This is a genomic window from Prosthecobacter fluviatilis (genome assembly GCF_042655725.1).
GTDB classification, from domain to species: domain Bacteria; phylum Verrucomicrobiota; class Verrucomicrobiia; order Verrucomicrobiales; family Verrucomicrobiaceae; genus Prosthecobacter; species Prosthecobacter fluviatilis.
Genome location: NZ_JBHSMQ010000001.1, coordinates 1,147,931 through 1,260,276 on the forward strand (window position 1 = coordinate 1,147,931; position 112,346 = coordinate 1,260,276).

Here is a 112,346-nt window from a genome sequence, read left to right on the forward strand (position 1 = left end):
AGCGCGCACCGAGCTGGAGCTGGCCCGCAACGACCTCGCCGCCCTGGAGCGCCAGCGTGGCAACGCCGAAAATGCCCTCGCGGTCATCTGCGGAGAGATCCCCTCAAACTTCAGCATCGCCAAGACCGCCAGCCTGCCACGCCTGCCCAAGGTGCCCTCAGGTCTGCCCTCCACCCTGCTGCAGCGCCGTCCGGACATCCGCGCCGCAGAGCAGAAGATGCGTGAGGCCAACGCCCAGGTGGGCGTCTCCAAGGCTTCGTTCTTCCCGGCCTTCAGCATCGTCGGCAGCGGCGGTCTGGAGAGTATTGGCGCCGCGCATTTCTACGATCAGCGCAGCCGCATCCTCACCATCGGGCCCAGCATGACCCTCCCCATCTTTCAGGGGGGCAAGCTGCGCGCCAACCTGAAGTCCAGCAAGGCCGCCTATGAAGAGACTCTGGCCAGCTACCGCCAGAGCATCCTGGTCGCCCTGCAGGAGGTCGAGGACAGCCTCATCGACGCCCGGGCCTACGCCAAGCAGGGCCAGGCGCTGGACGCCGCCATCGCCGCCGCGCAGGAGACGCAGCGCCTTGCTGAGCTGCGCTACCAGAAAGGCCTCGCCAGCTACTTTGAAGTGGTGGACGCCAACCGCACCGTCCTCAACGCCAAGCTGCTCTCCGCCCAGGTGGAAGGCCAGCGCCTCATGGCGGCTGTGGCCATGCTCAAGTCGCTTGGCGGCGGCTGGCAGTAAGCCCGTGGCGCTGCCGCCATTCCATTCCCGCCTCCCGCAGTGCGCAATCTTCCCGTTTTCCTCCTCTGTCTGGTCTGCGTGGTCGTTTACGGCCTGGTGGTGCCCCGGCTTTTCAAGCGTGGGGAGAAAAGCAGGCCCACCCTGGTCAAGCGCCTCTTCATCTACCTCTTCTGGGGCGTGATCTTCAGCGCGCTCTGGCATTCGTACTTTTACCCCTCCGCCCCGGCCTGCCAGATGGCGGGCATCGCGCTGGGGCTTGGCAGCCTGGCCTTGTTTCGCTGGGCCTACCGCCAGCATGGCAGGCACATGCCCGGGCGCGCCTTCACGCCAGACGTGCCTGCGGCCATCGTCACTAGCGGGCCCTATGCGCGTGTGCGGCACCCCATCTACGCGGCCTATCTGCTCTTCATGCTGGGGCTGGTGGTCGGCACGCAGAGCGCCCTGGCAGCGGTGCTCTGGCTCCTGCTGGGCGTCATGTATCACCACGCCGCCAGCCAGGAGGACGCGCTGCTGGCCGCCTCCGCGCATGCAGACCTCTACCTTCGCTACATGCAGCAGTCCGGCAGGCTGCTGCCATGGAATGTCTGGCGGCGCAGGCAGGTGTGAGGCTGGGCAGCTTTTGGAGTATCCCATCAGCTGGTATTTGCTGGCGGGAATCAGCGCCGGCGATCTTACTTTAATCTTTATGTACGACTTTTTTCGAATGTGGTGCTTGGAAAAGCGGCACGTCAGGTGCCTATTCGTGGGATGAAGACCACCAACCTGGCCGCCATATTCCTCGCTGCTTTTTCATCTCTCGCCGCAGCAGACCACGACATCGTCATCTACGGCGGCACCTGCTCCGCCGTCATCGCCGCCGTGCAGGCCAAGAAGATGGGCAGGAGCGTCATCGTCGTCTCACCAGACAAGCACCTTGGCGGCCTTAGCAGCGGCGGCCTCGGCTTTACCGACACCGGCAACAAAGCCGTCATCGGCGGTCTCTCCCGCGACTTTTACCACCGCGTCTGGCAGCACTACGACAAGGACTCCGCCTGGGTGCAGCAGAAGAAATCCGAATACGGCGGCAAAGGCCAGGGAACACCCGCCGTCGATGGCGAAAACCGCACCATGTGGATCTTTGAGCCCCATGTGGCCGAGCAGATCTTCGAAGACTACGTCAAGGAATTCGGCCTCGAAGTCGTGCGCGATGAGTGGCTGGACCGCGCCAAAGGCGTGAAAAAGGACGGCGACAAAATCACCTCCATCACCACCCTCAGCGGCAAGACCTACGCGGGCAAAATGTTCATCGACGCCACCTATGAGGGCGACCTCATGGCCGCCGCGGGTGTGGACTACCACGTCGGCCGCGAGGCGCAGAGCGTGTATGACGAAAAGTGGAACGGCATCCAGGTGGGCGTGCTGCACCACCGCCACCACTTTGGCGCGGTGAAAGAGCCCATCAGCGCCTACAAGATCCCGGGAGATCCCAAGAGCGGCGTGCTGCCCCGCGTGAGCACCGCACCTCCCGGCGAGTACGGCGCAGGCGACAAAGGCGTGCAGGCCTACTGCTTCCGCGCCTGCTACACCAATGACCCCGGCAACCGCGTGCCCTTTCCCAAGCCGGAAGGCTATGATGCAAACCAGTACGAAATCCTGCTCCGCGTGCTGAACACCGGCTGGGGCGAGTTCTTCGAGAAGTTTGACCCCATCCCCAACCACAAGACGGACACCAACAACCACGGGCCCTTCAGCTTTGACAACATCGGCTACAATCACGACTACCCCGAGGCCAGCTACGAGCGCCGCCGCGAGATCATCGCCGAGCACCGCCAGTACCAGCAGGGCCTCATGTGGTTCGTGGCCAATGACCCCCGCGTCCCCAAGAAACTGCAGGCAGAGCTTCAAACCTGGGGCCTGCCCAAGGATGAATTCACCGACAACGGCAACTGGAGTCACCAGCTCTACATCCGCGAAGCCCGCCGCATGGTCGGCGCCTATGTGATGACCGAAAACGAGCTGCTCAAAAAGCGCCCCACACCCGATAGCGTCGGCATGGGCAGCTACGGCATCGACTCCCACAATATCCAGCGTTACATCACCCCCGAGGGCAATGTGCAGAATGAGGGAGACATCGGCATCAGCACCAAGGGCCCCTACGAGATCGCCTACGGCTCGCTCGTTCCCAAGAAAGGGCAGGGGAGCAACCTGCTCGTGCCCGTGGCCATGTCCGCCAGCCACATCGCCTACGGCAGCATCCGCATGGAGCCCGTGTTCATGATCCTCGGCCAGAGCGCCGCCACCGCCGCCGTTCTCGCCTTGGACGCAGGCATCCCCGTCCAGGACCTGCCGTATGATCGGCTCAAGACCCAGATCCTCAAAGACGGCCAGATCCTCCACTACCACGGCCCCAAGACCACCCGAGGCGTGGACCCCAAAACCCTCAAAGGCATTGTTTTGGACGACACCGACGCCAAGGTCACCGGCGAGTGGCATGAAAGCGGTGCCGCCCAGACCTTCCTCGGCGACGGCTACAGCCACGACGGCAACGCCAAGGACGGCAAATGCAGCCTCCGCTTTGAGCCCAAGCTCACCAAGCCCGGCAAGTACCGCCTCATGCTCGCCTCCCCGCCCAACAGCAACCGCGCCAGCAACGCCCTCGTGGAGGTGCAGTATGCCGACGGCGTGAAGAAGCTCAAAGTCGACCTCAAGTCCCCCAAAGCCGGCGAAGGCCTCTTCTGGATCGACCTCGGCGACTACGAATGCGGCAACGACACCGCCATCACCATCTCCAACGAAGGCGCCGACGGCTACGTCGTCGTGGACGGTGTCCGTTGGCTGCCGGTGGAGGAGTGAGGCATGAGCAATGCTGCGCTCCTGAGACGTTTCCATCGGGTCCTAGGACTCTTCATCACAGGCCTGATCCTCAGCGGTCTCACCGCCTTCCCCCTGCTGCATGAGCTGCGGCTCATGGCCTCCTGGCTCGGCATTGAAAATCATGCCGCCTACGTCCAGCATGCAGGTCTGAAATTCTGGATCGGCTACGTCTGGCATGGGCTGGAGGTCACGCAGGCGCAGTTCCCGTTTGTCGCCTACGGCACGGACTGGCTGGCGTTCGGGCATCTCATGATCGCGGTGTTTTTCATCGCCGGGCCTTGGCGTGACCCCGTTGCCAATGCCTGGGTGCTGAAGGTGGGCCTCTTTGCCTGCGCCGCCATCTTTCCCCTGGCCCTGATCTGCGGGGAGATTCGCAGTATCCCGCTCTCCTGGCGGCTCATCGACTGCTCATTCGGCCTCTTTGGGGCGCTCCCGTTGCTTTACTGCCTGCATCTGGTGCGGCAGATGCGTCAAGGAACTTCAGTCTGTCCGTAATTTTCCGCCTCGATTGGCCGTATGCCTAGAGATCTCAACACCCTCGTCATGTCCACCCTTCGTCATTTGATCCTCGTCACCGCCGCCTGCGCCACAAGCGCTTTTGGCGCGTATCCCACCTTTACCACCACGGTGCCCAACGGCGGCCAGCGTGGCACCGAGGTCAAGCTCACCGTCACGGGGACCCAGCTGGCAGACTTTGAGAGCATGATCTTCTTCTCTCCTGGCTTCACCCAGAAGAGCGTGGAAAAGATCGAGCCCAACAAGGTGCAGCTCACCATCGGCATCGCCCCGGACGTGCCGCCCGGAAACCACCTCATGCGTATCCGCACCAAGACCGGCATGTCGCATGCGCGCCAGTTCTTCGTCGGCATCTTCCCCAACGTGGAGGAAAAGGAGCCCAACAGCGACTTTGAGACACCTCAGGTCATCCAGCTCAATCAGACCATCGAAGGGGTCGTGCAAAACGAGGACGTGGACAACTACCGCGTCAGCCTCAAGAAAGGCCAGCGCCTCTCCGTCGAGGTGGACGGCCTGCGCCTCGGCTACACCGTCTTTGACCCCTTCCTGGCCATCATCGACAAGAACCGCTTTGAAAAGGTCATCTCGGACGACACCATCCTCCACCGCCAGGACGGCTACTGCTCCTATGTGGCCGAGGAAGACGGCGACTACACCGTCATGATCCGCGAGTCCTCCTACCGTGGCGGCGGCAACTCCTACTACCGCCTCCATGTCGGCAGCTTCCGCCGTCCGGACGTGGTGTATCCTGCCGGTGGCAAGATCGGCTCCACCACCAAGGTCCGCTTCATCGAGCGCGACAGCTCCTTTGATGAAGACGTGAAGCTCCCTGCAGAGATCGATCCTGACTACATGCTCTTCTCCAAAACCCAGGAGCCCGCCCCTTCCGGCAACCCCTTCCGCCTCGTCACCTACGACAACGTGCTCGAAGCCGAGCCCAATGACGAGCAGGCCAAGGCCACCGTCGCCCCCGGGGCCCCCATCGCACTCAACGGCATCATTGAAAAGCCCGGCGACGTGGACTTCTTCAAGGTCCCCCTCAAGAAAGGCATGACCCTCGAAGTGCAGGCCTTTGCCCAGAGTCTCGGTTCCCCGCTCGACAGCGTGGTGAACATCTACAACGCCAAAGGCGGCTCCCTCAGCGGCAACGACGACGGCGGTGGCCGCCGCCGCCTCGACAGCAAGTTCAAGGTCAGCATCCCTGCGGACGGTGACTACTTCGTGCGCGTGGCCGACCATCTGGAGCGCGGCGGCCCGAACTTCGTCTACCGCCTCGAGCTCATCGCCGCAGAGCCGGAAGTCTTCTTTGCCTCCCCGCAGTACTCGGTCAATGACAACAACTACCGCCAGTTTATCGCCGTGCCAAAGGGCGGCCGCTACGCCACGCTCGTCAACGTCACCCGCAACAACGTTTCCGGCGACTTCAAGTTCGACGTCAAGAACATGCCGCAGGGCGTCAAGCTGCTCACCGAGATGGCCCCGAAAGACCTCGGCAGCGTGCCTCTGCTCTTTGAGGCCGCCGCAGACGCCCCCCTCGGCCATCAGGTCGTGCCCATCACCCTCAACGCCGTCGATCCCAACACCAAGTCCGTCGGCAAGCTCCGCCAGGAGTTCGACATCGTGCGCAACGGCAACGTCGTCTATTACACCCAGATCGAAGACCGCCTGCCCGTCGCCGTCGTCGAGGAGGCTCCCTACTCCCTCGAAATCGTCAAGCCTGCGGTGCCGCTGGTGAACAACGGCATCCTGGAGCTCAAGGTCGTCTCCAAGCGCAAGGAAGGCTTCAAGGCCCCCATCCGCGTGCTCATGATCTGGAAGCCCAACGGCGTCAGCGCCCTCGGGGAGCAGACCATTCCTGAAGGCCAGAACGAGTGCGTCTTCCAGCTCGACGCCAACGCCAATGTCGCCGCCGGCTCCTGGAACTTCACCGTCATGGGCGAGTCCGACGGCGGCAGCGGTCGCATCTACAATGCCTCTCCCTTCACCGCTGTCACTACTGCCCCGGCCTACATCTCCGCCCCCGCCATCCCGCTCGTCGCCGTGGAGCAGGGCAAGGAAGGCGTCATGGTCGCCAAGCTCGAGCAGCTCCAGCCCTTTGAAGGCGAGGCCACCGCCCAGGTCCTCGGCGTTCCGGACACCATCCCGATCGAGCCCGCCAAGATCACCAAGGACACCAAGGAAGTCTCCTTCAAGGTCAAGACAGACGCCAAGTCCCCCATCGGCAAGCAGGCCAACCTCTTCGTCCGCGTGGACATCCCGGTGAAGGGCACCAACGCCACCACCATCCACCGAGTGGCGCTGGGCTCCATCCTCCGCATCGATGCCCCCCGCAAGGTTGTGACTCCGCCTACCGTGCCGGTCGTCGCCGCAGCCAAGCCCAAGGAAGCGCCCAAGCCAGCCGCTGCCCCCGCTCCCAAAGTGCTCTCCCGCCTCGAGCAGCTCCGCATGGAAGCTTCAGGTGCCAAGAAGTAAGCGCTCCGCTTAGCTTTGAGAATCCCACGATGAGGAAGGCCCCTGGCCTTCCTCATTTTGTTTTGATGCCGAACGCCGTTGAAAACAGGTCCGTTATTCCTGCCGCAGCAGAGGCTGTTCTCGCCCAGGTGAACGACGCGGTGCCCTGGCCGTAGGTCGGCCCTGTTTGGCGTCGGGCGCTTCTTCTGCGCCACCGCTATCTTCGCCAAACCGCCCGGCTGCGAGGGCGTGCGTACGCCCTTGCGCCTGCCGTATGCAGATGGATGCATGGCCTGTCGCCACCCTCATCTTCCGACGGCCTCCCGCCAATCTCCAGACCCAGACCCATTTTCAACTGCTCGTGATATTACTTGGCGTGCGGCAGGTCCCACGCCTTCAGCCACTCCACCTTCGTGCGCTTGAATCCCTTCTTCAGCAGCCGCTCCTCCATGTCTCCCAGGTGCGCGGCTCCATAAAAAATGGCGAGCCGCTTTTTCCCCGCCGCGATCTCCTTGTCCATCACTCCCAGCGCCACCTTGTTGCGCTCGCCTACCAGCACCGTGCCGTCTCCGGTCTCAATGCCCGCCATGATGTCCTCCACACTGTCAAACTCCTGCGCGATCATCCGCTTCAGCTCCGTGCTGCTGTCCTTCAGGGTCAGGATCTTCAGCAGCATCACGATGCCTGCCGCGTCTGAGTTCACCCCGCGCTTCTCATTCACCTCTTTCTGCGCCTGCGCCGCCTTCAGGTAGAGCGAGAGAAAGCTCTCCTGCTTCTGCGTCTGCGTCTGGGTAAACTGGGACATGTCCATGTCCGCATGCACAAAGTTTTTCGCCGTGTAGTCGATCCCCTCCAGCTGGCCGTGCAGCTTCAGCGTGTCTCGCATCAGGGTCTGCAGCTGCCCCACCCACTGCATCTTTTCCGCCTCCTTTTTGGCCTCGGGCTTTCCCCGTTCCTCAAAAGACGGGCCCACGAGCTCATAAAGCACCGCATCGTAGCCTTTGAATTTCACGTTCAGCGCATCGAAGTACGCCTTGTCCGCGATGTGGATGGCCCCCACCAGGTCCACCTTCACCTTCTGCGGCGACTCATAGCCCACCACCGCCGTTTGCAGGCTGTCGCTCTTCTCCTCCTCCACAAAACGGATGAAGTTCGTGGGCTCTTCCGCTGCCGAAAGCACGGCAAAGGCCAGGGCGGCTTGCAGCAGCAGAAGTCGTTTCATGGCCGGCTTCCTCGGTTCAGCCTTCCGTCTTGAAGATGCGCGCAAAGAAGGCCTTCATCTCCTCCCAGGAGGCCTTGTCGGCGGCCTCGTTGTAGGCCGCGCCTTTGCTGTTGTCATTGCCCGCAGCCTTCTGGGTAAAGGAATGCACCGCTCCCGGGTAGCTCACCAGCTTGTAGTCCACCTTCGCGTCCTTCATCTCCTGCTCAAACGCAGCGATGTCCTTCGCCGGCACAAATGGATCGTCCGCGCCATGCAGCACCAGCACCTTGCCCTTGATGTTTTTGCCGTCGGCCGGCGTCGGGGAGTCCAGCCCCCCGTGGAAGCTCACCACGCCCTTGATCAGCGCCCCGCTGCGGGCCAGCTCGATCACGCCGGTGCCGCCAAAGCAGTAGCCGATCGCCGCGATTTTGGACACATCCGTCTGCGGGTCCTTGCTCAGCACCTCCAGCGCCGAGAGCATCCGCTCGCGGTACAGCTTGCGGTTGGTCTTGTATTTGCCGGCCTCCTGGCCTGCCGCAGGCGGCTGCGGGCGTATGCCTTTGCCGTAGATGTCTGCGGCAAAGACGTTGTAGCCCAGCTCGGCCAGCATGCGTGCCCGCATCTTCTCGTTGTCACTCAGCCCTGTCCATTGGTGGATGATCAGCACCGAGGGCAGCTTGCCGCTCCTGGCGGTGTCCACGACGTGCAGGCCCTCGCAGGCCACGTCTCCGGATTTGTATTCGACGGTCGTCTCCTTGATCTCGGCCTTCAGCAGGCCGGCGGAAAGGAGCAGGGAGGAGATGAAAAGCAGAGTGCGGTTGGTTTTCATGGTTTTGGGTTACTCTAAACAGAAGGGGACGGGTTTTCCAACTCGTTTCCCTTTCGAACTCGAATGATGATTCTACTTGAGTTCCTGGATGCGGATGTTTTTCCACATCACCTCCTTGCCCACCGCCTCGGTCTTTTTGCCAATGCCGTGCACCTGCAGCGCGATCACGCCCTCCGCCGTCATGTCATCGGTAAAGTCCGCCGCCAGCACGCCGTTGATGAAGGTCTTGATGCTGCTCCCCCGGCACTCGATGCGTGCCTGGTTCCACTCTCCCTGCTTGAAGGCCTTGCGGGCTGCTTCGTTGTTCTTCAGGTCAAACAGCCAGCCTCGGCGGCCTTCGTCATACACGCCGCCGGTATAGGCGCGGGCACTTGGGTCGATCTCAAACTGATAGCCATGCACGCGGTCCGCTGGGAATTTTTTCTTTTTCCCCGCGATCTCCACCTCCGTCTCCTGCGTGTAGTAGTTGCTTCGGAACTGGATCCCCGAGTTCATCGAGGGATCGACCTTGAACTCCACTTCCAGGATGAAGTTGGAGTACTTCTTCGCCGTGCACAGAAAGGAGTTCCCCGTGTTCGGCACCGTCTTGCCCACGATCACGCCGTTCTCCACCCGGTACTGCGCCGTGCCGCTGTGCTGCTCCCAGCCGCTCAGCGTCGTGCCGTCAAACAGCGGGACAAAGGCGTCCTCCGCATGCAGGGCGGTGGAAAGGGTGAAAACAGCGGCGAGGGAGAGCAGTCGGTGGGTCATAGGGCGGTGATAAACGGGTGCCAGGGCGGTGTCTTTCCGCGCATCTGTCCGCAAACCACGCCCACCGCCGCTCCCGGCGTCCGCCCGGACGCGGGCCAATCCACGTAAAAAATTTAAGCTATCATTTAGTTGCAGATAGATTGTGTTAGGCCAGCTATTTAATAAGTATGGCTATTAAAGTATAGGCCACTTCTGGCTGATGTCGGTGAAATGCAAAGCTGGACAATCTGCACCCGCAGCCAAAGATGAAAAGACTGATCAAGACAAGACCGCTCAACCCCTCGCTGCAAATACGGCTGGCTTGCATCGCCATTTTGGGTCTCCTGACTGCCCTTTGTGCCATGGCCTACTACAGCGGTCGGAAGGTGGAGGACGACAGCAACCTGATCGCCCAGGATGCCGTGCCCGGCACCATCCACGCACATTACATGCGCATGGCCATCTCCCGCAATATCGGCTGGGCTTTGGTGGCCGCTTCCGCCCAGTCCCCAGAGGCCCGGGACGAGGGCCTGAAAACCGTCCATGAGGCCGAAGAGAAGTTTGCCGATGAGCTTCAGAAGTATCAGGCCACCATCAAGCTGAATCCGGCCGAGGACGGGGCGTTGCTCGACTTGGTCAAAGAAACGGCTGCGGTATTTTTCGAAAAGTGCAGGGCTTACGAAGCCTTGATTGTCAGCGGAGACCGTACCGCGGGTGCCGCCTACTTGGAGCGCGAGCTGCTCCCGGTCTTCGTCCCCGCCATCAAGGCGGCGGAGGACCTCATCAAATACAACCACGCCAACAGCATCAGCTTCTCGGCTTCGATCCGCCGCAGCGTCAGTGACCTTTACTGGGCAGTGGTCGTGGTCATGGGACTGGCCCTGGCCTGCACGGTCGTGCTGGTTTTTAATCTGACCATCCGCCGCCGTGAGTTGACGGTGTTGCAGGAGAGTGAGGAGAAGTTTTTCAAAGCCTTCAAATCCAACCCCAGCGGCATCGCCATCACAGAACTTGAGACAGGCAGGTTCATCGAGGTCAACGACAGCTACTGCCGCATCATGGGTTATTCCCCCGGTGAGGTCATCGGCCATACCTCGCTCGAGCTGGGCATCTGGGAGACTTCTGGCGCACGCAGCCGCATGTTTGAGCCTCTTTTTGCCGGCGGCTCCCTGCGTGACATGGAGATGTACGCCATCACCAAGACGGGGGAACGCAAGGCGATCAACGTCAACGCAGACCCCATCGAGCTAAATGGAAAAAAATGTGTCATCTCGCTGGTGGCGGACATCACGGAGCGCAAGGAGCTGCAGCACAAGCAGACGCAGCTAGCGGCCATCGTGGAAAGCTCCGAGGACGCGATCATTGGCAAGACGCTGGAGGGCATCATCACCAGCTGGAACCGCGGGGCGGAAAAAATCTTCGGCTACACGGCGGCGGAGGCCATCGGGCAGCCCATGTTCACCTTGTTCCCACCTGAGACGCAGCAGGACGAAAAGGACATCCTGGCCAGGATCTCGCGTGGGGAGACCGTCCAGAATTTGGAGTCCGTGCGCGTCTGCAAAGACGGGCGCCGCATTTTCATCTCGGCCACCATCTCCCCGCTCAGGGATGAGGATGGAAAGGTCATAGGGGCCTCAAAGATCGCGCGCGACATCACCGCGCAAAAGCAGGCGGACGAAGCTCTGCGAGAGGGCGAGGCCCGCATCCGCAGCCTGGGCGACAACCTGCCCAGCGGCATGATGTACCAGCTCGACATGGGCACAGACGGCCAGATGCGGCGCTTTACGTATGTCAGCGCAGGCGTGGAGAAGCTGCACGGACTCAAGGCAGAGGCGGTGCTTCAGGACGCCCAGCTGCTCTACGCGCAGGTGGCCAAGGTGGACCAGCCGCGGGCGACTGCGCTCGATGCCGACGCCCTGGCCTGCATGAAGCCCTTCATGGCGGAGCTGCGCATGCAGATGCCGTCCGGCGCGCTGCGCTGGAGCCTCTTTAGCTCAGCCCCCCGCCGTGCGTCCAACGGCCATGTCCTGTGGGACGGCATCGAGCTGGACATCACCGCGCTCAAAGAGGCCGAGGAGATCCTGCGGCAGAAGCAGATGCAGCTCGTGCAGGCCATGGAGATAGCCAAGCTGGCGCACTGGGAATTTGACGTGGTGAAGAACATGGTGACCGCCGACGAGCATCTTTTCCAGATGATGGGAACGACCTCCGAGCACGAAGGCGGGCGCTCCATGCCTCCGGAGGAGTACATCCGCAGATTTGCGCACCCTGAGGACGCCGGGATCGTGGCGGGAGAGGTCGCTCTCGGAGTCGCCACCACCGACCCGGAGTTTGCACGGCAGTTTCAGCACCGCATCATCCGCAAGGATGGCGTGGAGCGCATGATGCTGGTGCGCTGCCGCATCCTCATGGACGAGGGCGGCCGCACCGGCAAGATCCTCGGCACCACGCAGGACATCACAGAGCAGAAGCAGGCCGAGCTGCGGATCCGGCAGCTCAACCGCATCCACGGCGTGCTCAGCGCCATCAACAAAACCATTGTGCATGAGAAGGACCCGCAGTCGATGCTCAACAAGGCCTGCCAGATAGCGGTGGAGACAGGTGGCTTTCGCATGGCCTGGGTGGGCATGCACGACACCGCCGCCAACCGGATCAGGCCGGTGGCCTCCGCCGGTGCCGTGCAGGGGTATCTGGACCATGTCAACATCGACCTCAACGACGAGCAGCGCAGCGCAGGGCCCTCCGGCCGCTGCTTCCACACCGGGGAGCACGCGGTGTGCAATGATGCCGAGCTGGACGAACGGATGGCACCATGGCGCGATGAGATGCTCAGGCGCGGCTACCACTCGTCTGCCTGCTTTCCGCTCAAGACGGGCGGAAAGGTGCGTGGCGTCTTCACCCTCTACTCTGACGAGACCGCCTTTTTCAACGAGGAGGAAATGCTGCTGCTGGACGAGCTCGCCATGGACATCAGCTTCGCTCTCGAAGTGGGCGAGGGCGAAGCCCGGCGCCTGCAGGCGGAGCAGGAGCTGCGCTGGCGCACCGCTTTCTTCGAGGCGCAGGTGCACTCCGCCATCGACGGCATTCTGGTCCTGGACAGCACGGGCAGAAAGCTGCTGCAAAACCGCCGCATGAACGAGCTGTGGAAAATACCGCTCCACATCGCGGATGACCCCGACGACGCCCCGCAGTTCCAGTTCGTCGTCGGCAGGGTTAAAAACCCGGAGTACTTCGTGCAAAAGACGGTGCACCTCAACGCGCACCCGGACGAGTCCAGCAGCGACGTGATCGAACTCGTGGACGGCACCATCCTGGAGCGCTATTCCGCACCCGTCCGCGGCCGTGACGGCACCTACTATGGCCGTGTGTGGACCTTCCATGACATCACCGGTCGCAAGAAGCTGGAGCAGCAGTTCCTCCGCGCCCAGCGCATGGAGAGCATCGGCACCCTGGCCAGCGGCGTGGCGCATGACCTGAACAACATCCTCACCCCCATCATGATGTCCGTCGCGGTCCTCCGCATTGGCCTGGCCGGGGACAGGCGTGAAAGCCTCTGCGACACCATTGAGAAGAGCGCGCAGCGCGGTGCACAGATCATCAAGCAGGTGCTCACCTTCGGCCGCGGTTACGAGGGGGAAAAGAAGCCGCTCATGGTGGGCATGCTCATCCAGGAGATCGAGCAGATGATCCGCAGCACCTTCCCCAAAAACATCAGGGTCGAAACCGAGATCGGACCCGCCCTGCGTCTGGTTCTGGGAGACGCAACTCAGATGCACCAGGTGCTGCTGAATCTCTGCGTGAACGCGCGCGATGCCATGCCCAATGGCGGGCGCCTGCAGATAAGCGCGGCCAATCTCGATATCGACGTCAGCTACGCCAGCATGCTGCCGGAGGTCTCCTCCGGGGCCTACGTACTGCTGAAGGTGGCCGACACCGGCTGTGGCATCCCTCCGGAAATTTTGGATCGCATCTTCGACCCATTTTTCACCACCAAAGGATTGGGCAATGGCACGGGGCTCGGCCTCTCGACCGTTCATGGCATTGTCAAAAGCCATGGCGGCATTCTCAGGGTAGAAAGCGAGCAGGGCATGGGGACGGTCTTCCACGTCTATCTGCCTGCCGCTGTGGAGCCCCCGCAACAGGCAGAAGCCACTGGCGCCGAGCCTCCCCCTCCTGGCCAGGGCGAACTCGTGCTGGTGGTGGATGATGAGCCCGCGATCATCAGCGCGGCGCGCTCCGTGCTGGAGTCAAACGGCTACCGCGTGCTCTCCGCCGCAGATGGCGTCGAAGCCATCGACACCTTCTCCAAACAAAGCAGCGAAATCGCCCTCGTGCTGACAGATGTGATGATGCCCGTCATGGATGGCGTGCTCTTTGTGCGCACACTCCGCAAGCTGAACGCGCAGGTGCCCGTGATCGGCTCGACAGGTGTGGCGGACAAAGGGCACCTGGAAGAGCTCAATGCGCTGCGTGTGGAGCATGTGCTGCGCAAGCCCTACAATGCCGCCACCCTTCTGCGCACCATTCACGCCGTGCTGCACCCTGCTTCCTAGCGGCAGGCCAGCATCAAGAACCGTCACTCCCCGGTCACAAACCTTGTCCGGTTTTGGCTCGCACTGCGGGATGGATCCGCTACAACATCCGCAGACTGCTCCAAACCAACCCATGAAGCGCTACTCCCTTGGCATCGACTACGGCACCAACTCCTGCCGCTCCCTCCTCATCGACCTCGACAACGGCGCCGAAGTCGGCTCCACCGTCTTCAACTACCCGAGCGGCGAGATGGGCATCCTCCTCGATCCGAAAGACCCGCACGTCGCCCGGCAGAACCCGCAGGATTACCTCGACGGCCTCGAAGCCGTGACACGCGGTGCACTCCAGCAGGCTCAGGCAAATGTCCCCGGCTTTGATCCCACCCAGGTCGTCGGCATCGGCATCGACACCACCGGCAGCACCCCCATCCCAGTCAACAAGCAGGGCACCCCGCTCGGCCTGCTGCCCGAGTTCAAAAACAACCTCAACGCCATGGTCTGGCTCTGGAAAGACCACACCGGCTACGCCGAAGCCGCAGAGATCACCAAACTCGCTCACGAGATCCGGCCAAACATCATCGCCAAATGCGGCGGCATCTACTCCAGCGAATGGTGGTGGAGCAAAATCCTCCGCCTCCGCCGCGTGGACGCAAAGGTCTTCGAGGCCGCTTTCAGCTTCGTCGAGCATTGCGACTGGATCCCCGCCGTCCTCACCGGCAACACCGATCCCCTCACGCTCAAGCGCGGCGTGTGCAGCGCCGGGCACAAGGCCATGTTCAGCACCGAGTGGGGCGGCCTGCCTGACAAAGAATTCCTGGCCCGGCTCGATCCTGCCCTCGCCGATCTGCGTGATCGCCTCTACTCCGTGGCCCACACCGCCGATGTGAAGGCCGGCTCTCTCTGCGCCGAATGGTCCCAGCGCCTCGGACTCAAAGAAGGCATCGCCATCAGTGTCGGTGCCTTTGATGCCCACATGGGCGCCGTCGGTGCAGGCATCAAGGAAGGCACATTGGTAAAGATCCTCGGTACCAGCACCTGCGATCTCATGATCGCACCCACCAGCAAGCCCCTGGCGGACGTCCCCGGTGTCTGCGGCATCGTGAATGGATCCGTCCTCCCCGGCTACTACGGTATCGAGGCCGGACAGAGTGCCGTCGGCGACATCTTCCTCTGGTTCGTCAATCACCTCGTGCCCGACAGCTACGGCGCCACCGTCGGCGAAAAATTCGTGAATATGGAAAAAGCCATGCTCGGCAAAAAGCCCGGCGCCACCGGCCTCCTCGCGCTCGACTGGAACAACGGCAACCGCACCATCCTCGTCGATGTCCGCCTCACCGGCCTCCTGCTCGGCCAGACCCTCCACACCGAGGCTCACGAAATCTACCGCGCTTACATCGAAGCCACCGCCTTCGGCGCGCTCACCATCATCAGGCGCGTCGAGGAATACGGCGTGAAGGTCGAGGAAGTCATCAACACCGGCGGCCTCTCCATCAAAAACGCCACCCTTATGCAGTGCTACGCCGACATCATCGGCAAGCCCATGAAAGTCAGCCAGAGCGAGCAGACCTGCGCCCTCGGTGCCGCCATCTTCGGTGCCGCCGCCGCCGGGGCAGGGGACATCCACACCCTCCAGGCCCAGGTCACCGCCACCCGCGAAAAAGTCTACTATCCCATCCCCGAAAACCAGGCCGTTTACGCCGAACTCTACACCCTCTACCGCACCCTCCACGACGCCTTTGGCTCCGCCGAATGGAGCGGCAAACTCAGCCACGTCATGAAGCAGCTCCTGGACATCCGCGCTCGGCAGAGCTGACCTGCATGGACTGGCCTCACATCATCTACCCAGCCCTGCTCATTCTTTTCCTTTGGCTGGGGCCGTATGTGGCGGTGATCTTCCGGCAGGATTTTTCCAACCCCCCGCCGGACGCCACGGCCAGTGATCGCCGTCTCATCCGCTTTTGCCTGCGCGGCTTGATCGCCGTCACAGCCGCCCTGCTCCTGCACTGGTGGCTCGGCTGAGGTGCAGGGAGAACTGTTCGCCTCATTCTCGCAAGCTCCCCACCGCTCCCGCCGTTTGGCTCCCTGCATGATCCCCCTCCGCACGCTTTTCCTGCTCCTCGCGCTCTCCCCCTCGCTCCTTCTCGCTGAAGACTGGCCGCAGTGGCGCGGACCGCGTCTCGATGGCACCTCCAAAGACACCGGCTTTCCGGTTTCCGCAGACGGCAGCGTCACCTGGAAGGTTGAGCTTCCCGGCAGCGGTCATGCCTCGCCCATCGTGTGGCAGGACCGCATTTTCGCAGTCGCCGCCATTGCGGAAAAAGAGGAGCGCGTCCTGCTCTGCCTCGACCGTGCATCAGGCAAGCTGCTCTGGCAGTCCACCGTGCTCAAAGCCCCTATCGAAAGCATCCACAAGCTCAACAGCCAGGCCTCCAGCACTCCCGCCACCGATGGAGAGCGCGTCTTCACCGCCTTCCTAGACAACACTGAAACCGACGCCACACGCGCTGCCAATGCCGGTCGTGTCATCGGCAAAGGTGAAGTCCCCAAAGGCACCGTCGTGATCTCCGCGCACGACTTCAGCGGCAAACAAATCTGGCAGGTGCGCCCTGGCCTCTTCTCCAGCAAGCACGGCTTCTGCTCCAGCCCCATCGTTTTTGAAGACAAGGTCATCGTCAACTGCGACCATGACGGCGACGGCTACATCGTCGCTCTTGCACGCACCGACGGCAAAGAGCTCTGGCGCATCGCCCGCCCCAACAACACCCGCAGCTACTGCGTCCCTCTCATTCGCGACATCGGCGGCCGCACCCAGATGGTCCTCTCCGGCACCCTGTGCGTCACCAGCTACGATCCCCGCACCGGCAAGCTTCTCTGGATTATCGATGGCCCCACCGAGCAGTTCGTCGCCTCCATCGTTTACAGCGAGCAGTCCGGCCTCCTCTACATGACCGGCGGTTTCCCCGAGCACCACCTCCTCGCCATCAAGCCCGACGGCAGCGGCAATGTCACCAGCACCCACATCGTCTGGCGCACCAACAAAGGCGTCTCCTACGTCCCATCACCGCTCATTGAAGGCAGCCACCTCCTCAACGTCTCAGACTCTGGCGTCGCCCATTGCTTTGATGCCAAGTCCGGCGAGATCCAATGGGAGGAGCGCATGCGCGAGCACCACGCCTCCCTCACCAGCGCCGAAGGCCACGTCTTTTTCATCAACGACTTCGGCATCCTCCGCACCGTCCAGCCAGACAAAACCTACAAGCTCCTCGCCGAAAGCGACCTCAAGGAAAAAGTCTTCGCCTCCCCCGCACTCAGCGAAGGCCAGCTCTTCATCCGCACTGATAAAAGCCTCATCTGCCTCGGCAAACGCACTGCAAAGACGGCGGCACGGTGAGGCGAGTCGCTGTTGGCGTGTCTCAGTTGCCTAGCCAATAAAACACCTGATGTTTGCTCTGTGACACGGCGACGCCCTTCGTGAGCCAATGCCTGTTATAGGGTGACGGGTCACGTGCGGGTGACAGATCAAACCAGATAAAGTCATCGCTGACTCGGCGAGCTTCATAGCTGGGTTCCATGCTCAGCCACCCGTTCTTAAGCCATGCTGCCGGAAATGTATACGGTCGGCCATTGACCAGGTCAGCAGGCTTGGGTTGATGCTCGGAACGCAAGTGCCTTTCAATTTCAGCCACTTCGGATTCGGGAAGGGTGAGCAAAAGCTGAGTTTGCATGCCCGCGCGAAATCCCGGCGAGTAAAAAAATTTGGCATCTTTTGCCGAAGGCGGGATGCATTCGGGAAAGTGTTCCAGAGAGCGGAGTGCCAAATCCTTCGTGGCTTCTTTTCTTTTAGACTTGCCGACGATGTCTTCATATTTCGTCAAGCTCGTAGTGGGAGAGAGCATGAAATAAAAGAATGTGGTGCAGAGCGCTACCACCACGACACATAGTGTGCCAGCCACGATGATGGTCCATTTGATGAATTGGAAAAAATTCCGCATAGGATGTGACGCTGTTAGATTTTACCCTTGGCATGGTGGGATGGCAGGCGGCTTAAGCTTGAAACTGGCGCGTGTTTGTCCATGCAATCCAGCAAGAGAAGAGGTCAGATTTTCCATGTCGAATGGGTGGGCCAAACTTGGCTTGGCTGATTAAACTCAGAAATGTTCCCGCAGTTCAAGACCGTTTAGATCCATGGCCCATTCTTACTTCACCATGTTCCTCCGCGCCCTCTCCCTTCTCCTCGTCACCACACTCGCCGCTTTCACTGCCGAGCCCGTCCCTACATTCCACGGCTCCATCGAAAAACTCGATCCCGCTCTCGATGGACTCATCGCTCCCGACGCCAAAATCGAAGTCCTCGCCTCCGGCTTCAACTGGTCCGAAGGCCCCGTCTGGCGCGATGGGGGTCTCGTCTTCTCAGACGTCCCGGAGAACACCGTCTTCGGCTGGAAGGAAGGCGACACCGCAGCCAAAGTCGTGCTCAAACCCAGCGGTAGTCTCAGCGGGGACGGTCAGGGCTCCAACGGCCTCCAAGTCGATGCCCAGGGAAATCTCATCCTTTGCCAGCATGGAGAGCGCCGTATCGCACGCCTTGAAAAAGACGGCACCTTCACCTCGCTCGCGGACCACTATGAAGGCAAGCGCTTCAACAGCCCCAACGATCTCGTCATCGCCAAAAGCGGCGCCATCTTCTTCACCGATCCACCCTACGGCCTGAAGAAAGGCGAAGCCCCCGAGCTCAAACAGCACGGCATCTACTCCGTCACTCCTGCGGGCAAAGTCTCGCTCGTGATTTCGGACATCCGTTTCCCGAACGGCATCGCGCTCAGTCCTGACCAGAAGACCCTCTACATCGCCGTGTCAGACCCCAAGGACACCCGCGTCATGGCCTATGATCTCCAGGAAGACGGCACCGCCAAAAACGGCCGCGTCTTTTTCAATGCCCAGCCGCTCAAAAGCCCCGCACGCAAAGGCGGCTGCGATGGCATGAAGGTGGACACCCACGGCAACATCTGGACCACCGGCCCCGGCGGCGTCCTCATCATCGGCAAAGATGGCAAGCACCTCGGCAGCATTCTCACCGGCCAGGCCACCGCCAACTGCGCCTTCGGCGGCGCTGACCGCAGCACCCTCTACATCACCGCAGACATGTTCCTGCTGCGCGTGAAGACACTGGCGAAAGGATTGTAGAAGTAGGCCTGAGTTCTTTAGAGCATGCCCGTGCTCACAGGACATCGCAAGGACGTCAGTAAAGTGGTCCGCACAGTCCCCTGTGCGGCGCTCCGCCCTCTCCCTCCGCTCCGCGCAAAAGCCAGTCACACCCTCAAGGGCATCAAGTAAGTCACAAAGAACTCAAACTCGAAATCAGCCTCACCAGCGCCAGCCCGTTCATCACCGCTTTCGGCACAAACGACCCCGGCTCCACATACTCCGGCAGCTTGCTGCCGTCCGCCGTGCGTTCGGAGCAGTGCGCATTGCCACCATACGGGCCCAGTCCATCCAGCGTCGGCGCCAGCTGCCACAGGTGGTTCGCATCGCTCAGGCCCCCGCGCGGCACAGACACCGCCTTGAGATTCATCAGCGCCGCTGCCTCATGCCAGAGGTGAAAGAGCGACTTCGACTCCATGCCACCCGGCCACGCCGCCGTGTGCCCTGTGCGCTCCGCTGTGAGCTTCGCCCCGTTCGACGCCGTACCGCTTAGCGCTGCAAAAAAATCATCTGCATGCTGCAGCACCGCAGGCTCCGTGGCCCGGCATTCCCACTCGGCTACGGCCTCATGGGGTACCCGGTTCACCACAGTGCCTCCCTGTACCATGCCGATGTTCACTGTGCGCTCAGCCTCCGCGTTCGTCAGCGCGGCGATGTCCGGCAGCACACGGGCCAGCGCATCGATGGCATTGATGCCTTCATGGTGCTTGCTTCCCGCATGGGCGGCCTTGCCTTCGGCGCTGAGCCTCCAAGTGCTGCGCCCTTTGCGTGAAGTGACGATGTGCCAGCCACGCTCATCCACCGGCCCGCCTTCAAACACCAGCACCGCGCGCGCCTTGCCTCCGCAGCGCTCGGCCGTGGCCCTGCCAAAGTCATCGCCCGTGATTTCTTCAGCCGCATTCGCCGCCACGAGCCAGTGCGTGCGCTCAAAGAGTTCCGGGACAGCGTCCCGCAGCATTTGCAGCAGCAGCCAGATCAAAGCCGTGCCGCCTTTGTTATCCACCGTCCCCGGCCCATAGATGCGTCCTTCATCTGGGCGTTCATCCCATTTGAAATCATTCAGCCTTTCCTCCTCTGCCGGAAACACCGTGTCAGAGTGCGTGACCAGCACGATGGGGTCGCCCCCCTGGCCGCGATGCCTGAGAAAAAGGTGATGCCCCGTGCCTGGAGTGCTGCATGGCGACAGCTCCGCCTCAAAGCCCAGCGGGGCAAAAGCCGCCGCCGTCAGCCGCGCCACTTCATCCACCCCCTCAGCATTCGCCGTGAAGCTGTTGATGGCCACGAATCGCCGCAGCAGGTCCAGCGCCGCCGGGAGGTGCCGCTCTGCGGCAGATTGTAGAGAGGCTGCATTCATCGTGGTACGGCTCCTATGCCGGGGCGGTTTGGCATCATCAGCTTGCCGCAGGCATCATACATCAGGCCTGTGTAGTCGTCATTCGTCACGTAGAAATGCCCGTCCAGGTCGATCCAGTCCGCCCACGGGGCCAGGTGCGCCGCCGCCGTGGTGCCCAGGCTGGTTTCGATCATGCAGCCCAGCAGGACTTGCAGGCTCTGCTCCTTTGCCGCCTCCACCATGGCCACAGCCGCGTCAAAGCTCCCGCTCTTGAGCAGCTTGATGTTCACCCCATCCACGAAATCAGCCAGCGCTCTCACATCTTCCACCGTTTGCACACTTTCATCCGCAAAGATCGGCGGCGGGCTGCCCGGCAGCAGCGCCCGCAGCTCCTCCCAGGCATCCACGCCCAGCCGGTGGTGGATGGGCTGCTCGATCAGCGCCGGGCTGTATTCCGCCAGTTTTTCAATCATCAGCGGCGCCTCGGCGAGGTCCCACCCGCCGTTCACATCCAGCAGCAGATGGGCGTCTGGCGCGGCCATGCGCGCCACAGATACCGTGGCGATGTCCAGCCCCAGATCACCGGAGCCCAGCTTCAGCTTGAGCACGGGAAACTGCTGCGAGATCTCGCGCACCCTGTCCTCAAAGGCATCCAAGTCTGTCGGAATGCTGAAGGAGCGGCAGCCCGGCGGTGCAGCCTGTGCCGCCGCACCCAGCTTGGATTCGGCAAACGCCGCCAGCGGCCTCCCGGTCTGCTGGCAGATGATCTCATGCCTCATCAGGTTCAGCGCCAGCGCTGCTGTGCGCGGGAGTTTTTCCGGCAGCACTGCCTGCTGCAGCACCGCCAGCGTCTGCTCCGGGTCTTCTCCGTAGTAGGGGACAAACGGCGCCTCAGTGACGAGCTCTCCATTTGAGGCACGCAGCACCTCGCGCGTGGCGGAGGTGCCGTGGGCTATGCGAAAAGGCTCGGTGAGTTGGAGTGTTTTGATCTCGAAGTTCAAGGCTCCCAGTCAAAGGTCAGGAGCCCCTCTGGTCAAGGAGTCCTCTCTCCATCTTCGCCCGCTCGGCCCCTCCGCATCATTGCGGCTTCGGGTCGCGGCTGAACATCCGTTGGAAAAAATTCTTCTTCTTGGCCGGGACTTCCACCGGCTCAGGCGCAGGTGGCGGCGGCACTTGCGGAAAGCGCTGCGCCGCCTGTGCGCCCGCGGTCGTGCGGATGTCCTCGCTCAGAGACGTCTCACGCACGCTGTCGGTGTCGGTCACCACCTGCGGTTGAATGAAAACGATCAGCTCCTTGCGGGTTACGCTGTTGTTGTCCGTGCGGAAGAGCTTGCCCAGGCCCGGGATCTTGCCCAGCACGGGGATGCCGTTCTGCGACAGGTTTTTCTCCTCGGAGATCAGCCCCCCGAGCACGATGGTGTTGCGGTCCGGGATCGTCACGGAGGTGACGAGCTGCTCCGTACCGATGATCGGCACCAGGTTGGGCTGGATCAGCTGCGTGCCGATCAGAGTGTCGTTGATCTGGGAAATGGTCAGCGTCACCTCCCCGTCCGTGTTGATCAGCGGCACCACTTCCAGCTTCAGCACCACATCCAGGTAGCTCGTGGTGGACGTCACCGTTCCGTTCAGGTTGGAGGCATTGGTCACCGTGCTCGCCGGGTAGGGCACCTTCCGGCCGGAGGAGATGACGGCCTTCTTGTTGTTCAGCGCAAAGATGGAGGGCCGCGAGAGGACTTTGAAATTGCTGTTCGTCTGCAGCGCATTGAGGAAGACCCCCAGGCCGCTGCCCGCCGCACCGTAGAGGTTCAGTCCCGAGGAGGGGCCAAACGGCGTCGTGATGGCATTGGTACGCAGGTCATTGATGGCGCGTCCCGTTCCGCCCGTTCCTCCCAGGATGTCCGTGCGGTTGGTGATGCTGCTCGCCGTGAAATTTTTGTTGGTCAGCGAGGAGATGTAATCCACCCCCGTCAGCATCGTGTCGGTGAGCGTCAGTTCACCGATCACCGTGGCCAGGTACACCTGGGAGGGCTTGCGGTCCAGCTTGTCCAGCAGGCCGTCCACTTTCTCGATCTCCTCCTGCCGCCCCATGACGATGATCGTGTTGGACATGGGATCTGCCACGATGCGGGACTTGCCCACCAGCACGGAGACCGGGGCGTTGTTTTCCGTCGGGCCGGACACCACATCGGCTCGCGAGCCTCCGGTGCTCCCTGTGGTTCCGGTCGTGCCCGTGGTGCCTGTGCTCGCACTCGCGGTGTCAGAGCTCGTGCTGCTTGCTGCCGTGTTGCCGATCACGCCGCCACGTGTGCCCTGTGTGGTCCGTCCTCCGAGCAGCTGCGTGCTGTTCGTGGCCAGCACCTGCTGGCGCTGCTGCTGAAGCGAGCCCCCGCCCGGCAGCTGGGTGGTGCCCGTGTTCAGCTCCTGCAGGCGGTCCACCAGCGCGCTCAGCACATCCAGCGCGGCTGCATACTTCAGCTTCCGCTCATACGGCTCGGTATTCTCCAGCGGCTTGTCAAACTCCGCTATCAGGCTCGCCACATACGTGTAGTCCAGCGGCGAGGCCACGACGAGGATCTGGTTCAGCCGCGTGTCGGCCACCACCTGCGTGCTCGGCTGCGGATTCTGCGCGTTGGCAGATGACTGTGACACGCTGCTCTGGCCAGGGGAGGGCGGCCTCGGCGCATTGTTGTCGCCGCCTTTTTCACGGCCGTCGCTCGCGGCTGTGCCACGGATGGTGTTCACCCCCTTCGTTTCCTTTTCCTGCGCCTGCGCATTCAGAGTGGCCTGAATGATCTGCGCGATCACCGCCGCATCCGCAAACTTGATGGGGATGAATTTCGTCACCAGCGTGGAGCCGGTGTCCCCGAGATCAATCGCCTCACGAATCCCGATCAGCTGTTTCACGATCGTGGCGCTCTCCGTGATCAGCAGTCCCGGCGGAGACGTCACTGGCGTGATGCGGCCATACGCACCCAGCCCCACATGACCGGAAAACATGGTGGCCGCGTCCTCCGGGGCCAGGTAGTCCAGCTTCATGAAGTAGGACACGATGCTTTCTCCCTCCGGGATCTCCTTCGCGCTCGTGTAAAACCTCACCCCGTGGGAAAACTGCACCGCATTCGCGCTTTGGTTGCGCGCAGGCAGGATCTTCGCGCTGTTGCTGCCCGGCTCTGCCACGATGGCGTAGCCGTTGGCCAGCAGCGAGGCCTCGATGAGCTTGATGGCCTCGGCCTTCGGCACCTGCTTCGGCGTCACCAGGCTGATCGTCGCCCCCTCAAAGATGTTTGTGTCCTTGATCAGCGTGTAGCCCGTCAGCTTTTCATAGATCGCCAGCAGGTCGGCCACCGGATTGTTGGCAAACTGCATCATCACATTGTCACCAGTGATCTGGAAGGACTCGGCCTCCCCCGGTGCGCCTGCTCCGTCGGCGCCCATGCCTCCCGGACCTCCGAAGCCACCGCCAGGTCCGCCAAAACCACCGCTGCGGCGGCCAAAGCCGCCACGCCCACCACCTGGAAAGCCACCGCCAGGAGGTCCGCCTCCGGGCGGCCGCATGCCCTCAGCCGGCGCAGCAGGCTGGCTGCCATCCGCTGCGGGCGCGGCCTGCGGCTGGGCCGGGGCTGCTTGAGCAGGGGCTGCAGCTGGCGCTGGGGCCGCAGCAGCGGGTGCCGGTGCTGTCACGGGCGCTTCTGGCGCGGCGGCTGGCGCAGGTGCGGCGGCCGCAGGGGCTGCAGGTGTGGGCGGCGGTGCTGGTGGCACGATGCTCTGTCCGCGAACAACGGCGGAGGCGGCAAACACAAGCGTGGTGAGTACGGGAAGACAGCGATGCATGCGAAAAGTGTGTGGCGTTGGCGTTGTGGGCGTGGTTGAACGTCAGCGGTGCGTTTTATTTGCCGCCGCTGTCTTCTTTTTGGATCTTGTCAAACATGGAGCGAATGGCATTGCGGCGCTCCTCTTCCGGGGCGTTGCGGAATTTCTCGTCACTGAATTTTTCCCGCATCGCGTCGCGGAATTTCTCCTTCGCCTTGTCAGAGAGGCTTTCGTACTTTTTCCGGTCCTCCTCGCTCGGTCCACGGCTGCCCCGGTTGAAGCGGTCTCCGTTGGAGTCGTTGCGCGGGCCCTTGTCTCCTTTGTCGCTCTTGCCTTTGGCCAGGTCGTTCTTGTCCAGCGCGCTGTGCCTGATGCTGAAGGTCTCCCCTCCGATCGCGATTTTCGCCTGCGCACGCTCGATGTTGGTCGTGGGCAGCGCCTCCATCAGCTTCCAGCCCTTGAGGTTGGGCTCCTCGGTCACGACCAGCGACTGCTTCTCGTTTCTGTCAAAGATGGTCACCACCGGCTTGCCGTTCACATACGCCATCCCCGTGAGCACCAGCGAGTCAGAGATGCTCACGATCCGCGTGAAGGGCGAGTTTTGGATGATGGCGTTCAGGGAGTTCGCATCAAACGGCTGCGGCAGGTCGGGGTCCACCGGCCCCGCTGGCGCTGCAGCAGTCGCAGGTGCGGCCGCCGTTTCCTGCGGTGGCAGCAGTTCGTCTCCGGGAAGGGGCAGCAGGTCGGAGCTGGTGACCGTCGTTTCCGCCGCTGCCGCTGGCGCTGCGGCGGGTGCCGCAGGCACGAGCGACTGCGCGTGCAGGCACGTCGCCGCGCACGTCATGAGCAGGGTGGTGAAAAGCGCTTTCATGGCTGGAATCCGTTTTCAGGTTTGAACCAGCGCGCCAGCACGAGGTTGCAAAGTGCCTGCGGCGTCTTCTCCTTGGCCTTGGGGTCGATCTCCAGCTCGATCTGTTTGATGGCTTGAAACTTCTCCGGAGACTGCAGCGTCGCCAGCCAGCCCAGCAGCGTGGTCTGGTCCCCGCGCAGCCTCACTTCCACCGCCACTTCGCGGTACAGCGCCGCGTTGGCCTTGCTGTCTGCGGCATCCGGCAGCAGCTGCTGCTTCTGCACCTGCAGCTGGTAGTCCAGCGCCACGTTTTGGATCTCCTCCAGCAGTTTTGCCTGCGCCGTGCCCAGGCTTTCGGTGGTCGGCATGTGCTGCTCCATCCAGGCGGAGCGCTTGTCCCAGAAGTCCCGGTCAGCCATCCAGTGGCTGTTCTCGCTCTTCTCGTTTTCCAGCGTGGAGATGCGCGCCAGCACCGCCGTCCGGCGGTCCAAAAACTGCTTCAGCATGATGAATGTCGCCATCATCAGCAGCGTGCCGATGCACGCTGCGAGCAGCTTCTTTTCACGTTGGGTGAGGGCCAGTGCCATGGGGAAGGGAAGGGGGGAGGTTTGTTTACGGCAGCTTGCCCTGTGCCCGGAAGCTCGCCGTGGTCCCTTTGACTTCGGGCCGGGGGTTCGTCCACACATAGCGGCTCAGGACGCGGTTCTTCTTGAAGTCTTCGATGAACTGAAACGCCAGCTGCGCGTCGCGCGCCTCTCCGCGGATGTCGATCTCCTTGCCCTTCACTTCAAATTTGCGGATTACGATCCCGCTTGCGGGCATGATGCGGTTGATCTCCCCCAGCAGAAACAGCGGGTAGCGCTGCTGTTCGATCGCTGGCGCCAGCACCTTCCACCGCTCATTCGCCTTGCGCACCGCCGCCGCTGGCTCGCTGGTCTCCTCCACTTCCTCCGCCAGCTTTGCCGCGCGCTTCTCCTGCAGGTGCAGGTAGGCAAACGCCAGAAAGGCCAGCGAGGCATACAGCATCCCGCCCAGCGTCAGCCAGCGGATCATCTTCGCACGCCGTGTGCTGGCGCTGATCGCGTCACGCACCCCGGCCGGCAGCATCTTCGTCCACGTCCGCGTGTCCAGGCTGCCGTTCGGCGGCAGGTCTGCGAGGATGCGCACCGGCATCTCCAGCGCTGAGCTCAGGCGCGTGGTCAGCCCACGGTCAAAATTTTCCCCCACCAGCGCCACACCCTCGATCGCGCCGGTGCCGAGCTCCGACTCCAGCGTCAGCCGCGCCAGCGTGATCTCCAGAGCCAGCGCATCTTCGGCGGCAGGCGTCTTGGCAAAAATATGGCTGTGGTACAGCCTGCCCTGATGGCTCGCGGCCAGCACCAGGTCCCCCTGTTCCTCTGCGATGACGATGTGCCCTGCAGGCAGCTGCGCCAGCCTCAGCGCTGCCGTGTAGTCGCTCGCGTGGGAGGCCGCCAGCGCCTCCGGAAAAGGCTCCGCCAGGATGTCCACGCTGATGATGGCCAGCCCGCCGTTCTGCCCCAGCAGGTGCCAGCGGTAGTTCCGGCCCACCGCGTCCTGCTCCAGCTTGAAGCCACGCCGTTCCAGCTGCGTCGTGATGATCTGCTCCAGCAGCTCGCTGTCCGTCTGCGGCAGGATCAGCCCCAGCGTCCGGCACGCCGACGCCGGCAGCCCGATCACCAGCGGCTTGCTCACATGCGTGGCCTCCGCCGGGCTCTCCACCGTCTCCGCGCTGGAGGTCGCACGCGGCTTCCACACACGCCAGGAGGCATCAGGAGCGGGGAGGAGCAGGGTGGTGGCGGTGAGTGACATTCGTTGAGGGCTGGGTAAAACGCGCGATTGCTTGGGAAGTTGCGGTATTGAATGACGAATATCGAATGTCGGGTGATGCTTGGATTGTCGAGTTTTTTTACTCCTCGATCCGCCCGAGGTAGGTCACCGCTCCCGTCGTCTGATCACGGCGGGTCACCAGGGTGATCTTGGAGCGCTTCGTCCCCACCCACCCGATGCTCGTGATGCGCCTCAGCGTCGTGTCGCTGTCATTCACGATGCCGCTCACCGCATTCAGCCGGTCCCCGTTCAGCCCCAGAATCTGGTAGGCCTCCGGCGCGCGGATCCGGCGGTCATCCTCCGTGCCTGGAATGCCGTCCCCGCCGTCACGCTCGGTGATGAAGCGCTGCACATCGTTTTCAGACGCCCCCGTGATGGCCAGCAGCACATCCTTGAAAACCGTCCGCAGGTCGATCTGCCCCTCTCCGTAGATGCTGAAAAAGTTCCGCCAGTCCGGCTTCTTGCGGTCCACCGCGTCCATCCCGCGCACCAGGATCATTTCCTCCACCCGGATGAAGCCCTGGTTGCGCGGCGCGTCGTAGATGCCCAGGCTCTTGTAATACTCCGCCTCCGCACCGTTCGCACGCTGCGTGCTGTCATTGTCCACCCAGTCTGCCAGAGAGTCCGCCGCCACCCCCGCGTCCTCCGCATTCAGCTGCCAGTAAATGAAAAGGTTGTAGATCGCCTCCCTCAGCCGCTCGTCCGTGATGTAGTTGATCGGGATCCGCGCTCCCTCGTAGTTGATCACCACGTCAAACCCGCTGTCAGGCCCCACTTTCTGCTTCATCACGATGTCACCCCTCCGCGTGCTGGGGTTCAGGCCCACTGCGATGCCGCTCTCCGCCAGATGCAGCGCCCGGAAATCATAAGCCGCCTGCTTGGATTCCTCGGCGCTGTAGCTGATGTACTCCACCACGCCCATGATCGTCACAGACATGAGCAGGATCGCCCAGATCATCAGCATGAGCGCAGAGCCCCGCGCACTGGCTGCAGGCTTTCTGCGGTCAAAAGATGGAGGGTAGGTCTTCATGGGCCGGGAGGTGCACCTCCACCACCGCCGCCGCCGGGAGGTCCGCCACCTGGGAAGCCACCTCCGGGAGGTCCGCCGCCAGGAAATCCGCCACCGCCAGGTCCCCCGGGCCCGCCTGGGCCTCCAGGTCCCCCGGGGCCGCCACGACCTCCGCCTCCAGGTCCGCCCGGCCCACCGGGGCCACCACGTCCGCCACCTTGGCCTCCCTGTCCGTTGGTGTTCCCCCCGCCGCCCTGCTGGTTGTTGTTATTGTTGCCGTTGTTGTTGTTCGTGTTGGACGGCGCACGGCCTGCCACCAGGTTCAGCACAGGCAGGCTGAAGACCATCCGCACCGGCAGCGTCCGGTTTTTCATCACCAGTTGGCCCTCGATGAGGTCCGGCCATTTCGACTTGCTCCATTCCTCATACCACGTCTCCTCCTTCTCGACGTAAAACCTCCACTTGAACGACACCACGTCCGGCAGCAGCGGCATCCAGTACCGCCCCTCCGTGTCCGGCGCATAGATCCCCGTCGTGGACTGCTGGATGCCCGACTTCAGGTCCTCTGTCTTCGGGATCAGATCCTCGCGCGAAAGGCTCAGGTAGTTCAGCGGCTTCTGGTTGTCGTCCACCACCGCTTCCGGGTACGGGCGCAGGCTCAGGATCGTGTCCTTCGAGGTGATCGGGTTGCCTCCAAACGGAAAGCAGTCCGGAGAGCCCGCGATCGTCAGCTCCTGGATCACCGGCTCCGTGCCCTGCGTGATTTTCAGCGTCAGCGTGGCCGTGCTCGGCAGCGTCGCAAACGTCCGCCGGCACAGCTCAATGTACCGGTTCATCGAGTCGCTCTCACGCTGCGTGCGCTCGATCTCCGTCGTCGCCAGCATCGAGCCCCGGATCACCGCAAACAGCGTCGCCGTGATCATCGACAGGATCGTGATTCCGATCACCACCTCGATCAGTGTGAAGCCGCCGCTTCGTCTAGGACTGCGCTGGCTTGTAAACATAGACCTCCAGAGTGTCCTCCTGCGCCACCCCGTCGAATGACGAGGTCGCATGGATGGTGAGTTTGTACATGTCGCTCAAGACGCCGCCGTTCGTCGTCTTCAGCGAAAGCGCTTCCGTGCTGCTTGTGTAAGTGATCCCAAACGTCGTGTCCGTGATCGTTGTGCTCATCTTGGCCAGCGGTTTGTTCCTCAGCTCTTCAAACACATTGCGCATCCCGATCCGGATGAGCTGGTCCCTCCTCAGCAGGTTCGCCGTCTGCAGCGTCATGTTCAGCGCCTTCACAAGCCCCAGTACCGCGATCGAAAAAATCGTCAGCGCCAGCACCAGCTCAAACAGGATAAAGCCCCGCCAAGCCGGGCGTCGTCTGGCATGGAGATTCGCTTTCATCGCAGGTCCACGGTCTCCTTCACAATGTCTGCAGTCAGCGCCGCAAACTCCACGTCAAACGTCGAGGCCGGGCCTTCCACATGGACCTTCAGCGGCTGGCACACCCCGCTGGGCTGAAACACCCACAGCTTCACCGCTTCTCCCTCGATCGTGGTCGGTTCCGCATCATACCAGTGCTGGATCGTGTACTTCACCTCCTGCGGCAGTTTGTACTCTTCAGACCAGTGCTCGTCATACTTCGGCGGCGGCGGCGCGATCGGCAGGTCCGTCGTCTTGTTCGAGCCGCCTCCGCTGTCGATGTCTGTTTTCTCACCCTCCTGCATCGTGCTTTGCACCGCAGGGGCCTCTTCGCCGGATTCGAGAAATTCGTTCAGCTGCTCCAGCTGCAGGTAGGGGTTGAAATACCGCGATGCGGTAAACCCTGTGGCATGAAAAGCCACCTGGTAGGGCCGCTTCTCCTGCATCGCTCGCAGCCGCGCCTCACGCGCCAGCTTCAGCAGCGCCGTCACGGGCTCGCGCGCCACACGCTCCTCCTGAAAGCCCTTCAGCATCGGCATCGACGCCGCGGCCAGCACGGCCACAATAGTCAGCGCGATGACGATCTCCACCAGCGTAAATCCCCGCGCGCAGGCCTCCGCCCGCTGCCGGATGAGGCCGCCCTGACATGCGGTGAGGCTCTCACCCACGTCATGGCAGCTCTTCATGCTACGGCATGCAGGTTTCATGGCTTACTTGGCCGCAGCTTTCTTCCAGTTGCCGATGTCGTCGTCCGTGCCGTCGGCACCGTCCGGCCCCACCGTCCACAGGTCATACGACTTCTTCGACTTCTGCGCCGGGAAGCGGTACTTGTACGGCTGGCCCCAGGGGTCTTTCGGCAGCTCTTCCATGAAGGGGCGGTAGTTCTCAGGCTTCGGCTCCAGCGTCGGCATTTCCACCAGCGCCTCCAGTCCCTGTTCTGTGGTCGGCACCCGCAGCGCCCGCCCTTCATAGGACTGCAGCGCCAGCGCTATTTTGTCCATGTCCGCGCTCACACGCGAGTCCTTCGCCGTGTCGATCAGGCTGGAATACATCATCATCGAGCCACCCGCCAGGATCGCGATGATGGTCAGCGTGATCACGATTTCGATCAGCGTGAAGGCGGCGGCGGTGCGTGCTTGGGTGCGAGGTGTTTGGATTTTCATGATGGTTCGGATTGAACAGGTTTTTTGCAGTTATGAACAGAAAGAAATACGGTTGGTTGCGCCATCTTAGCCGCTGCTGCGGATGCCCGTGACGCTCTGGGCGATCGCCGCCACAATCGAGTATGCCACCGTGCCCACCATCACCGCCATGACGATCAGAATGACCGGCGTAATCATCGATGTCATGCGTTTGATCCGCTTGTCCAGCTCCTTGTCGTAGCGGATCGCGCATTTTTCCATCGACTTGCCCAGCTGTCCGGTCTGCTCTCCCACCGCGATCATGTCCGCCAGCAGCAGCGGAAAGCTCCCCACCTTGCGCAGCGCATTCGAAAGCGGCGCCCCTTCGGACACCAGCGTGGTCACCTTCGCCAGCAGAGACTGGATGAACACATTGGCCGAGATCTTTGACACCAGCCGGATGCTGTTGAGCAGCGGCACCCCGTTGGTGATCAGGCTGCCCAGCGAATGCGCAAATTGCGCGTAAAAGCGCATGCTCATGATCGGGCCAAACAGCGGCAGGTTCAGCTTCGTCCCGTCCCACCACATCCGCCCCGCCGGGCTGGAGATGTAGCCGCGGAAAGTCAGCACGGCGGCGGTCAAAATAATGCCGATCACCCACCACCACTGCCCCATGAAGTGGTTGAAGCTGATCAGCAGCTGCGTCGCCGCCGGCAGCTTCTGCCCGTTCTTGCCCATCAGGTCCATGATCTGCGGCACCATGAATGTCATGAACACCACCATCAGCACCACGCACGCGCCGATCAGGAACGCCGGGTAGATCATCGCCTGCGTCACCTTCGACTGCAGCTCCGCCATCACCGCCAGGTTGTTCGCCAGCCGGCGCAGGATGCTCGGCAGCGATCCGCTCACCTCGCCCGCCGCTGCCAGGTTGCAGTACAAATCATCAAAGCTTGGAGACGCCTTCCTCAGCGCCTTCGCCACAGACGAGCCCTCCCGCAGCTCATTGCGCATCGTCGCGGAGATCTGCCTCAGCACCCCCGACTCCTGCCGCTCCTGCATCACCCGAAACGCCTGGTCAATTTGCAGCCCCCCGTCCAGCAGATCCGCCAGCTCCTCGGTGAAAAGGATCAGCTGCGCGCGCTTCAGCTTCACAGGTCCCGCATCCACCTCAGCCTTCGCCTTCGCCGCCCCCGCCTTCTCCTCCTGCGTCACCTTCACAGGCGTCAGCGCCTGCGACTCGATCTTCCGAAACGCCTCCGCACGCGATCCCACCGTGATCGAGCCGGTGATCGTCTGTCCGGTGGCGGTAAGGGCGGTGTAGTTGAAGGCGGGCATGGGTATCAGCGCTGGCGAAGAATTTTGCGGATTAGCTTGGGGTCGCGACGGCTGTCGAGGATGGCGGCTATCTGAACGGTGTCGTCCTCGATCCGGTAATAGACACCGTGTGGGAAACGTCTGGAGGCGTAAAAGTAAAAGCCAAAGCGCTGACGATGAACTCCGCCAAAGCCGCCCAGAGTTTGAAGCTCTGCTTGCATTTTGTCGAGGAAGTGCCAGCCGGCTCCAGGCTCGTCCTCCTCGTAAAAGTGAAAGCTGTCACGCAGGTCTTGTTTGGCATCTTCTTCGAGGGTGACATTCATGCCAGCTCTTTCCGCAAATCATCAAATGCCTGGTCCAGATCATGCCAGACCGCTTTGCCACTTTTGATTTTTTCGAGGCGTTCACGAAGAACGTTTTCATGCCATGCCGGTGGCTCGATCTCCTCTGCGTGATCTTTGACCACATCCTGCCATAGAAGCTGGAAAGCCTGCCATTTCTGGTCGGCCGTGAGCTGTTTGAGCAGTGAGGCTACAGGTGGATTGTCTTCGAGAATCATGGAGGGAGAATACAGAATTTGGAGTGGTTTGGCAACACTGCTACTCCGTCGCTGCCGTCACGGTCATCACCTCCTCGATCGTCGTCACCCCTTCCGACGCCTTGCGGAAGCCATACTGCCTCATCGGCACCATGCCGTCTTTCAGCGCCTGCGCCTTGAGTTCCATGGTGTCGGCCCGTTTGTTGATCTTGTCCTGCAGGGCTTCCGTCATCAGGCAGATTTCCATGATCGCCAGACGTCCGGAGAAACCCGTGTTGCGGCACGCACGGCAGCCCACAGGTTGAAACAGCTTGTCCTTCCATTCCAGCGGGAAGCCAATGCTGCGCAGGTGGCTTTCCTCATGGTGCGCCGGCTGCTTGCACAATCCGCACAGCGTACGCACCAGCCGCTGGGCCTGGAAGGCGCGCACCGAAGACGAAATCATGAACGGCTCGATCCCCATGTCGATCAGACGGGAAATGCCGCTGACGGCGTCGTTCGTATGCAGCGTGGAGAACACAAGGTGGCCCGTGAGCGCGCCGCGGATGGCGATCTCCACCGTCTCCTGGTCGCGCATTTCCCCCACCATGATCACGTTCGGGTCGCCGCGCAGAATGCTCCGCAGCCCGGCCGCAAACGTCAGGTCGATCTCCGGCTTCACCGCGATCTGGATGATCCCGTCCAGCTTGTTTTCCACCGGGTCCTCGATCGTCACGATCCGGCGCTCCTTCGTGTTCAGCTCCTTCAGGAACGTGTACAGCGTGGACGATTTGCCAGAACCCGTGGGCCCCGTCACCAGGATGATCCCGTTCGGCGCCGCCAGCAGCTTGCGGATCGTCGCCTCCGTCGCCGGGTCCAGCCCGATGGCCTGCAGGTCAAACTTTTTGCGCGTCAGCAGTCGCAGCGCCACAGACTCCCCGTTCACGCTCGGGATCGTCGCCACACGCACGTCGATCGGCTCGCCATCCAGCTCCAGATTGATGCGTCCGTCCTGCGGCAGCCGCCGCTCGGCGATGTCCAGATGCGCCATGATCTTCAGGCGCGAAATCAGCGACGCCTGCAGCAGCCGCATGTTCGGCGGCACCGGCACCTCCAGCAGCTTGCCGTCCACACGGTAGCGTATGCGCAGGTCGCGCTCCAGCGGCTCCACATGAATGTCCGTGGCACGCTCCTTCAGCGCCTCACGGAAGATCTGGTTCACAAAGTTCAGCACCGTGGCCTCCTCGTCCGCCTCGTCCAGCACCGTCGTCTCCTGCTTCAGGTCATCGTGCTCGTCACCGCCCTCCCGGCCCTCCAGCAGCTCCTCAAAGTTTTCCGCACCCACGCCGTAGCCCTGGTGCAGCGCCTCCAGGATGCGGTGCCGCGGGGCGATCTGCCAGTGCACCCGTTTCCTCAGCTCCTGGCCCACCGCCTGCCTCGCGCTCAGGTCAAAGGGGTTGTACGTCAGGATCGTCGCCTCGCCATTCGCCACATGCAGCGGGCAGATGCGGTGTCTCAGCGCCAGCTTCGCAGGGAAGTTGTTCCTCAGCCCCTCCGCAGCATCTCCGGCACCATCCTCCGCATACGGCATGCCCAGGCCAGACGCCAGCTGGGCAAAGAACTTGTCTTCATCCACCATGCTGCTGTCCACCACCGCGTCCATCAGCGGCTGTCGGTTGTCAGAGGCCACTTCCAGGGCGTGGCGCAGCCGTGTGGGCTCCTCGCACCCGGCGCTGGCGGCCGTGCGTACGAGGACATCGATCAGGGTAGGGGAGGGCATGTGGGGCGATACAACGCCGCAACGTGGACAAAGTTTCGCTTTCTATGCAAGCGGATCATCCACAAAGAAAAACGGTGGAGCAGGGGCGATCGTGTGCTAAATGCCCACCCTCTATGAATTCCAATCTCATCGTCCTCCGCCGCTCCCTCAAGGCGCTTGCCTTTGCTGGACTCGCCCTGGCCCTCAGCAACTGCGCCACCGCCAAGAAAGGCAACTACTCCCTCAATTTTGATCCTCCTGCCAAGGCCGTCAAAAACCCTGCCAACGTCCGCGTCAAGCTCAGCACCGGCGCCCAGCGCGTCTACGTCATGGAAGGCAACGAAGTCCTCCTCGCCACCCCGTGCTCCGTCGGCACCGCCAGCAGCCCGACGCCCACCGGCAATTTCACCATCTACAGCAAGGTGGCCAACCGCCGTCGTGCCAGCAGCCCCGGCGCTGGCTATCCGATGACCTTCTGGATGGAGTTCAAGTCCGCCTACGGCATGCACTGGGGCTGGGTCAAGCCCTACCCCTGCACCCACGGCTGCGTCCGTCTCCCCATCAAGTCCGCCCAGAAGATCTTCAGCATGGTCCGCTCCGGCACCCCGCTCAACATCGCCTCCTCACAGCCCGAAGACGCCACCATCGGCAAGACCCTCCCCGTTCTCGATGACAGCAGCCTCGCCGACCCGCCTGACTCCTACATGATGAGCAACAAGGTCTTTGAAGACGCCGCCAAAGGCAAGATGTACTACTGATCCACCCCACCCCATCTCATCTCATGTCTGCACCTGCTCCAGCCGCCCGTCGTGTGAACGTTCGCACCCCGGAGGTCATGGAGCGCGTGCAGGCCGAGGTGGAGACCCACTACCGCAGTCACATCGTCGAGCAGATTCGCGCCAAAGGCAGCGTCGTCCAGATCGGAAACACCACCATCCGCCTCGCCCGTGACTTCGGCTTCTGCTACGGTGTCGAGCGCGCCATCGACCTCGCCTACGCCGCCCGCAAAGTCTTCGCCGACCGCCGCGTCTTCCTCCTCGGAGAGATCATCCACAATCAGGAGGTCAACCGCCAGCTCACGGAAATGGGCGTCGTCAGCATCCCCAATGCCGAGCATGAGGCCACCGTCGCCACCCTGACGCCGGAGGACGTCGTCATCGTCCCCGCCTTCGGTGCCGAAACCCGCCTCATGAAGCTCATCGCCGCCCGCGGCTGCATGGTCGTGGACACCACCTGTGGCGACGTCATGAGCGTCTGGAAGCGCGTCCGCCAGTACGCCAAAACCGGCTACACCTCCATCATTCACGGCAAGGCCAGCCACGAGGAAACACGCGCCACCTCCTCCCGCGCCATGGGAGACGACGGCATGGGCAACTACCTCGTCGTCCTCACCCTCTCAGACGTTGACTACGTCTGCGACTACATCCGCAACGGCGGTGACAAAGAGGCCTTCCTGAAGCGCTTTCCCGCCGGCGCTCATTCCGACGGTTTCGATCCCGATCTCCACCTCACCCGCATCGGCGTCGCCAATCAGACCACCATGCTCAAGTCAGAGACCGAGGAAGTCCAGCGCCGCCTCCGCCAGGCCGTGCTCGACCGCCATGGCCCCGAGGCTGGCGTCACTAATTTTCAGGTCTTCGACACCATCTGCGGCGCCACCCAGGAGCGTCAGGACTCCCTCTTCGGTCTGCTCAAGCAGCCTCTCGATGTCTTGCTCGTCGTCGGCGGCTACAACAGCTCCAACACCACCCACCTCGTCGAAATCGGCGAGCAGCGGCTCCCCACCTTCTTCATCCGCACCGCCGACTGCCTCAAATCCCTCGAGCAGATCGTCCACTTTGACCTTCATCTCAAAGCAGAAAAGGAAAGCTACTCCGACAAGCTCGCCGGAGACGGCCCCGTCACCGTCGGCATCACCGCCGGTGCCTCCTGCCCCAACAATCTCATCGAGGACACCGTCCTCCGTGTCTTTGGTCTGCGCGGAATCGACGAGGCCGCCGTCCGCGCCGCATTGAACTGACATGCAGGAAACACCGACCATCGAAACCCGCGAAGAAGTCATGTTCTTCGACACCGACTGCGGCGGCGTCGTCCACAACATCGCCTACCTCCGCATGATCGAGACCGCCCGCACCCGACTCGCCGGCCTCATGGGCATGAAGCTCCGGGAGATGGCCCACACCCATCTTTTCCCCGTCGTCGTCCGCACTGAGATCGACTACAAAAAGCCCGCCAAGCTCGGCGATGAGCTCATCATCCACGGCCGCCTCGAAACCGTCGAGCGCGTCCGCTTCTGGTGCTCCTTTGAAATGCGCCGTGCCGAAGACCACGCCCTCCTCATCACCTGCCGCCAGTCCCTTGCCCTCGTCCAGATGCCCGAAGGCCGCCCCGTCCGCCTCCCCGAAGACTGGAAAGTCAAATACGCCCACCTCGCCAAAGAAAAGTAGCGCAGTTGCGCCGCAAATCGCATCTCCGTGAAATGAGCTGCCAGCCCATCCGTCGGCGAGCGTGCGGCAAAAAAACACCGGCATGCGAATCTATTCGTAGTCGGGCGCTTGGGCGAAGGAAGCTGCATGGCGCAGGAAACCGCTGTGCTCTAAATCTGCCAGTCTACTGGCTGTGAAGGCACCCAATCCACTGTTTCACAAAAAATGGGAATAAGGCATTCTCCACCCCTCCATGCCGGGCATTGATTGCAAACGTTTGTGATCACGCGTGCACTGCCAAAGAACTTTGACTACGTGCTGGGATTCGGTTCTGTGTCCGGATGAGCCTTTTCCCGTTTCGGCCGCGCCGCGCCGTGATCGCCAGCTTGGCACTTGCCCTGACATGCAGCCTGCACGCCGCCGAGCCAGCCCTGCCTGTGGAGGCGCAGCAGCGGCTGGAGTCGCTGAAGGCCGGCTATGAATCCTTTGTGCTCAAGAGCGTGACGATTCCTTATGAGGAGGGGATCAAGGCGCTGAATGCCCGGGTGAAGCCCGCGCTGGAGCGCGAGAGTGCAGCCGCCGCCAAGCGCAAGGACCTGGACGCTCTGGTGAGGATCAAGGCCGACATCGAGCGCACGGACCAGGGGCTGCTGCTCACCGATGCAGAGGCTCCGCCGCCGGAGTCCCTCAAGAACATCTACGCCGCCTACAAGATTGAGGCCGCCAAGCTCCGGTCCACACGAAAGCTTTCGCTGACAGACGCCCGCCAGCGCTACGACAAAGGGCTGGCGCAGGTGCAGGATGAGCTTACCACGGCGCAGAATGTGGACGGCGCGCTGCATGTGAAGCAGCTCCGCGAAAGCCTGGCAAATGCAGGCGATGATGTGGCTGCCACACGTGGCGCGGCAGCGGCGGCGCCCCTGGACGGCCCCTACACCAACAGCCTCGGCATGAAGTTCGTCCCGGTGCCGGGCACAACCGTCCTCATGTGCATCCACGAGACACGCCGGGGAGACTATGCCAGCTATGCGAGCGCCTCGGCAGATGCAGGCAGCTCGTGGAAAGCGGTTTCGTTTGAAAGTGTCTCCCTGAGCGCCGATGACAGCGAGCCGGTGACGATGGTGTCGTGGGACGAAGCAGTGGGCTTTTGCGACTGGCTTTCCAAGAAGGAGGGTCGCACGTATCGCCTGCCCACCGATGAGGAATGGAGCACCGCTGTGGGGCTGGCGGGCAAGGAGCCAAAAGCTGGCCCGCCTGCCGCCAAGGGCAAAGCCGCTGACAAAGTCTTCCCTTGGGGCGCGTCACTGCCACCGCCCAACGGCTCCGGAAACTACGCTGATGCGGCCTTCACGGCAAAATTTCCCAAGCACTTCTTCTTTCAGGGCAGCTCAGACGGCTTTGCCACGACGGCCCCTGTGATGACATTTCAGGCCAACAGCCAGGGCATCCATGACCTGGGCGGCAACGTCTGGGAGTGGTGCTCAGACTGGATCGACGATGCCAAGGAGCGCCGCGTGGCACGCGGTGGCTCCTGGTACGGCTATGAGGCGGATGATGCGCTCTCCGGCAATCGCGGAGGCATCCCGCCCGCCCAGCGCCGCCCGTACTACGGTTTTCGCTGCGTCCTGCAGTCCACAGACACCGCCGGAAAGCCTGATGCGGAGGACGCGCTGGTCGGCCGCTGGGTCTTCAAAGTGGGAGATTTCGCCATGGACAAAGAGCTCCTCAGCAACGGCAGCGTGATCTCAGGCAATATTCCGGGGAAATGGAAAGTCACCGGAAAGCTCCTGCGCATTGACTACTCCAACGGAGCCTGGGCGGAGTTTGACCTGCCCGCTAAAAACGGCCGCATGAAAGGCCGCAGCAACAAAAACGAGGATCTGACCGCCGAGAAAAAGTAGCTCTCTTTGGAACCCATCAATCGCATGACCGCCCCTTTTTTGTCCAACTTGCGTCCATGAAGACCGGACAATCTCCTCAGTCCCAACACCTCCCGCTTGAGGTGCAGCTCGTCGGTGTGAATGCCAAAACCGGCCTCTACCCTGCTGCGCGTTCCTGATCCGGCGGACGTAGGCGTATCCTTGGCAACGGGCCGCTGGAGCCCTACTGCTACCACGTCATGTCTCGCACCTGCGGCGGCGAAATCTGGTTCGATGATGTCGAAAAAGAAGCCCTCCGTCGCATCATCTGGCGCATGGCGGAGTTCTCCGGCATCAAGATCGTCACCTACTGCCTCATGGGCAATCACTTCCACCTCCTCGCCGAGGTGCTCCATCGCCCCACCTGGCTCCAGCGCTTCGATGGCCTACATGGCGAATACAAGCTCTTCGATCACCTCAGCATCCTCTACAGCAAAACCTACCTCAGCCTGCTACGCGATGAGCTGGCGGATTTCCGCTCGCGCGGCATGGCCGTACTGGCAGAGCAGAAGCTGGAGACGCTCAAAAAGTGCTTCTGCGATCTCTTCCTCTTCGTAAAGGAAATCAAAGAATGCTTCAGCCGCTGGTTCAACAAACGCCGCAGCCGTCGCGGCACCCTGTGGATGGACCGCTTCAAAAGCGTGCTCGTCGAAGGCAAAGACGAGCCGCTGCGCACCATGGCCACCTACATCAGCCTCAATCCCGTGCGTGCCGGTCTCGTCCAAGACCCGAAAGACTACCGCTGGTGCGGCTACGCCGAAGCCCTCGGCGGCAGCCGGCGTGCGCAGCGTGGCCTGTGCAAGGCTCAGGCCAAGCCAGTGGACGGCAGGCGCAGCGCGGGCGCTGCCGCAGCCTACCGCAGCCTGCTGCACGCGGAGGGGCGTGAGATCAAGGATGCGCAGAATGAAACAGTGGTGCAGCGCGGTGTGAGCGTGGAGTCTGCGCGTGCCGTGCTGGCGGAAAAAGGAAAGCTGAGCCCCGCGGAGCTAGTGCGCCTCCGGGTGCGTTACTTCACCGATGGCCTCGCACTGGGCAGCCGCGAGTTTGTGGAAAGCATCTTCGAATCCCAGCGCGAGCTTTTTGGCCCGAGGCGCAAAAACGGAGCGCGACGCCTCATCGAATCCAACGAACCCTTCTACACCCTGAGGCAACTGCGAGTCAGCGCAGTGGGGGGGAATTCTCACCCCTCCGGCTCTTACGCCGCAGGGCAGGGGAAGGCTTGTCATGCCATCAGAGAAGTAGACTGCAAATCGTGGAATCAGGCCAAGTCTAGAATCAGGGCCGGCATGCCCTCGTTGCACCCACCCTAGGCGCAGCCTTCTCCAGGCCGTTGCCACTTCGCCAGACTCCCATCGGCTGGATGGGAGTCCCAATTAGATTCGTTGCAGGCATTCCTGCCCGCATCACTCTCACCGCCCGCTCACCCCGGCAGGCTTCTTCGGCTTCTTCTCGGCCTTCGGCTTCGCTTCACGCGGCGGGAACTCCCAGCCCATGATGCGTTTTTCACCCGGCGTGCAAATCAGGAAGGTGCTGAAGGGGCGTCCCCGCTTGGAGATCATGCCCGTGATGAGCGAGGTCTTGCCGTTCTCAAAGAACTCACGCGCATTCTCTGGCGTGATGTCCTTCTGGCACAGCTTCTTGGGCAGTCGCGCGTTGCACTTGCTCGTCTCCGTGGCGTTGATCTTGCACTGGTACGCGTCAGACGTTTCGTAAATCTTCTCACCCTTGCGGCCTTTCTTCGCGCACACCGGGCAGTCCGTGATCACCGGGCACTCATCCCAGTTGATGCTGTCAGGATCGCTGCCGTCACCAAACACAAAGGCCACCTTCATGTCATCCTTGATCTGCAGCGCAGCGCTGAATTCCTTGCCCTTCTTGCTGCGGAAGCCCTCCAGCGGCCCCACAAATCGCTGCTCGATCAGCGTGCGAATCTCCTCATCGCTCAGCGTACGGCTGGCCACTGTCTTGAAGACGCGCACCTTGCACTTCGGATTTTTGCAGCCGTAAAATTCCTCCGTCTGCTTGTAGCCTTCCTTGCTGCCGCACACGCCGCAGGTGGCCTTGAATTCAGGAAACACCTTGTCCTTCGCCGCCTTCGAGTACGCCTTCGTCTTTTCCACCACCTGCTTCGTCAGGTGCCGGATGTCTCGCATGAAGCTTTCGCGGTCCAGCTCCCGGTGCTCCATCTGCCGCAGCTTGTATTCCCACTGGCCCGTCATCTCAGGCGAACTCAGCGCATCAATGCCGATCGCGCTGATCTGCTCGATGAGCGCCAGCCCCTTGGCCGTCACGTGGAAATCACGCTGCACACGTTCGATATACCGGTCCATGATCAGGCCTTCGATGATCGCCGCGCGCGTCGCAGGCGTGCCCAGTCCGCGCTCGCTCATCGCCTCTGCCAGCTCTTCATCTTCCACCAGCTTGCCGGCGCCTTCCATCATCGAAAGAATCGTCGCTTCCGTGTAGCGGGGCGGCGGCTTCGTCTGGTGCTCGTTCACCTCCACATCCAGAGTCTCCGCCTTGTCTCCCGTATTGGCGGCCACCAGCAGCTTGGCCGCGTCTTCGCCGCCTTCGGCAGCTTCTTCCGCAGCCTTCTTGCCATACACCGCCAGCCAGCCTGGCTCCTTCAGCACCTTGCCATTGCTCTGGAAGGCATCCTGGCCCACGCGCGTGATGCGCGTCGTCACTTCAAACTCGGCTGCAGGGAAAAACACCGCCACAAATCGCCGCGCCACCATGTCAAAGAGCTTCTGCTCCGCCTCCGGCAGCTCCTTCGGCGGGATCTGACCCGTCGGGATGATGGCAAAGTGATCGCTGACCTTGCTGCTGTCGAAAATGCGCTTGTTCGGCCGCACCCATTTGTTGTCCAGCGCCGTGGCCGCATGCGTGCCCAGCTCATGCGGCAGCGCGTCCTGCTTGCGGCTGTCATGGCTCGCAAACGTTTTGAGCGTGTCCGTCACCGTGCCGAGATAATCCTCCGGCAGATGACGTGAATCAGTACGCGGATAGGTCAGCACCTTGAACTTCTCATAAAGCGCCTGCGCGATTTGCAGCGTGCGCCGCGCGGAGAATCCAAAGCGGTTGCTCGCCTCACGCTGCAGGCTCGTCAGATCGTAGAGCAGGGGAGGCGCCTGCCGCGTCGGCTTGGTCACCTGCTCGATGACACCTGGCTTGCCCTTGCAGCGGTCTGCAATGGCCTGCGCCGTGCCCTCGTCCCACAGGCGTTCCGCCTTCTTGTGCTCGTCGTTCTCGTCCTTCTTGAAGCTCTCGTCGATCCATCGCCCCGCATACTGCCCGGCCTTCACTTCAAACAGCGCGATCGCCTCGAAATACGTGCGCGGCACAAACGCCGCGATGTCCCGCTCCCGCTGCGCCAGCACCGAAAGCGTCGGCGTCTGCACACGGCCCACCGGCGTCAGGCGAAAGCCCCCGTGCCGTGAATTCAGCGCCGTCAGCGCACGAGTGCCATTGATGCCCACCAGCCAGTCGCTCTCGCTTCGGCACTTCGCCGCGTCCGCCAGCGGCAGCATCTGCTCGTTCGTCCTCAGATGCTTGTACGCGTCCAGGATCGCACCCTGCGTCATCGACTGCATCCACAGCCGCTGCACCGGCTTCTTGCAGCCGCTCGCGTCCATGATGTAGCGAAAGATCAGCTCCCCCTCGCGCCCGGCGTCGCACGCATTGATCACCGTGTCGATGTCCTTGCGCTTCAGCAGCTTCGTCAGCAGCTTGTACCGGTCCGCGCTGCTCTCGATCGGATTCAGCTCAAACTGCTCCGGCATGATCGGCAGGCTTGTGAATCCCCACCCGATCTTCTTCCCGTCCACCATCGGCATCCCCAGTTCCAGCAGATGACCCACCGCAGAAGAAATCACATGCGTGTCATTCTCATACCAGTCCTTTTCTTTCACGAAGGGCTTCATGCCGGGGGCTTTGGCAAGTGCGCGGGCAAGGTCCGCTGCGACACTGGGCTTTTCGGCAATGATCAGGGCTTTGGGCATGTGCGTATGAACAGGTTGTATCGGTAAAAGGGCCTACTTAGGGCATGCTTTCACCCCGAATGTCAAGGTGCGCGCACTTTAGACCCCAAAAGGCTTACGCCGTTCAGCAGGCTTTAGACTGCCTTTCATGCCGCCGCCACCCATCCCCTCCATCCTCGTTTTCATCTCAAAAAAGCCCGGCCACCCGGCCGTGCCTCCTTCATTTTTCCCTCAGTTTACTGGACTGCCGCAGCCTTGCCCGTCGCATCCGCCAAGTACGTCAGCGAGGCAGAGCGGTGCTTCGCAGCCTGCTCCTTCATGCCCAGCTGGTCGCATACTTCTGCCGGTCTGCTGCCCCCGTCGTCAGCTCCTCGCAGTCCCCCAGAAAACCCATGATCAGGTCCTGGCTCTCCGGGCTGATCTGGATGCCCTGATCCAGCAGTTTCAGCGCCTCATCAAACTTCCTCTGCAGGCTAAGGCTCATCGCGATTGAAAACCTCACCTCCGGCCCGATCGCCGTGGCACTCTTCGCCATCTCGCGCAGTGCCGTCTCCATTTGCTTGGCAGATGCCACCGCCGCATCCTCCTGGCCGGAAAATTGCAGCGCCGTCGCCTTCATCAGCATCAGGTCAGGGCGCTTTTTCAGCTCCATCTTGTTCAGGTGCGTCAGCACCGCCTGCCACTGCCTCTGTCCTACCGCAAAGCGTGCCGCCAGCTCCTGCGCGTCCTGGCTCGTCGGGTCGCTCTGCAGCGCACGGTTGATGTGGTCATTCGCCGCCTGCACATCCGGCAGCCCGGTGTCTTTTCTTCTGGGTGGCGTGGGGTGCCCGAGGGAGCGGGGCTTTGTGCATGGGCACCTGGCTGAGGGGCTGGCATGCTACTTTAGAGTGACGCCTCCCAGGCAGGCTGCGGGTTGCCTGCCTGGGTGCGTGAAGGGCGTGCCTGGTGGCCGCCTCGGCTATGCGGCTGCTTCCTGGGGCAGGGGCTTGCCGATGCTGTAAACCTTGAAGCCGATCTGGCGGAGCTTTGCGTGGTCGAGCAGGCTGCGGCCGTCGAAAATCCAGGCGGGTTTGACCATGGAGTCGTAGATGGCTTCAAAGTCGAGGGTGCGGAACTCATCCCACTCGGTGAGCACGAGGAGTGCGTGGGCGCCGGCTGCGGCCTGGGCGGCGCTGGTGGCGAACTCGACATTGGGGCTGCCGCTTTCGATTTCGAGGTCTTTGCAGATCTGTGCGGAGCCGACCTTGGGGTCGTAGATGGAGAGACTGGCGCGCTCTTCGAGGAGGTCCTTGCAGACGTAGATGGCGGCGGATTCGCGGGTATCGTTGGTGTCCTTTTTGAAGGCGAAGCCGAGGACGCCGATGCGCTTGCCGGTGACGGTGTTGAAGAGGGTGCGGAGGACGCGTTCGGCGAAGCGGTGCTTCTGCCAGTCGTTCATGAGGATGACCTGGTCCCAGTAAGCGGCGACTTCAGGCAGGCCGAAGTGGCCGCAGAGATAGACGAGATTGAGCACGTCCTTCTGGAAGCAGGAGCCGCCGAAGCCGACAGAGGACTTGAGGAACTTGGGGCCGATGCGTGAGTCGGTGCCGATGGCGCGTGCGACTTCATCGACGTCTGCACCGGTCTTTTCGCAGAGGGCGGAGATGCTGTTGATGGAGGAGATGCGCTGCGCGAGGAAGGCGTTGGCGACGAGCTTGGAGAGCTCGGAGGACCAGAGGTTGGTGGTGAGGATGCGCTCACGGGGAACCCAGTTGGCATAGACGCTGACGAGGGTTTCGATGGCAGCGAGGCCGCCGAGGGTCTGCTCTCCGCCGATGAGGATGCGGTCCGGGCTGGTGAGGTCTGCGACGGCGGTGCCTTCGGCGAGGAACTCGGGGTTGGAGAGCACCTGGTGCTGCAGGCCTTTTTCGCTGGAGGCGAGGATGGTCTTGATGGCTTCTGCGGTGCGGACGGGGATGGTGCTTTTTTCGACGATGATCTTGGGGGCGTCTGCGACTTCGGCGATGGTGCGGGCGACGGCTTCAACGAAGCGGAGGTCGGCGGCCTTGTGGGCACCGACACCGAAGGTTTTGGTGGGGGTGTTGACGCTGACGAAGATGATGTCTGCGTCCCGGATGGCGGCTTTGACTTCGGTGGAGAAGAAGAGGTTTTTGCCACGTGAGCCCTGGACGAGATCATCGAGGCCGGGCTCATAGACGGGGAGGTCTGCGGAGTTCCAGGCGGCGATGCGCTCGGCATTGAGGTCCACGACATCGACGCGGATGTGAGGACATTTGGCGGCGATCATCGCCATGGTGGGGCCACCGACATAACCGGCGCCGATGCAGCAGATTCTCATAAGGGGATTGGAGGGGGGTAAATTAGTTGAGGGTGAGTTTTTTGAGAGGTGCTTTCATGGGGCGGGGCTGCTTGGCCGCCGGGCCTGCCAGAAGCTGGGCAAAGTAAGCAATGGTGCGGTCAAGACCTTCAGACAACGGGATTTTAGGCTCCCAGCCGAGGCGTTGCTTGGCGAGGGAGATGTCCGGCTGGCGCTGCTTGGGATCGTCTGCAGGGAGGGGGCGGAATACGATCTTGGACTTGCCGCCGACTTTCTGGAGGACGAGCTCTGCGAGCTCGAGCATGGTGAACTCCCCGGGGTTGCCGATGTTGACGGGGCCGGTGAAGTCGTCTGTTTCCATGAACTTGATGAAGCCGCTGATCAGATCATCGACATAGCAGAAGCTGCGGGTCTGCTGGCCGTCGCCGTAGATGGTGATGTCGTTGCCTTTGAGGGCCTGGACGATGAAGTTGGAGACGACGCGGCCATCGTCCGGGAGCATGCGGGGGCCGTAGGTGTTGAAGATGCGGACGACGCGGATGTCCACGCCGTTCTGGCGGTGGTAGTCGAAGAAAAGGGTCTCGGCGACGCGCTTGCCCTCATCATAGCAGGAGCGGGGGCCGATGGTGTTGACGTGGCCCCAGTAGCTTTCGGGCTGGGGGTGGACTTCGGGGTCGCCGTAGATTTCGGAGGTGGAGGCCTGGAAGACGCGGGCCTGGAGGCGGCGGGCGAGGCCGAGGACATTGATGGCGCCCAAGACGGAGGTCTTGATGGTCTTGATGGCGTTGTATTGGTAGTGGGGAGGGGAGGCGGGGCAGGCGAGGTTGTAGATCTGGTCCACCTCGACGCGGATGGGGTCTGTGATGTCGTGACGGATGAACTCAAAGTTGGGGTGATCGAGCAGGTGGGCGATGTTTTGCTTGCGCCCGGTGAAGAGGTTGTCTGCGCAGATGATTTCGTTTTCCTGCTCCAGCAGGCGTTCGCAGAGGTGAGAGCCGAGGAAACCGGCGCCGCCAGTGATGAGAATGCGTTTTTTCATGGGTTCGTGCTGGTGTGTGAAGTTTGAAAGGCGAAAAATGAGCAGGGAGCTATGGGAGAGGCCGAGGAGGCGGAATATGCATGATCGACCTTGGAGATACCAGAGTCAAAAGACAGCTTCATAATCAATGCGGGCATGCTGTAACGAGGGGGAGGTAATTTGATCATGCTACCGCCATTGGTTGAGACGCTGCTCCATCTTCCCTGTTTCTGAACTGCCATAAGCATCCGTTCCTGTTAGAAGAACTCCACTTTTTGACGGTTCAGATGTCGGTAAGGTGTGTCTTGGTTTACTTAAGCTCTCTGAATCTTGACCGGGGCATGGATGGGGAGAGACCGTGGGATCTTTACGTTTCCGATCATTCTCCGCAGACTTGCGCTTGCCACTGTGGCGCTGTGCCTCTGCGTGCTGCCGTGGGCGAATGTGAAGCTGCCGGTGGGCACGTATTTCCTGATCCCCTGGCTGGCGGGCAAGGCGTTTGCGTGCTGGCTGGTGGCGAGGGTGTGGGAAGGGCGGGGGCCGCGCGCACATGAGGTGGCGGTGTGGTGGCTGGTGTTTCTGAGCGGCGCCTACGGGTGTGTGATGACATGCTTTCCGAGGACGATGGCGGACCGTGCGACGGGGCCGATTTTGGAGCTGGAGGAGAAGTGGTGGCTGGCGTTTGGGACGATGGACAGGGAGGCCTAATGGCAGGCGCTGCTGTACATTTCAGCCGGGCTGATGAGGAAGCTGAGCATCGATGAGATGCCGCAGTTCCTGAACGTGCTGCTGGGAAACATGTCCGTGGTGGGCCCACGCCCGCACATGGCGGAGCATGACGTACTGTTTGCGATGGAGTGCAGCCAGTATGCGCTGCGCCACACGGTGAAGCCGGGGGGAAGGGGCTGGCCCAGGTGCGCGGACATCGCGGCCCGGTGGATGATGCCAGCGAGATCAAGCACCGCGTGACCTCGGACATCGAGTACTGCCAGAACTGGTCTTTCTCCCTGGATCTGGCGATCATCGCCCGGACCTTCCTGCATGTGTTCTCCTTCCACGCCAAGTCCTGCTGAGGGCTGGCGGCGGAAGGGTGGTGTGGAGAGCTGCTTGCTCGCGGTAGAAAGCTGTGTCTGGTGGTATGATCATGCCGATGTCCACTCCTGCTTCTCTCCTGCTGCCGAACGATGATAGCTGAAACGCGCCGGCCTGAGTACACGGCCCGAGTCATTGAATGGCATGCGGACAAGGGGTTTGGCTGGGTGCAATTTAACGACAAGCGGCTGTTTCTGCATCGGCGTGATTTTGCCAGGTGGTGCCACACGCCGAGGGCGGGGGAGGAGATCCGCTTCAACTGGGGGCTGGATGCGCAACAGCGCCCGTGTGCGCAGAATGCGGTGCAGGTGCGTGAGGTGGCGAATCTGAGCCTGTGGAGGCTGCTTGTTCTGGCTGCGCTGCTGGTGCTGCCTGCGTATGCCTGGCTGCAGACGGCCTGGGAGATCTGGATGCTGGCGGCCTATGTCTGCGCCATGTCAGTGATCACCTATGCGGCGTACCGGAGCGACAAGCGCAAGGCGCGCCTGGATGCATGGCGCACGCCGGAGTGGTGTCTGCATCTGCTGGAGCTTGCGGGCGGCTGGCCGGGGGCGTGGGTGGCGCAGGGCCGGCTGCGGCACAAATGCTCGAAGGGTTTCTATCAGTTCGAGTTCTGGCTGATCATCTGCTTCCACCAATGCGTGGCGTTCGATTCGCTTCAGCACTGGAAGTATTCCCAGATGCTGAAGCGGGAGCTTTTCGAGGACCACCGGACGGAGCGCGGGCGGTACAAGCTGCGATGAACTGGATCAGGACACCTTCAGGCCGAGGTAGGCCTTCGCATTGGCGTAGCAGATGTTTTTGACCATGGAGCCGACGAGGGCGTCGTCATTGGGGATGAGGCCGGACTCAATGTCGGTGCCGAGGAGGTTGCAGAGGGTGCGGCGGAAGTACTCGTGGCGGGGGAAGCTCATGAAGCTGCGGCTGTCGGTGAGCATGCCGATGAAGCGGCTGAGGAGTCCGAGATTGCTGAGGGCATTGATCTGCCACTCCATGCCTTCCTTCTGGTCCACGAACCACCAGCCGGAGCCGAACTGGACTTTGCCGGGGGTGGTGCCATCAGCAAAATTTCCGGCCATGGTGCCGAAGACGTAGTTGGCGTTGGGGTTGACGTTGTAGAGGACGGTCTTGGGCAGGGCGTTTTCCGTGTCGAGGCGATCGAGGAAGCGGGAGAGGGTTTCCGCCTGGGGCCAGTCGCCGATGCTGTCGCAGCCGACGTCTGCGCCGATCTCGCGGGCGAGGCGGCTGTTGTTGTTGCGGACGGGGCCGAGGTGGAGCTGCATGGTCCAGCCGCGTGCGGCATTGAGGCGGCCGACATGGAGCATGATGTTGCTGGCGAACTGATCCTGCTCCTGGGCGCTGGCGGCGGTGCCGGAGCGGGCCTTTTGGAAGATGCGCTCAGCTTCGGCATCGCTGACAAAATTGGCATGGCAGTAGTTCAGGCCGTGGTCACTGAGGCGGCCGCCGACGCTGTGGAAGAAGTCGTGGCGCTGCTTGAGGGCATCGAGCAGGGAGGCGTAGCTTTTCACCTCGATGCCGCTGGCGGCGCTGAGCTTGTCGCACCAGGCGTTCCAGGCATCGGGAAGGTGGACGGCAAGGGCTTTGTCCGGGCGGAAGGTGGGATAGACGCCGACTTCAAAGCCGTCGGCGGCGCACTTCTGGTGGTGGGCGAGGTCGTCGATGGGGTCGTCGGTGGTGCAGAGGGCTTTGACCTTTTGCGTGCGGAGGATGCCGCGGGCGCTCATTTCGGGTTTGGCGAGGGCGGCCTCGGTCTGCTCCCAGATGGCGGGGGCGGTCTTTTCATCGAGGAGGGTGTCGATGCCGAAGTAGCGCTTCAGTTCGAGGTGGGTCCAGTGGTAGAGGGGATTGCGGAGGGTGTGGGGGACGGTTTTGGCCCAAGCGAGGAATTTGTCGCGCGGGGAGGCCTTGCCGGTGATGAACTCCTCGGGGACGCCGTTGCAGCGCATGGCGCGCCACTTGTAGTGGTCGCCCTCAAGCCAGATTTCGAAGAGATTTTTGAACTGGCGGTTTTCCGCGATGTCCTTCGGGGGAAGGTGATTGTGGTAGTCCAGGATGGGCTCGTCCTTGGCAAAGGTGTGGTAGAGGCGGCTGGCGGACTTGGTGGACAGCAGAAAATCGTCGTGGATGAAGGACATTGATGTTGGTCGGTTGGAGTGGATGCCCTAAACTGGCAGGATGATTTTAACGCGCAACTGGTTCGCTCTGCTGCCCGCCATCCTTCTTTGCGCGTGCAGCACGGTGAAATTTTACACGCAGGCGATCGGCGGGCAGACGGAGATCTGGCGCAAGGCGAGGCCGAATGAGCAGGTGCTGGCGGACCCGACGGTGGCGGAAAAGGTGAAGCAGCGGCTGCGGCTGATCGAGGAGCTGCGGACCTTTGCGGCGAGCGACCTGCGGCTGCCGACGAAGAGCTTCGGGAAGTACTGCGACCTGAAGCGGCCGTATGTGGTGTGGGTGGTGTATGCGGCGCCGGAGTTTTCCGCCGAGGGCAAGACGTGGTGGTATCCGCTGGTAGGGGGGCTGAAGTACCGGGGCTTTTTCACGGAAAGGGATGCCAAGCAGGAGGCGGACAAGCTGAAGGAGAAGGGGTATGATGTGTTTGTGGGCGGGGTGGAGGCCTACTCGACGCTGGGCTATCTGGCGGACCCGGTGCTGAACACTTTCCTGCACCGCAGCGATGCGGAGCTGGCGGAGCTCATTTTCCATGAGCTGACACATGCGAAGGTTTTCGTGCCCGGGGACACGGACTTCAACGAGGCCTTTGCCACGGCGAACGCGGAGGATGGAGTGAGGCGCTGGCTGCGGGCGAAGGGGAATGTGCGGGGGCTGCGGGCGTATGAGCAGAGCCTGAACAAGAGCCGGGAGGTGGTGAGGCTGATGCTAAGCACGCGCGAGAGGCTAAAGAAGGTGTATGCCGCGACCCACGCGAGCGTGGAGGCGGAGCGGCTGGCGAAGAGCCGGGTGTTTGACGGCATGCTGAAGGAGGCGGCGGACATCGGCCCGTATGTGAAACTCCACATCCACCATGCGCCTGAGACGTGGAACAATGCGCGCCTGAACACGGTGGCCACCTATTACACGATGGTGCCGGGGTTTGAGCGGCTGCTGAAGGAAAAAAGCGGCGACTTGGAGGCGTTTCACCGTGAAGTGGCTGCGATGCGAAAGCTGAACAATGAGCAGCGCATGAAAATTCTCGGAACCACCCCCAGCCATGACTGACCGCCTCCACTCCCGCCTTGCTGTTCTTTTTCTTCTTCTGCTGAGCTGCAGCCGCGCTGACGCCCTGGACATGTCGAGCTGGACGGAGCCGTTTCCGCCGCACCAGATCGCGGGAAACTTGTACTATGTGGGGTCGCGCGATCTGGCTTCGTACCTGATTACGACGCCGGAGGGGCACATCCTGATCAACAGCAGCCTGGAGGAGTCCGTGCCGCTGATCCGCGCGAGCGTGGAGAAGCTGGGGTTTAAGTTTGAGGACATTCGTATTCTGCTGATCAGCCATGCGCACTCGGATCATTGTGCAGGCAGTGCGGAGATCGTGAAGCAGACGGGGGCGAAGTATTATGTGATGGAGCAGGACGCGGACGCGGTGGAAGGCGGCGGTGCGAAGAAGCCGCGGATCGGGAAAGGGGATTACACGCAGTTCCCGCCTGCCAGGGTGGACCGTCGGCTGAAGGATGGCGAGGCGGTGAAGCTGGGCGGCTCCGTGCTGGTGGCCCGGCTGACAGCGGGACACACGCCGGGCTGCACGACGTGGACGATGGAGGTGGAGGAGAGGGGCAAAAAGCTGAATGCGGTAATCATCGGCAGTCCGAATGTGAACCCTGGCTATGTGCTGGTGGGGAACAAGAGCTACCCGGGCATCGCGACGGATTATGAGAACACTTTCAAGGTGCTGAAGGCGTTGCCGGTGGACCTGTTTCTAGGAGCCCATGGCGGTTACTACGGCATGGAGGCGAAATATGAGCGGCTGGGCAAGGGGGAGGGGAATCCGTTTGTCGATCCTGCGGGGTACATGCGCTATGTGGAGGACCGGGAGGGGGCGTTTCGGAAGGAGCTGGAGAAGCAGCAGAAGGCGGGGAAGTGACGGGGGTGCCGGTGAGTGCATTTGCAATGCGGGCTTGTGCATTCACGGCCTAATCTGGCATACTGCACGCGCGTTTCACCTTCACTTGCCTTCTCTGCGCCTGCGTCATGTCACGATTTTTTGTTTCTGCATTCGGTCTCTGCCTTTTCATGGGAGGGCTTGGCGCCGCTCCGCTGCCGCCGGTGACTCCGTTTCTGGAGCAGCACTGCACGGAGTGCCATGATGGGGAGGTGAAGAAAGGGGGGCTGGATCTGACGGGGCTGGCGTTTAAGCCGGAGGAGCGGAAGAATTTTGATGCGTGGGTGAAGGTCTATGACCGGGTGAGCCAGGGGGAGATGCCGCCGGTGAAGAAGCCCCGGCCGGAACCGGGGGCTGCGAAGTCTTTTTTAGCGGCACTGAAGACGCCGCTGCATGACTACGAAACGGCGCAGCAGAAGGAGAACGGACGCACGGTGCTGCGCAGGCTGAACCGCACGGAGTATGAGAACACGGTGCATGACCTGCTGGGCATCTCGCTGCCGCTGAAGCACATCCTGCCGGAGGACACGCCGCTGCATGGCTTTGACACGGTGGCGGAGGGGCTGAGGTTTTCACAGCTGCAGATCGAGAAGTACCTGGAGGCAGCAGATGCGGCGCTGGATGCGGCGATCGTGCTGACGAAGAAACCGGTGGGGATCAACCAGCGGTACAGCTACAAGAACGAGCCGGGGATCCGCAAGAACCTGGACACGCCGCCGGGGACGCTGAGCGACAAGACGAACCCAAAGAGCGGGCACCGGGTGATGTTCCGTGAGAATGAGAAGGAGGTGATCATGTTCACCACGGGGGACTACCTGGTGGGGCTGAAGCAGTGCCGCCTGCCGGGGCCGGGGATGTACCGCATCAGGCTCTCCGGCAATGCGGTGCAAAGCGATGGCGAGCCGCTGACGCTGATGATTTACAGCAACAACTACAAGAACAAGCGCCTGCTGAGCTACTGCGAGCTGCCGGCGGACAAGCCGCGTGAGTTTGAGTTTACGACGCGGCTGGATGGGAGCGAGCACATCGTGATCAACTGCGACCGTGTGGGGCGGGACAAGAAGGGGCAGAACATTTACAATGTGGGGGCGGCGGAGTTTCAGGGGACTGGGCTGGCGATGCAGTGGATCGAGGTGGAGGGGCCGCTGTCTGCCGAATGGCCGCCTGCGAGCCTGAAGAAGGCGCTGGGGGAGGTGCCGCTGACTGAGCTGGGCGAGAAGCAGAAGAAGTTTCGTGATGGCAAGCAGCTCGGCTATGAACTCGCGCCCACGGATGTGAAGCTGGCGGTGAAAAGCGGTCTGACGAGCTTTGCGGCGCGTGCTTTCAGGAGACCGTTGGAGCAGGACGAGGCGGTGCCGTACATCGCGCTGGCGCAGCAGTCGCTGGACGCAGGAGGGAGCTTTGAAGGGGCGATGCGCGTGGGCTTGCGCGCCATCCTGACCTCACCGGCTTTCCTTCTTTTGGAGGAGCATCCGGGCAGGCTCAGTGACCGCGCGCTGGCTGCGAGGCTGGCGTATTTTCTCACGAGCTCGATGCCGGATGAGGAGCTGATCAAAGTGGCGGGCGAGGGGAGGCTGACCCAGCCTGAGGTGCTGAAGGCGCAGACGGAGCGGCTGCTGAAGAGCCCGAGGGCGGCGGCGTTTGTGACGAACTTTGTGGGCCAGTGGCTGGAGCTGAAGAACATTGACGCGACGACGCCTGACACAAAGCTGTACCCTGAATACGACATGCTGCTGAAGCTGGGCATGGTGACGGAGACGGAGGCTTTTTTCAGCGAGATGCTGAAGAGCAACCTGCCGGTGACGAACTTCATCCAGAGCGACTTTGTGATGGTGAACCGGCGCATGGCGGAGCACTACGAGATGCCGGGAGTTGCCGGAGAGGAATTTCGACGGGTGGTGCTGCCGGCCGACAGCCCGCGAGGCGGGGTGCTGACGCAGGCGGGGGTGCTGAAGGTGACGGCGAACGGGACTGTGACGTCTCCGGTGGTGCGGGGCGCGTGGGTGATGAAGCACCTGCTGGGGCAACCGCCGCCGCCGCCACCGGCGAGTGTGGGAGCCATCGAGCCAGACACGCGCGGGACGACGACGATCCGCGAGCAACTGGCGAAGCACCGGGACAGCGAGTCGTGTGCGTCCTGCCACAAGAGCATCGACCCGCCGGGGTTTGCGCTGGAGAGCTTTGACGTGATCGGCGGGTATCGTGAAAACTACCGCTCGAATGAGAAAGGCGCGAATGTGAAGCGCAAGCTGAACGGGCAGAACATCTGGCAGTACAAGGAGGGGCTGCCGGTGGATGCGAGCGGGGAACTGGCCGACGGGCGGAAGTTTCAGGACATCCGGGAGTTTAAGAAACTGCTGCTGGATGAGAAGGCGCAGGTGATGCGCGCGCTGGCCGGAAACCTCGTGACCTACGGCACGGGGGCGGGCATTCAGTTTGCGGATCGCGATGCCATTGAAGCAATTGCGAAATTGGCCGAGGCCGAAGGGGCGGGGCTGCGCACGCTGGTGCATGCAGTGGTGCAGTCGCCGCTGTTTTTGAGCAAGTAAAACAGACACTTCAAACCGAATCCATTCCATGATCACACGCCCTGCTCTTTCCCGCCGCGCTTTTCTGCAAGGCTCCGGTGTCTCGCTGACGCTGCCGTTTCTGGAGGCGATGATGCCGCGGCTTTCCAGTGCTGCGGCTGCCACGCCGCCGAAGCGCATGGTGTTTGCGTGTGCGTCTCTGGGAATTTATGGGCCGTCTTTGTTTCCGAAGGAGACAGGGCGTGGCTACACGCTGACGCCGTACCTTGAGACGCTGAAGGATCACCGGGAGGAGTTCACAGTGCTTTCCGGGGTGTGCCATCCGGACCAGGCGGGGGCGGACGGGCATACGTCTGAAATGACGTGGCTGACCTCAGCACGCGGGCCGGGGCTGGGCGGATTTCGCAACACGGTGTCGATCGACCAGTTCGTGGCGGAGAAGATCGGGCATGAGACGCGGTACCCCTCCCTGGCGCTGAGCACGGCGGGGCAGGGAAGCCAGAGCTACACGCGCAGCGGGGTGATGGTGCAGGCGCAGTCGAAGCCTTCGCAGGTTTTTGCAAAGCTGTTTCTGGACGGCACGCCGGGGGAGATCCAGAACCAGATGCGAAAGCTGAAGGAGGGACGCAGCATCATGGACACCGTGATGGCGGAGGCGAAGCGATTTGAGAAACGTGTGGGCGCGGCGGACAGGGAGAAGCTGGACGAGTACTACACCTCTGTGCGGGAGATGGAGGAGCGCATGCTGAAGTCTGAGGCGTGGGTGCAGAAGCCGAAGCCGAAGGTGGATGCGAAGCCGCCGACGGATGTGGAGAACGAGGCGGACCTGATCGCGCGCATGCGGCTGCTGTTTGACCTGATCCCGCTGGCGCTGCAGACGGACAGCACGCGGGCGATCACGGTGCTGGTGCAGGGGCGCGGAGATGTGCCACTGATCAACGGGGTGACGATGGCGCACCACAACCTTTCGCATCACGGGCAGGATCCGCTCAAAATTGAGCAGCTTCAGCGGATCGAGCGCGCGGAGTTTGAGGCGTTCAACGGGCTCCTAACCTCGCTCAAGGCAAAGAAGGAGAGCAACGGCACGCTGCTGGACAACACGATGGTGCTGTTTGGCAGCAACCTGGGGAATGCTAACAGCCATGACTGGCACAACCTGCCGCTGGTGTTTGCAGGCGGTGGCTTTAAGCACGGGCAGCACCTGGCCTTTGATGCCAAGAACAATCAGCCGATGTGCAATCTGTTTGTGCAGATGCTGCAGCGCATGGGGATCGAGACGGATGAGTTTGGATCCAGCTCGGGGACGAGTTTGCCGGGGCTGGTGGTGTGAAAGTTGGTCAGTTGCGCCGCAACTGGCCAACTTGGCTACTCCTCCACGGCATCAAAGACGTCTGGGATGGGGGCATGCTGGGCCACCCAGGCGAGGGCCTCTTCTTTGGTGGTGAGGGTGCCTTCGAGCTGGAGGGTCTGGAGGGTGGTGAGGAGGCGGCCGAGGGCTTTGCCGGCGTGCCAGCCTTGGGCGATGAGGTCGGCGCCGGTGATGATGCGCGGGGGGAGCATGGGCTCGCTGGCGAGTTCTTCGCGCTTGGCGAGGAGGAACTCGTAGTTGTCCAGCCAGCCGTTGGAGCCGAGGCAGTCCACACGGTGGAGGGCGAGCTCGTCGTCGAAAGATGGGCGGGCCATGAAGCGGCGCAGCTTGGCGGTGCGCATCTTTTTGACGTCTTTGAAGACCATGTGGTTTTCCACGGCGACGACGGTGGGTTCGATGATGTCGTTGGGGAATTTCATGCGGCGCATGATCTCGCCGGTCTTTTCCGCGCCGAGCTTGTCGTGGCCGTTGAACCGAATGCGGCCGGTGTCGGCGTCGCGCGTTTGCGTGGCCGGTTTGGAGATGTCGTGCAGGAGCACGCTCATGACGAGGGGGAGAGAGACCTTCTCGGGAAGAAGGCTGAGCATGAGGCGGGTGTGGATGAAGACATCGCCCTCGGGATGAAACTGGGGTGGCTGCTCGCAGCCCTGGAGGGCGAGGATCTCGGGGAGGAACTGCTCCATGAGGCCGCTGTTGACGAGAAGATCGAAACCACGCACGCGATTGGGGTGGAGCATAATTTTGACGAACTCCTCGCGGATGCGCTCGATGCTGACGTGTTTGATTTTGGCTGCAAGGCCGCAGACGGATTCCCAGGTGGCGTGCTCGATGTCGAAGCCGAGCACGGTGGCGAAGCGCACGGCGCGGAGCATGCGGAGGTGGTCTTCTTCGAAGCGGTCTTTGGCGACGCCGATGGCGCGGAGGAGGCCCATGCGGAGGTCTGCCTGGCCGCCGACGTAGTCGATGACTTCGTTTTTGATGGGATCGAAGAAGAGGCCGTTGATGGTGAAGTCGCGGCGCTGGGCATCGAGCTCCGGCGTGGAGTAGGTGACGCTATCCGGGCGGCGGCCGTCGCTGTAGCTGCCGTCGCTGCGGAAGGTGGCGACCTCAATGTGGTGGTGATCGAGGCGGACGATGACGACGCCGAAGTGGGCACCCACGGTCTGGGCACCGGGGAAGAGGGCGACGACCTGCTCGGGCGTGGCGCTGGTGGCGACGTCGAAGTCTTTGGCTTCGCGGCCGAGAAGCATGTCGCGCACGCAGCCGCCGGCGAGGAGGGCGGTGTGGCCGGCGTGGGTGAGCTTTTGAATGACTTTGATGGCGGTGCTGCGCATCCTGTCATGCTCGTTGTGCAAGGGGCAAAGTTCAATGTTCATTCTGCTTTCCGCTGTTCAAACGGGCAAGTGGCGTTACAGTCACGACCCCTATTATGGACCCGCTCATCGAACTACTGCACAATAACTCCAATCGCTCCCATCAAGAGATGGCCGCAGCCTTGGGCCTCACGGAATCCGAAGTCGCTTCACGGATCGCCGCCGCCGAGGCCGATGGCACGATCCTGGGTTACAGCGCCGTGGTGGACCGTCTGAAGGCGGGGCAGCGTGGTGTGACGGCTTTGATCGAGGTGCGCATCCAGCCCGAACGTGATGGCGGCTTTGACCGTCTGGCACGGCGCATTTCGAAGTTTGACCAGGTGCGTGAGTGCTTCCTGATGAGCGGCGGGTATGACCTGGCCGTGATCGTGGAGGGCAAGGACCTGCTCGACGTGGCAACTTTTGTGGCCGAGAAGCTCAGCACCCTGGGTGGTGTGCTTTCCACGGCGACGCGCTTTCAGCTGAAGGCGTACAAAGAGGGCGGGTTTCTCGCGAATTCCGGTGGTGACGAAGAGCGCCTGCCGGTGAGTCCATGATTAAATGAGGAACCTGAGGTCATGGATTACGACAACAAGATTTCAACCATCATTCGCGATCTGCCGCGCTCCGGCATCCGCGATTTCTTTGAGCTGGTCATCGGCCGCAGCGATGTGATTTCGCTGGGCGTGGGCGAGCCGGACAAACCGACGCCGTGGCCGATCCGCGAGGCGGTGATCCGTTCGCTCGAAAAGGGGCAGACGAGCTACACCTCCAATCTGGGACTGGAAGCGCTGCGCGTGGGCATCAGCGAATACGTGACGAAGCACTTCCGCACCACGTATGATCCGAAGACGGAGATTCTGGTGACAGTGGGTGTGTCTGAGGCGCTGGACATCGCCTTCCGTGCGGTGCTGAATCCGGGAGACGAGGTGATCTATCATGAGCCCTGCTACGTGTCCTACAGCCCGAGCATCAAGATGGCCTACGGTGTGCCGGTGGTGGTGCAGACGCGCGAGGAGAATGAGTTTGCGCTGATGGCGGAGGATGTGGAGAAGGCGATCACGCCGAAGACGAAGGTCATCGCGCTGAACTTCCCGACGAATCCGACGGGCGGCATCATGCCGGAGGCTGAGCTGGCGAAGATCGCCGCGCTGGCGGTGAAGCATGATCTGTTTGTGTTTACGGACGAGATTTACAGCGAGCTGCTGTATGACGGCCGGAAGCACAAAAGCATCGTGGAATTTCCAGGCATGCGCGAGCGCACGGTGCTGCTGCACGGCTTCAGCAAGGCCTTTGCCATGACCGGCTGGCGCCTGGGCTATGCGTGCGCGCCTGCGCCGCTGCGCGAGGCGATGATGAAGATCCACCAGTACTGCATGCTGTGTGCTCCAATCATGAGCCAGATGGCGGGCATCGAGGCGCTGAAGATGGGCGAGACGGCGTATGAGGACATGCGGCAGAGCTACGAGCAGCGCCGCAACCTTATCGTGAGCCGCCTGAACGGGATGGGGCTGCACTGCTTCAATCCGGGCGGGGCGTTTTATGTGTTCCCGGAGATCCGCAGCACGGGGCTGACGAGCAAAGAATTCGCCATTCAACTGCTGGAGAAGAAGAGCGTGGCCGTGGTGCCGGGCAGTGCCTTCTCCAGTGCGGGCGAGGGCTTTGTGCGCTGCTGCTACGCGACTGCTCCGGAGCTCATCGCGAAGGCGATGGATTTGATGGAGGAGTTTGTGAACGAGGTGCGGGGGAAGAAGTGAGATTCACGCCAGGCGGGAATGCGTTCACATGCGTTCCCGCCTGGTGATTTTTTTCGTGGGCGGTGTGCGGGCGCTTTCGTCGATGCGGACTTCGTCGGGGGTGAGGTTGACGCTGAGCTGGGAGGGGTTGGTCTCTTTGCGGCGGCGGTGGGCTTCCTGGATGACGGCACCGGGCACTTCGGCGCGGAGGGCGTGCCAGCCTTGATGGACGAGGCGCGTGTCCTCGGTGCGGTCATAGGCTTCAAAGGCTTTGAGCGCGGGAAGGTAGAGGGCGATCTTGCCAAGGTTCACATTGACCATGCTGGAGTCGCATTTGCCGACGAGGGGGCAGACGAGGACGGCGCAGCCGAGCTCGATGGCGCGTGCGGAGGCGCAGCGGGTGACGCGCTCGCTGCCGTAGAGGGTCTCGGTGGCGCTGGGGACGAGGAGGAGGTCGATGTTGAGCCCGCGCAGGCGTGAGCTGAGTTCGGGCACCTCGATGTCGAGGCAGATCACGATAGCGACGCGGAGGCCGGACATCTCGAAGACGTAGAGCTCGCGGCCAGCCCTGAACTCGTGCTCCCATGGGGTGAGGAACAGCTTGTCCTGATGGAGGAGGCGGCCGTCGCTGAAGATGATGGCGCGATTGTAGAGATGCCTGCTGTCGGGATCGAGATAAGGGGCGGTGCCGAGGATGGCGTGCTTTCCTTTGCGTGAGAGGCGCTGCCTGAGCCGTGGCATGAGGTCCTGCCAGACAACTTTGGCGATGTCCTCCATGTCTGCGTCCTTGTTGGGGAGGAGAGGTTCCAGGGCAGCCCAGAGGTATTCGGGGAGGAGGACGATGTCGATACCTGAGTCCCAGGAGGTTTCGACGCGGTGAATGACTTCATCGGCAAAGGCGTCGATGGTTTTTCCGGCATCGCCGACGTCGAAGGTCCAGGCTTCGACTTTGACATTGGGCTTGCTGGGGGCAGTGTCTGGCATGGCTGTCAGCAACGAGGCCGGGGACCTGAAATGTGCAAGCGGCAGGGTTAGCAGGGTGCGCCGCCATCTGTGCAGCCTGGGAAGTACCGTGGCAGGCATTTGGGGCAGAGACCATGCGTGAAGTTGAAGGACGAGCACTGGAAAAGATAGTCTTCGACGGGCAGCCACTGACCCGTGCTGAGCTGGACGTCTTTGCAACTGGCGCAGATGGGCAGCCATTCACTGAAGTGCGGCTGGGCAGGCAGTTCAGTGGCATGCACTGAAAAGCCCCGCACAGTGCCTTCGGCGACATCTGGCGTGTAGGTGGCGACAAAGCGCCGGGTGATGTCTCCAGAGTCAGTGAGCTGCCGCTCAAAGACCTGCTTTTCACCGCGCAGGGCGGCGCGTATGTGAGGAAGATTTTGAGAATAGACGACGGGTCCCAGCAGGTCCTGCATGGAGATGTCGGTCATTTGTTCGGGGCTTTTGCGGAACCATGTCTGATAAGCACGGTTGGAAAAGACACAGCGCTCGTCAGCGTCCCAGTAGGCGATCAAGGCGTGGATCTGATTGATGATGCTGAATGCCTTCTGGCATTTGTCAGGAGTCATTGGGTAAACAGGAGCGTATGTTGAGGGTCAGGTGAGAGCTTTTCAGCTAACACCTGTCTCGTACCGACAGATGAGTCCTTAAAAAGGTTCATTCGAAATAAGTTTTTCTGGATTTGAAAACCATGGAAACCAATGACTTAAGTCATGGTCTTGTGCCGAAACGCAGGTGGTGTGGATTCGCAGACGGGAAGGTGTGATCAGATGTATTTCCTAGGCCAACCGGAACAGCTTCCGGGAGTTTTCGAAGAGGATCTTGCGCTCGACGGTCTTGCTGGATGCGAGCTTGCGGATGGCGGCGAGGGTCTGGGCTCCCTGGCAGCCGGGGCCGCGGCCGAGGTGGTCGGCGCAGTCGCTGCCGTAGAGGATCTTGTCCTGATGGCGGTCAAAGAATTTGGTGGTGTGCTCTTCGTCGCGGGTGAGGGCGAGGAGGCCGCTGCCGGCGGACATGTCTGCAAACATGTTGGGGTAGTCGGCGAGGTAACGGTCGGTGATGCCGCCGGGTGTGATCTTGCCCTTGGGGTAGTTGACCTTCTGATCGTGGTTTTTGTCGATGTTGCCCCAGAAGGCCTGGGCGTGGCCGATGAAGTTGGTCTTGGGAAACTTCTCCAGCATGGTGTGGAAGCGGTCGTAGCCGAGGTTGTAGGTCTGATGCTGGAAGTGCAGGAGGATGGGCACGTTGTAGGCGGCGGCGAGAGCGTAGAGTTTCTGGCTTTCGGGGGAGTCGCACTGCACCATGAACTTCTGCTCGCCGATCATGCAGGCACCCTGCTTGAGCCATTTTTCGATTTCGGCGGGGGCAGTGTCGAGGTCGGTGACTTCATTGGCGGCCCAGATGTAGGCGCCGGGGTGGGCTTTGGCGAAATCATACGCGGCCTGCGTGGTGGCACATTGGGCGGCGAGGCCGTTGGACTTGCCGTTGTGGGTGGAGGGGCGGTCCAGGTAGGTGCCTGCGGGCAGGATGATGGAGGTGGTGACGCCCATGGCCTGCTGGTGCGCGAGCAGATGCTCGTCCGCGCGCCGGTGGTAGTTCATGTGCTGATGGATGTCGATGACGGGCTCCGGGGCGGTCTGCGTCTGGGCCAGGGCGCGTGAGGTGACTGCGGCGAGGCTGGTGGAGAGGAAGGTGCGGCGTGTGGGCATGGGCCCAGTACGCTGCGGACAGGGAGATTTTGCTCGCTGTGGGTGGGGCTTGTTGTTCAGGTGAAGGCCGGTGCTTCGAAAAACAGCGCTCCTTGTTCAATCAATCGTCAATCAAGCATGAGCAGGGAAGCCTGAGCCGGAGGATTGACGATTGTCGAGCAATCGATTTTTGATTTTTGAGGTGCCAGAGCCTCGGCAAGTGCGCGCACTACCGAGGTGGGAGAGTTGTGGAGGGCAGGACAGGCTGGAAGCCTGTCTCGCATGGACAGCCGGGACGGCTATCCTCCGGGGGATCTGGATGATCCCCATCCTGTCAGGATTCTTGGGGGACGGTCACTTCAGCCCCTGGGTGTCGGCGAGGATGGCGCCGGTGTGGATCATGCCGGTCTGGACGGTGCCGTTGAGATTGGCGGCGATGAGGTCGGCGTTGGTGAAGTCTGCGCTGGTCAGATTTGCGCCTTCGAGGTTGGCTCCGGAGAGGTCGGCGCCACGGACGTTGGCGTGGCTGAGATTGGCATGACGGAGGGAGACGCCGCCGAGGTCGGCCCCGCTGAGGTCTGCGCCGCTCAGATTGGCGCTGTCGAGGTTGGCCCCGCTGAAGTCGGCGCCGGAGAGATTGGTGCCCGCGAGGTTGGCCTTGGTGAAGGTGGTGCCGACGAACTGGCCTTTGGCGAGGTTGAGATCGTTGAGCGCGGCTCCGGCGAGGTTCATGCCGGTTTCATCGATCTTACGGCCGGCTTTGCCGCCGCTTTCGAGCCATTGGGTGTGAGCGAGGAGTTCTTCGGTGGTGATGCTGGCCATAGAGGCATAAAAGAGAACCCGATTTACGGGGCCGTAAATCGGGTTTTCATACTTGTTGAGGGGATTTTTGTAATCCCCTACGGGCTGGAGCGCTGCGGGATCAGCCGTTGACGGCGGCGACGATCTTCTGCGCGGCGTCGGTGAGGCCGTCTGCGCTGGTGATCTTGAGGCCGCTGGAGGCGAGGGTGGCCTTGCCGGCCTCGACGTTGTTGCCTTCGAGGCGGACGACGAGGGGGATGTTCAGCGAGACTTCCTGAGCCGCGGCGATGATGCCGGTGGCGATGATGTTGCAGTCCATGATGCCGCCAAAGATGTTGACGAGGATGCCCTTCACGTTGGGGTCTCCGAGGATGATCTTGAAGGCTGCGGTGACCTGCTCCTTGGTGGCGCCGCCGCCGACGTCGAGGAAGTTGGCAGGTTCGCCGCCGTGGAACTTGATGATGTCCATGGTGGACATGGCAAGGCCGGCGCCGTTGACGAGGCAGGCGATGTTGCCGTCGAGACCGATGTAGTTGAGGCCGAATTCGCTGGCGGCGACTTCGCGTGGGTCTTCCTCAGTGGTGTCACGCATGGCGGTGACGTCCTTCTGGCGGTAGAGGGCGTTGTCGTCGAAGTTGAACTTGGCGTCGAGGGCGACGACCTGGTTGTCGGTGGTGATGGCGAGGGGGTTGATCTCGACGAGTGAGCAGTCGCTCTTGAGGTAGAGATTCCACAGGGAGGTGAAGAGCTTGACGGCCTGGTTCATCAAGGGGCCGCGCAGGCCGAGGGAGGCGGCGATCTTGCGGCACTGGTAGCCCTGAAGGCCGATGGTGGGGTGGATGAACTCCTTGGTGATCTTTTCGGGGGTCTTTTCCGCGACTTCCTCGATGTTCATGCCGCCTTCGGTGGAGGCGATGATGGCGTGGCTGCTGGTGCCGCGGTCAAAGAGGATGGCGAAGTAGTATTCCTTGGTGATGTCCACGGACTTGGCGACGAGGACTTTGCTGACGAGCTTGCCTTCGGGGCCGGTCTGGTGGGTGACGAGGGTCTGGCCGAGCATCTTGCCGGCGATGTCTTCCGCCTCCTCAGGGGTGTTCACAAGGTGGACGCCGCCTTTGAAGCCGTTTTTGAAGGTGCCTTTGCCACGGCCACCGGCGTGGACCTGGGCTTTGACCACGAGGCCTGCCTGGCCGATTTCGCGTGCTGCGGCTCCTGCTTCTGCCGCCGTGCTGGCGACGATTCCTTTGGGACTGGCGACGCCGAATTTGTCGAACAGCTGCTTGGCTTGGTACTCGTGGATGTTCATGGAGAAAAAATGGGGGAGCCCGATAGTAGAAGTGAGGCCCGAAGCGTCAAGGCGCATTCCCGGTGAAGGTGAGAATGAATGCCGGGCTTGCCCCGCGGGGAAGGCTGCGGCATAGCGCGGAGATGCAAATAGATGTGGTGACGCTGTTCCCGGAGCTGGTCTCTGTGCCGATGGGCCTGAGCATGATGGGGCGTGCGCAGGAAAAGGGCATTCTGGACCTGCGCGTGCATGATCTGCGTGAGCAGGGGCTGGGAAAGCACCGGCATGTGGATGACACACCGTACGGCGGGGGGCAGGGGATGGTGATCCGGCCTGAGCCGGTGTTTGAGACGCTGGACAAGATCGACACGCCGGAGGCGCGCATTGTTTACATGTCTCCTGCGGGGAAGAGGTTTGACCAGGCGACGGCGCGGCGTCTGGCGGCGGAGCCGCATTTGATTTTTCTTTCGGGGCACTACGAGGGAATTGATCACCGGATCATTGAGCACTGGGTGGATGAGGAGATCAGCCTGGGGGACTACGTGCTGACGAACGGGGCCATCGCTGCGGTGGTGGTGATGGACGCGATCGTGAGGCTGCTGCCCGGGGTGCTGGGGGATGAGATGAGCGCGGTGGAGGAGAGCTTTGGAGCGAGCGGGCTGCTGGAGGCGCCGCAATACACCAAGCCGGCGGAGTACCGGGGCCTGAAGGTGCCGGAGATGCTGCTGAGCGGGAACCACGCGAAGATCGCGGCATGGAGAGAGCAGCAGGCGCTGGAGCGCACGCGGGCGAACCGGCCTGATTTAATTGAAGGAGATGCGAGCTAGAGTGACATTTCGTTTGACGATACGCCGGGCTGCACGCTAAATAAGCACTCCGCTGGCCGTCTGGCTGCGGGACAACTATTGGTGAGGTGGCTGAGTGGTCGAAAGCACATCTTTGCTAAAGATGCGTAGCCTTAACAGCTACCGAGGGTTCGAATCCCTCCCTCACCGCCAGTTTTGTCAGTCACTCCCGCCGCCACAAATGCGGTGCTTTTCGAGGGGGAGAAGGCACAAAAAAAGGCCGTTTTTGACGCTGTGCGTATGAACAGGCATGCAAATCTCTGTTGCATGGTGCGTCAAAATACCACACTCTGCCACCTTATGAAGATCAATACCAGTATCACGATTGACCCACGGATCGCCAAGCTGGCGAAGAAGTATGCGGCACTCGATGGCCGTAGTTTTGCGAACTACGTCGAACGTGCCGTGGCCCGGCAGGTGGAGAACGACCAGCTCGCGGAGAGCAGCCCCAAGGCGAAGCCTGCGAAGAAGAAGTAAGGGCTGCGGCCCTGAAAACCTGGCTGGAAAATGGACGTGGCCAAAGAGCCGCGGTACCAGGGTTTTTGCTGTTTTACAGGGCGAACTCCGGCCCTGGGTGCGCTTTTGCTCCTGGTGGAGCTAAGGGGATTCGAACCCCTGACCTTCTCATTGCGAACGAGACGCTCTACCAACTGAGCTATAGCCCCAACGTGGGATGTGCTGCGGATGGAGTGTGACGTGTGGCGTCTGCCGCCGTGGTCGCCTTCCACCGAACGGAATTAAATATGCGAGGAACCGGCGGTCCGGCAAGCTTATTTGCGGAGGTGTGGAAAGTGAGGGGGCTTCAGGCCTGGGCGAGCTTGCGGTAGAGTCTTTCCAGGGCGGCGGGGCTGCGGCAGGCGATGGCGGCCTGGGCGAGGATGCTGGCGACGTCGAGGCGGGAGATTTTGACGCCTTGCAGAATCCTGTCCCACGGGGTGGTGCGCATTTTGGCGACGGTCTGAATGCCGAGGAGGAGGGGGAGGGCGGTGGCGTAGCGGAGCTTGGTGTGGTTGACGTGCTGGACGTAGCGGAGGCCGCACTCGAGGTGCTCGGTGCAGGTTTGCAGCCAGAGGCTCCACTCGGTCTGGATTTCGCCGGGCTGGCAGGGGAGGTAGCAGCGGCCGTCTCGGGTGTCTTCGCCGATGTCGCGAAGGATGTTGATGAGCTGGAGGCCTTTGCCCATGCGGGCGCCCCAGTCCTGCATCTGGGCGGTGGCGATGGCGGGGTCGAGCGCGCCGGGGAGCTCGGTGGCGCAGAGCTGGGTCCAAAATTCGCCGACGCAGCCGGCGACGAGCCAGGTGTATTCATCGAGCTCCGCAGGGGTGGCGAGGCTGCGGAGGCGGCCGTCTGCGGGAAAGCGGCGGATGTCGAGCATCTGGCCGTCGATGATGTGCTCGAGGACGTTTTGGATGGCGGCGAGGGGTGTGGGCCGCATGGTGCGGAGCCAGGCGATGCCGTCGGCGAATTTTTCCATGAGGCGGCGCTCGGCGTCGTCGCTCTGCTGGGTGCAGAACTGGGAGATGAGGGTGGCGGCGAGGCTTTGGACATCACCGGAGCCACGGACGAGGGAGCGGTAGCTCTGGAGGCAGTCGAGGCGGACGGTGGTGCTGACGAGGGCGGTGTCTGCGATGGTGTCTGCCGTGCGGGCGAGGAGGTAAGCGAGGGAGATGGGCTCGCGGAGCTCTTTGGGGAGAGCTTTGAGGGTGAGGTAGAAGGAACGGGAGACGGAGGCGAGGAGCTGGCCGCCGAGTTCGCGTTCGTGGTGAGTTTCGTCTGACATGTCTGGATTCTAGATGCTGGATGCTGGATGCTGGAGCAAGCATTCTCTGCCATCATCTGATCCCAAGCCTGTGAAGCATCTCTACGTCCACATTCCTTTCTGCCACCGCATCTGCCCGTACTGCAGCTTTCACAAGCACACGCCGGGGGGGACGGACATGACGGCGTTTGTGGACGCGCTGCTGAAGGAGGCGGAAAAGCAGCCGCTGCGGCCGGAGACGATTTTTTTTGGCGGCGGTACGCCGACGATGCTGAGCGATGTGCATCTGGAGCGGCTGCTGCGGGGGCTGCGGGAGCGGGTGGACATGGGCGGGGTGCTGGAATTTACGATGGAGGCGAATCCGCGCACGGTGACGGCTTCGAAGGCGGTGATGATGCGTGAGATGGGGGTGACGCGGGTGAGCCTGGGGATCCAGGCGTGGGATGATGAGACGCTCAAAACTTTGGGGCGCGACCATGCGCGTGCGGACGCGGAGGAGACGTGGCGGGTGCTGAAGGCGGCGGGGTTTCCGAGCCTGAACCTGGACCTGATGTTTTCCATCCCGGGGCAGCGTGTGGAGACGTGGAGGCAGACGCTGGAGCACACGATCTCTCTGCAGCCGGACCACATCTCGGCGTACAATCTGAACTATGAGGAAGACACGGATTTTTTCCGGCGGCTGAAGGCGGGTGAGTACCGGGAGGACGAGGGGCGGGATGCGGAGTTTTTCAATGTGGCGATCGACATGCTGGAGGCGGGCGGTTTTGAGCACTACGAGATCTCCAACTACGCGAAGCCTGGGCACCGCTCTGTGCACAATGAGGCGTACTGGCTGGGGGAGGATTACCTGGGGATCGGGCCCGGAGCGTTTTCGACGGTGGGCGCGCGGCGCTGGAACAATGTGAAGGACACACCGCGGTACATGGCGCTGACGCTGGCGGGAGAAGAGACGGCGGTGGAGGTGGAGGAGCTGACGGCGGAGCAGCGGCGGACGGAGCGCTTTGGCCTGGAGCTGCGCACGGCACGCGGGCTGCCGCTGGAGCTGATCCATGCGGAGTCACGCAAGATGCTGGAGACGCTGCGTGAGCAGGGGCTGCTGAGCTATGACGGGGGTCACGTGAGACTGACGCGGGCGGGCAAGCCGCTGGTGGACCCGATCGCGGTGGCGCTGATGGGGTGAGAGATCAGTGCGGGAGCTTGATGCCTGACTGGAGGGCGGTGAAGGCGATGGCGAAGACGGCGACGATGCCGATGAGGACGAGGCAGATGGAGACGATGGTCATGATGCCGTGAAACTTCCAGTAGCGGCGCTGCTCGGTGAGGGCGGCGTCGAGGTCTGCGATGGAGTGGGAGGCCATGAGCCTGCCGATGGCGCTGGCATATTTCCAGAGTTTCAGGGCGGGGTAGATAGTGAGGAAGGCAAAGACTCCGAGATAGATGGAGGTGCCGATGAGGATGCCGCTGAAGACGGCGGGATTGTCTGCGAAGGCGGGGTTGGATGCGATGACCGGATTCTTGGCAAATTCAGCGCTGGCGAGGGTGCCGGAGGCTGCCAGCAATGCGTACATGCAGCTGAAGAACACGAGGACGAGGCCTGCGAGCCAGAAGATGACGGACATGAGGCGCACCCAGGGCCTGGTGCCGGCGAGCTGGGCGATGGTGCTGGGGGAGACGGCCTCTGCGTAGCCTGGGGTGGCGGAGCCAAAAAGGTTTGAGACGGGGGCTGTGTAAGGATTGGAAAGGGGAGATTCCATGGTGGGAGAATGATTGATGATGCGGAACCCAGCTATTACAAATCCTACGAAAATAATTCGCGGGTTGTCAAAACCAAACGGAACCGCTTGATTGGCTGACGATGGCAGTGGCACGCGCGGACACCTTGCAAACAGTCGAACTCGCGGACGGCGTGGAGATCCAGCTGCGTGTGGCCGGACTGGCGGTGCGGAGCATGGCGTATGTGATCGACCTGTGCATACGGCTGGTGATTGACTGCGGGGTGGCGTTGGGGGCGTACTGGCTGCTGCCAGACCTGATCGGCAGGGAGATGACGCAGGGGCTGGTGATGCTGTTCGCGTTTTTCATGGAGTGGTTTTACAACGTGTTTTTCGAGGCGGGCGCGAAGGGTGCGACGCCTGGGCAGCGTGCGAAGAAGCTGCGGGTGATGAGCGTGACGGGCGGGCCGGTGACGATGGCGCAGGCGGTGATGCGGAATTTTCTGCGGGTGGTGGACTTCATGCCGGGGCTGTACCTGACGGGGATCGTGTGCATGCTGTTTACGCGGCGGTTTCAAAGGCTGGGGGACCTGGTGGCGAACACGGTGGTGACGTATGCGGAGGCGCCGAGCCTGGGGGATGCGCAGCCTGAGATGCGTGTGGAGAGGCGTGCGCCATCCCGGGTGCTGACGCGGGAGGAGCAGGCGGCGCTGCTGCAGTTTCTGGAGCGTGCGCCGCTGTGGGCGAATGAGCGGCGGCTGGAGCTGGCGGGGCTGGTGCAGCCGCTGACGGAGGCGGAAGGGGCGGAGGGACTGCGGCGGCTGTGCGGCATGGCGCTGTGGCTGCAGGCCCCGGAGGAGCGTGGAGCGAAGGCACCTGTGCTGAAGGGGGCGGCGATGACGCGCACATGACTCCGGCCCAGTTTGAGAAGCAGATCGAGCCGCGGTGGCAGAAGCTGGAGCGGCTGCTGGAGGAGGCGGCGAAGTCGCAGCCCACGGCTGCGGTGGATGAGCTGCCTGCGACCTTCCGGCAGGTGTGCCATGACCTGAGCGTGGCGCAGCACCGGATGAGCCCGCAGCGCCTGACGCAGAGGCTGAATGCGCTGGCGATCCGCAGCTATCGGGTGCTGGAGCGGCACAGCGCAGGTGGGTGGGAGTCGTTTGTACGGCTGGTGGTGGTGGAGTTTCCGCAGGCGGTGCGTGCGGAGTGTCGGCTGTTCTGGTGGTGCACGGCGCTGTTTTATCTGCCTGCGGCGCTGATCGCGGTCATCACGCCTGCGCACCCTGAGTGGGCGATGTCCTTTCTGGGGCCGGATGGGATGATGCAGATCGAGAGCATGTATGGGGAGTCGAGCAGTCCGTCTGACTATGTGCGTGAGAGCTTTGGCTCGGGCTTTGAGGCGTTTTGCGGCTACATCCTGAACAATGTGGGGATTGATTTCCGGACGTTTGCGGGAGGCATCCTGGGCGGGGTGGGGTCGCTGTTTGTGTTGATTTTCAACTCGGTCTATTTTGGCGCTGCCACGGGGTATGTGCACTACACGGGGAATCCGCTGACGCTTTACACGTGGGTGATTGCGCACGGGGCGCCGGAGTTCACGGGGATCGTGATCTCTGCGATGGCTGGGATGCGGGTGGGGTGGTCGGTGCTGCGGCCGGGGCGGATGGAGAGGCGCACGGCGCTGGTGCTGGCGGGACGGAAGGCGCTGCCGCTGCTGGCGGGTGCGACGCTGCTGACGAGCCTGGCGGCGGTGCTGGAGGGATTTTGGTCGCCGCTGGATCTGCCGCCGGTGATCAAGTTCACGGTGGGCGGGGTGTGCTGGGTGCTGGTGGCGCTGTTTTTGCTGCTGGGCGGAAGGAGGCGCGCGGATGAGGCTTGAGGACATCACTTTCACGCTGAGGCCGCGCCGACCCTGGGAGGCGGTGGACCTGGGCTGCGCGATGGTGCGTAGGGACTTTGGCAGGATCCTGGTGCTGTGGGCGTGCACGGTGCTGCCGCTGTGGGCGGGCGTGTGCGTGCTGCTGCGTGAGACGCCGGCGGTGATCCCGCTGGCGGTGTGGTGGCTGAAGCCGCTCTATGACCGGGTGCCGCTGTTCTTTCTGAGCCGTGCTGCCTTTGGGGTGAGGCCGGGATTTTTCGAAACGTTGCGGCAGTGGCCGAGGTTGTGGCTGATGAATTTGCTGCCGGCGCTGCTGTGGCGGCGGCTGTCGTTCATCCGCAGCTTTGCGCTGCCTGCGCAGATGCTGGAGGGGCTGCGCGGCTCGGCTGTGAAGAGGCGCATCAAGATTCTCGCGATGGATGGGGGAAGCTCCGGGGTGTCGACGACGCTGGCGTTTTCAAACATCGAGCTCGTGGCCTGGCTCGGGCTGATGTGGGGGACGTACGGCCTGCTGCCGGAGAGTGCGCAGCTGGACTGGGACGGGCTGGTGCAGTCCATGGATTTTGAGAGCACGATCCCGAACGCCTTTTTGTGGTGGGGTGCGGTGTGCCATATGGTGATCGTCACGCTGGTGGAGCCGTTTTATGTGGGGGCGGGGTTTGCCCTGTACCTGAACTGCCGCACGCGCATCGAGGGCTGGGATGTGGAGCTGGCATTCCGGCGGCTGGCGACGCGGCTGACGGCCGGTGCTGCGGCGGTGGTGCTGGCCGTGCTGGCGCTGTTTGGCAGCCCGGCTGGGGGACGGGCGGCGGACGCCGAGACGGCGGTGAGGGAGGTGCTGGCGGACCCGGTGTTTGAGATCCACAAGCGCACGAGCTGGGAGTGGGAGAAGGGGGAGAAAGAGAAGGAGCGTGCGGCCTGGCGTGAGAAGACCAAGGGGGGGAGTGTGGACTTTGCCTCGACGAAGATGCTGCTGCTGTTTTGGGCGCCGCTGGTCGGGCTGGCGCTGTGGCTGATCCTCTACCTGGTGAGGAACCGCGACCTTTTTACCTCCCGTGGCACCGGCAAGGCGGCGGTGCAGGCGCCGAAGGTGCTGATGGGGATGAACATCACGCGGGAGAGCCTGCCGGAGGACATCGTGGCGGCGGCGCGTGCGGCCTGGGCCGGGGGAGACTGCAAGGTGGCGCTGAGCCTGCTGTACCGGGGGGCGCTTTCGTGGCTGGTGAACCGCCGGAGGTTGCCGATCGCGGACAGTGACACGGAGGAGGACTGTGTGGTGCAGGTGATGCGCGCGGGGGAGAAGGCGGAGGCGGATTACTTCCGCCAGCTGACGGGGGCATGGGTCCAGGCGGCGTATGCGGTGCTGCCGGTGTCTGACGAGGAGATGGCGCGGCTGTGCGACACGTGGCCGTTTGCGGAGCGGGGAGGTGAGTCATGAGGGGTGGCGTGATCCAGATGCTGAGTGTGCTGGCCTGCGTGCTGCTGCTGTGCGGCTGCAAGGACGGCGGGGGCGGGCGCTGGAAGGAGGTGGAGATCACCACCGGCTACAAGGGGCAGGCGCGGGTGAACCCGTTTCTCGCGGCGGAGCGGCTGCTGGACGCGCTGGGCCACAACGCGCGTACGGCGAAGTCTCTGGGGAAGCTGCCGCCGCATGATGCGGTGATCTTCATTTCCGGGGAGGGCGGGCTGGCCGAGGGGCGTGCGAAGCAGCTGCTGCGCTGGAGTTTCAGCGGCGGGCACCTGGTGTATTTCCTGGACGGCACGAGGCCGTACAATGATTTTGAAACGCAGTTTGGGGCGTACCTTTCCGCCCTGCTGCGGGAGGAGCGCAAAGACCCGGTGCTGGAGCAGCTGGGGGTGGGGGTGCAAAGGCGCTTTCCGGAGGAGGAGCTCAGGGACATGACGGAGGGCAAAAGCGCCCGCAAGGACGAGACGCTGCTGGAGTCTGACCAGAAGATCTCATGGAATGGCAGGAGCTACCATGCGAGCCTGGGCGGGCGGCAGAGCCTGAACCTGCAGCGCAGCCTGCTGCGGGGGGAGTTTTCCGCCGGGCCGAGGGAGGTGTCCCTGGCGCTGCACCTGCGCCATGGGACGGGGTGGGTGACGCTGCTGGCGCATGCGCGGCCCTTCCGCAACCACTGGATAGGGCAGCGTGACCACGCGAACTGGCTCTCTGCGCTGGTGGGGGAGCACAGGGCGAAGGAGGTGCTTTTTGTCTCCACGAGCACGGGCAGCTTTTTCGGGCTGCTGTGGCAGCGGGGGTGGATGGCGGTGGTGGCGCTGGCGGTCTGCCTGGGCTTCTGGCTGTGGCAGCAGATGCCGCGCTTTGGGCCGCTGGCGGAGGTGGAGCTGGACTCGACGCGCCATTTTGCCAGCCACATCGGCGCTCTGGGGGAGTTCTTCTGGCGCATGCGGCGCGGGGCTCTGCTGGTGAACGCCGCACGGGATGCGGTGTGGGAGCGTGTGCGTGAGCGGCTGCGGCATCTGGATGACGGGAGCCGGCAGATGAATGATGTGCTGGCCGGGGAGCTGGCGCGCCGCAGCGGGCTGCCTGTGCAGAGGGTGGCGGCGGTGTTTGACATGACGCCGCCGGGGAGCGTGCACCAGTTTGTGAATCTCATGCGCGACCTTCAGGCCATCCGCCGGGCGCTTTAAACAAAAAAATCATCACCTACCACTCCATGAATCCGATCCTTCCAGAACCTGATGTTTCGAGTCTTTACGTGCCGCCGCCGCCGGGTGGTTTGGCGTCGCAGCCTGCGCCGAGGAGCACGGAGATTTTTCAGAAGATCCATGCGGCGGTGGGCCAGGTGTTTGTGGGGCAGGAGGAGGTGCTGCAGCAGGTGCTGGCGGCGCTGCTGGCAGGGGGGCATGTGCTGCTGGAGGGGAAGCCGGGCCTGGGCAAGACGCATCTGGTGCTGGCGCTTTCCCACACGTTTGGGGGAAGCTTCCGGCGCATCCAGTTCACGCCGGACCTGATGCCTTCCGATGTGTGCGGACATACGCTGTTTGACATGGCCAGCGGCACCTTCCGGGTGCGGCGGGGGCCGGTGTTTGCGAATCTGCTGCTGGCGGACGAGATCAACCGCGCGCCGGCGAAGACGCAGTCTGCGCTGCTGGAGGTGATGCAGGAGACGCAGGTGACGATCGACGGGGAGAGCCATGCGCTGGCTCCGCCTTTCATGACGTTTGCGACGCAGAACCCCATCGAGCAGGAGGGGACGTACCCGCTGCCGGAGGCGCAGCTGGACCGCTTTTTGCTGAAGGTGCTGATCGACTACCCGGATGTGGCGAATGAGACGTGGGTGGTGAAGGCGGTGTCTTCGCGCGCGTCTGGCGGGGGGCTTTCGACTTCGGACGTGCCGCAGGTGTGCACGCCGCAGGACATCCTGGCCGCGCAGGAGGAGGCGGCTGCGGTGCAGGCGGTGGAGCAGGTGGTGGACTATGCGGTGAAAATCGTGCGCGCGACGCGGCAGCACAGCGCGATCTCCCTGGGGGCGGGGACGCGTGGGGCGATCAGCCTGGTGAGGGTGGCGAAGTCGTATGCGCTGCTGGAGGGGCGGGGCTACATCACGCCGGGAGATGTGAAGCGTGCGGTGCTGCCGGTGCTGAGGCACCGGGTGCAGCTGGCGCCGGAAATCGCGATCAGCGGCCAGAGTGTGGACGACATGCTGAACTCGCTGCTCAAGACCATCGAAGCCCCCCGCGTCTGAACCGCATGCGCCCGACCTCCCTGCTGCTGAAGCTGCTGCACTCCTGGCTCGTCCTGGGGGTGGTGGCGTCTGTGTGGGAGCGTGGGGCACTGCTGTGGCAGGTGTGGGGCGGGGGGCTGCTGCTGGCGGCGGTGGCAGACGCGTGCACGCTGCCGCGGCGGGGGCGCATCACGGGGAAGCGCGCGCTGCCAGGACGGTTTGCGCTGGGGGTGGGGGCTGAGGTGACGCTGACGGTGACGCACTCGGTGCGGCGCACGCTTAGGCTGGAGGTGTTTGACGGCATCCCCACAGCGGCGGAGGCGGAGGGGCTGCCACATGCGGTGAGCATCCCGCGAGGGGAGTATGCGGCGATCTCGTATGAGGCGCGGTTTGTGCGGCGCGGTGAGCATGCGTTTACGCCGGCGCATGTGCTGGTGCATTCGGCGCTGGGGCTGTGGCGGCGGCTGCATTTCATCGCGGGAGAGAGTGCGACGCGGGCGTACCCGAACTACGAGCCGGTGGTGCGCTTTGCGCTGCTGGCGATGGCGAACCGTGTGGAGCAGATGGGGATCGTGAAACGGCGCCGGATGGGGGGCTCGCTGGATTTCCACCAGCTGCGCGACTACCAGGACGGGGATGTGCTTTCACGGATCGACTGGAAGGCGACGTCGCGCCGCTCCACGCTGGTGAGCCGTGACTATGAGGAGACGCGGAACCAGACGATCCTGCTGGTGCCGGACTGCGGGCGGCGGATGCGTGCGCTGGACGGGGGGCTGAGCCAGTTTGACCACTGCCTGAATGCGATGCTGCTGATCGCCTTCATCGCGCTGAGGCAGGGGGATGAGGTGGGGGTGGCGGGCTTTGGCGGGGTGCAGCGCTGGCTGCCGCCGGTGAAGGGGGCGCACAGCATGCCGAAGCTGCTGAACCACCTGTACAACTATGAGGCGAGCAGTGAGCCGAGCGACTTCATCGAGGCGGCGGAGCGGGTGATGACGCTGCAGCGGCGGCGTGCGCTGGTGATCATGCTGACGAATCTGCGCAGCGAGGACGGGGCGACGCTGGCGACGGCGGTGGGGGCGATGCAGAAGCGCCACCTGGTGCTGACGGCGACACTACGGGAGCAGGAGCTGGAGCAGCGTGCGGCGGCACCGATCGACCAGCTGCATGATGCGCTGCAGTATGGGGCTCTGACGCATTACTTTGGGGAGCGGCGGCAGCTGCTGGAGTCGCTGAGGTCGCGGCGGGTGCTGACGGTGGATGAGTCTGCACAGATGCTGCCGGTGGCGCTGGCAAACAAGTACCTGGATGTGAAGGCGGGCGGGCTGCTGTAAACCTGGGCTTTAGGTGAAGTGGCGAATTTCGCTACGCGTAGCGTTATTTGCGACAAATTTGTCATGGCTCAAGGTGATGAATGCTCGGTCCCTCCAACCACTGGTCTTTGCTGTATCCGCAGGCGGATCAGCGTCGGCATGAGACGGCGCTGAGGCAGGCGATGGATCGGGTGAGCGCGAGCGGGAGCTACATCCTGGGAGCGGAGGTGACGGCGTTTGAGGCGGAATTTGCGGCGTATCTCGGAGGCGGGCAGGCAGTGGGGGTGGCCAATGGTACGGACGCGATCGAGCTGATGCTGCGGGGGCTGGGGATCGGGGCGGGGAGCAAGGTGGCGGTGCCGTCCTTTGCACCGTCTGCGGTGGCGGCGGGGGTGATGCGCAGCGGGGCGGTGCCGGAGTTTGTCGATATTGAGCCGGGGACGTTCACGCTGTGTCCGGAGGCGCTGGACGAGCTGCTGCGCTCTTTCCGGGGACGGGGCGTGAGGGCGGCGGTGGTGGTGCACCTGTACGGGCACCCGGCGGACTGGGCAAATCTGCAGCGCGTGGCGAATGAGCATGGCATCGAGCTGCTGGAGGACTGTGCGCAGGCGCACGGGGCGCTGTGGCATGGGCAGCCTGCAGGGACGCTGGGGCGTGCGGCGGCGTTTAGCTTTTACCCGACGAAGAACCTGGCGGCGCTGGGGGACGCGGGTGCGGTGGTGACGAAGGATGCGGAGCTGGCGGAGTGGGTGCGTGAGCTGCGCCAGTATGGGTGGAAGGAGCGCCATGTGAGCGTGCATGCGGGGGTGAACAGCCGGCTGGATGAGCTGCAGGCGGCGGTGCTGCGGGTGAAGCTGGGGGCGCTGAACGAGAGCGTGCTGCAAAGGCGCAGACTGGCGGCGACGTATGATGCCCGGCTGGTGGGCAGCCGCACGGTGGAGGCCCCGATGGTGCGAGGCGGGTGCGAGCATGCCTACCACCAGTATGTGGTGCGCTGTGCGCGGCGGGATGCGCTGATGCAGCACCTGCTGCGTGCGGGGATACCGGTGGCGGCGCTGTACCCGGTGCCGCTGCACCGGCAGGGGGCTTTCGGCGGTGAGAATGAGCTGCTGCTGGAGTGTGACCGCGCGGCGGCGGCGGTGCTGACGCTGCCGATGCACCCGTATGTGTCCGAGGAGGCGGTGGAGGAGGTGATCGAAGCCCTGAAAAGATTTGAACATGAGAGCTCCTGAATACGACCTGATGCGTGAGGCGGAGGACCGCCATTGGTGGTATGCGGTGCTGCGCAGCCAGGTGCAGCATGCGCTGGCCGGGCGGCTGCCGCCGAACGGGCGGCTGCTGGATGCGGGCTGCGGCACGGGTGGGATGCTGGCGTTTTTGCAGGAGCAGATCTGCGGCCTGTGCGGAGCGGGGGTGGATGCGGCGCGGCAGGCGGTGAGGCACTGCCAGCAGCGCGGCCTGGGCATGGTACAGCTGGCCTCTGTGGAGGCGCTGCCGTATGAGGCCGAGGCGTTTGACGCGGTGCTGAGCCTGGATGTGCTGTACCATGAGGAGGTGAGCGAGCGGCGTGCGCTGCTGGAAATGGGCCGTGTGCTGCGCCCGGGGGGGCTGCTGGTGCTGAACCTGCCGGCGTTTGAGGGCCTGCGCGGCTCCCATGATGTGGCGGTGGGTGGCGCTCGGCGCTATGCGGAGGCGCAGGTGAGGTCTCTGCTGGAGGATTCCGGCTTTGAGGTGGAGACGCTGCACTACTGGAATGCGTGGCTGTTTCTGCCGCTGCTGCTGTGGCGGAGGCTGAGCCGGGTGAAGGCGGTGCTGGTGACGGGCAGCGGGGAGTCTGACCTGCGGCTGACGCCTGCATGGATGAATGCGCTGCTGGCCGGTGCGGGCAGGCTGGAGGCGGGGCTGTGCCGGGAGCTGCGCCCGCCGTTTGGCTCGTCGGTCTTTGCCGTGGCGCGGCGCAGGAAACCACCCACCGGAGGGCTGCGGCATGGAAGCTACTGAGACTGCGCCTGAGCTGAGCTTTGTGGTGCCGCTGTACAACACCGGGGAGGGGCTGGCCCGGCTGCTGGGCGCCTTCCGTGCGCTGTCGCTGCCGGAAAGCTGGGAGCTGGTGCTGGTGGATGATGGCAGCAGGGATGGCTCGGCGGCTGCGGCGCGGCATGCGGTGGCTGATTTTCCCGTGCCTGTGACGGTGGTGGAGCTGGCGCGCAATTTTGGCGAGCATGCGGCCGTGCTGGAGGGCTACAGGCATGCGCGGGGGGCGTTTGTGGTGAACCTGGATGACGACCTGCAAAATCCCCCGGCGGAGGCGGTGAAGCTGCTGCGCCACCTGCGCGGGTCGGATGCGGAGGTGGTTTATTCACGCTATGCGGAAAAGAAGCACCACTGGGCGCGCAACCTGGGCAGCAAGGCGGCGAACTGCTGCGCGACCTTCCTGCTCGGGAAGCCGCAGGATTTGTACCTCTCCAGCTTTCGTGCGCTGCGGCGTGAGCTGATTGAGCGCATCGTGACGTATCGCGGACCATACCCGTATGTGGACGGGCTGATCCTCGGGGCCACGAACCGGATCTCCACGCTGGAGGTGGAGCATGTGGAGAGGGCGGAGGGGCGGAGCGGGTACACGCTGCGCAAGCTGGTGCGGCTGGGAATGAGCCTGCTGTTTGACTTTAGCGTGATGCCGCTGCGGATCGCCAGTGTGCTGGGTGGGCTGCTGTGTGTGCTGGGGGCGCTGATCCTGGCGGAGGTGGTGCTGGAAACCCTGTTTGTGGGGCGGCGGCAGCTGGGCTGGGGCTCGCTGATGGGGGCGCTGGCTGTCTTCAGCGGTGCGCAGCTGCTGATGCTGGGGCTGATCGGCGAGTATGTGGGGCGTGCGTTTCTGACGGTTTCCGGCAAGCCGCAGGCTCTGGTGCGCATGAAGACGATACACATGAAAGGAACTGCTGCATGATCCAGGAGACGACCATTGAGACCTGCTCTGTGCGCGGGGTGCGCCTGTATGAGATGCGCCATGTGGTGGACCCGGTGAGGGGAAACCTGACGGCGCTGGAGCTCAGCCAGGAGCTGCCCTTTGCGGCGCAGCGGATTTTCCTGACCTATGACATCCCGTCCGAGAGCACGCGCGGGGAGCATGCGCACCGGCTGTGCGAGCAGTTCCTCGTGTGCGTGCACGGGGAGTGCCACCTGCGGGTGGACGATGGTGAAAACAGCGAGGAGTTCTGCCTGAACCGCCCGACTTTCGGGGTGCTGGTGCCGCCGATGGTGTGGGCGCAGGAGCACCTGCACTCGGCGGACTCGGTGCTGATGGTGCTGGCCTCGCGGCCATACGAGGCGGAGGATTACATACGTGATTACAGCGAGTTCACGGCTATGGTGAAAGGATGGAAGAAGAGGACATGAACATGGGAGCAACAGCCGCCGGCTATGAGCCGGAGAAGCAGACCCGGCTGGTGCGCCTGTGGACGGCGGCCACGGAGTCGATGCGCGGCCAGTCGGTGTGGCTCACCATCTCGGTGATGATGGTCGTCACGCTGGGCATCGGCTGGCTGGACAACATCACGGGCTTTGAGGTGACGTGGTTTGTCTTCTACGGCATCCCGATCTTTCTGGCGGTGTGGTGGGCGGGGAACCGTGCGGGGCTTTTCATAGCGCTGCTCTCCGGGGTGGTGTGGTGGCTGGCGAACATGAGCACGACGCCGTATGAGACGCAGCTGGGCTATGCGTGGGCGCTGCTGAACCGGCTGGTGTACCTGTGCGTGGCGGTCTTTGCGGTGAGCGCGCTGCGCCACAAGCAGGAGGCGGATGCGGCGCGCATCCAGATGCTGGAGGAGCGGCGGCAGCTGGAGCGGGACATTGTGAGCGTGAGCGAGCATGAGCAGCAGCGGATAGGCCAGGATCTGCATGACGGGATCTGCCAGCAGCTGGCGGCCATAGGCTGCGCGGCGCGAGTGCTGGCGGAGGACCTGCAGGCGCAGGGGGTGCAGGCGGCGCATGATGCGAGCCTGATCGAGGGATCTCTGAGGATGGTGGTGATGGAGGCGCGCAATCTAGCGCGGGGCATCTTTCCGGTGCATGTGGACCGCAGCGGGCTGGCGGCCGCGCTGGAGGACCTGGGGAAGATGATGAGCCGGCTGACCGGGATACCCATCGCTGTGACCGACTGCGTGGATGTGCCGCTGGATGCGCCGGAGGTGTCGATGCACCTGTACCGGATCGCGCAGGAGGCGGTGGCCAATGCGGTGAAGCACAGCGGGGCGACGGAGATCCACGTGGCGATGAAGCTGGAGGACGACCTGCTGGAGCTGCGCGTGGAGGACAATGGCAAAGGCATGCCGCCAACCGCACGCCTGAGGGGCGACGGGATGGGGCTGCGCACGATGCACTACCGCGCGCAGGTGCTGCAGGGGGGGCTGGCCATCGAGCCGCGCGCCCAGGGCGGAACCTCCGTGAGCTGCCGGGTGCAGCTAAAAGATCTCAATGAACTCAAACAACTCTATGAACATGAAGAAAACTGAAATCAAAGCGGCCAACAGCTACAAGGTACTCCTCGTCGAAGATCACCCGATGTTCCGCGAGCATCTGGGGCAGCTGATCAACCGTGACCTGGGAATGTCCATCTGCGGTGAGGCGGACAACATCCGTGACGCCATGAGGCTGATCCTGGAGACGAAGCCTGACATCGCGATTGTGGACATCACGCTGCACGGCTCAAGCGGGCTGGAACTGCTGAAGGACATCAAGGCGCAGGGGCTGGACATCAATGTGCTGGTGCTCTCGATGCATGACGAGGAGCTGTATGCCGAGCGTGCGCTGCGCGCGGGCGCCAAGGGATACATCACGAAAAACGAGGCCTCCACCGAGGTGATCGAGGCGATCCGCTGCGTGATGAAAGGGGACGTGTATGCGAGCCGCCAGATGACGGCGAAGCTGCTGGAGAGGATGACGCAGAAGCGCAGCAACTCGGAGCTGGCGGGCATGGAAACGCTGGCAGACCGCGAGCTGGAGGTGTTTCAGATGCTTGGGCGCGGCAAGAGTACGCGCGAGATCGCGCAGACGCTGAATCTGGGCGAGTCCACGGTGGAAACGTACCGTGCCCGCATCAAGGAAAAGCTGCAGCTGCGCAGTGCGGCTGAGCTGTACCTACGCGCAGGGCAGTGGGTGCGTGATCATGGGGCCTAATCGTTCTAAGTCATAGCTTTAGCCATGGTGGCGAACGACGCGACAGGGCATGTCTTTTGATGAAAGGAGGGCTTTCATCGCAAAATATTCGGTATCAGAAATTAAACTTACCGAAGCCATGTCCAAACGCCGACGCAGCAAACATACCAACGGTAAAACCGAGGCCCAAGCAGCCACGCCAACACCTGCCATCAACGCCCCAGCTCCTGAGCCTCTTTCAAGAGTGGAAAACAAAGGCGAAGAAAGTGCGCTGCCGGCACCGCGTGGTGCCGGGTTTGGGGTGCATGCGGCCGTGGTGGGGGTACTGCTGGGGCTGTGTGCGAGCTTGTACGTGTGGACGGCGGATTTTCCGATGGCGTTTGATGACCACACGTACCTGAAGGACAACCCGTTTTTCCGCAGTGGCAGCACCTTTGAGTATCTGAAAGACTTCAAGGAGTTTGCGACGCGTCCGGCCAGGATCGGGGCTGACCCGGACTATGCGGTCAATGCGATCATGCGTCCGGTCTCGTATGCGAGCTTCCAGATGAACTACAAGCTGGATGGGTTTAACCCGCACTGGTACCGGCTGGTGAATGTGGCGATCCATGCGCTGAATTCGGTGCTGATTTATGCGATGGTGACGGTGCTGCTGCGCCGCTCGAAGCTGTCTGCCGGGCTGAGGCGGAGCTCCGTGCTCTTCATCGCGGCTGCGTCGGCGCTGCTGTTTGCAGCGCACCCGCTGGCGACGGAGTCTGTGACGTACATCATCCAGCGCTTTACCTCGCTGGTGGTGCTGCTGTCGCTGACAAGCCTGTGCCTGCATTTTGCGTCTGTCTCTGTGGAGCGGAAATGGGCGCGGTGGCTGCTGCGCGGCGGGGCCGTGGTGTCGCTGCTGCTGGCCATGCAGACGAAGGAAGACGCCTTCATGATCCCGCTGGTGGCGGTGATGCTGGACTGGCTGGTGATGGGGGCGGGGCTGCGGAAGGCGGTCTTGAGGGGGCTGCCGCTGCTGCTGTGCATGCCGCTGATCCCGGTGCTGGTGTTTATGACGGCGGCGGCGCAGCGTGGCGGCTTTGACTTCAATGCGGCGATGAACATCGTGAACTCGCGGGACACGCCGCTGAACCACTGGCAGTACTTTGTGAGCGAACTGACGGTGATGACCCACTACCTGAGACAGATGTTCTGGCCGAAGGGGATGAACCTGGACCCTGAGTGGCCTGTCTATGGCTCGCTTTTCCAAGGGCCGGTGCTGATGGCGCTGGCGGTGCTGACCGGGATGGTGCTGACGGCGTGGGGGCTGTTCCGGCGGTTCCGGCAGGATGTGAGGTTTGTGATGGTGTTTGCGTGCGTGGCGTGGTTTTTTGTCACCATCTCGGTGTCGTCTGCGCTGACGCCGCTGCCGGACCTGGTGGCGGAGCACCGCTCCTACCTGCCGTCCATCGGCATTTTCATCCTGGTGGCCTGTCTGCTGGACTGGCTGAGGAGCAGCAGCAGCGGGGCGCGGGCGCGCATGATGCAGGTAGGGGTGCCGGTGCTGGCGCTAGCGTGCGTGGGGGCCCTGTCCTGGAAGACGTGCGTCCGCAACAACGTCTGGCGGACGCGCGAGAGCCTGTGGGAGGACACCGTGGCAAAGAGCCCGGGCAAGTACCGCACCTGGGGGAACCTGGGGGCGGCCTACTCTGACGCAGGCAAGAATGAGAAGGCGGTGCAGTGCTTCCGCGAGGCGCTGAAGGTGGAGCCGCGCTTTCAGAACGGGCTGCTGAACCTCTCCAACTCGCTGCTGAGGCTGAACCGCCCCAAGGAGGCGCTGGATACGACGATGCAGCTCATCAGCCTGGACAAAAACGCCACGACCAAGCCTCCTGTGGCCTTTACGCTGGGGCTGAGCCTGGCCGGGGTGGGGCGGTATGATGAAGCGGTGGCGGTCTTCCGTGACATTCTCCGAGCGATTCCGAACGATGTGCAGACTCACAAGGCGCTTGGGCTGGTCTATCACCAGACAGGGCTGCCGCACCGTGCGCTGGACCACTACCATGTGGCTGAGAGCGTGCAGCCAAACGACGCGCAGCTGAAGAATCTCATCCAGGCGGCTGAGGTGGCGCTGGCAGAGAAGGGCAGGCCGCGCTGAGACGGCAGGCAGGACGGCCAAGGCACGCCGATACCGGCACTGCTGGTGCAGTGCCGGCATGGTGGCGGCTTTTCGGCAGATGGAATTCCAAGCTTTCCGCCGGGAGAGGGAGTGGGTATATTGTTTTTAATATTCCATGATGTGCCACCTCCCGCCTCTCCCATGAAAGGCCGCGCTGTGAACAGCACGGATGGAGAGAGCCTGCCGGGGAGGGCAGGGAAGGCGGGGGCGCTGAGCGTCAGGATGCGTGCGAGCCCGTACTGGGTCTCGCTGCTGGTGCCCATTCTGCTGACGGCGGCGCTGGGGTGGCTGGATGAGGCGACCAGCTGGGAAATCAGCTGGTTTATGTTTTACGCCCTGCCCATTGTGCTGGCTGTGTGGTGGTCTGGCGTTGGCGGGGGCATGCTGGTGGCCATATTTTCCGGCGGGGTGTGGTGGGTGGCCAACAGATACTCCAACCCCTATACGACCCAGATGGGCTACGCCTGGGCCATGCTGAACCGGGAGTTCTATTTTTTTGTGCTGGTGTTTGCGGTGCATGCCGTGCGCAGCAAGCAGGAGGCGGACGAGGCCCACATCCAAATGCTGGAGGAGCGCCGGCAGCTGGAGCTGGACATCATCAGGGTGAGCGAGCATGAGCAGCAGCGGATAGGCCAGGATCTGCATGACGGGCTGTGCCAGCAGCTGGCGGCCATAGGCTGCGCTGTGCATGCGCTGACGGAGGATCTGCAGGCGCAGGGGGTGGCGGCGGCGCAGGATGCTGCGCTGGTGGTGGAGTCTGTGCAGCAGGCGGTGGCGGATGCGCGGGATCTCGCCCGGGGCATTTTCCCGGTGCATGTGGACGACTCCGGCTTCTCCGTGGCGCTGAAAGAGCTGGCGGGGAACACGAGCCGGCTGACGGGCGTGGCCATCGTCATCGAGGAAAGTGGCGAGATACAGATCGACAGCCCAAAGGTGGCGATGCACCTCTACCGCATTGCGCAGGAGGCGGTGGCCAATGCGGTGCGGCATGGCGGGGCGCGTGAAATCGTCATCACCATGAGCCGGTGTGGGGATGTACTGGAGATGCGGCTGGAGGACAACGGCACGGGCATGGCGGCGGACAAGGCGGCCATGGGGCGGGGCATGGGCCTGCGCACCATGCGCTACCGCGCGCAGAGTGTGGGGGCCAGCTTTGAGATCATGCCTGGAAAAGCGGGGGGGACGTGTGTGAGGTGCAGACTGAAGCTCTCGCCCCAGAGCGGCGCAGCGGCTTGAGCCGGATCAGCGGCGGACCCACGCGGAGACGAGCTTCTGGACTTCGGCGCTTTTTCGGAAGAAAACGAAGTGATCCTCTCCTGCAAATCGATGGGTGGTGACGTCCAGGCCGCCAGCCTTGAGCGTGTCGGCGTAGTCTGAGACGTACTCCCAAGGCACGCGGTCATCGCTGTCGCCGGAGAGGATGAGGACTGGGCGCGGATGAAGACGTGCGGCGAGCTGCGCAGGGCGGATGCGGCTGTGCAGCACGGCGGAGAGAAAGATGAGTGAGCGAAATTTGGGGCCTGCGGCTGACTCCGCAAGGCAGAGGCCTTTGCCGCCATTGGAGAGCCCCATGAGGTGGATCTGAGCGGGGTCGATGGCGGTGATGCCGAGCTCGTCTGCGAGCTGTGAGAGGAGCCAGATGTAGGCTTTGAAGTTGCCGCCGCTGCCGTGCAGGAAAACGAGTGCGGGGGTGGGCCGGGTGCGGTCCACTTTGGCTGGAATGTAATGGTAGTAATGGCCGTCGCGAAACTGGCCGAGGGTCATTTCGCTGTAAATGGAGGGCAGGGCGGAGCCTGCTGCGGTGAAGTCCGGATCTGCGCCGGCCTGGGCGTAGATGGCGTCTGTCATGGCGGAGAGCTCGCGACGCTGTTTCTGAGTGAAGAGGGGATCAAGAGCCGAAGCGACGGCATAGCCGAGATGGATCTGGTCGATCTCCGGCAGCACGGAGCCGATGGAAAAGCGGTCGTAGTGCCAGCCGCCGTCAGAATAGCGCGAGTGGATGCGCGAAGCCTCGGATGTGCGTGCGTCCGGTGTCTGCCAAAGCACCACGGCCGCCGCGATGCAGGCCGTGACGACGAAGATTTTCCCGAGCCGCATCTGCTGCGTGGAGCCGCGTTTATCCCCGATCCAATACAGCAGCGGCCCCAGACCGAGCAGTCCTGCGGCGGAGCTGAGCAGCGTGCCCTGCCAGGTAATGACACAGCACAGGCCAAAGAGGCTCAGGGGGACGGCGAACAGCGCCAGCATGAGTGCCAGGGATTTCAGAATGACCTGGGGGGAGAGCATGCAAAATCCCTTTCGAAAGGTTCAGGTCTTTGAAATCGAATCAATGATCGCGTCCCAGACCTTGGCGGCTTGTTCTTTGGAAAAGTCCGAGGGCGGGCTGTACGAAAGGTAGATGCAGTTGGTCTCGATGTTGGTGGCGATGTAGGCCGAGTAAAGCAGGCGTCGAGAGCCGTCCTCGAGCTTTTGGTTCAAGGTGGAGGCGATCACGGCATGGCCGCCCACAGTGCGCTTTTTCTGAGCCACCATCTCAAGCCCTGCTGCGGCCAGTTCTGCCTTGAGTCCGTCTTCGTGAGAGAACTTTTTCTGGTCTGCCAGCCAGCCCACATTCAGCGAGATCTTGCCCCAGACGTATCCCGTCTTGGGAAGATCGCCACTCTCCGCCGCAGGCTTGATCTCCTTGGGCAGCATCCAGTAGGTGTAGCTGTCCTCAAGCTCCAGCCCATTCGCGTGGACGTACTCTTTTGGCACGTCCAACTTCAGCGGCAGCGGCTGAAGCTGTCCGGCAAAGAACTCGTCAATGCCGACGGTCTTCATGGGCACATCTGCTGCGTGGAGCGACAGGGTGGTGCTCAGGATAAGAACGCAGGCTCTGAAGAACGAGTTCATATCATATGGAGCCCGGCTCGGATCAATAATACTTCACCAGACCGTCGCGCCACAGGGGCTTGAGCTGATCGACGGGGGAATCGATGAGGGTGGTGCCATTGTGGGAGATGTAGAGGTAGGGGTCGCGGGTGGAGTCGCCGATGATGACGAGGCCGGCGGCTTCGGCGGCGGCGGTGTGCTCGGGGGCGATCTCGATGAGGAGGCGGCCGGGTGTCTCGCCAAAGAGAAGCTCGGCGGTGGTGAGGCCGGAGGCGGCGGGCATCTTGTCGGTGGCGATGCGGAGGCCGGCTTTGCCGCTGAAGGCCATCTCGGCCAGGGCGACGGCGAGGCCGCCTTCGCCGATGTCGTGGGCGCTGAGGATGGCTCCCTGCTTCACGAGGTCGTAGTAGCGACGGTAGGCTGCGAGGCTTTCCACTTCGCAGAAGTCCGGGGCGGCATCGAGACCGGCACCACGGGAGTATTTGGCGAAGATGCTGCCGCGGAGGCCGGCGCTGGCCTTGCCGAGGATGGCGATCTTGCTGCCGACACGGCGCAGGGAAGCGCCGACGACGTGCTTGGCGTCTTCCACGATGCCGAAGCCGCTGACGAGCAGGGTGACGGGGATGGAGACGGGGCCTTCATCGGTCACGAAGTAGTTGTAGAAGCTGTCCTTGCCGGAGACGAAGGGGGTGGCGTAGGCGGTGGCGGTTTTGGCCATGCCCTTGGTGCATTCCACGAGGGCACCGAGCTCGCGCTCGCTGTCGGGGTTGCCCATGCAGAAGTTGTCCAGGATGGCGATGCGGTCGGGGTTGGAGCCCATGGCCACGAGCTGGCGCATGCACTCATCGACGACGGCGCGGCCCATGAGGTTGGGGTCGGTCTTGCCCCACTCAGGGAGGAGGGCGCAGGCCATGGCGACGAGCTGGTTGCTGCCATCCACGCGGATGACGCTGCCGTCCTGCGGCGCATCGCCGGAGGCTCCGGCAAGGGGCTTGAGGACGGTGTTGCCCTGCACCTCGTGGTCGTACTCGCGGATGATGGGCTCGCGGGAGACGATGGCGAAGTCTGAGAGGAGGGTCTTAAGGGTCTCGGTCCAGGATTCCGGACGCACGGGCACGGCGGGCTTGACGGCGGGAAGGGTGCGCCACTTGGCCTTCATCTCACGGCGCGGGGCCTCGTGGAGGGCGGCGACATGGAGATCGCACACGGTCGTGCCGTGGTGAAGGACCTTGAGGCGCTGGGAGCCGTCGGCCTTGGCGAGCACGCAGAGCTCGGTCTGATAAATGTCGGCCAGCTCCTGCATGGCCGGGAGGTCTTTCTCCTCGATGGCGATGACCATGCGCTCCTGGGATTCGCTGATGAAGACCTGCCAGCTTTCGAGGTCGGGGGCCTTGAGGGGGGCGTTTTCCAGCCAGACTTCGCCGCCGGTCTCGCGCAGCATTTCGCCTGCGGCGGAGCTGAAGCCACCGGCACCGCAGTCGGTGACGAACTGGATGAGGCCCTTCTCACGTGCGGCGAGCACGAAGTCGGCGGCCTTCTTTTCCTCGATGGGGTTGCCGATCTGCACGGCGGTCTGGTCTTCCTCGTGGGAGTCGGTGGTGAGCTCTGCGGAGGAGAAGGTGGCGCCCTTGAGGCCGTCCTTGCCGGTGCGGCCGCCTGCGGCGATGAGCAGGTGCCCGGGCTTTACCTCCTTGGCGATGTCCTTGATGGGGATGATGCCGGCGGTGCCGCAGAAGACGAGGGGATTGTAAATGAAGGTGTCGTCAAACTGGATGGCTCCGTTGACGGTGGGGATGCCCATGCGGTTGCCGTAGTCGCGCACGCCGCGCACGACGCCGCGCATGACGCCGAGGGGATGGATGACGTCCTTGGCCTTGATCTGGTCCTGCTCGATGTCGGGCGGGCCGAAGCAGAAGACGTCGATGGAGGCGACGGGCTTGGCGCCTTTGCCAGCGCCGAGGATGTCGCGGATCACACCGCCGAGGCCGGTATTGGCACCGGCGTAGGGCTCGATGGCGCTGGGGTGATTGTGGGTTTCCACCTTGAGGCACACGGCCTTGTCGGCGTCGAGGCGCACGAAGCCGGCATTGTCCTCAAAGGCGCTGAGCACGAAGTCGGGCTTGTTCTTGCAGATCTCCTCGGTGACGGCGCGGATGTAGGTCTTGAAGAGGCCGTCCACGGTTTCCTCCTTGCCGTCGAGCACGTGGGTGATTTTCGCGCCGAAGATGCGGTGCTTGCAGTGCTCGCTCCAGGTCTGGGCGATGACTTCCATCTCGACGTCCGTAGGCTCGCGGCCTTCGTCCTGGTAGATCTTCTGCACGGCCAGCATGTCGGCGCGTGAGAGCGAGAGCTTCATGCGCTTGGAGAGGTCAAGAAGCTGGTCGGCGTTGAGTTCGCGGAGGGGGATGGTGCGGAAAACGGCTTTGGACATGGATGGGAACCCCCTGACTAGGCGAGGAATCGGCCGGGTTCAATGGCGGAGGCTGAGGAAAATGCTGGGTGCAGGCCGGATAGGAGGAGGTGTGAAATGGTTGCTGTTCTTCCGGGCACTGCTTTTAATCGTGGAATCATGGCAACCATCGCAGTACTCGGCACGCTCGACACCAAGGGTCAGGAACACGCATACGTGGCGGAAATCATCCGCGCACGCGGGCACCAGACGCTCTTGATTGACACGGGCAGCGGGGAGGCGCCGCAGGTGAAGCCGGATGTGACGCGGGAGCAGGTGGCGGCGGCGGGCGGGGTGGACCTGGCGGGAATCATGGAACGCCAGGACCGTGGCGAGGCGGTGACAGCGATGGCGGGGGCTGCTGCTGCGTTTTTGTCCGCCCTGGTGGCCAGCGGCAAGGTGCAGGGGGTGATCTCGCTGGGCGGGGGCGGCGGCACGGCCATCGGCACGGCGGCCATGCGGGCGCTGCCGGTGGGCTTTCCGAAGGTAATGGTGTCCACGCTGGCGGCCGGGAATGTGGCGCCGTATGTGGGGACGAAGGACATTGTGATGTTCCCCAGCATCGTGGATGTGAGCGGGATCAACCGCATCTCGCGTGTGCTGCTGGCCCGTGCGGCGGGGGCGATCTGCGGCATGGTGGAAACGACAGTCCCTGCGGGCGAGGACAAACCGCTGATCGCGGCCTCGATGTTTGGGAACACCACCGAGTGTGTGAACAAGGCCAAGCAGATCCTGGAAGATGCGGGCTATGAGGTGCTGGTGTTTCATGCCACAGGCACGGGCGGGAAGATCATGGAGTCGCTGATCGAGAGCGGCATGTTTGCCGGAGTGCTGGACATCACCACCACGGAGTGGGCGGACGAACTGGTGGGCGGCATCCTCGGGGCGGGGAAGACACGGCTGGATGCCGCAGGCAAGGCGGGCATCCCCGCGATCATCACGCCGGGCTGTCTGGACATGGTGAACTTTGGCGAGCGCGCCAGTGTGCCAGCGAAGTTTGAGGGACGCACCTTTTACATCCACAACCCGCAGGTGACGCTGATGCGCACGAACGCCGCCGAATGCGCGGAGCTGGGGCGCATCCTGGCGGAGAAGGCGAACGCCTACAAGGGACCGGTGACGGTGCTGCTGCCGCTGAAGGCGATCAGCATCATCAGCGCGGAGGGCAAACCGTTTCATGATTTCGAGGCGGACATGGCCTTGTTTGCCGCCATCCGTCAAAACCTGCGGCCTGGGATTCCGGTGGTGGAGGTGCTGGACGAAATTAACTCTCCAGTGTTTGCAGCAGCGTGTGCGAATACCCTGCTGGGACAGCTTTCACGGGTCGTGGGCTGATTGCAATTCTGCGCCTGTTATATCATTGCAAGCTTGAATCGGCCGACCACCGTCGCGGCCTCATGTACTTTCCACTTAACTTCCGCTTCAAGCTTCTGACGTTCACGCCGGAGATTGACGTGACCGATGCCTATGGCGGCACGATTTGCCATGTGCGGCAGCAGTTTTTCCGTCTGCGGGAGAAGGTGGATGTGTTCGCGGATGATTCGGAGAGGACCCTGCTGGCGACGATTGAGGCTGACCGCATCATTGACTGGTCGGCGCGCTACACGTTCAGAGCTCCCGATGGGCGGGAGCTGGGCGCGGTGGGCAGGCGGGGGATGAAGTCGCTCTGGAAGGCACATTACGATGTGTTTGCACCGGGTGCGCAGACGCCCACGTTTGTCATTCAGGAGGCGAATCCCTTTGTGAAGATGCTGGACGGGCTGGTGGGTGAGATCCCCATCCTGGGCATTTTCACCGGCTATTTGCTGCACCCGAGCTACATCGCCACGCGTGGGGAGGGAGGCGAGCCGGTGCTGAAGCTGACCAAGAAGCCGGCGCTTTTGGAGGGCCGCTTTGAGCTGACGCAGGAAGGCCCGGCAAACGAGGGGGAGCAACTGGCGCTGCTGCTGTCTTTCCTGATGATGAATCTGCTGGAGAAGCAGAGGGGGTAGCTCATACATTCAGGCATTATGAAATCAGTGCTGCGACTGTTGGTCTTGGTTGGAGGTCAAATCGTGGCCGTCCTGCTGCTGGCCCGTATTGTGCGTTGCAAACCCGATTCATCAGGAGCTGTCAGTGTTCATCTTTGGGCTGCATGCGCTTATGGCCTCCCGGCGCTTCTCGCGTTTTTAGGCTGCCTTCGTTTTGTACATTTGCCACCTGCGGGTTTGCGGGGGCGGATTCTCAGCATCGTTGTGTCACTGCTCTGCGTGTTCGTTGGTTTTGCCGCGAGTCTTGTTGTCCTGCAGCAGAGCGACATGTGGCTCACGGCGCGTTACATCCAACATATGCAGGCTCAGCTTCGGACCGACGCACGTTTCAAGGATGTACGTCTGATCGGTTACAGCAATGACTTCGTCCTGTTTCCCTACATTCCTGTTGGAGGAAGTGTGGCGAGTGAGGAGGACCTTGCTGAACTCAAAAAGAGATTACAGACGTCAAATCCTCCAGCTTATACAGCTGCTGGCAGGCATCTTGTACGGAAGGTGTCGGTCGATCAGTAGTTCCTCGACTTTCACGATTACTTTGGCAGGCGCTCAAGCATCACCGCAGGCAGTTCCACCGTCTTCTGCCTGCTTGATGTGCCGCGGAGGAAGGTGATCTGGCCTTTGGGGCAGTCGAGGGCTTCGGCGAGGAAGCGGATGAGCTCGGTGTTGGCTTTGCCGTCCACGGGCGGGGCGTGCAGTTTGAGGAGGAGGACGGGGCGGCCTTTTTCATCGGCGGTCCATCCGGCGAACTCGGATTTTTTAGCGTTGGGGGTGACGCGGACGGCAAGCTGGGCGCGGTCTGTGGAGATGTTTTCGGAGATGTGCTTTTTCATGGGCTGGCCGGTTTTTGAATGCCGCCATTTTCAATGTGCATGGGGTGGGTCGTCAAATCATGCGGCTTCGAAGAGCTTGCTGCCAGGGTGTTTGCGGAGCGCTGATGGACGGGCGGGCTGACGCCACACCCATCCTGCTATCAGACGAGCTTGAGGCGTTTGCGCATGAGCCACTCGATGGTGAGGAGGAGGATGGCGGCGCTGAACCACCACCAGCTGGACCAGAGGATGGTTTCCTTGGTGATGACCTGCTTGCGGTCAATGCTCTGCAGGAGGCCGGGGAGGTCGGTGGCGGCCTGCTCCTCGCGCAGGAAACGGCCGCCGCTGTTGGTGGCCATGGTTTCGAGGAGGGTGCGGTTCATGGTGAGGGTGGCCCACTCGGGATTTCCGGTGTCGGAGACGTGGAGGGAGAGGCGGGCATCACTGCGCGGGGCGCTGGGGCTTTCCGCGACGGCGATCTCGTAGGTGCCTGCCTTGAGCGGCGGGGTGAGGGCGCGGTAGATGCCCACATGCGTGGGGTCGGCTTCGAGCTGCAGGGTGGCCACCTCGGTGCCTTCATGCAGGAGGTAGGCACGAGGCTGGGCATCGGTGACGATTTCACCTTTGTCATTGCGCACGCGAACGCGGATTTCCGAGGCTTCGCCGGGGGAGTAGCGCAGGCGGTCGGTACCGAGCGAGATTTTTTTCTGATCGATCTGGAAGGGCGGGGCGGCGATCCAGGCACCGAGCTGCATCCAGAGGCGCTGGTGGTAGAGGTCCGCGACCTGGAAGCGCCAGCGCCAGAGCTCATCGGTACCGAGATAAAGCACCGCGCCAGCTCCCACCTGACGGAAGACGATGGCGGGCTGGTCGGCGGTGGCGAGGGTGACGGCGGCGGGGAGAGGCTCGACATTGGAGTGCCAGTTCACCTTGGAAAGCGTGGGCCAGAGGGTGGCATTGGCGCTGGGGCTGTCGCTGAGGCGCAGGGCGTCGAAGCGCTGGCCGTCGGTGGTGAGGGCCAGGCTGGCTGGAGTGATCTTGGTGCTGCGTGAGTTGAACCGGACAGGGATGAGTGGGGCGGTCTTGCCCTGAGCCCAGTCGTGGAGTTTGCCGCGCTGGCCGTCGATCATGATGAGGCCGCCGCCGCGTTTTTCGACGAACTCTATGATCCAGTCGAGACATTCGGGGCTGAGGCGGTTGAGCGAGACTTCGCCGAGGATGATGAGGTCGTAGCTGAGGAGGTCGTCGCGTGTTTTGGGGAAGTTCTTTTGCAGGGTGCCGGCGGCGGCGTTGTCGGCCATGTCATCAAAGATGAGGGTGGCCTGCCAGCGTTCGTCGCGGTCGAAGTGGTTGTGGATGTAGCGAGTCTCCCAGCGCGGGCGGCCGTCCATGATGAGGACCTTGCGCTTCTTTTCCAGGAGGTGGATGGAGAGCTCGCGGGCGTTGTTGGAGCGGGTTTTTTCGAGTGCGGCGCGGTCGCCGCTGGCGGAGATGAGGATGTTGACGTTGCGGAGGGTTTTGTCGCGCTGGCCGGGGGCGGGTGGAGGGAGCTCTGAGACGGGGAAGGTGAAGTCGAAACCTTTTTCGCCTTTGCCAGTGGTGGTGAAGTCCTTTTTCCACAGGACTTTGCCCTGGCTTTCGATGCGCACGCTGGCGGGGATGTCTGAGGGCATGCTGTCATTGACGGTGAGACGGCCCTGAAAGTTTTCCTTGGAGAAGACGGACTCCGGCGCGGTGACGGTGAGGAGGGAGAGGTCTGGAGGAGGCACCTCGGTGCCGAAGCCGATGGCAAAGACGGGAGTGCCCCCGGACTTGAGAGCGGTGCTGAACTCCTCGGGGGAGCCGGAGGAGTTGTGCTGGCCGTCTGAGAGCAGGACGAGCGCGGTGCCTGCGGTGGCGGGGCCGAGCGCGGAGCGGAGAGTCTGGTCGAGATTGGTGATGGGTGCGGTGGCCGGGAGATCGAAGCTGACGGGCATTTCGCCGGAGGTGTCCTTGCCGCCCTGGCGGTACCACCAGAGGCGCTGGGTGTTCATACCACGAAGTGCCACGAGCTCGACGTCCTGGGTTTCCGCGAGTTTTTTGAGCAGCGGGGTGGCTCCTTTGAGCAGGAGATCCTCGGCGCGCTGAAAGCGGGCCTTGGACGTGCCTGCGGCGGCGCCGGGGGCCTCGTCTGTGAGCTGCATGCTGGCGGAGCTGTCCACCGCGATGACGACGCGGCCAAGCTGCCGAAGGGTGGTGACGTGGCGGAGGATGGGGCCGGCCAGAGCGAGCACAAGAATGAAGACCGCGAGCGAGCGCAGGATGGCGGGCACCTGTGCGGCGCGGCTGCCCACATACTTGAGCTCCCGGCGGTAGAGAAACCACATGAGTGCGGCGAGCCCGAACGCGAGCACGAGCACCGGTAGCGGCGGGTAGCCGCCGGTGAAGCGCAGGGTGGTTTCGGTGACGGAGGGCATGCGGTTGGAAGATCAGGCGATGATTGAGACGCGCTGGCGGTCCAGTTCTACGAGGGTGCAGGTCTGCAATGCGGTGGCAATGGCGGGGAGGTGCTGCTCGAACATCTGCCGGGTGTCTTTCAAACCCATGTTTCCGGTGCGAAGCAGCACGAGCTTCCACGGGCGGCCATGCAGGAGGTGCGAGTAGTAAAAGTCGGTGTCCTTGGTGACGACCACCCGCTGTTCAGCCATGGAGACGCTGTTGAGGATGCCATCACGAGAGGCGTTCTGATCCGGGAGATCCAGAGTGTGAATGGCTTCGTGCCCTGCCGCCGCAAAGACACGGCGCAAACCAGGAGGCAGGTGGGCATCGAGCAGAAACTTCATGCCGCGACAAGCTGCCAGCTGCGAAGTTTGAGGGATTGATTGGCGAACTCAATGCAGGCGCGCAGGTCATCGCGTTCCAAATCAGGAAACTCTGCGAGCACTTCTTCAAAAGTATCACCGCTTGAAAGGTACTCCAGCATGGACTCCACCGGATAACGAAGGCCACGAATGACAGGTTTGCCATGGCAGACCTCGGGATCAATGGTGATCCGGGAGAGCAGGGAGTTGGTGGGTGGAGCAGCAGCGTTCATGCTGTTAAATACGATTTTTAGATTGGTGTTTCAATAGGTCGTTAAGCCAGTTTCAGCCCCTGGCGATGTGCTGCTGGAGCAGGACTTCGGCGAAGAGGAGTGCGAGTAGGAGGAGGAGCAGGGGCTGCCAGAGCTCGCTGCCGTGGCGGCGGGTGCGGTCGAGGGCCTGGTAGGCGGGGAGGGTATCAGCGTAGGCGGCGTCGTAGCGCTGGGCGATTTTTTGGATGTCTGCGGGAGGCAGGGCTTTGAGGCTGGACTCGGTGCCGTCGATGTTGAAGGCAAGGAGGGTGGTCTTTTCCGTGCCGACTTTCTGCAACTGGTAGATGCCGGGCTGGGCGATGGGAGGGCTTTGGACGAAGACGGAGTCGCCTTCCTTGGCGGACTTGAGGGTCTGGGTCTGGCCGGTGGGATCGCGCAGGGTGAACTCTGAGCCGAGTTCGGCTTTTTCGAGCGGCAGGCGCAGGGTGGTGCCGACGAGCTGCCAGGCGGGAGCATTGCCGACGGTGGCGAGGTAGGTGGTGAGGCGCTGCATGAGCGGCACGAAGAAGGGCTGCAGCGGGAGATTGCTCCAGGCGGCATTGGCCGTGGTGGCGGCGGCGATGACGCGGCCACGGCCGTGCTTTTTCTCGACCATCAGCGGCACGTTGCGGTCGAGATTGAAGATGCGCTGCACCTGATCTCCCTGCGGGGTGAATTCAAACCAGTGGCGGAACTCGGCGTCCTGCAGGCGGCCGGCACGGGCGTCATTGAAGTAGAGCGCGGCGGGGTGGGTGAAGCGCTGCATGAGGATGCGCGCGGGCAGGGCGTCGGAGTCGGCGCGGGCCTGGCCTTTGATGGCGGCGGGGAAGGGGCCTTCGCCTTTGCGGAAGAAGTCGCGGTTGTACCAAGCGGTGTCGCAGGCGGGGCCGGCGAAGACGAGTAGGCCGCCGCCTTCTTTGACAAATTTGTCGATCTCATTCTGGATGTGGCCGGGGAGCTTCTCCACGTCTGCCATGATGATGACCTCCTGCTGTCGGAGGTCTTCATTGCGCATTTTGCGCAGATCCATTTTCTTGGTGCGGATGAGATCCTTCAGGGTGGCGGCGGCGACGGTGTGGGGCTCCAGGGCGATTTCGAGGAAGTCGGTGGCGCCGCTGAGGGGCTCTTTGCCGGGGCTGCCGTCGATGAGCAGGACGTTGAGCTGATTGCGCACCTGCACGATGGAGTGAAAGGCGTTGTCATCGGCGAAGCTGTCGCCTTCGAGGCGGACGGAGAGGGAGTGGTCGCCGACTTTGTCAAAGTCATGGGTGAAGGAGAGCACGGCCTCGCCTTCGGGAGCGAGGGAGACGCGGGCGGTGCGCAGGCGGGCGCCGTCGGCCTCGAGATGCACCGGAATGTCCTGCCAGGGGCGCTTGCCGTGGTTTTTGATGCGGACTCGCAGGCCGATGGGCTGGGACTCTGCGGCGACGAGTGCGGAGATGTCTGCGCTGGCGATGCTGAGATTTTCCGCGAGATCGCTGCCGATGCGGAAGAAGGTGATCTGGGGGCGGGGCTCCTGCTTGTTGAGGGTTTCGAGAGCGGGAAGTGCGGCACCGTCTGCGACGGCCTTCCAGTCGGCCTCCTGAAAGTCTGAGAGGACGACGACTTCGCGCGCGGCATTGGGGGAGTCCTTCAGCGCGGAAGTGGCGGCCTGAAAGGCGTCATTGGCCGCCAGCGGGCCGGACATGGAGGGGACTTCGCTGAGCTGCTTGGGGACGAGGTCGAGGTCCGTGGTGGCCTGATCGAGGAGCTTGCGAGGGCTGCCGCCGGAGAGGACGACCTGCGCGCTGGAGCCGTCCGGGAGATCGGTGAGCATGGTCTGCAGGTCCTGGCGGGCCTGCTGGATGACGGTGCCGCCGGGCAGGGTGGTCTGCGCCGCGGGCGCGCGCATGGAGAAGGAGTCGTCCAGCATGACGACTAGGGAGGAACTGCCAAGGCCGAGAGAGCGGAGCGCGGTAATGACGGGACGTGCGAGGCAGAGAGCGAGCACGATGGGGATGGAGATGCGGATGATGAGGAGCAGGAGCTGCTCGAGCTTCATTTTGCGCTTCCGCTGGCGGATGACCTCATGCAGCAGGTGCATGGCCCCCCAGCGCACGGTGACGACCTTCCGCTTGTTGAGCAGATGGATGATCAGCGGGATCAGGAAAGCCGCTGCGCCAAAAAGGAGAATGCCGTGAAGGAAACTCATCCGATTGGCGATTGCAGATTGTGAGTGGTGGACTGCTGCGAAACGATCCGGTGGGCGTTTAACCGGGTCGTTATGCGCGCGTCAATTTTGCGGATCAAACGCTGCGAGAAAAAGATCAGAATCAAAAGGGCGGAGTTTATCACCCAAGCGATCAGGTCTCCTTCAAACAAGGGTGACGAATTGGAGAGGAACTGGCAGGCTTTAATTGTGGCAGCCCCGCCGAGAACAATCATGACGAAAAGCAGAACACATCGAATGATGCATCTGATCCACCAAATCTTATGATAGGTGAGAGGCTTCATCGCATTCTCAATGATAAATAATTCCGCAGCGCCGCAGAGTGCGATTCGTCAGTCGGCAGGCTCAAGTAATCGACCTGGTGTTTGCGGAAGCCGTCCTTGAGCTGTTCGGCGAATTTCTGCTGGGCTTCGATGTAGCGGAGGCGGATGGTGGCGGGGTCGAGGAGGAGGAAGTCGTCGTTGTTTTCGAGGTTTTCAAAGCGTGCCCAGTTGCCGAAGGGAAAGTCGATTTCGTCGCGGTCCCAGAGCTGGATGGCGATGATCTCGTGGCCCTGTTTGCGCAGGACACCGATGGAGCGCAGGAGGGCTGCGGGGTCGTCGAAAAAGTCGCTGATGAGGATGACGAGGCCGCGGCGCTTGAGGCGCTGGGCGAGGGACTCGACCACCGGAGCGAGGCTGGTGTCCTTGCCGGGCTCGGTCTTGACCATGGTCTCCAGCAGGAGGTGCAGGTGGGTGATCTTGGTGCGGCAGGGGATGATGTCGCGGACTTTGGAATCGAAGGTGATGAGGCCGACGGCATCCTGCTGGCTCATGAGCAGGTAGGCGAGGGAGGCGGCGAGCTTGCGGGCGTAGTCGAACTTCTGTACGCCTTTCTGGCCGCGGTAGCCCATGCTGCCGCTGGCATCGAGCACGACGGTGGCGCGGAGGTTGGTCTCTTCATCGAACTCGCGGATGTAGAAGCGGTCGGTGCGGCCAAAGATCTTCCAGTCGAGGCGGCGGATTTCATCGCCCTGCACATAGGGGCGGTGCTGGCGGAACTCGACGCTGAAACCCTTGTGCGGGGAGGCGTGCTGGCCGGTGGTGAAGCCCTCCACGACGGTGCGCGCAAAGAGCTGCAGGGCCTGCAGGCTGGTGATGTCTTCGGCGTGGAGGATGTCTGACAGGGAAGCCACTGGGGGGAGGGATTAGGGAGCGGCGGGGGGGGCGTGGAAGAATGACGAATAACGAAATCCGAATGACGAATAAATGACGAAGGGAGAATGACGAAGATCGAGCATGAGGTGCATGATTCGGGCTTCGGGCTTATTTCGTCATTCGGGTTTATTCATTCGGCATTGGCCTGGCCTTAGAGCACTCGCGCTTCGCTCTTCTTGGTCCGCTTCACGAGTTCGGCGATGATCTGGTCAACGGTGATGCCTTCGGCTTCGGCGTGGAAGGTGGGGACGAGGCGGTGGCGCAGGGCGGGGGCGGCGAGGGCTTCGATGTCGTCGGTGGTGACATGGGTGCGGCCCTGGAGGAGGGCGCGGACTTTGCCGGCGAGGACGAGCATCTGGCTGGCACGCGGGCCGGCGCCCCAGCTGAGCATGCTTTTCACATACTCGGAGGCATCAGGCTCGGTGGGGCGGGTGGCGCGGACGAGGTCGAGGACGAAGTCGATGACGTGATCTGGCACGGGGACTTTGCGGGCGAGCTGCTGGGCGGCCTGGAGCTCCTCGGCGGTGATGACGGCTTCGATCTCCTGCGTCTCGCCACCGGTGGTGCGGGCGATGATCTCGCGCTCGTCGTTGCGGGTGGGGTAGTCCACTTTGATGAGGAATAGGAAGCGGTCTTTCTGCGCCTCTGGGAGCGGGTAGGTGCCCTCCTGCTCGATGGGGTTCATGGTGGCGAGCACGAAGAAGGGCTTGGGAAGCTCGTGCGTGACCTGGCCGACGGTGACGTGCTTTTCCTGCATGGCCTCCAGAAGGGCGGCCTGGGTCTTGGGCGGGGTGCGGTTGATTTCGTCTGCGAGAATGATCTGGGAGAAAATGGGGCCCTGCTGGAAGACGAACTTGCGGCGGCCGGTCTCGGCATCCTCCTGAATGATCTCGGTGCCGGTGATGTCTGCGGGCATGAGGTCAGGTGTGAACTGGATGCGGCGGAAGCTGAGGTGCATGGCGTCCGCGAGAGATTTGACGAGGAGGGTCTTAGCCAGGCCGGGCACGCCTTCGAGGAGGCTGTGGCCGCCGGCGGCGATGGCGATGAAGACCTGCTCAATCACGGCCTCCTGCCCGACGATGCGTTTGCCGAGAGCGGCTTTGAGCTTGTTGTAACCGGAAACGAGGGCGGCGGCGGCTGCGGAGTCGGACATGGGGGGGATGACGAATGAAGGCGTGAGAAATCGGCGGCACAAAGCGTCGTGGTGAACACGAGGACGGAGCATGAGTTCTTTCCACTCTTGCAAACAAGGTGGCAAGAAGACAAAATTCTTTCGGCCAGGGGGCTGGCTGAGCCTGAATAGCGGTCGTGGCGGACGAGAAATCTGCAGCTGCGTTTGTGCGCGCTGGGAGATGGTCGGGCTGCCGCCACAACCGTGCTACGAGGGTCAGATCTTGCTGAGGCAGGCGACGGCCATGGCGGCGATGCCTTCCTCACGCCCGACGAAGCCGAGGCGCTCGTTGGTGGTGGCCTTGACGCCGACCTGGTCTGGCTGGATGCCGAGAGCGGTGGCGATGTGCTGCTTCATCGCGGCGGCGTGGGGTTTGACCCTGGGGGCTTCGGCGATGAGGGAGGAGTCCACGTTTTCAATGCGCATGCCTTTTTCTGCGGCGATCTGGGCGCATTTTTCGAGGATCTTGAGGCTGCAGATGCCCTCGATGGAGGGATCGCTGGGCGGGAACCAGTAGCCGATGTCGGGCTCTCCTAGGGCGCCTAGGACGGCGTCTGCGATGGCGTGGCTGAGCACGTCCGCGTCCGAGTGGCCTTTGAGGCCGCGCGAATGCGGGATGGTGACGCCGCCGAGGACGAGAGGGCGGCCTTCTTCAAAGGGATGTACGTCGTAACCGATGCCTGTGCGGACCATGGGGCGGAGATCAGGCGTTGTGGTCGGCGGCTTTCTTCAGACTGGCAAGGACATCGGAGATGGGGAGATCGATGCGCTGGCGGTTGAGGAAGTAGCTGACGTTTTCGTAACCGGCTTCGGTGAGGTGGTTGAGGGCGGTGACGAAGTGTTCGCCCACGCGGTTGGAGCGGTGGGAGTCTGAGCCGACGACGACGGGGATCTTGCGTTCGGCCATCATGCGGAGCATTTCGAGGCCGGGGTTCATCTCGGAGTAGCTCTTGTTGAGGCCGGAGGTGTTGAGCTCCATGGCGATGCCGGTGGCGGCGATGCGGTCAAGAGCGGTGGCGACGGTGTTTTTGACGATGGCAAAGCACCAGGAGTCGGGATGGTAGTTTTTGACGAGGTCCGGGTGTGCCAGGGCGTCGTAGAGGCCGGATTCAGCGGACTTGGCCAGATGGTCGAAGTAGATGCGGCGGAAGTTTTCGATGGTGCCGGTCTCGAACTTGTTGAGGTATTCCTTGGCCTGCCAGTGGACGGCGCCGAGGACGTAGTGGAAGTCGGCACGCTGGTGGAGGCCGGCGATGTATTCCTCACAGCCGGGGAAGAATTCGCTCTCGATGCCGAGGCGGATGTCGAGCTTGCCCTTGTAGGCTTCAGCGGCGCGCTGGACAAGGGCGACGTAGGTTTCGAACTCGCTTTCGGCCATGCGCACGGAGGGCCAGAAGCCGTTGGGCATGGGGCAGTGGCAGGTGAAGATGATGCCTTTGAGGCCGGCCTTGAGGGCCTGCTGGGCATATTCTTCGGGCTCTCCCCAGGCATGTTTGCACAGCGGGGTGTGCATGTGGGAGTCGTAGAAAAGCGCGCCTGACTTGGTGGGGCCAGGAGGGGGCAGCGGGAGCGAGGACAGCACTTTGACCGGAGCGGGCGCAGGTGCAGGAGCCTCTGCGACGACAGCCGGGGCTGCGGGCGTGGGCTCGGGTGCCTTGGCTGCCGGAGCAGGCTTGGCGGGTGCCGGGGCGGGCTTGGCAGGTGCGGGCGGTGCCTTGGCTGCGGCGGCTGGTTTGGCTGGCGCTGCCGGGGCTTCTTTGGCTGCTGGTTTTGCTGGCGCTGCTTTGGTTGCTGGCTTGGCAGGAGCAGGTGCAGGTTTGGCCGCGACGACGGGCTTGGTTTTGGCGGGCGGGGCTTTGGCTGCGGGTTTCTTTACCGCTGGCTTTGGCGCCGGGGCTTTCTTAGCTGCCTTTTTGGGGGCAGGCTTGGGGGCAGGCTTGGGGGCAGGCTTGGGGGCAGGCTTGGGGGCAGGCTTGGGGGCAGGCTTGGGGGCAGGCTTGGGGGCAGGCTTTTTGGGAGCTGCCTTTTTAGGGGCGGGCTTGGGAGCAGGCTTTTTGGCCGGTGCAGTCTTTTTAGGAGCGGCTTTTTTGGGCGCAGGCTTGCTGGCGGGTGCCGGCTTCTTTTTGGTCAGCGTTTTTTTGGCTGGCGCGGGTTTGGCCTTGGACCTGGAGGCTGCGCTGTTTTTGGACTTTGTCGCAGCAGGCCTGGCCTTGCCTTGGGCCGCCTTTTTCGTGTTTCGTGTAGGTTTGCTCACAATCTAGCTCCTGGTTCCGTGCAATATCAGCCATCCTTTGCCTTCGACTTCTGCTATCCGTGCGTTTTTACCGCTGCCCGTAGGGCCTGGAAAACAAAGTCGTAGGGTCAAAGGAACATCTTTCCAGTTTCCGGACTGCAGTTGCTGGAGAAGAGGCTCAAATTTAGGATCTTTACGATCGAAGTAGGCATAAACGACTTCATTTCCGTCGGGATGCTTGATTTCGAGGAGTTCGCTGCCCATCGGTGCGGCCTCGGGGGGGCTGGTCTGGGGCCTGGAGGCGACGACGCGGAAGAGGGTAGGGGAGGTGGGCTGGCTTTTGATGAAGCTGCCCCAGTCGGCCTCGCCATAGCGGACGGAGCTTTCCCAGTCCACCCGGAAGCTGCCGTCTGGCTGCTCTTCGATGATGAGGCTGACGGGGTCGGCATTGGCCAGGACGGCCTGTGCGTAGCCGAGGCGATAGCCCTCTTCCTCGACGGGCAGGACCCAGCCCAGGCTCTTCCACTGAAGGGGAGTGTGGGGGTGGATGCGGTAGTACTGCTGCATCAGGGGGCGGACACGCTGGGGGTCGCGTGAAAAAGCGAGCTGCTGGTCGATGCCGACGGCTTCAAAAAAGCCACGGAGCGCGATCTCGATCCGGGGTCTTTTGCTCTCGATGCCCTCGATGGCGGAGGGGGGCGGGGAGCTGGGAGCCATGAGCTTGAGGGTGCTGGACTGGGAGGTGCCAGAAACTGGGGTCGAGGTGACCTCCGGGATGGTGCCCGCGGGGGTGTTGGGCTTATCGGAGGCTGGGTCGAGGAGGGAGGGCTGCGCCTTGGCATTGCCAGACCAGCGCGGCTGCTGTTCGCTCTCATAAACCGACTGGGCATAGTCAGGATTGACCCGGGCGGACTCCCAGAGCTTGGCCATCACGACCCTGACGACAGTGGCGATCATGATCACCAAAGCCATGCAGCCGAGAATGGTGGCAACAGCATTGATCATGGCCTCCCGCCGCCGGGCTCGGCTACGGCGCGGCGGATCATTGTCGGCGATGCTCGGGTTGGTCATGGCAAACACGCGTTTGGTGGAGCCGAAGGCGGGATTTGAACCCGCGACCCTCGCATTACGAATGCGATGCTCTACCACTGAGCTACTCCGGCGTGAACGTGTGACTGTAAGACGTTTATTATATAAGGGGTGCTAAGACCTTGTCATTTGCTTTCTTTAGCAGGTTGAAAAAATCATGTCTTTATATGAGGAGGGCTGATTCTGGCAAGGTGCAGCTGGTGCTTGAATCTCCGGGAAATCGACTGATCAGTCCTGCATGACCAGCCAGCCCATCACCGCACAGCCCGGGACGCCCTATGGTGAATTCCTTGCCGAGCAGGAGGAAATTCAACGGCTGAAGTGGCTGGCGAGCGAGCGCGAGGGGCACGACATCGGCTTTGAATATGCGCTGAATGACTGGGCGAAGAACCACCGTGCGGAGTGGCGCAGCATGAGGAACCAGATGCTGCGGCAGCAGGACTGAGCTGATTTTTGCCAGGCTGGCGGGCAATATATGGGTGGATGGAGCGTTAAGGCCCGATGATGATCTTCCGTGCCGCCGCCCTCGGGGCGATTCTTTTACTGTCCGCACCGCCGCTGCGTGCTGCGGGGTGCTCCCGTGTGCTGTTCATCATGGCCGATGACCTGAGGCCGGAGCTCGGCTGCTATGGCTCTGTGGCGGTGACGCCGCACCTGGATGCGCTGGCAAAGAGGGGGGTGGTCTTCCGGCGGGCCTACTGCCAGCAGGCGGTGTGCAATCCTTCCCGCTCCTCGATGCTGACGGGGCTGCGCCCGGACAGCCTGGGGCTGTATGTGAACGGCACGCATTTTCGTGAACTGAAGCCGGAGGTAAACACGCTGCCGGGCTGGATGAAGGCGCATGGCTACACCGCACGCTGCGTGGGTAAGATTTTCCACAACTGGCATACCAAGGAGCATGGGGACCCGCGCTCATGGAGTGCACCGGAGTTTTTGCACTATGCCAACCACGGGGATGATGTGCCGCAGGTGAGCGGGGCGCTGCCGCCCAACGAGGCCACCCTCTGCGGGGACCTGCGCCACTACGGCAAGGTGCCACTGTGTGAGTGCCGCGACGTGCCGGATGAGGCCTATTTTGACGGGCGGGTGGCGGCAGAGGCGGTGCGCGTGCTGGGAGAGGTGAAAGACAGGCCGTTTTTCCTGGCGGTCGGGTTCTGGAAGCCGCATGCGCCCTTCAACGCGCCCAAGAAGTACTGGGACATGTATGAGAGGGGCCGGCTGCCGGTGCTGAATCCTGCCAGGCCTGCGGCGGCGCCAGAGATCGCCTTTCACCCGAGCACGGAGATTTTGGGCCCGGTGCAGGGGCAGAAGCAGCCGACGGCCGAGCAGGCGGCTGAGATGAGGCACGGCTACTTTGCCGGAATAAGCTATCTGGATGCGCAGGTGGGGAAGGTGATGGCTGCGCTGGAAAAGCAGGGGCTGCTGGACTCGACGCTGATCGTGTTTTGGGGAGACCACGGCTACCACCTCGGCGAGCACAGCCTGTGGGCCAAGACTTCGAACTTCGAACTGGATGCGCGAGTGCCGCTCATCATCGTGCCGCCGCAGGCCGGGCATGCGGGTGCCAGTACGGACGCGCTGGTGGAAATGGTGGACCTGTTTCCCACGATCACCGCCCTGTGCGGAGTGCCGGATGCCCCCGGTCTGGACGGGGTGAGCCTGGTGCCGGTGCTGGACGACCCCAAGGCCCGGATCAAAGAAGCGGCCTACACGCAGTTTCCACGGCCGGCCTACCCCGACCGGACGCCACGCGGCAGGCCGGAGGTGATGGGGGTGAGCGTGCGCACGCCGATGCTGCGCTACACGGAGTGGCGGGACTTTGACACGGGAAGCGTGGTGGCCAGCGAGCTGTACGACCACAGCAAGGATGAGGCGGAGCTGAGCAATGTGAGCGCCAGCCCGCCTGATGCCGCGGCGCTGGAGCAGGCGCGGCGGCTGCTTTCCCGCCAGTTTCCGCCTGGAAAGCGCTGAGAAGGAAAAAGGAGCATAAAAAACCGCAACTTAATGGTTGCCAAAAGCGGCCAAATTTTGTTAATCATCATTAAGCCACATGAAAAATCGTTTTCTATTCCTAGCCCTTACTATCTGCGCCCTTTCCAGCATCGCCTATGGTGACATCCAGTCTCCTCCCGGCCATCACTTTACGTGGAGCCGGAAACTGAGCCGCGGAGTTGGCAACATTCTGTTTGGCTGGTTTGAATACCCGTCCGTCTGGCGCAAGACGAACGCTTCTGACGGCTCCATTGCCGCAGCCTCTGACATGATCGTCGAAGGCACCAAGCGCACCCTCGTGCGTGCTGGCTACGGTTTGTATGAGATCGCCACCTTCCCGGTGCCGAGCTGGAAGCGCACCTACCGCCCACCGTATCACCACAAGGAAAACGTGGACAGCTGGTGGGGCTACACGGAGTTCGCTCCGGAAGTGGGCTTCCGCTCCGAGATTCCGTATTCCAGCTCCCAGGGCTGGTAAGCGACCCACGGCGTTATCTTTCGAGGCACAGACTGCAAACAGTCTGTGCCTTTTGTTTGCAAAGCATGGCACCTGCTGCCAAGAAAGGAAAGATTTCCCATGCCTGAAGCTCACAAGATCGACATCAAACACGTGGCCAAGCTGGCCCGTCTCACTCTGACCGACGAAGAAGCCAAGCACTACGCAGAGCAGCTGGACGGCATCCTGACCTACATCGACACGCTGACGCGGTATGATCTTGATGGGGTGGAGCCCACTGCGCACGCCATCCCAGTGTACGATGTGCTGCGTGCTGACGAGCCGCGGCCAGGACTCACGCAGGAGCTGGCGCTGGCCAACGCGCCGAAACGCGTGGCCGACCAGATCCAGATCCCGCAGGTGATCGAATAACCGCCGAACTTCCGCCGCAGCCTACCGCCCCCTTTATTTTCCTATGCTCGCCTCCTCCACCATCGCAGCCCTGCGCAAAGGCCTCACTGCGGGTGAAATCACGCCACGAGACATCGTTCTGGATGTCGCCAAATCCATCGAAGCAGGCAATGCGGAGATCGGTGCCTATCTCTCCTGGGACGTCGATGCCGCACTGGCAGAGGCGGAGAAGGCGGACATCACCAAGCCGCTGGGGGGCATCCCCATCGCGGTGAAGGACAACATGAACGTGATGGGGCAGCCCTGCACGTGCGGCTCGCGCATTCTGGCGGAGAATTACACGGCACCGTATGATGCGGGAGCGATCGTGAAAATGCGTGCAGGCGGGGCCATTCCCTTTGGCCGGCTGAACATGGACGAATTTGCCATGGGCTCCAGCACGGAGAACTCGGCGCTGGGCGTCACGCGCAATCCGCGAGATCCCTCGCGCGTGCCGGGCGGCTCCAGCGGGGGCAGTGCGGCGGCGGTGGCGGGAGATCTTGCCATCGCGGCGCTGGGCTCTGACACGGGCGGCTCGATCCGCCAGCCGGCGGCGCTGTGCGGCTGCGTGGGCATCAAGCCCACCTATGGGCGTGTGTCGCGCTACGGGCTGGTGGCGTTTGCCTCTTCGCTGGACCAGATCGGGCCGGTGACGAAGACGGTGGAGGATTCCGCGCTGCTGCTGAACCACCTCTGCGGACATGACGCGCATGATTCCACCTCGCTGAATGTGGAGGTGCCGGATTTTACCGCCACACTGGGGCAGGACATCAAGGGACTGCGCATCGGGCTGCCCAAGGAATATTACATCGACGGGATACACACAGGAGTGTCTGCCAGCGTGCAGGCGGCGATCCGCAAGCTGGAATCTCTGGGGGCGATCATCGAGGAGATCAGCCTCCCGCATACGGAGCTCGGCGTGGCGACGTACTATGTGCTCGCGCCAGCGGAGGCATCTGCAAACCTGGCCCGCTTTGACGGCGTGCGCTACGGGCACCGCAGCAGCAGCGCTGGAAATCTGCTGGAGCAGTACACGCTTTCCCGCTCGGAAGGCTTTGGTCCCGAAGTGAAGCGGCGCATCCTGCTGGGCACCTACATGCTCAGCTCCGGGTACTATGACGCGTACTACATCCGGGCGCAGAAGGCGCGCACGCTGATCCGCAACGACTTCACGGAGGCCTTCAAGAAGGTGGATGTGATCCTTTCCCCCACCAGCCCCACGCCTGCGCACAAGCTGGGTGAGCTCAAAGACAATCCGCTGGCGGCCTATCTGGAAGACGTGTTCACGATCCCCGTGAACCTCGCGGGGCTGCCGGGCATCAGCCTGCCCTGTGGTACGGTGGACGTGGAAGGCAAGGCGCTGCCCGTGGGTCTGCAGATCGTGGGCAAGGCTCTGGATGAGGCCACCGTGCTGCGTGTGGCGCACGCGTATGAGCAGTCGCGCTGATGAACTGCAATAATTGAAGAAAATCTCTTCACAGAGTTTGACAAAAGAGATCACTGGCTTACTCTCACTGCCCGCTGTTTCCAACACGGCGGTTCAAATAAACTTCAACGCACCCGTAGCTCAACGGATTAGAGCATCTGACTACGGATCAGAAGGTTTCAGGTTCGAATCCTGACGGGTGCGCCACTCATCAAAGATGAGTTCAAAAAAGTCCTCTGTTTCTAAAAAGCGTGAGCTTTTGCTCCTGCGGGCTTTGCGATTGACCCTGCATCGAAGGGGACATCATCTGTGCGTTGTGCATGAAAAGGCCGGTGGCTGCGCCGGCGTATGACGCGACTGATGGCTGATCAACGATCTGCTGACGTCATCTCTGCAACACGCGCAGAGCTGGAGCATCGCTGCCCCGCAGATGAGCGTCCCGGCTCAGGGCCGTATTCTGGAGGCTGAGCCATCTCCCAACATCGAACGCGAGCATTACCAAAAGCTTGTTGGCCGCCAGGTCTTGTCGATTTACTTGGGCGAATTGGAGGGACAATTTTTTCCGGTGCTGGTTCTCGGTGACCGTGACCGCGATGGCCAATGAGCCACGATCATGGTACTCTCCGATCCCAAGGGAAATAGCCTGAACGCTAAGATCACGTAGCGGTCGCATGGATGCGGACTCATTCGTCCCGGCTCAGGGACGGCCGGTGAATGAAGCTATTTTTAATATGATTATTATAGATCAAGGAGACAAATGTAGCATCCCATCGGGCAGTAAATTCAGAAAATAAGACCGCAAAAAACCAACGAGAGGTCCATCCCATGAAAACATCATTCCTACTCTCCTGTTTGTTGGCTGCGACACTGGCAAACTCAGGTGCCAGGGCAGACATCCTGCTAGGCGCACCCGGGGTGCCTGCGGGCACACGCATCGCGACCAAGGTGCCGTTCAATATCAGTTACACTCTGCCGAACTCCTACAAGTTCATCTTTTCCGGCATTCAGGCCAAGGGCGACACCCTGGGGGCTCCTGGTGCCTCGGGCACCAATGGCAATGGCGGGCAGTTTCACCTCAAGGCCTCCGTTTCGGGAGACGGCGGTGCTTCGGAGCGTGCAGGGCAGCTCGAGTTCCGTGACATTCAGGACTACAATCTCTCGCCGCTCCAGACGCTCCTTGTTTCCCCCACCGCCGTGTTCAAGGCGACCACCACCCCCATCACCATCACGCTGAACTGGTCGGGCCAGGGGAATGCCCACAAGCCCAACGGGATCTTCAACATCCTGGGTGAATATCAAAAAAGCCCTCCGGTCCCAACGGGGTCGCTCAGCTTTTCCTCGGGGGCCTGGATTCTTGAAGAGAGTCCCAATCCCGAGGGGACAGTGACCATTGTCCGCGAATAACTCCGGATTTTTCCATGAAATCCACCCGTCCATTCCGATCTGCAACACGCTTCGGCGTCGGATGGATGCTCGGCTTCATCGCGATCACGGGCTGCCTGTCGGCCCAGCAGGCGCGGGATGTGGTGAGCGAGGAAGCTCTGCGCAAGCAGGTGGCCGAGGCACCCAGCCTGAAATCTCAGCTCGCCGCGAAAGCCAAGCCGCTCACCAGGCCGGCTCCGGCCATTCAAAGCTCGCTCTGGACAAATTCGATCATCCTTGCGGACGATGAAAAGTTCACCCTCGTTCCCGTGGGCTCCATTCTGCATCTTCCTGCGGAACTGCGGGTCCATGTCGCGGCCTCCCCCAAGGGTGAATTCACCTTCTGGCCTAGCTTTCTCAAACGCAACGCCGCCTGGCTGGCCGCCAGGGAGGTGTCCCTGTCACTTTCACGCGGCAATGCCCAGGAGGCGAAAGCCCTGCTCAAAAGCCTGTCCTATGACAAGCACCTCATTGTAGCCACCTACAAGGGAGGGCCGATCACGATCCTTGAACCAGCACCCACTCATTCGGGTTCCAATCGCGCCTCACCGTGAAACTGAAAATACTACTCTGCCTCGGCTGCTTCAGCACCGCCCTGCTCGGACAGACTTCCGAAGCCTGGGTGCGACAGACCGACCTGACCACCGGTCAGATCTACGACACCCCCTTCACGGGAAGCGGCGGGACTTACACGGCCCCCATGAAGGTCGGCACAAGCGGTTCGCTCTTTGAGCTCTTTGCACGCGGCACCGCCTGGGACAGCAACATCTACCTGCTCGACACCAAGATCATCGGTACCTACAATCCCCAGGTGACCGTCAGCATCACCTCGGAAGACGACTACGTGCGTGGAGATCCGGCGGGATCGCGCTTTGTGAAACGCACCCGTGCCGACCGCCCCTTCACCTTCAACATCCAGGTGCAGGGTCTCGTGGCGGACAGCACCGACATCTCCGAGCACGACGTCTATCTGGGCGTTCAGGGCAAGAATTACGACCCTGCAAACTACTCCTCCTTGAACCAGACCCAGTATTTGATCGAGGAATCCAATCTGGAAAACGGCAGTTACACCTTCGGCCCCCTCTATCATCAGCTCACATCGCCCACGCTGAGCTCAGGCAACGGCGAGCAGACTTTCACCGTCGTTCGTTATGCCTCCTACCAGGTGCCGGACACGATCATCGCCCAGCCGAAAATCGAGATCTGGCCCGTGGCCTCCGCGAGCGTCAGCAACATCACTCCCGGGCAGGTCTTCATCGACCGCATTCCGTCTCTTGTGGTCACGTTCACTCATCTCTACCCCGACTCCCGCACCTACGTGCAGATTTACAAGGGCAACCAGGCGCTGGGAACCGTGGGCAAGATGGTGAACGGGACCGAACTGCGGTTTGGCGGATACTACAATCCGGACCAGACGGACAGCTCCACCAATGTGCCGCAGAGCCTGACGGTGTCTGTCGATGACCTTTCCAACTATGCCTCGGAGGATGGCATTTACACGCTGGAGGTCGTCACCCACACGCCTTTCTTTGGGCGCACGGCCGAGCGACTGTACCACGTCACCTTTGAAGTGGACCGCGTCATCACCTCGCGCGGCCAGATCAGCACCACGGAGCTCTCCAGCCCTGGTACGCCATGAAGCCGCCACGCCGCCAGCGCCTCCGTCCAAACGGAAGTTTGCTGATCGAGGTGTCAGCCGCTCTCGCGCTGACCTCCGCGCTGGCGCTCATCATCATGCGCGCCTCCTTGCTCGCGATTTCGGGCAACCAATGGACCATCATGCAGACCCTGACCGACGCCTATCTCTCACGTGAAAGCGCCCTGGCCAACCGCCTGCCTTTTGCAGATCTCACGGCCTCCCAGTCTGCCTGGCCGGATATCGCGGTTGATCCGGTGCCGGAGCTGACCGTCACCCTGGGCCGCGTCGCCGGCGGTCAGTCGATGCAGGGCACCTTGCGGCGCTTTCGCACAGCCGAGGTCGCCTCCAATACGGAGACTCCGCTCACGGTCTGGCGGCTGCATTCCGTGCTGAGCTATCGCGTCGGCAGCCAGGAATACCTCAAGAGCCGCTCCACCCTGCGTCTCCAATGAAATGGCCGCTCCAGCACTCCCGTCTGAATCCCAGAGGGTTCACCCTCATGGAGATTTCCACCGCTATGGGCCTCATGGTCATGCTCAGCGCTGCCTTGGTGGTCATGCTCCAGCAGCATCTCAGCTTCATGGTCATGGCACGGCGGCAGAACTTCCTCGCTCAGGAGGCTCCGCAGATCGGCAACATCCTGGGCCGGATCTTTCAGCAGGCAGACCACTTCTTCATCTACTCCAGCCATGAAAGCGCGCTCAGCGGCGGCACTCCGGTCATTCAAAATGGCAGTGCTGTGCGGCTGTTTTTCAAAACCGCCGTGCAGACCACCCAGGAGCGCCTGATCGCGGCGGAGACCGGCAGCAGCGGCACGGCCTTGCGGTTCTACACTCCCCAGCCTGACGGCTCCGAAACTTCCTGGCTGATCTGCAAGGGGCTCCAGAGCGCCGCCTTCAATGCCAGCGAAGGCATTCTGACGGTCACGCTCACCGGACCGAATGGCGAAGAAATCACCTACAGCGGAGGCAGCCGATGAACCGACACACGATCAAACGTAACGCAGGCTATATCTCGCTGCCGATCGTGACCGGAATGGCCATCATGTTCACTCTCAGCCTGACGATGCTCTTCAGGGCCACGCTGATGAACCGTGACCAGGCCTCAAAGTCACAGCTGCGCGTGGACTACCGCCAGCGCGAGGAGGCACTCCTGCATGCGCTCGTCGCCTCCTTTCCAGGCAGGGCCATGGATTGCATGAAAGCCGGTTATGCCGAGGGGGCCGACTATGCATGGAGCAACATTTTTGCCGAAGCCGTGGCGCTTTCAGCCTCCTCACAGCGCCTGTCCCCTGACATCCTGCAAAGCCTCAGTCTGGGCGGCAAGCTCAGCGGCGATGTCGGCGACAGCAGCAGCACCACGGTGCAGAGCTGGATCACTTCGCTCACAGGCGAACCCGGGCGCGTGACGCCCGGCACCACCGCTTATTCCGACGTGTTTGCACAGCCCGCCTTCGCGGGAAAAGTGCCGCCGCTGCTGGATCTAAGCGCCGCGTTGCAAACCGCAGACGCCCTGCGCCCGGTCGTCACACCGCTGAAGCATTACCCGACGCAAGTTTCTGGCCTGCTGGCGGATGTGACCGCTTATCCGGTTTACAACCTGATCGCCTACCCCAACATCCGTTTTGGATATGCCGCACCGGGGGAGCCGTTTGTGGCGAAGCGCAACTGGTGGGCCTTCACCGTGAACTACGGCAGCAGCGCCGGCACCGTGGCACGGCATTACGTGCTGTCACTGTATGAAATTCCATCCCAAATGCCGATTGAGGCCTCCACCTTTGCCGCCATTGGCACGCATCAGGACGGCACGGCGTGGAATGTGGATACGGTCAGCATTCAAGGTTCCGTCTATGCTGCGCGCATGAGTGTTGCCGGGGCTTACGGTGCTGCACGGCTTGCCGGTCGCAGCGGCATCGAGATGACCGCCGATCTCGATCTTGGGGGAGTCACCGTGGGCTCTAATTTTGATGCGCTGGGGGAGCGTGAACGTCTCCAGGCCGAACAAGGCACGGACGTGCTGCCCGTCGCTTTGTCGGCCAACTCCGGACGCCTGGCTTTCCTGCCGCTGCCCACGGGTTCCGGCTACCTGCGCCGCAGCCCGCCGGACGCCACTCTGAACGCGTTTGACGATTACACTGCGGGGGCGCAGCGTTGTCGCATCACCGTCGAGGCCACGGAAATGGTCAGCTATGAAGATCAGACACCGACCAGCATTCGCGTGAGTTTCCCCAATTCCTCCGGCGGCACAAGCACGGTGGTGCTCGAGCGCGGCAACAACTGGCCAACCGTCTTCGAACCTGGTGGCGCCGGCATTCCGTTCCAGACCGAGCTGACCAACAGCAACCGCTCCTGCCTTACTTTTTATCCGTCCTTGCTGGATGCATGGCTGCAGTCACAGGGCGCCGGCGGCGTGGCGACGAACAACAGCCTCTACTTCGGCGTGGACCCGTCTCTGGACCCGCTCAACGTCCGTGTCGTCAGCGATCCGCCCGCCTTGGAAGACATGTGCGTCATCATCCGTCAGGGCAAAAATCTCACCAACTACACCGCCGGGCTCAGCATCGTCGCCCCGTTGCGCATCTATGTGGGGGACGACCTGAACTCGACCCCTGCTGCTGCCCCGCCCGCCGGCTCGGGCTTGGCGGCTGGCACGGAGTTTTACCCGCCGCTCTCCATCTACGCCGCTGAACTGCGGGTGGGCACCACCGGCTTCAACCGGCCCATCGAACACCACGGGCAGCTCGGCAGCCTCGCCGCTGGCACTGCCAATGTCTGGCAGCCGCTGGACATGAAGTCAGGCAGTGACGACGCGGTGCATACCGACAGCATCACCGCCGAGCTCAAGCCTTTGCGCAGTCCCGCCGAACTCCCGCCTGTCCATCCCATGAACTGGCTGGTCGTCATCGAAGAGATTCCCCAAGACTGAACTTTTTCATGTGCTCCACCCCCTCCACCAACAACATCCTCGGCGATCTCGCCACCGCCTACGCCGGACGTGAAATCTCCGACGTCCAGGTGCGCACCGGCGGGCTGATCTATCTTCATACGAATCGAGGACTGGAGGTCGCCGAGAGCTTCGGCATCCAGGATGCAGAAGCCGTGGGCCGGCTGGCGGAGGCGCTCTTCATGCGCCAGTCCGTCGAGATCTGGACCGAGGCAGACGCCATCGGTGGCGCAGAGCGTATGTGGGAGATGGTGCGCAGCCGCCGGGTCATCGACTTCAGCTGTGAAGAAGGCGCGCTTGGATCTCCGGTGCGCATGCGTGTGCAGGTGCATCTCAGCGAGCAAGGCCTGGGTGTCACCTGCCGCTGGCTGCGTGCGAAAATCAATCAGCTCGAAACGCTCGGCATCGACCCGCTCATCTCCGACAGCCTGCGCGAGCTGATGCAGCGCCGCTTTGGCCTCGGGCTCATCACGGGCCCCACCGGCTCGGGTAAGTCCACCACCCTCGCCGCCGTCCTCGACTGGGTGCGGCGCCATTTCCCCAAGCACATCGTCACCATCGAAGACCCGATCGAGTATCGCTACGACGCCATGATGGACGATCCCAACCAGCCAGGTGTGCGGCTTCCGGCCCCATCGCTCGTCACCCAGCAGGAAGTGGGCAGGCACACGCTGTCCTATCAGAGCGGCCTGAAGGAGGTCCTGCGCAAAACGCCCAACATCATCCTCATCGGTGAAATTCGTGACCGTGAAACCATGGAGACCTGCATCGAGGCCGCGCAGACGGGCCACTTCGTGCTCTCCACCCTGCACACCCGGGGTGCGGTGAAGACGATCGACCGTATCCTCGAGTTCTTTCCCAAAGAGCAGCAGTCCGGCATCCTGCACCGGCTCAGCGAGACCCTGACCTTTGTGCTCTCCCAGGGCCTGCTCACCGGGTTCAATGGACGGGTGCTCGTGACCGAATACCTGCAAAACACCAGCGAAGCCGTGGCGGCAGGCATGCGCGCCTATGACGGCAGCGCCACCTCGCTGGCGGATGCCCTCCGCTACAAAGGCAACCTGCGCTGGGACCAAAGCCTCATCAATCTCTACCGCGCCGGCCACATCTCCGAAGACATCTTCAACGCGAACTTGATGGGGTGACGCTCCCAGCCGCCACCCCCGGCGGCAGCACCGGCCGGATCATTTCACGGATGCGCATGAGCAGTTTCGCATGCGCCTCGATCTCCTGGCGGCGCAGCTCCGGCATGCCGCCCCACCAGCCTTCCTCCTCCGCGCTGCTGCGCAGGCGGCGGTAGCGTTCCAGACATTCCTCCAAGGCATGCCATTCACGGCTGACCGCCTTGTCATCACGGCTGGCGTTCCCAGGCTGAAGCTGGTCGTTGAGCAGATTGATCGCGGCGCCCGCACCGGTCAGCGCATCAGACATGCTCCCGCCTTCACGCAGTCCATACGCCATGGCGTTTTGAGAGAGCGCATCGATGGCCGCTCGTGCGGCTTCAGACGACTGGGTGCGGGAGGCGATGTGAAAGTACAGAATCTCATACAACGTCGCATCCCCCGGATCGAGCTGGTAGGCGAAACGCAGCCGCACGTCTGCGGCGGCATACAGATACTGCTGATGGGCATTCGAAAGCGGCACGGTGCTGGAACGCCGCGTGCGGCTCTTTTCGAGGCGGGAGAGCGCATCCACCCCCGCCTGCAGCCATGATGTCTCCCCCGG

At 62.6% G+C, this 112,346-nt stretch carries 102 protein-coding genes, 4 tRNA genes and 1 pseudogene (2 of these 107 running past the window's edge); 58 read left to right on the forward strand and 49 right to left on the reverse strand.

The features are described from left to right. The 5 genes from ACFQDI_RS04505 to ACFQDI_RS04525 all read left to right on the forward strand — a co-directional run. Positions 1-730, forward strand: partial view of an efflux transporter outer membrane subunit gene (locus ACFQDI_RS04505; RefSeq protein WP_377163850.1) — the 3' portion only. It extends 677 nt beyond the left edge of the window; the window shows 730 of its 1,407 coding nt (coding positions 678-1,407); its start codon lies beyond the left edge, outside the window; it ends in the stop codon at positions 728-730. 39 nt (positions 731-769) lie between these two features. Beyond that, a complete protein-coding gene (locus tag ACFQDI_RS04510; RefSeq protein ID WP_377163852.1) occupies positions 770-1,336 on the forward strand; it encodes a methyltransferase family protein in 567 nt (188 codons plus the stop codon). 141 nt (positions 1,337-1,477) lie between these two features. Beyond that, positions 1,478-3,562, forward strand: a complete 2,085-nt coding sequence (locus ACFQDI_RS04515; RefSeq protein ID WP_377163854.1) for an FAD-dependent oxidoreductase — start codon at positions 1,478-1,480, stop codon at positions 3,560-3,562. A gap of 3 nt (positions 3,563-3,565) precedes the next feature. Beyond that, positions 3,566-4,078 carry a hypothetical protein gene (locus ACFQDI_RS04520; RefSeq protein ID WP_377163856.1) on the forward strand — a complete coding sequence of 171 codons (513 nt, stop codon included), beginning with the start codon at positions 3,566-3,568 and terminating at the stop codon, positions 4,076-4,078. A 48-nt stretch (positions 4,079-4,126) separates the two neighbouring features. Next, the gene (locus ACFQDI_RS04525) at positions 4,127-6,571 is read left to right on the forward strand and encodes a PPC domain-containing protein (protein ID WP_377163858.1); all 2,445 of its coding nucleotides are present in this window, start codon (positions 4,127-4,129) and stop codon (positions 6,569-6,571) included. Between the two features lie 346 nt (positions 6,572-6,917). Here ACFQDI_RS04525 and ACFQDI_RS04530 read toward each other — a convergent pair whose 3' ends face one another. The 3 genes from ACFQDI_RS04530 to ACFQDI_RS04540 all read right to left on the reverse strand — a co-directional run bounded on the left by ACFQDI_RS04530 (position 6,918) and on the right by ACFQDI_RS04540 (position 9,330). Next, positions 6,918-7,772 carry a hypothetical protein gene (locus tag ACFQDI_RS04530; protein WP_377163860.1) on the reverse strand — a complete coding sequence of 285 codons (855 nt, stop codon included), beginning with the start codon at positions 7,770-7,772 and terminating at the stop codon, positions 6,918-6,920. 16 nt (positions 7,773-7,788) lie between these two features. Then, positions 7,789-8,580, reverse strand: coding sequence for a dienelactone hydrolase family protein (locus ACFQDI_RS04535; RefSeq protein ID WP_377163862.1), 792 nt, complete (start codon positions 8,578-8,580; stop codon positions 7,789-7,791). Between the two features lie 72 nt (positions 8,581-8,652). Then, the gene (locus ACFQDI_RS04540) at positions 8,653-9,330 is read right to left on the reverse strand and encodes a 3-keto-disaccharide hydrolase (RefSeq protein WP_377163865.1); all 678 of its coding nucleotides are present in this window, start codon (positions 9,328-9,330) and stop codon (positions 8,653-8,655) included. 245 nt (positions 9,331-9,575) lie between these two features. Here ACFQDI_RS04540 and ACFQDI_RS04545 point away from each other — a divergent pair, with 245 nt between their 5' ends. From ACFQDI_RS04545 to ACFQDI_RS04560, 4 genes are all read left to right on the forward strand, one after another. Next, complete coding sequence (locus ACFQDI_RS04545; protein ID WP_377163868.1) at positions 9,576-13,862, forward strand: PAS domain S-box protein; 4,287 nt, start codon at positions 9,576-9,578, stop codon at positions 13,860-13,862. A 112-nt stretch (positions 13,863-13,974) separates the two neighbouring features. Then, positions 13,975-15,654 (forward strand): ribulokinase, encoded by a 1,680-nt coding sequence (locus ACFQDI_RS04550; protein ID WP_377163870.1) that lies wholly within the window; start codon positions 13,975-13,977, stop codon positions 15,652-15,654. Between the two features lie 5 nt (positions 15,655-15,659). Beyond that, a complete protein-coding gene (locus ACFQDI_RS04555; protein ID WP_377163872.1) occupies positions 15,660-15,860 on the forward strand; it encodes a hypothetical protein in 201 nt (66 codons plus the stop codon). 67 nt (positions 15,861-15,927) lie between these two features. Then, the gene (locus ACFQDI_RS04560) at positions 15,928-17,232 is read left to right on the forward strand and encodes a PQQ-binding-like beta-propeller repeat protein (protein ID WP_377163874.1); all 1,305 of its coding nucleotides are present in this window, start codon (positions 15,928-15,930) and stop codon (positions 17,230-17,232) included. 22 nt (positions 17,233-17,254) lie between these two features. Here ACFQDI_RS04560 and ACFQDI_RS04565 read toward each other — a convergent pair whose 3' ends face one another. After that, positions 17,255-17,737: a hypothetical protein gene (locus ACFQDI_RS04565; protein ID WP_377163876.1), complete on the reverse strand. Its 483-nt coding sequence runs from the start codon at positions 17,735-17,737 to the stop codon at positions 17,255-17,257. Between the two features lie 310 nt (positions 17,738-18,047). On the opposite strand from ACFQDI_RS04565, the gene ACFQDI_RS04570 reads away from it, so the two are divergent. Further along, on the forward strand, positions 18,048-19,025 hold the full coding sequence (locus tag ACFQDI_RS04570; protein ID WP_377163878.1) for an SMP-30/gluconolactonase/LRE family protein: 978 nt from the start codon (positions 18,048-18,050) through the stop codon (positions 19,023-19,025). A 151-nt stretch (positions 19,026-19,176) separates the two neighbouring features. Here the strand turns inward: ACFQDI_RS04570 and ACFQDI_RS04575 are convergent, their stop codons facing one another. From ACFQDI_RS04575 to ACFQDI_RS04645, 15 genes are all read right to left on the reverse strand, one after another. Beyond that, positions 19,177-20,397: a M20/M25/M40 family metallo-hydrolase gene (locus tag ACFQDI_RS04575; protein ID WP_377163880.1), complete on the reverse strand. Its 1,221-nt coding sequence runs from the start codon at positions 20,395-20,397 to the stop codon at positions 19,177-19,179. After that, a complete protein-coding gene (locus ACFQDI_RS04580; protein ID WP_377163882.1) occupies positions 20,394-21,377 on the reverse strand; it encodes an enolase C-terminal domain-like protein in 984 nt (327 codons plus the stop codon). The genes ACFQDI_RS04575 and ACFQDI_RS04580 overlap by 4 nt, the downstream gene beginning before the upstream one ends. Positions 21,378-21,453: 76 nt before the next feature. Continuing rightward, positions 21,454-24,207 carry a type II secretion system protein GspD gene (locus ACFQDI_RS04585; protein WP_377163884.1) on the reverse strand — a complete coding sequence of 918 codons (2,754 nt, stop codon included), beginning with the start codon at positions 24,205-24,207 and terminating at the stop codon, positions 21,454-21,456. 55 nt (positions 24,208-24,262) lie between these two features. Then, complete coding sequence (locus ACFQDI_RS04590) at positions 24,263-25,057, reverse strand: hypothetical protein (RefSeq protein WP_377163886.1); 795 nt, start codon at positions 25,055-25,057, stop codon at positions 24,263-24,265. Then, positions 25,054-25,623 (reverse strand): GspMb/PilO family protein, encoded by a 570-nt coding sequence (locus ACFQDI_RS04595; RefSeq protein ID WP_377163888.1) that lies wholly within the window; start codon positions 25,621-25,623, stop codon positions 25,054-25,056. Before ACFQDI_RS04595 ends, ACFQDI_RS04590 begins: the two co-directional genes overlap by 4 nt. A 25-nt stretch (positions 25,624-25,648) precedes the next feature. Further along, a complete protein-coding gene (locus ACFQDI_RS04600) occupies positions 25,649-26,866 on the reverse strand; it encodes a hypothetical protein (protein WP_377163890.1) in 1,218 nt (405 codons plus the stop codon). A gap of 97 nt (positions 26,867-26,963) precedes the next feature. Beyond that, positions 26,964-27,914 carry a type II secretion system minor pseudopilin gene (locus ACFQDI_RS04605; protein ID WP_377163892.1) on the reverse strand — a complete coding sequence of 317 codons (951 nt, stop codon included), beginning with the start codon at positions 27,912-27,914 and terminating at the stop codon, positions 26,964-26,966. Next, complete coding sequence (locus ACFQDI_RS04610; protein WP_377163894.1) at positions 27,911-28,897, reverse strand: PulJ/GspJ family protein; 987 nt, start codon at positions 28,895-28,897, stop codon at positions 27,911-27,913. Before ACFQDI_RS04610 ends, ACFQDI_RS04605 begins: the two co-directional genes overlap by 4 nt. Continuing rightward, the gene (locus ACFQDI_RS04615; RefSeq protein WP_377163896.1) at positions 28,872-29,285 is read right to left on the reverse strand and encodes a type IV pilus modification PilV family protein; all 414 of its coding nucleotides are present in this window, start codon (positions 29,283-29,285) and stop codon (positions 28,872-28,874) included. The genes ACFQDI_RS04610 and ACFQDI_RS04615 overlap by 26 nt, the downstream gene beginning before the upstream one ends. Further along, the gene (locus ACFQDI_RS04620; RefSeq protein ID WP_377163898.1) at positions 29,282-29,989 is read right to left on the reverse strand and encodes a pilus assembly FimT family protein; all 708 of its coding nucleotides are present in this window, start codon (positions 29,987-29,989) and stop codon (positions 29,282-29,284) included. Before ACFQDI_RS04620 ends, ACFQDI_RS04615 begins: the two co-directional genes overlap by 4 nt. A 24-nt stretch (positions 29,990-30,013) precedes the next feature. Continuing rightward, a complete protein-coding gene (gene gspG, locus ACFQDI_RS04625; RefSeq protein ID WP_377163900.1) occupies positions 30,014-30,466 on the reverse strand; it encodes a type II secretion system major pseudopilin GspG in 453 nt (150 codons plus the stop codon). Between the two features lie 66 nt (positions 30,467-30,532). After that, positions 30,533-31,762: a type II secretion system F family protein gene (locus tag ACFQDI_RS04630; RefSeq protein WP_377163902.1), complete on the reverse strand. Its 1,230-nt coding sequence runs from the start codon at positions 31,760-31,762 to the stop codon at positions 30,533-30,535. Between the two features lie 5 nt (positions 31,763-31,767). Continuing rightward, positions 31,768-32,064, reverse strand: coding sequence for a type II toxin-antitoxin system RelE/ParE family toxin (locus ACFQDI_RS04635; protein WP_377163904.1), 297 nt, complete (start codon positions 32,062-32,064; stop codon positions 31,768-31,770). Beyond that, positions 32,061-32,300 carry an addiction module protein gene (locus tag ACFQDI_RS04640; RefSeq protein ID WP_377163906.1) on the reverse strand — a complete coding sequence of 80 codons (240 nt, stop codon included), beginning with the start codon at positions 32,298-32,300 and terminating at the stop codon, positions 32,061-32,063. Before ACFQDI_RS04640 ends, ACFQDI_RS04635 begins: the two co-directional genes overlap by 4 nt. A 40-nt stretch (positions 32,301-32,340) precedes the next feature. Further along, positions 32,341-34,038: a GspE/PulE family protein gene (locus ACFQDI_RS04645; protein ID WP_377163908.1), complete on the reverse strand. Its 1,698-nt coding sequence runs from the start codon at positions 34,036-34,038 to the stop codon at positions 32,341-32,343. Between the two features lie 113 nt (positions 34,039-34,151). Between ACFQDI_RS04645 and ACFQDI_RS04650 the strand changes: the two genes are divergently transcribed. From ACFQDI_RS04650 to ACFQDI_RS04670, 5 genes are all read left to right on the forward strand, one after another. After that, on the forward strand, positions 34,152-34,775 hold the full coding sequence (locus tag ACFQDI_RS04650; RefSeq protein WP_377163910.1) for a L,D-transpeptidase: 624 nt from the start codon (positions 34,152-34,154) through the stop codon (positions 34,773-34,775). A 23-nt stretch (positions 34,776-34,798) separates the two neighbouring features. Continuing rightward, the gene (locus ACFQDI_RS04655; protein ID WP_377163912.1) at positions 34,799-36,037 is read left to right on the forward strand and encodes a 4-hydroxy-3-methylbut-2-enyl diphosphate reductase; all 1,239 of its coding nucleotides are present in this window, start codon (positions 34,799-34,801) and stop codon (positions 36,035-36,037) included. Position 36,038: 1 nt separating this feature from the next. Next, positions 36,039-36,464, forward strand: a complete 426-nt coding sequence (locus ACFQDI_RS04660) for an acyl-CoA thioesterase (protein ID WP_377163914.1) — start codon at positions 36,039-36,041, stop codon at positions 36,462-36,464. Between the two features lie 320 nt (positions 36,465-36,784). Continuing rightward, positions 36,785-38,344: a formylglycine-generating enzyme family protein gene (locus ACFQDI_RS04665; protein ID WP_377163916.1), complete on the forward strand. Its 1,560-nt coding sequence runs from the start codon at positions 36,785-36,787 to the stop codon at positions 38,342-38,344. 218 nt (positions 38,345-38,562) lie between these two features. Further along, positions 38,563-39,672 (forward strand): transposase, encoded by a 1,110-nt coding sequence (locus tag ACFQDI_RS04670; RefSeq protein WP_377163918.1) that lies wholly within the window; start codon positions 38,563-38,565, stop codon positions 39,670-39,672. 99 nt (positions 39,673-39,771) lie between these two features. Here ACFQDI_RS04670 and ACFQDI_RS04675 read toward each other — a convergent pair whose 3' ends face one another. The 4 genes from ACFQDI_RS04675 to ACFQDI_RS04690 form a co-directional block, all read right to left on the reverse strand. Continuing rightward, positions 39,772-42,363 (reverse strand): DNA topoisomerase III, encoded by a 2,592-nt coding sequence (locus ACFQDI_RS04675; RefSeq protein WP_377163920.1) that lies wholly within the window; start codon positions 42,361-42,363, stop codon positions 39,772-39,774. 295 nt (positions 42,364-42,658) lie between these two features. Continuing rightward, positions 42,659-43,126, reverse strand: coding sequence for a tetratricopeptide repeat protein (locus ACFQDI_RS04680; protein WP_377163922.1), 468 nt, complete (start codon positions 43,124-43,126; stop codon positions 42,659-42,661). Between the two features lie 174 nt (positions 43,127-43,300). Beyond that, entirely contained in the window at positions 43,301-44,680 is a 1,380-nt protein-coding gene (locus ACFQDI_RS04685; protein ID WP_377163924.1) for a UDP-glucose 6-dehydrogenase, read from the reverse strand. Between the two features lie 22 nt (positions 44,681-44,702). Then, positions 44,703-45,698 carry a UDP-glucuronic acid decarboxylase family protein gene (locus ACFQDI_RS04690; protein ID WP_377163926.1) on the reverse strand — a complete coding sequence of 332 codons (996 nt, stop codon included), beginning with the start codon at positions 45,696-45,698 and terminating at the stop codon, positions 44,703-44,705. A gap of 324 nt (positions 45,699-46,022) precedes the next feature. Here ACFQDI_RS04690 and ACFQDI_RS04695 point away from each other — a divergent pair, with 324 nt between their 5' ends. The 3 genes and pseudogenes from ACFQDI_RS04695 to ACFQDI_RS04705 all read left to right on the forward strand — a co-directional run bounded on the left by ACFQDI_RS04695 (position 46,023) and on the right by ACFQDI_RS04705 (position 47,512). Then, entirely contained in the window at positions 46,023-46,385 is a 363-nt protein-coding gene (locus ACFQDI_RS04695) for a hypothetical protein (RefSeq protein ID WP_377163930.1), read from the forward strand. A 90-nt stretch (positions 46,386-46,475) separates the two neighbouring features. Continuing rightward, positions 46,476-46,750 (forward strand): annotated as a pseudogene (locus ACFQDI_RS04700) (sugar transferase). 111 nt (positions 46,751-46,861) lie between these two features. Further along, on the forward strand, positions 46,862-47,512 hold the full coding sequence (locus tag ACFQDI_RS04705; RefSeq protein WP_377163932.1) for a DUF1294 domain-containing protein: 651 nt from the start codon (positions 46,862-46,864) through the stop codon (positions 47,510-47,512). A 6-nt stretch (positions 47,513-47,518) separates the two neighbouring features. Here ACFQDI_RS04705 and uxaC read toward each other — a convergent pair whose 3' ends face one another. Beyond that, the gene (gene uxaC, locus ACFQDI_RS04710; RefSeq protein ID WP_377163934.1) at positions 47,519-48,925 is read right to left on the reverse strand and encodes a glucuronate isomerase; all 1,407 of its coding nucleotides are present in this window, start codon (positions 48,923-48,925) and stop codon (positions 47,519-47,521) included. Positions 48,926-48,965: 40 nt separating this feature from the next. On the opposite strand from uxaC, the gene ACFQDI_RS04715 reads away from it, so the two are divergent. The 4 genes from ACFQDI_RS04715 to ACFQDI_RS04730 all read left to right on the forward strand — a co-directional run bounded on the left by ACFQDI_RS04715 (position 48,966) and on the right by ACFQDI_RS04730 (position 54,753). Further along, on the forward strand, positions 48,966-50,009 hold the full coding sequence (locus ACFQDI_RS04715; RefSeq protein ID WP_377163936.1) for an aminopeptidase: 1,044 nt from the start codon (positions 48,966-48,968) through the stop codon (positions 50,007-50,009). Between the two features lie 70 nt (positions 50,010-50,079). Next, positions 50,080-50,877 (forward strand): subclass B3 metallo-beta-lactamase, encoded by a 798-nt coding sequence (gene bla, locus ACFQDI_RS04720; protein WP_417715079.1) that lies wholly within the window; start codon positions 50,080-50,082, stop codon positions 50,875-50,877. A 107-nt stretch (positions 50,878-50,984) separates the two neighbouring features. Next, positions 50,985-53,444, forward strand: coding sequence for a DUF1592 domain-containing protein (locus ACFQDI_RS04725; RefSeq protein WP_377163940.1), 2,460 nt, complete (start codon positions 50,985-50,987; stop codon positions 53,442-53,444). 28 nt (positions 53,445-53,472) lie between these two features. Further along, complete coding sequence (locus ACFQDI_RS04730) at positions 53,473-54,753, forward strand: DUF1552 domain-containing protein (RefSeq protein ID WP_377163942.1); 1,281 nt, start codon at positions 53,473-53,475, stop codon at positions 54,751-54,753. Between the two features lie 35 nt (positions 54,754-54,788). Here the strand turns inward: ACFQDI_RS04730 and ACFQDI_RS04735 are convergent, their stop codons facing one another. Next, the gene (locus tag ACFQDI_RS04735; RefSeq protein WP_377163944.1) at positions 54,789-56,168 is read right to left on the reverse strand and encodes a CCA tRNA nucleotidyltransferase; all 1,380 of its coding nucleotides are present in this window, start codon (positions 56,166-56,168) and stop codon (positions 54,789-54,791) included. A 107-nt stretch (positions 56,169-56,275) separates the two neighbouring features. On the opposite strand from ACFQDI_RS04735, the gene ACFQDI_RS04740 reads away from it, so the two are divergent. Further along, a complete protein-coding gene (locus ACFQDI_RS04740; RefSeq protein WP_377163946.1) occupies positions 56,276-56,701 on the forward strand; it encodes an Lrp/AsnC family transcriptional regulator in 426 nt (141 codons plus the stop codon). A 21-nt stretch (positions 56,702-56,722) separates the two neighbouring features. Further along, positions 56,723-57,901: a pyridoxal phosphate-dependent aminotransferase gene (locus ACFQDI_RS04745; protein WP_377163948.1), complete on the forward strand. Its 1,179-nt coding sequence runs from the start codon at positions 56,723-56,725 to the stop codon at positions 57,899-57,901. Positions 57,902-57,925: 24 nt separating this feature from the next. On the opposite strand, the gene ACFQDI_RS04750 is transcribed toward ACFQDI_RS04745, so the two are convergent. The 5 genes from ACFQDI_RS04750 to sucC form a co-directional block, all read right to left on the reverse strand. Continuing rightward, positions 57,926-58,864 carry a nitrilase-related carbon-nitrogen hydrolase gene (locus tag ACFQDI_RS04750; RefSeq protein ID WP_377163950.1) on the reverse strand — a complete coding sequence of 313 codons (939 nt, stop codon included), beginning with the start codon at positions 58,862-58,864 and terminating at the stop codon, positions 57,926-57,928. A 47-nt stretch (positions 58,865-58,911) separates the two neighbouring features. Then, entirely contained in the window at positions 58,912-59,454 is a 543-nt protein-coding gene (locus ACFQDI_RS04755) for a PAS domain-containing protein (protein WP_377163952.1), read from the reverse strand. 210 nt (positions 59,455-59,664) lie between these two features. Beyond that, the gene (locus tag ACFQDI_RS04760; protein WP_377163954.1) at positions 59,665-60,594 is read right to left on the reverse strand and encodes an amidohydrolase family protein; all 930 of its coding nucleotides are present in this window, start codon (positions 60,592-60,594) and stop codon (positions 59,665-59,667) included. Between the two features lie 333 nt (positions 60,595-60,927). Then, positions 60,928-61,395 (reverse strand): pentapeptide repeat-containing protein, encoded by a 468-nt coding sequence (locus ACFQDI_RS04765; RefSeq protein WP_377163956.1) that lies wholly within the window; start codon positions 61,393-61,395, stop codon positions 60,928-60,930. A gap of 100 nt (positions 61,396-61,495) precedes the next feature. Further along, positions 61,496-62,680 (reverse strand): ADP-forming succinate--CoA ligase subunit beta, encoded by a 1,185-nt coding sequence (gene sucC / locus ACFQDI_RS04770; protein ID WP_377163958.1) that lies wholly within the window; start codon positions 62,678-62,680, stop codon positions 61,496-61,498. Positions 62,681-62,754: 74 nt separating this feature from the next. On the opposite strand from sucC, the gene trmD reads away from it, so the two are divergent. The 3 genes from trmD to ACFQDI_RS04785 all read left to right on the forward strand — a co-directional run bounded on the left by trmD (position 62,755) and on the right by ACFQDI_RS04785 (position 63,981). Continuing rightward, positions 62,755-63,486 carry a tRNA (guanosine(37)-N1)-methyltransferase TrmD gene (gene trmD / locus ACFQDI_RS04775; RefSeq protein ID WP_377163960.1) on the forward strand — a complete coding sequence of 244 codons (732 nt, stop codon included), beginning with the start codon at positions 62,755-62,757 and terminating at the stop codon, positions 63,484-63,486. An 80-nt stretch (positions 63,487-63,566) separates the two neighbouring features. Continuing rightward, positions 63,567-63,657, forward strand: a tRNA-Ser gene (locus ACFQDI_RS04780). A gap of 147 nt (positions 63,658-63,804) precedes the next feature. Continuing rightward, positions 63,805-63,981, forward strand: a complete 177-nt coding sequence (locus ACFQDI_RS04785; RefSeq protein WP_377163962.1) for a hypothetical protein — start codon at positions 63,805-63,807, stop codon at positions 63,979-63,981. Between the two features lie 112 nt (positions 63,982-64,093). Here the strand turns inward: ACFQDI_RS04785 and ACFQDI_RS04790 are convergent. After that, positions 64,094-64,169, reverse strand: a tRNA-Ala gene (locus tag ACFQDI_RS04790). Positions 64,170-64,306: 137 nt separating this feature from the next. Beyond that, positions 64,307-65,284: a phytoene/squalene synthase family protein gene (locus tag ACFQDI_RS04795; protein WP_377163964.1), complete on the reverse strand. Its 978-nt coding sequence runs from the start codon at positions 65,282-65,284 to the stop codon at positions 64,307-64,309. Positions 65,285-65,354: 70 nt separating this feature from the next. Between ACFQDI_RS04795 and hemW the strand changes: the two genes are divergently transcribed. Continuing rightward, a complete protein-coding gene (hemW, locus tag ACFQDI_RS04800) occupies positions 65,355-66,443 on the forward strand; it encodes a radical SAM family heme chaperone HemW (protein WP_377163966.1) in 1,089 nt (362 codons plus the stop codon). 4 nt (positions 66,444-66,447) lie between these two features. Here the strand turns inward: hemW and ACFQDI_RS04805 are convergent, their stop codons facing one another. Next, a complete protein-coding gene (locus ACFQDI_RS04805) occupies positions 66,448-67,017 on the reverse strand; it encodes a DUF5362 family protein (RefSeq protein ID WP_377163968.1) in 570 nt (189 codons plus the stop codon). A gap of 101 nt (positions 67,018-67,118) precedes the next feature. Here ACFQDI_RS04805 and ACFQDI_RS04810 point away from each other — a divergent pair, with 101 nt between their 5' ends. The 14 genes from ACFQDI_RS04810 (at position 67,119) to ACFQDI_RS04875 (ending at position 82,401) form a co-directional block, all read left to right on the forward strand. After that, entirely contained in the window at positions 67,119-67,886 is a 768-nt protein-coding gene (locus tag ACFQDI_RS04810; RefSeq protein WP_377163970.1) for an RDD family protein, read from the forward strand. Next, the gene (locus ACFQDI_RS04815) at positions 67,883-68,854 is read left to right on the forward strand and encodes a stage II sporulation protein M (protein ID WP_377163972.1); all 972 of its coding nucleotides are present in this window, start codon (positions 67,883-67,885) and stop codon (positions 68,852-68,854) included. The genes ACFQDI_RS04810 and ACFQDI_RS04815 overlap by 4 nt, the downstream gene beginning before the upstream one ends. After that, the gene (locus ACFQDI_RS04820) at positions 68,844-70,292 is read left to right on the forward strand and encodes a DUF4129 domain-containing protein (protein WP_377163974.1); all 1,449 of its coding nucleotides are present in this window, start codon (positions 68,844-68,846) and stop codon (positions 70,290-70,292) included. The genes ACFQDI_RS04815 and ACFQDI_RS04820 overlap by 11 nt, the downstream gene beginning before the upstream one ends. Before the next feature lie 17 nt (positions 70,293-70,309). After that, complete coding sequence (locus ACFQDI_RS04825) at positions 70,310-71,509, forward strand: DUF4350 domain-containing protein (RefSeq protein WP_377164140.1); 1,200 nt, start codon at positions 70,310-70,312, stop codon at positions 71,507-71,509. Positions 71,510-71,535: 26 nt separating this feature from the next. Beyond that, positions 71,536-72,567 carry an AAA family ATPase gene (locus ACFQDI_RS04830; protein WP_377163976.1) on the forward strand — a complete coding sequence of 344 codons (1,032 nt, stop codon included), beginning with the start codon at positions 71,536-71,538 and terminating at the stop codon, positions 72,565-72,567. 5 nt (positions 72,568-72,572) lie between these two features. Continuing rightward, positions 72,573-73,877 carry a DUF58 domain-containing protein gene (locus tag ACFQDI_RS04835; RefSeq protein WP_377163978.1) on the forward strand — a complete coding sequence of 435 codons (1,305 nt, stop codon included), beginning with the start codon at positions 72,573-72,575 and terminating at the stop codon, positions 73,875-73,877. Between the two features lie 80 nt (positions 73,878-73,957). After that, positions 73,958-75,088 (forward strand): DegT/DnrJ/EryC1/StrS family aminotransferase, encoded by a 1,131-nt coding sequence (locus ACFQDI_RS04840; protein WP_377163980.1) that lies wholly within the window; start codon positions 73,958-73,960, stop codon positions 75,086-75,088. Then, positions 75,075-75,857, forward strand: a complete 783-nt coding sequence (locus ACFQDI_RS04845) for a class I SAM-dependent methyltransferase (RefSeq protein WP_377163982.1) — start codon at positions 75,075-75,077, stop codon at positions 75,855-75,857. The genes ACFQDI_RS04840 and ACFQDI_RS04845 overlap by 14 nt, the downstream gene beginning before the upstream one ends. Next, positions 75,844-76,803, forward strand: a complete 960-nt coding sequence (locus ACFQDI_RS04850; protein ID WP_377163984.1) for a glycosyltransferase family 2 protein — start codon at positions 75,844-75,846, stop codon at positions 76,801-76,803. The genes ACFQDI_RS04845 and ACFQDI_RS04850 overlap by 14 nt, the downstream gene beginning before the upstream one ends. Beyond that, positions 76,800-77,252, forward strand: coding sequence for a sugar 3,4-ketoisomerase (locus tag ACFQDI_RS04855; protein WP_377163986.1), 453 nt, complete (start codon positions 76,800-76,802; stop codon positions 77,250-77,252). Before ACFQDI_RS04850 ends, ACFQDI_RS04855 begins: the two co-directional genes overlap by 4 nt. A 2-nt stretch (positions 77,253-77,254) precedes the next feature. Continuing rightward, on the forward strand, positions 77,255-78,367 hold the full coding sequence (locus ACFQDI_RS04860; RefSeq protein WP_377163988.1) for a sensor histidine kinase: 1,113 nt from the start codon (positions 77,255-77,257) through the stop codon (positions 78,365-78,367). After that, positions 78,354-79,031: a response regulator transcription factor gene (locus ACFQDI_RS04865; RefSeq protein WP_377163990.1), complete on the forward strand. Its 678-nt coding sequence runs from the start codon at positions 78,354-78,356 to the stop codon at positions 79,029-79,031. The genes ACFQDI_RS04860 and ACFQDI_RS04865 overlap by 14 nt, the downstream gene beginning before the upstream one ends. A 118-nt stretch (positions 79,032-79,149) precedes the next feature. Further along, positions 79,150-81,144, forward strand: coding sequence for a tetratricopeptide repeat protein (locus ACFQDI_RS04870; protein WP_377163992.1), 1,995 nt, complete (start codon positions 79,150-79,152; stop codon positions 81,142-81,144). A 162-nt stretch (positions 81,145-81,306) separates the two neighbouring features. Next, positions 81,307-82,401: a sensor histidine kinase gene (locus ACFQDI_RS04875; protein ID WP_377163994.1), complete on the forward strand. Its 1,095-nt coding sequence runs from the start codon at positions 81,307-81,309 to the stop codon at positions 82,399-82,401. Positions 82,402-82,407: 6 nt separating this feature from the next. Here ACFQDI_RS04875 and ACFQDI_RS04880 read toward each other — a convergent pair whose 3' ends face one another. From ACFQDI_RS04880 to purL, 3 genes are read right to left on the reverse strand one after another with little or no spacing between them, the layout of a single operon-like run. After that, a complete protein-coding gene (locus ACFQDI_RS04880) occupies positions 82,408-83,451 on the reverse strand; it encodes an alpha/beta hydrolase (RefSeq protein WP_377163996.1) in 1,044 nt (347 codons plus the stop codon). 21 nt (positions 83,452-83,472) lie between these two features. Beyond that, positions 83,473-84,057: a hypothetical protein gene (locus tag ACFQDI_RS04885; protein WP_377163998.1), complete on the reverse strand. Its 585-nt coding sequence runs from the start codon at positions 84,055-84,057 to the stop codon at positions 83,473-83,475. 22 nt (positions 84,058-84,079) lie between these two features. After that, a complete protein-coding gene (gene purL / locus ACFQDI_RS04890) occupies positions 84,080-86,467 on the reverse strand; it encodes a phosphoribosylformylglycinamidine synthase subunit PurL (protein WP_377164000.1) in 2,388 nt (795 codons plus the stop codon). A 138-nt stretch (positions 86,468-86,605) separates the two neighbouring features. Between purL and ACFQDI_RS04895 the strand changes: the two genes are divergently transcribed. The 3 genes from ACFQDI_RS04895 to ACFQDI_RS04905 all read left to right on the forward strand — a co-directional run bounded on the left by ACFQDI_RS04895 (position 86,606) and on the right by ACFQDI_RS04905 (position 89,028). Beyond that, the gene (locus ACFQDI_RS04895; RefSeq protein WP_377164002.1) at positions 86,606-87,820 is read left to right on the forward strand and encodes a Tm-1-like ATP-binding domain-containing protein; all 1,215 of its coding nucleotides are present in this window, start codon (positions 86,606-86,608) and stop codon (positions 87,818-87,820) included. Positions 87,821-87,882: 62 nt separating this feature from the next. Then, entirely contained in the window at positions 87,883-88,476 is a 594-nt protein-coding gene (locus ACFQDI_RS04900; RefSeq protein WP_377164004.1) for an LURP-one-related/scramblase family protein, read from the forward strand. 18 nt (positions 88,477-88,494) lie between these two features. Continuing rightward, positions 88,495-89,028 carry a hypothetical protein gene (locus ACFQDI_RS04905; RefSeq protein ID WP_377164006.1) on the forward strand — a complete coding sequence of 178 codons (534 nt, stop codon included), beginning with the start codon at positions 88,495-88,497 and terminating at the stop codon, positions 89,026-89,028. Positions 89,029-89,045: 17 nt separating this feature from the next. Here the strand turns inward: ACFQDI_RS04905 and ACFQDI_RS04910 are convergent, their stop codons facing one another. The 12 genes from ACFQDI_RS04910 to ACFQDI_RS04965 form a co-directional block, all read right to left on the reverse strand. Beyond that, positions 89,046-89,345, reverse strand: a complete 300-nt coding sequence (locus ACFQDI_RS04910) for a DUF167 domain-containing protein (protein WP_377164008.1) — start codon at positions 89,343-89,345, stop codon at positions 89,046-89,048. A gap of 140 nt (positions 89,346-89,485) precedes the next feature. Next, positions 89,486-91,780, reverse strand: coding sequence for a hypothetical protein (locus ACFQDI_RS04915; protein WP_377164010.1), 2,295 nt, complete (start codon positions 91,778-91,780; stop codon positions 89,486-89,488). Positions 91,781-91,792: 12 nt separating this feature from the next. Continuing rightward, positions 91,793-92,146, reverse strand: coding sequence for a DUF5615 family PIN-like protein (locus ACFQDI_RS04920; RefSeq protein WP_377164011.1), 354 nt, complete (start codon positions 92,144-92,146; stop codon positions 91,793-91,795). Next, positions 92,143-92,397 (reverse strand): DUF433 domain-containing protein, encoded by a 255-nt coding sequence (locus ACFQDI_RS04925; RefSeq protein ID WP_377164013.1) that lies wholly within the window; start codon positions 92,395-92,397, stop codon positions 92,143-92,145. Before ACFQDI_RS04925 ends, ACFQDI_RS04920 begins: the two co-directional genes overlap by 4 nt. Before the next feature lie 52 nt (positions 92,398-92,449). Further along, on the reverse strand, positions 92,450-94,606 hold the full coding sequence (locus tag ACFQDI_RS04930) for a BatA domain-containing protein (RefSeq protein WP_377164015.1): 2,157 nt from the start codon (positions 94,604-94,606) through the stop codon (positions 92,450-92,452). Next, on the reverse strand, positions 94,603-94,839 hold the full coding sequence (locus tag ACFQDI_RS04935) for a hypothetical protein (protein WP_377164017.1): 237 nt from the start codon (positions 94,837-94,839) through the stop codon (positions 94,603-94,605). The genes ACFQDI_RS04930 and ACFQDI_RS04935 overlap by 4 nt, the downstream gene beginning before the upstream one ends. Before the next feature lie 65 nt (positions 94,840-94,904). Next, entirely contained in the window at positions 94,905-95,798 is an 894-nt protein-coding gene (locus tag ACFQDI_RS04940; RefSeq protein ID WP_377164019.1) for a DUF58 domain-containing protein, read from the reverse strand. 173 nt (positions 95,799-95,971) lie between these two features. Beyond that, positions 95,972-96,973: an AAA family ATPase gene (locus ACFQDI_RS04945; RefSeq protein ID WP_377164021.1), complete on the reverse strand. Its 1,002-nt coding sequence runs from the start codon at positions 96,971-96,973 to the stop codon at positions 95,972-95,974. A 234-nt stretch (positions 96,974-97,207) separates the two neighbouring features. Further along, positions 97,208-97,684, reverse strand: a complete 477-nt coding sequence (gene ispF, locus ACFQDI_RS04950) for a 2-C-methyl-D-erythritol 2,4-cyclodiphosphate synthase (RefSeq protein ID WP_377164023.1) — start codon at positions 97,682-97,684, stop codon at positions 97,208-97,210. Positions 97,685-97,694: 10 nt separating this feature from the next. Continuing rightward, a complete protein-coding gene (locus tag ACFQDI_RS04955; RefSeq protein WP_377164025.1) occupies positions 97,695-99,245 on the reverse strand; it encodes a histidinol-phosphatase in 1,551 nt (516 codons plus the stop codon). 3 nt (positions 99,246-99,248) lie between these two features. Beyond that, positions 99,249-100,295, reverse strand: a complete 1,047-nt coding sequence (locus ACFQDI_RS04960) for a hypothetical protein (RefSeq protein ID WP_377164026.1) — start codon at positions 100,293-100,295, stop codon at positions 99,249-99,251. A gap of 17 nt (positions 100,296-100,312) precedes the next feature. Beyond that, positions 100,313-100,387, reverse strand: a tRNA-Thr gene (locus tag ACFQDI_RS04965). Between the two features lie 164 nt (positions 100,388-100,551). Between ACFQDI_RS04965 and ACFQDI_RS04970 the strand changes: the two genes are divergently transcribed. The 13 genes from ACFQDI_RS04970 to ACFQDI_RS05030 all read left to right on the forward strand — a co-directional run bounded on the left by ACFQDI_RS04970 (position 100,552) and on the right by ACFQDI_RS05030 (position 111,766). Further along, positions 100,552-100,758 (forward strand): hypothetical protein, encoded by a 207-nt coding sequence (locus tag ACFQDI_RS04970; RefSeq protein WP_377164028.1) that lies wholly within the window; start codon positions 100,552-100,554, stop codon positions 100,756-100,758. 56 nt (positions 100,759-100,814) lie between these two features. Further along, positions 100,815-102,284: a sulfatase gene (locus ACFQDI_RS04975; RefSeq protein ID WP_377164030.1), complete on the forward strand. Its 1,470-nt coding sequence runs from the start codon at positions 100,815-100,817 to the stop codon at positions 102,282-102,284. Positions 102,285-102,363: 79 nt separating this feature from the next. Next, positions 102,364-102,783 carry an exosortase system-associated protein, TIGR04073 family gene (locus ACFQDI_RS04980; protein ID WP_377164032.1) on the forward strand — a complete coding sequence of 140 codons (420 nt, stop codon included), beginning with the start codon at positions 102,364-102,366 and terminating at the stop codon, positions 102,781-102,783. Between the two features lie 99 nt (positions 102,784-102,882). Further along, positions 102,883-103,173: an Asp-tRNA(Asn)/Glu-tRNA(Gln) amidotransferase subunit GatC gene (gatC, locus tag ACFQDI_RS04985; RefSeq protein ID WP_377164034.1), complete on the forward strand. Its 291-nt coding sequence runs from the start codon at positions 102,883-102,885 to the stop codon at positions 103,171-103,173. Positions 103,174-103,216: 43 nt separating this feature from the next. Further along, the gene (gene gatA / locus ACFQDI_RS04990) at positions 103,217-104,638 is read left to right on the forward strand and encodes an Asp-tRNA(Asn)/Glu-tRNA(Gln) amidotransferase subunit GatA (protein WP_377164036.1); all 1,422 of its coding nucleotides are present in this window, start codon (positions 103,217-103,219) and stop codon (positions 104,636-104,638) included. Between the two features lie 109 nt (positions 104,639-104,747). Then, positions 104,748-104,824, forward strand: a tRNA-Arg gene (locus ACFQDI_RS04995). Between the two features lie 618 nt (positions 104,825-105,442). After that, a complete protein-coding gene (locus ACFQDI_RS05000; RefSeq protein ID WP_377164038.1) occupies positions 105,443-106,021 on the forward strand; it encodes a hypothetical protein in 579 nt (192 codons plus the stop codon). Between the two features lie 14 nt (positions 106,022-106,035). Then, complete coding sequence (locus tag ACFQDI_RS05005) at positions 106,036-106,593, forward strand: hypothetical protein (RefSeq protein WP_377164040.1); 558 nt, start codon at positions 106,036-106,038, stop codon at positions 106,591-106,593. Next, positions 106,590-107,678, forward strand: coding sequence for a hypothetical protein (locus ACFQDI_RS05010; protein ID WP_377164042.1), 1,089 nt, complete (start codon positions 106,590-106,592; stop codon positions 107,676-107,678). Before ACFQDI_RS05005 ends, ACFQDI_RS05010 begins: the two co-directional genes overlap by 4 nt. Continuing rightward, positions 107,675-108,130 carry a hypothetical protein gene (locus tag ACFQDI_RS05015; protein WP_377164044.1) on the forward strand — a complete coding sequence of 152 codons (456 nt, stop codon included), beginning with the start codon at positions 107,675-107,677 and terminating at the stop codon, positions 108,128-108,130. The genes ACFQDI_RS05010 and ACFQDI_RS05015 overlap by 4 nt, the downstream gene beginning before the upstream one ends. Further along, complete coding sequence (locus ACFQDI_RS05020) at positions 108,127-108,657, forward strand: type II secretion system protein (protein ID WP_377164047.1); 531 nt, start codon at positions 108,127-108,129, stop codon at positions 108,655-108,657. The genes ACFQDI_RS05015 and ACFQDI_RS05020 overlap by 4 nt, the downstream gene beginning before the upstream one ends. After that, positions 108,654-110,603, forward strand: coding sequence for a hypothetical protein (locus ACFQDI_RS05025; RefSeq protein ID WP_377164049.1), 1,950 nt, complete (start codon positions 108,654-108,656; stop codon positions 110,601-110,603). The genes ACFQDI_RS05020 and ACFQDI_RS05025 overlap by 4 nt, the downstream gene beginning before the upstream one ends. Before the next feature lie 8 nt (positions 110,604-110,611). Continuing rightward, positions 110,612-111,766, forward strand: coding sequence for a type IV pilus twitching motility protein PilT (locus ACFQDI_RS05030; RefSeq protein WP_377164051.1), 1,155 nt, complete (start codon positions 110,612-110,614; stop codon positions 111,764-111,766). Here ACFQDI_RS05030 and ACFQDI_RS05035 read toward each other — a convergent pair. Then, positions 111,744-112,346, reverse strand: the 3' portion of a protein-coding gene (locus ACFQDI_RS05035; RefSeq protein WP_377164053.1) for a hypothetical protein. It continues 312 nt past the right edge of the window; only the last 603 of its 915 coding nucleotides appear in the window; its start codon lies off the right edge, out of view; the stop codon is at positions 111,744-111,746. The two genes, ACFQDI_RS05030 and ACFQDI_RS05035, sit on opposite strands and share 23 nt — an antisense overlap.

Coding starts and splice junctions, on each gene's coding strand:
- ACFQDI_RS05000 (WP_377164038.1), top strand. CDS start 105,443: ATGAAAACATCATTCCTACTCTCCTGTTTGTTGGCTGCGACACTGGCA.
- ACFQDI_RS04575 (WP_377163880.1), bottom strand. CDS start 20,397: ATGAATGCAGCCTCTCTACAATCTGCCGCAGAGCGGCACCTCCCGGCG.
- ACFQDI_RS04850 (WP_377163984.1), top strand. CDS start 75,844: ATGGAAGCTACTGAGACTGCGCCTGAGCTGAGCTTTGTGGTGCCGCTG.
- ACFQDI_RS04865 (WP_377163990.1), top strand. CDS start 78,354: ATGAAGAAAACTGAAATCAAAGCGGCCAACAGCTACAAGGTACTCCTC.
- ACFQDI_RS04895 (WP_377164002.1), top strand. CDS start 86,606: ATGGCAACCATCGCAGTACTCGGCACGCTCGACACCAAGGGTCAGGAA.
- ACFQDI_RS04875 (WP_377163994.1), top strand. CDS start 81,307: ATGAAAGGCCGCGCTGTGAACAGCACGGATGGAGAGAGCCTGCCGGGG.
- ACFQDI_RS04870 (WP_377163992.1), top strand. CDS start 79,150: ATGTCCAAACGCCGACGCAGCAAACATACCAACGGTAAAACCGAGGCC.
- ACFQDI_RS04910 (WP_377164008.1), bottom strand. CDS start 89,345: ATGAAAAAGCACATCTCCGAAAACATCTCCACAGACCGCGCCCAGCTT.
- ACFQDI_RS04695 (WP_377163930.1), top strand. CDS start 46,023: ATGGGGAGAGACCGTGGGATCTTTACGTTTCCGATCATTCTCCGCAGA.
- ACFQDI_RS04905 (WP_377164006.1), top strand. CDS start 88,495: ATGAAATCAGTGCTGCGACTGTTGGTCTTGGTTGGAGGTCAAATCGTG.
- ACFQDI_RS05020 (WP_377164047.1), top strand. CDS start 108,127: ATGAAATGGCCGCTCCAGCACTCCCGTCTGAATCCCAGAGGGTTCACC.
- gatA (WP_377164036.1), top strand. CDS start 103,217: ATGCTCGCCTCCTCCACCATCGCAGCCCTGCGCAAAGGCCTCACTGCG.
- ACFQDI_RS04735 (WP_377163944.1), bottom strand. CDS start 56,168: ATGAACATTGAACTTTGCCCCTTGCACAACGAGCATGACAGGATGCGC.
- ACFQDI_RS04945 (WP_377164021.1), bottom strand. CDS start 96,973: ATGTCCGACTCCGCAGCCGCCGCCGCCCTCGTTTCCGGTTACAACAAG.
- ACFQDI_RS05025 (WP_377164049.1), top strand. CDS start 108,654: ATGAACCGACACACGATCAAACGTAACGCAGGCTATATCTCGCTGCCG.
- ACFQDI_RS04750 (WP_377163950.1), bottom strand. CDS start 58,864: ATGCCAGACACTGCCCCCAGCAAGCCCAATGTCAAAGTCGAAGCCTGG.
- ispF (WP_377164023.1), bottom strand. CDS start 97,684: ATGGTCCGCACAGGCATCGGTTACGACGTACATCCCTTTGAAGAAGGC.
- ACFQDI_RS04635 (WP_377163904.1), bottom strand. CDS start 32,064: ATGAATGTCACCCTCGAAGAAGATGCCAAACAAGACCTGCGTGACAGC.
- ACFQDI_RS04855 (WP_377163986.1), top strand. CDS start 76,800: ATGATCCAGGAGACGACCATTGAGACCTGCTCTGTGCGCGGGGTGCGC.
- ACFQDI_RS04795 (WP_377163964.1), bottom strand. CDS start 65,284: ATGTCAGACGAAACTCACCACGAACGCGAACTCGGCGGCCAGCTCCTC.
- ACFQDI_RS04560 (WP_377163874.1), top strand. CDS start 15,928: ATGATCCCCCTCCGCACGCTTTTCCTGCTCCTCGCGCTCTCCCCCTCG.
- uxaC (WP_377163934.1), bottom strand. CDS start 48,925: ATGTCCTTCATCCACGACGATTTTCTGCTGTCCACCAAGTCCGCCAGC.
- purL (WP_377164000.1), bottom strand. CDS start 86,467: ATGTCCAAAGCCGTTTTCCGCACCATCCCCCTCCGCGAACTCAACGCC.
- ACFQDI_RS04745 (WP_377163948.1), top strand. CDS start 56,723: ATGGATTACGACAACAAGATTTCAACCATCATTCGCGATCTGCCGCGC.
- ACFQDI_RS04515 (WP_377163854.1), top strand. CDS start 1,478: ATGAAGACCACCAACCTGGCCGCCATATTCCTCGCTGCTTTTTCATCT.
- ACFQDI_RS04970 (WP_377164028.1), top strand. CDS start 100,552: ATGACCAGCCAGCCCATCACCGCACAGCCCGGGACGCCCTATGGTGAA.
- ACFQDI_RS04610 (WP_377163894.1), bottom strand. CDS start 28,897: ATGTTTACAAGCCAGCGCAGTCCTAGACGAAGCGGCGGCTTCACACTG.
- ACFQDI_RS04630 (WP_377163902.1), bottom strand. CDS start 31,762: ATGCCCGCCTTCAACTACACCGCCCTTACCGCCACCGGACAGACGATC.
- ACFQDI_RS04760 (WP_377163954.1), bottom strand. CDS start 60,594: ATGCCCACACGCCGCACCTTCCTCTCCACCAGCCTCGCCGCAGTCACC.
- ACFQDI_RS04755 (WP_377163952.1), bottom strand. CDS start 59,454: ATGACTCCTGACAAATGCCAGAAGGCATTCAGCATCATCAATCAGATC.
- ACFQDI_RS04620 (WP_377163898.1), bottom strand. CDS start 29,989: ATGAAGAGCTGCCATGACGTGGGTGAGAGCCTCACCGCATGTCAGGGC.
- ACFQDI_RS04645 (WP_377163908.1), bottom strand. CDS start 34,038: ATGCCCTCCCCTACCCTGATCGATGTCCTCGTACGCACGGCCGCCAGC.
- trmD (WP_377163960.1), top strand. CDS start 62,755: ATGAATGCCGGGCTTGCCCCGCGGGGAAGGCTGCGGCATAGCGCGGAG.
- ACFQDI_RS04920 (WP_377164011.1), bottom strand. CDS start 92,146: ATGAAGTTTCTGCTCGATGCCCACCTGCCTCCTGGTTTGCGCCGTGTC.
- ACFQDI_RS04830 (WP_377163976.1), top strand. CDS start 71,536: ATGAATCCGATCCTTCCAGAACCTGATGTTTCGAGTCTTTACGTGCCG.
- ACFQDI_RS04665 (WP_377163916.1), top strand. CDS start 36,785: ATGAGCCTTTTCCCGTTTCGGCCGCGCCGCGCCGTGATCGCCAGCTTG.
- ACFQDI_RS04565 (WP_377163876.1), bottom strand. CDS start 17,737: ATGCTCTCTCCCACTACGAGCTTGACGAAATATGAAGACATCGTCGGC.
- ACFQDI_RS04535 (WP_377163862.1), bottom strand. CDS start 8,580: ATGAAAACCAACCGCACTCTGCTTTTCATCTCCTCCCTGCTCCTTTCC.
- ACFQDI_RS04715 (WP_377163936.1), top strand. CDS start 48,966: ATGATTTTAACGCGCAACTGGTTCGCTCTGCTGCCCGCCATCCTTCTT.
- ACFQDI_RS04595 (WP_377163888.1), bottom strand. CDS start 25,623: ATGGCACTGGCCCTCACCCAACGTGAAAAGAAGCTGCTCGCAGCGTGC.
- sucC (WP_377163958.1), bottom strand. CDS start 62,680: ATGAACATCCACGAGTACCAAGCCAAGCAGCTGTTCGACAAATTCGGC.
- ACFQDI_RS04540 (WP_377163865.1), bottom strand. CDS start 9,330: ATGACCCACCGACTGCTCTCCCTCGCCGCTGTTTTCACCCTTTCCACC.
- ACFQDI_RS04980 (WP_377164032.1), top strand. CDS start 102,364: ATGAAAAATCGTTTTCTATTCCTAGCCCTTACTATCTGCGCCCTTTCC.
- ACFQDI_RS04930 (WP_377164015.1), bottom strand. CDS start 94,606: ATGAGTTTCCTTCACGGCATTCTCCTTTTTGGCGCAGCGGCTTTCCTG.
- ACFQDI_RS04885 (WP_377163998.1), bottom strand. CDS start 84,057: ATGAACTCGTTCTTCAGAGCCTGCGTTCTTATCCTGAGCACCACCCTG.
- ACFQDI_RS04600 (WP_377163890.1), bottom strand. CDS start 26,866: ATGTCACTCACCGCCACCACCCTGCTCCTCCCCGCTCCTGATGCCTCC.
- ACFQDI_RS04525 (WP_377163858.1), top strand. CDS start 4,127: ATGTCCACCCTTCGTCATTTGATCCTCGTCACCGCCGCCTGCGCCACA.
- ACFQDI_RS04740 (WP_377163946.1), top strand. CDS start 56,276: ATGGCCGCAGCCTTGGGCCTCACGGAATCCGAAGTCGCTTCACGGATC.
- ACFQDI_RS04530 (WP_377163860.1), bottom strand. CDS start 7,772: ATGAAACGACTTCTGCTGCTGCAAGCCGCCCTGGCCTTTGCCGTGCTT.
- ACFQDI_RS04660 (WP_377163914.1), top strand. CDS start 36,039: ATGCAGGAAACACCGACCATCGAAACCCGCGAAGAAGTCATGTTCTTC.
- ACFQDI_RS04655 (WP_377163912.1), top strand. CDS start 34,799: ATGTCTGCACCTGCTCCAGCCGCCCGTCGTGTGAACGTTCGCACCCCG.
- ACFQDI_RS04555 (WP_377163872.1), top strand. CDS start 15,660: ATGGACTGGCCTCACATCATCTACCCAGCCCTGCTCATTCTTTTCCTT.
- ACFQDI_RS05030 (WP_377164051.1), top strand. CDS start 110,612: ATGTGCTCCACCCCCTCCACCAACAACATCCTCGGCGATCTCGCCACC.
- ACFQDI_RS04520 (WP_377163856.1), top strand. CDS start 3,566: ATGAGCAATGCTGCGCTCCTGAGACGTTTCCATCGGGTCCTAGGACTC.
- bla (WP_417715079.1), top strand. CDS start 50,080: ATGTCGAGCTGGACGGAGCCGTTTCCGCCGCACCAGATCGCGGGAAAC.
- ACFQDI_RS04805 (WP_377163968.1), bottom strand. CDS start 67,017: ATGGAATCTCCCCTTTCCAATCCTTACACAGCCCCCGTCTCAAACCTT.
- ACFQDI_RS04615 (WP_377163896.1), bottom strand. CDS start 29,285: ATGAAAGCGAATCTCCATGCCAGACGACGCCCGGCTTGGCGGGGCTTT.
- ACFQDI_RS04550 (WP_377163870.1), top strand. CDS start 13,975: ATGAAGCGCTACTCCCTTGGCATCGACTACGGCACCAACTCCTGCCGC.
- ACFQDI_RS04880 (WP_377163996.1), bottom strand. CDS start 83,451: ATGCTCTCCCCCCAGGTCATTCTGAAATCCCTGGCACTCATGCTGGCG.
- ACFQDI_RS04960 (WP_377164026.1), bottom strand. CDS start 100,295: ATGACCAACCCGAGCATCGCCGACAATGATCCGCCGCGCCGTAGCCGA.
- ACFQDI_RS04825 (WP_377164140.1), top strand. CDS start 70,310: ATGCTGAGTGTGCTGGCCTGCGTGCTGCTGCTGTGCGGCTGCAAGGAC.
- gatC (WP_377164034.1), top strand. CDS start 102,883: ATGCCTGAAGCTCACAAGATCGACATCAAACACGTGGCCAAGCTGGCC.
- ACFQDI_RS04675 (WP_377163920.1), bottom strand. CDS start 42,363: ATGCCCAAAGCCCTGATCATTGCCGAAAAGCCCAGTGTCGCAGCGGAC.
- ACFQDI_RS04685 (WP_377163924.1), bottom strand. CDS start 44,680: ATGAGAATCTGCTGCATCGGCGCCGGTTATGTCGGTGGCCCCACCATG.
- ACFQDI_RS04570 (WP_377163878.1), top strand. CDS start 18,048: ATGTTCCTCCGCGCCCTCTCCCTTCTCCTCGTCACCACACTCGCCGCT.
- ACFQDI_RS04605 (WP_377163892.1), bottom strand. CDS start 27,914: ATGAAGACCTACCCTCCATCTTTTGACCGCAGAAAGCCTGCAGCCAGT.
- ACFQDI_RS05005 (WP_377164040.1), top strand. CDS start 106,036: ATGAAATCCACCCGTCCATTCCGATCTGCAACACGCTTCGGCGTCGGA.
- ACFQDI_RS04670 (WP_377163918.1), top strand. CDS start 38,563: ATGTCTCGCACCTGCGGCGGCGAAATCTGGTTCGATGATGTCGAAAAA.
- ACFQDI_RS04765 (WP_377163956.1), bottom strand. CDS start 61,395: ATGGCCAGCATCACCACCGAAGAACTCCTCGCTCACACCCAATGGCTC.
- ACFQDI_RS04810 (WP_377163970.1), top strand. CDS start 67,119: ATGGCAGTGGCACGCGCGGACACCTTGCAAACAGTCGAACTCGCGGAC.
- ACFQDI_RS04640 (WP_377163906.1), bottom strand. CDS start 32,300: ATGATTCTCGAAGACAATCCACCTGTAGCCTCACTGCTCAAACAGCTC.
- ACFQDI_RS04650 (WP_377163910.1), top strand. CDS start 34,152: ATGAATTCCAATCTCATCGTCCTCCGCCGCTCCCTCAAGGCGCTTGCC.
- ACFQDI_RS04815 (WP_377163972.1), top strand. CDS start 67,883: ATGACTCCGGCCCAGTTTGAGAAGCAGATCGAGCCGCGGTGGCAGAAG.
- ACFQDI_RS04845 (WP_377163982.1), top strand. CDS start 75,075: ATGAGAGCTCCTGAATACGACCTGATGCGTGAGGCGGAGGACCGCCAT.
- ACFQDI_RS04545 (WP_377163868.1), top strand. CDS start 9,576: ATGAAAAGACTGATCAAGACAAGACCGCTCAACCCCTCGCTGCAAATA.
- ACFQDI_RS04590 (WP_377163886.1), bottom strand. CDS start 25,057: ATGAAAGCGCTTTTCACCACCCTGCTCATGACGTGCGCGGCGACGTGC.
- ACFQDI_RS05015 (WP_377164044.1), top strand. CDS start 107,675: ATGAAGCCGCCACGCCGCCAGCGCCTCCGTCCAAACGGAAGTTTGCTG.
- ACFQDI_RS04840 (WP_377163980.1), top strand. CDS start 73,958: ATGCTCGGTCCCTCCAACCACTGGTCTTTGCTGTATCCGCAGGCGGAT.
- ACFQDI_RS04690 (WP_377163926.1), bottom strand. CDS start 45,698: ATGAAAAAACGCATTCTCATCACTGGCGGCGCCGGTTTCCTCGGCTCT.
- ACFQDI_RS04725 (WP_377163940.1), top strand. CDS start 50,985: ATGTCACGATTTTTTGTTTCTGCATTCGGTCTCTGCCTTTTCATGGGA.
- ACFQDI_RS04925 (WP_377164013.1), bottom strand. CDS start 92,397: ATGAACGCTGCTGCTCCACCCACCAACTCCCTGCTCTCCCGGATCACC.
- ACFQDI_RS04820 (WP_377163974.1), top strand. CDS start 68,844: ATGAGGCTTGAGGACATCACTTTCACGCTGAGGCCGCGCCGACCCTGG.
- ACFQDI_RS04915 (WP_377164010.1), bottom strand. CDS start 91,780: ATGCCCTCCGTCACCGAAACCACCCTGCGCTTCACCGGCGGCTACCCG.
- ACFQDI_RS04785 (WP_377163962.1), top strand. CDS start 63,805: ATGAAGATCAATACCAGTATCACGATTGACCCACGGATCGCCAAGCTG.
- ACFQDI_RS04705 (WP_377163932.1), top strand. CDS start 46,862: ATGATAGCTGAAACGCGCCGGCCTGAGTACACGGCCCGAGTCATTGAA.
- ACFQDI_RS04900 (WP_377164004.1), top strand. CDS start 87,883: ATGTACTTTCCACTTAACTTCCGCTTCAAGCTTCTGACGTTCACGCCG.
- ACFQDI_RS04585 (WP_377163884.1), bottom strand. CDS start 24,207: ATGCATCGCTGTCTTCCCGTACTCACCACGCTTGTGTTTGCCGCCTCC.
- ACFQDI_RS04860 (WP_377163988.1), top strand. CDS start 77,255: ATGGGAGCAACAGCCGCCGGCTATGAGCCGGAGAAGCAGACCCGGCTG.
- gspG (WP_377163900.1), bottom strand. CDS start 30,466: ATGAAAATCCAAACACCTCGCACCCAAGCACGCACCGCCGCCGCCTTC.
- ACFQDI_RS04975 (WP_377164030.1), top strand. CDS start 100,815: ATGATGATCTTCCGTGCCGCCGCCCTCGGGGCGATTCTTTTACTGTCC.
- ACFQDI_RS04835 (WP_377163978.1), top strand. CDS start 72,573: ATGCGCCCGACCTCCCTGCTGCTGAAGCTGCTGCACTCCTGGCTCGTC.
- ACFQDI_RS04730 (WP_377163942.1), top strand. CDS start 53,473: ATGATCACACGCCCTGCTCTTTCCCGCCGCGCTTTTCTGCAAGGCTCC.
- ACFQDI_RS04935 (WP_377164017.1), bottom strand. CDS start 94,839: ATGATTGTTCTCGGCGGGGCTGCCACAATTAAAGCCTGCCAGTTCCTC.